The organism is Nocardia sp. NPDC004860, from assembly GCF_040609015.1.
Taxonomy (GTDB): Bacteria; Actinomycetota; Actinomycetes; order Mycobacteriales; family Mycobacteriaceae; genus Nocardia.
On record NZ_JBEXJI010000004.1, the window covers coordinates 392,227 to 505,165 of the forward strand.

112 protein-coding genes and 1 pseudogene (2 of these 113 running past the window's edge) are annotated in these 112,939 nt (G+C 68.8%); 68 read left to right on the forward strand and 45 right to left on the reverse strand.

Annotated features, from left to right (window positions below; genetic code table 11):
- Window positions 1–1,382 carry the 3' portion of a hypothetical protein gene (locus ABZV44_RS12140; RefSeq protein ID WP_354835050.1) on the forward strand. It extends 433 nt beyond the left edge of the window, so the window shows 1,382 of its 1,815 coding nt (coding positions 434–1,815); its start codon lies beyond the left edge, outside the window; its stop codon occupies window positions 1,380–1,382.
- Window positions 1,383–1,470: 88 nt separating this feature from the next.
- Here the strand turns inward: ABZV44_RS12140 and ABZV44_RS12145 are convergent, their stop codons facing one another.
- On the reverse strand, window positions 1,471–3,369 hold the full coding sequence (locus ABZV44_RS12145; protein ID WP_354835342.1) for a glycoside hydrolase family 15 protein: 1,899 nt from the start codon (window positions 3,367–3,369) through the stop codon (window positions 1,471–1,473).
- Window positions 3,370–3,605: 236 nt separating this feature from the next.
- Here ABZV44_RS12145 and ABZV44_RS12150 point away from each other — a divergent pair, with 236 nt between their 5' ends.
- Together ABZV44_RS12150 and ABZV44_RS12155 are read left to right on the forward strand one after the other, a co-directional pair.
- Window positions 3,606–3,842, forward strand: coding sequence for a hypothetical protein (locus tag ABZV44_RS12150; RefSeq protein WP_354835052.1), 237 nt, complete (start codon window positions 3,606–3,608; stop codon window positions 3,840–3,842).
- A 128-nt stretch (window positions 3,843–3,970) separates the two neighbouring features.
- Window positions 3,971–4,219, forward strand: coding sequence for a hypothetical protein (locus tag ABZV44_RS12155; protein WP_354835054.1), 249 nt, complete (start codon window positions 3,971–3,973; stop codon window positions 4,217–4,219).
- A gap of 69 nt (window positions 4,220–4,288) precedes the next feature.
- Here ABZV44_RS12155 and ABZV44_RS12160 read toward each other — a convergent pair whose 3' ends face one another.
- On the reverse strand, window positions 4,289–5,332 hold the full coding sequence (locus tag ABZV44_RS12160; RefSeq protein WP_354835056.1) for a M48 family metallopeptidase: 1,044 nt from the start codon (window positions 5,330–5,332) through the stop codon (window positions 4,289–4,291).
- Between the two features lie 144 nt (window positions 5,333–5,476).
- Between ABZV44_RS12160 and ABZV44_RS12165 the strand changes: the two genes are divergently transcribed.
- From ABZV44_RS12165 to ABZV44_RS12190, 6 genes are all read left to right on the forward strand, one after another.
- Window positions 5,477–5,566 carry an Ms4533A family Cys-rich leader peptide gene (locus ABZV44_RS12165; protein ID WP_354835058.1) on the forward strand — a complete coding sequence of 30 codons (90 nt, stop codon included), beginning with the start codon at window positions 5,477–5,479 and terminating at the stop codon, window positions 5,564–5,566.
- Between the two features lie 190 nt (window positions 5,567–5,756).
- Window positions 5,757–6,794: a sulfate ABC transporter substrate-binding protein gene (locus ABZV44_RS12170; RefSeq protein ID WP_354835060.1), complete on the forward strand. Its 1,038-nt coding sequence runs from the start codon at window positions 5,757–5,759 to the stop codon at window positions 6,792–6,794.
- Window positions 6,795–6,919: 125 nt separating this feature from the next.
- Entirely contained in the window at window positions 6,920–7,729 is an 810-nt protein-coding gene (gene cysT / locus ABZV44_RS12175; RefSeq protein ID WP_354835344.1) for a sulfate ABC transporter permease subunit CysT, read from the forward strand.
- A complete protein-coding gene (gene cysW, locus ABZV44_RS12180; RefSeq protein WP_354835062.1) occupies window positions 7,730–8,539 on the forward strand; it encodes a sulfate ABC transporter permease subunit CysW in 810 nt (269 codons plus the stop codon).
- Window positions 8,536–9,531 (forward strand): sulfate ABC transporter ATP-binding protein, encoded by a 996-nt coding sequence (locus ABZV44_RS12185; RefSeq protein WP_354835064.1) that lies wholly within the window; start codon window positions 8,536–8,538, stop codon window positions 9,529–9,531. The genes cysW and ABZV44_RS12185 overlap by 4 nt, the downstream gene beginning before the upstream one ends.
- A gap of 145 nt (window positions 9,532–9,676) precedes the next feature.
- Window positions 9,677–11,245: an NAD(P)/FAD-dependent oxidoreductase gene (locus tag ABZV44_RS12190; protein WP_354835066.1), complete on the forward strand. Its 1,569-nt coding sequence runs from the start codon at window positions 9,677–9,679 to the stop codon at window positions 11,243–11,245.
- A gap of 28 nt (window positions 11,246–11,273) precedes the next feature.
- Here ABZV44_RS12190 and ABZV44_RS12195 read toward each other — a convergent pair whose 3' ends face one another.
- The 3 genes from ABZV44_RS12195 to ABZV44_RS12205 form a co-directional block, all read right to left on the reverse strand.
- Entirely contained in the window at window positions 11,274–14,477 is a 3,204-nt protein-coding gene (locus ABZV44_RS12195; RefSeq protein ID WP_354835068.1) for a carboxyl transferase domain-containing protein, read from the reverse strand.
- A gap of 34 nt (window positions 14,478–14,511) precedes the next feature.
- Window positions 14,512–14,916 carry a nuclear transport factor 2 family protein gene (locus ABZV44_RS12200; protein WP_354835346.1) on the reverse strand — a complete coding sequence of 135 codons (405 nt, stop codon included), beginning with the start codon at window positions 14,914–14,916 and terminating at the stop codon, window positions 14,512–14,514.
- A gap of 613 nt (window positions 14,917–15,529) precedes the next feature.
- Window positions 15,530–16,645, reverse strand: a complete 1,116-nt coding sequence (locus tag ABZV44_RS12205; protein ID WP_354835070.1) for a CobW family GTP-binding protein — start codon at window positions 16,643–16,645, stop codon at window positions 15,530–15,532.
- A 118-nt stretch (window positions 16,646–16,763) separates the two neighbouring features.
- Between ABZV44_RS12205 and ABZV44_RS12210 the strand changes: the two genes are divergently transcribed.
- Complete coding sequence (locus ABZV44_RS12210) at window positions 16,764–18,377, forward strand: helix-turn-helix domain-containing protein (RefSeq protein ID WP_354835072.1); 1,614 nt, start codon at window positions 16,764–16,766, stop codon at window positions 18,375–18,377.
- Here ABZV44_RS12210 and pucL read toward each other — a convergent pair.
- The 4 genes from pucL to glp all read right to left on the reverse strand — a co-directional run bounded on the left by pucL (window position 18,359) and on the right by glp (window position 22,133).
- Window positions 18,359–19,279, reverse strand: a complete 921-nt coding sequence (gene pucL, locus ABZV44_RS12215) for a factor-independent urate hydroxylase (RefSeq protein WP_354835074.1) — start codon at window positions 19,277–19,279, stop codon at window positions 18,359–18,361. The genes ABZV44_RS12210 and pucL overlap by 19 nt on opposite strands.
- Window positions 19,280–19,453: 174 nt before the next feature.
- Window positions 19,454–19,873 (reverse strand): molybdenum cofactor biosynthesis protein MoaE, encoded by a 420-nt coding sequence (locus tag ABZV44_RS12220; protein WP_354835076.1) that lies wholly within the window; start codon window positions 19,871–19,873, stop codon window positions 19,454–19,456.
- Window positions 19,866–20,894: a bifunctional molybdenum cofactor biosynthesis protein MoaC/MoaB gene (gene moaCB / locus ABZV44_RS12225; RefSeq protein ID WP_354835078.1), complete on the reverse strand. Its 1,029-nt coding sequence runs from the start codon at window positions 20,892–20,894 to the stop codon at window positions 19,866–19,868. Before moaCB ends, ABZV44_RS12220 begins: the two co-directional genes overlap by 8 nt.
- Window positions 20,895–20,927: 33 nt before the next feature.
- On the reverse strand, window positions 20,928–22,133 hold the full coding sequence (glp, locus tag ABZV44_RS12230; RefSeq protein WP_354835080.1) for a gephyrin-like molybdotransferase Glp: 1,206 nt from the start codon (window positions 22,131–22,133) through the stop codon (window positions 20,928–20,930).
- A gap of 107 nt (window positions 22,134–22,240) precedes the next feature.
- Here glp and moaA point away from each other — a divergent pair, with 107 nt between their 5' ends.
- From moaA to ABZV44_RS12245, 3 genes are all read left to right on the forward strand, one after another.
- Window positions 22,241–23,299 (forward strand): GTP 3',8-cyclase MoaA, encoded by a 1,059-nt coding sequence (gene moaA, locus ABZV44_RS12235; protein WP_354835082.1) that lies wholly within the window; start codon window positions 22,241–22,243, stop codon window positions 23,297–23,299.
- The gene (locus ABZV44_RS12240) at window positions 23,292–23,534 is read left to right on the forward strand and encodes a MoaD/ThiS family protein (protein ID WP_354835084.1); all 243 of its coding nucleotides are present in this window, start codon (window positions 23,292–23,294) and stop codon (window positions 23,532–23,534) included. The genes moaA and ABZV44_RS12240 overlap by 8 nt, the downstream gene beginning before the upstream one ends.
- 91 nt (window positions 23,535–23,625) lie before the next feature.
- Window positions 23,626–24,024 carry a DUF1003 domain-containing protein gene (locus ABZV44_RS12245; RefSeq protein ID WP_354835086.1) on the forward strand — a complete coding sequence of 133 codons (399 nt, stop codon included), beginning with the start codon at window positions 23,626–23,628 and terminating at the stop codon, window positions 24,022–24,024.
- 72 nt (window positions 24,025–24,096) lie between these two features.
- On the opposite strand, the gene nadE is transcribed toward ABZV44_RS12245, so the two are convergent.
- Together nadE and ABZV44_RS12255 are read right to left on the reverse strand one after the other, a co-directional pair.
- Window positions 24,097–24,933, reverse strand: a complete 837-nt coding sequence (gene nadE, locus ABZV44_RS12250) for an ammonia-dependent NAD(+) synthetase (RefSeq protein WP_354835088.1) — start codon at window positions 24,931–24,933, stop codon at window positions 24,097–24,099.
- A 29-nt stretch (window positions 24,934–24,962) separates the two neighbouring features.
- Window positions 24,963–25,541 carry a helix-turn-helix domain-containing protein gene (locus tag ABZV44_RS12255; protein ID WP_354835348.1) on the reverse strand — a complete coding sequence of 193 codons (579 nt, stop codon included), beginning with the start codon at window positions 25,539–25,541 and terminating at the stop codon, window positions 24,963–24,965.
- Between the two features lie 210 nt (window positions 25,542–25,751).
- On the opposite strand from ABZV44_RS12255, the gene ABZV44_RS12260 reads away from it, so the two are divergent.
- From ABZV44_RS12260 to ABZV44_RS12290, 7 genes are all read left to right on the forward strand, one after another.
- Window positions 25,752–26,318, forward strand: coding sequence for an NAD(P)H-dependent oxidoreductase (locus ABZV44_RS12260; protein ID WP_354835090.1), 567 nt, complete (start codon window positions 25,752–25,754; stop codon window positions 26,316–26,318).
- A gap of 158 nt (window positions 26,319–26,476) precedes the next feature.
- Complete coding sequence (locus tag ABZV44_RS12265) at window positions 26,477–27,325, forward strand: G1 family glutamic endopeptidase (RefSeq protein ID WP_354835092.1); 849 nt, start codon at window positions 26,477–26,479, stop codon at window positions 27,323–27,325.
- 450 nt (window positions 27,326–27,775) lie between these two features.
- Window positions 27,776–28,015 carry a redoxin NrdH gene (locus tag ABZV44_RS12270; protein ID WP_040860114.1) on the forward strand — a complete coding sequence of 80 codons (240 nt, stop codon included), beginning with the start codon at window positions 27,776–27,778 and terminating at the stop codon, window positions 28,013–28,015.
- A gap of 63 nt (window positions 28,016–28,078) precedes the next feature.
- Complete coding sequence (gene nrdI, locus ABZV44_RS12275; protein ID WP_354835094.1) at window positions 28,079–28,549, forward strand: class Ib ribonucleoside-diphosphate reductase assembly flavoprotein NrdI; 471 nt, start codon at window positions 28,079–28,081, stop codon at window positions 28,547–28,549.
- 35 nt (window positions 28,550–28,584) lie between these two features.
- Window positions 28,585–30,690: a class 1b ribonucleoside-diphosphate reductase subunit alpha gene (gene nrdE, locus ABZV44_RS12280; RefSeq protein WP_354835350.1), complete on the forward strand. Its 2,106-nt coding sequence runs from the start codon at window positions 28,585–28,587 to the stop codon at window positions 30,688–30,690.
- Between the two features lie 77 nt (window positions 30,691–30,767).
- Window positions 30,768–31,733, forward strand: a complete 966-nt coding sequence (locus tag ABZV44_RS12285; RefSeq protein WP_354835096.1) for a DUF2332 domain-containing protein — start codon at window positions 30,768–30,770, stop codon at window positions 31,731–31,733.
- A gap of 428 nt (window positions 31,734–32,161) precedes the next feature.
- On the forward strand, window positions 32,162–33,172 hold the full coding sequence (locus ABZV44_RS12290) for an alpha/beta hydrolase family protein (RefSeq protein WP_354835098.1): 1,011 nt from the start codon (window positions 32,162–32,164) through the stop codon (window positions 33,170–33,172).
- Between the two features lie 36 nt (window positions 33,173–33,208).
- On the opposite strand, the gene ABZV44_RS12295 is transcribed toward ABZV44_RS12290, so the two are convergent.
- Window positions 33,209–33,451 (reverse strand): hypothetical protein, encoded by a 243-nt coding sequence (locus ABZV44_RS12295; protein WP_354835100.1) that lies wholly within the window; start codon window positions 33,449–33,451, stop codon window positions 33,209–33,211.
- Between the two features lie 290 nt (window positions 33,452–33,741).
- Between ABZV44_RS12295 and ABZV44_RS12300 the strand changes: the two genes are divergently transcribed.
- On the forward strand, window positions 33,742–34,938 hold the full coding sequence (locus ABZV44_RS12300; RefSeq protein WP_354835102.1) for a lipase family protein: 1,197 nt from the start codon (window positions 33,742–33,744) through the stop codon (window positions 34,936–34,938).
- Between the two features lie 42 nt (window positions 34,939–34,980).
- Here ABZV44_RS12300 and ABZV44_RS12305 read toward each other — a convergent pair whose 3' ends face one another.
- The 4 genes from ABZV44_RS12305 to ABZV44_RS12320 all read right to left on the reverse strand — a co-directional run bounded on the left by ABZV44_RS12305 (window position 34,981) and on the right by ABZV44_RS12320 (window position 39,634).
- Complete coding sequence (locus ABZV44_RS12305) at window positions 34,981–36,261, reverse strand: helix-turn-helix domain-containing protein (RefSeq protein ID WP_354835104.1); 1,281 nt, start codon at window positions 36,259–36,261, stop codon at window positions 34,981–34,983.
- Between the two features lie 312 nt (window positions 36,262–36,573).
- Window positions 36,574–37,230 carry a histidine phosphatase family protein gene (locus tag ABZV44_RS12310; protein WP_354835106.1) on the reverse strand — a complete coding sequence of 219 codons (657 nt, stop codon included), beginning with the start codon at window positions 37,228–37,230 and terminating at the stop codon, window positions 36,574–36,576.
- Window positions 37,231–37,664: 434 nt separating this feature from the next.
- On the reverse strand, window positions 37,665–38,969 hold the full coding sequence (locus ABZV44_RS12315; RefSeq protein WP_354835108.1) for a HAMP domain-containing sensor histidine kinase: 1,305 nt from the start codon (window positions 38,967–38,969) through the stop codon (window positions 37,665–37,667).
- Window positions 38,966–39,634, reverse strand: a complete 669-nt coding sequence (locus tag ABZV44_RS12320) for a response regulator transcription factor (RefSeq protein WP_354835110.1) — start codon at window positions 39,632–39,634, stop codon at window positions 38,966–38,968. The genes ABZV44_RS12315 and ABZV44_RS12320 overlap by 4 nt, the downstream gene beginning before the upstream one ends.
- A 367-nt stretch (window positions 39,635–40,001) precedes the next feature.
- Here ABZV44_RS12320 and mgtE point away from each other — a divergent pair, with 367 nt between their 5' ends.
- Together mgtE and nrdF are read left to right on the forward strand one after the other, a co-directional pair.
- Window positions 40,002–41,378: a magnesium transporter gene (gene mgtE, locus ABZV44_RS12325; RefSeq protein ID WP_354835112.1), complete on the forward strand. Its 1,377-nt coding sequence runs from the start codon at window positions 40,002–40,004 to the stop codon at window positions 41,376–41,378.
- Window positions 41,379–41,622: 244 nt separating this feature from the next.
- Window positions 41,623–42,585: a class 1b ribonucleoside-diphosphate reductase subunit beta gene (gene nrdF, locus ABZV44_RS12330; protein ID WP_354835114.1), complete on the forward strand. Its 963-nt coding sequence runs from the start codon at window positions 41,623–41,625 to the stop codon at window positions 42,583–42,585.
- Window positions 42,586–42,894: 309 nt separating this feature from the next.
- Here the strand turns inward: nrdF and ABZV44_RS12335 are convergent, their stop codons facing one another.
- A complete protein-coding gene (locus ABZV44_RS12335; protein WP_354835116.1) occupies window positions 42,895–44,019 on the reverse strand; it encodes an ABC transporter substrate-binding protein in 1,125 nt (374 codons plus the stop codon).
- A 200-nt stretch (window positions 44,020–44,219) separates the two neighbouring features.
- On the opposite strand from ABZV44_RS12335, the gene ctaD reads away from it, so the two are divergent.
- The 12 genes from ctaD (at window position 44,220) to ABZV44_RS12395 (ending at window position 56,085) form a co-directional block, all read left to right on the forward strand.
- Window positions 44,220–45,956 carry a cytochrome c oxidase subunit I gene (gene ctaD / locus ABZV44_RS12340; RefSeq protein ID WP_354835118.1) on the forward strand — a complete coding sequence of 579 codons (1,737 nt, stop codon included), beginning with the start codon at window positions 44,220–44,222 and terminating at the stop codon, window positions 45,954–45,956.
- Window positions 45,957–46,120: 164 nt separating this feature from the next.
- Window positions 46,121–46,402 (forward strand): hypothetical protein, encoded by a 282-nt coding sequence (locus ABZV44_RS12345; protein ID WP_354835120.1) that lies wholly within the window; start codon window positions 46,121–46,123, stop codon window positions 46,400–46,402.
- A 132-nt stretch (window positions 46,403–46,534) separates the two neighbouring features.
- Window positions 46,535–47,494, forward strand: coding sequence for a nitronate monooxygenase (locus ABZV44_RS12350; protein WP_354835122.1), 960 nt, complete (start codon window positions 46,535–46,537; stop codon window positions 47,492–47,494).
- Between the two features lie 180 nt (window positions 47,495–47,674).
- Window positions 47,675–48,904: a phosphoserine phosphatase SerB gene (gene serB, locus ABZV44_RS12355; protein WP_354835124.1), complete on the forward strand. Its 1,230-nt coding sequence runs from the start codon at window positions 47,675–47,677 to the stop codon at window positions 48,902–48,904.
- Between the two features lie 163 nt (window positions 48,905–49,067).
- Window positions 49,068–49,478, forward strand: coding sequence for a protease inhibitor I42 family protein (locus ABZV44_RS12360; RefSeq protein ID WP_354835126.1), 411 nt, complete (start codon window positions 49,068–49,070; stop codon window positions 49,476–49,478).
- Window positions 49,479–49,503: 25 nt separating this feature from the next.
- On the forward strand, window positions 49,504–50,247 hold the full coding sequence (locus tag ABZV44_RS12365; protein ID WP_354835128.1) for a peptidyl-tRNA hydrolase: 744 nt from the start codon (window positions 49,504–49,506) through the stop codon (window positions 50,245–50,247).
- 370 nt (window positions 50,248–50,617) lie between these two features.
- Window positions 50,618–51,451 carry an ABC transporter ATP-binding protein gene (locus tag ABZV44_RS12370; protein ID WP_354835130.1) on the forward strand — a complete coding sequence of 278 codons (834 nt, stop codon included), beginning with the start codon at window positions 50,618–50,620 and terminating at the stop codon, window positions 51,449–51,451.
- 107 nt (window positions 51,452–51,558) lie between these two features.
- On the forward strand, window positions 51,559–52,005 hold the full coding sequence (locus ABZV44_RS12375; RefSeq protein ID WP_354835132.1) for a hypothetical protein: 447 nt from the start codon (window positions 51,559–51,561) through the stop codon (window positions 52,003–52,005).
- 93 nt (window positions 52,006–52,098) lie between these two features.
- Window positions 52,099–52,929 carry an NUDIX hydrolase gene (locus ABZV44_RS12380; protein ID WP_354835352.1) on the forward strand — a complete coding sequence of 277 codons (831 nt, stop codon included), beginning with the start codon at window positions 52,099–52,101 and terminating at the stop codon, window positions 52,927–52,929.
- Window positions 52,930–52,984: 55 nt separating this feature from the next.
- Window positions 52,985–53,752 (forward strand): enoyl-CoA hydratase-related protein, encoded by a 768-nt coding sequence (locus ABZV44_RS12385; protein ID WP_354835134.1) that lies wholly within the window; start codon window positions 52,985–52,987, stop codon window positions 53,750–53,752.
- A gap of 47 nt (window positions 53,753–53,799) precedes the next feature.
- A complete protein-coding gene (locus ABZV44_RS12390; protein WP_354835136.1) occupies window positions 53,800–54,777 on the forward strand; it encodes a class I SAM-dependent methyltransferase in 978 nt (325 codons plus the stop codon).
- Between the two features lie 18 nt (window positions 54,778–54,795).
- Entirely contained in the window at window positions 54,796–56,085 is a 1,290-nt protein-coding gene (locus tag ABZV44_RS12395) for a class I SAM-dependent methyltransferase (RefSeq protein ID WP_354835138.1), read from the forward strand.
- Between the two features lie 33 nt (window positions 56,086–56,118).
- On the opposite strand, the gene ABZV44_RS12400 is transcribed toward ABZV44_RS12395, so the two are convergent.
- A complete protein-coding gene (locus ABZV44_RS12400) occupies window positions 56,119–56,517 on the reverse strand; it encodes a PPOX class F420-dependent oxidoreductase (protein ID WP_354835140.1) in 399 nt (132 codons plus the stop codon).
- Window positions 56,518–56,528: 11 nt separating this feature from the next.
- Window positions 56,529–57,035 carry a hypothetical protein gene (locus tag ABZV44_RS12405; protein ID WP_354835142.1) on the reverse strand — a complete coding sequence of 169 codons (507 nt, stop codon included), beginning with the start codon at window positions 57,033–57,035 and terminating at the stop codon, window positions 56,529–56,531.
- 126 nt (window positions 57,036–57,161) lie between these two features.
- Between ABZV44_RS12405 and ABZV44_RS12410 the strand changes: the two genes are divergently transcribed.
- A complete protein-coding gene (locus ABZV44_RS12410) occupies window positions 57,162–57,596 on the forward strand; it encodes a MarR family transcriptional regulator (RefSeq protein ID WP_354835354.1) in 435 nt (144 codons plus the stop codon).
- Window positions 57,597–57,599: 3 nt separating this feature from the next.
- Here ABZV44_RS12410 and ABZV44_RS12415 read toward each other — a convergent pair whose 3' ends face one another.
- The gene (locus tag ABZV44_RS12415; RefSeq protein ID WP_354835144.1) at window positions 57,600–58,061 is read right to left on the reverse strand and encodes a MarR family winged helix-turn-helix transcriptional regulator; all 462 of its coding nucleotides are present in this window, start codon (window positions 58,059–58,061) and stop codon (window positions 57,600–57,602) included.
- A gap of 68 nt (window positions 58,062–58,129) precedes the next feature.
- Between ABZV44_RS12415 and ABZV44_RS12420 the strand changes: the two genes are divergently transcribed.
- Window positions 58,130–58,564, forward strand: a complete 435-nt coding sequence (locus tag ABZV44_RS12420; RefSeq protein WP_354835146.1) for a hypothetical protein — start codon at window positions 58,130–58,132, stop codon at window positions 58,562–58,564.
- Window positions 58,565–58,568: 4 nt separating this feature from the next.
- On the opposite strand, the gene ABZV44_RS12425 is transcribed toward ABZV44_RS12420, so the two are convergent.
- From ABZV44_RS12425 to ABZV44_RS12440, 4 genes are all read right to left on the reverse strand, one after another.
- Window positions 58,569–59,345: a MerR family transcriptional regulator gene (locus ABZV44_RS12425; protein ID WP_354835148.1), complete on the reverse strand. Its 777-nt coding sequence runs from the start codon at window positions 59,343–59,345 to the stop codon at window positions 58,569–58,571.
- Between the two features lie 14 nt (window positions 59,346–59,359).
- Window positions 59,360–60,121, reverse strand: coding sequence for an ABC transporter permease (locus ABZV44_RS12430; RefSeq protein WP_354835150.1), 762 nt, complete (start codon window positions 60,119–60,121; stop codon window positions 59,360–59,362).
- An 8-nt stretch (window positions 60,122–60,129) separates the two neighbouring features.
- A complete protein-coding gene (locus ABZV44_RS12435; protein ID WP_354835152.1) occupies window positions 60,130–60,930 on the reverse strand; it encodes an ATP-binding cassette domain-containing protein in 801 nt (266 codons plus the stop codon).
- Window positions 60,931–61,052: 122 nt separating this feature from the next.
- Window positions 61,053–62,390, reverse strand: a complete 1,338-nt coding sequence (locus tag ABZV44_RS12440) for a PQQ-binding-like beta-propeller repeat protein (RefSeq protein WP_354835154.1) — start codon at window positions 62,388–62,390, stop codon at window positions 61,053–61,055.
- Between the two features lie 139 nt (window positions 62,391–62,529).
- On the opposite strand from ABZV44_RS12440, the gene ABZV44_RS12445 reads away from it, so the two are divergent.
- On the forward strand, window positions 62,530–63,276 hold the full coding sequence (locus tag ABZV44_RS12445) for an acyltransferase (RefSeq protein ID WP_354835156.1): 747 nt from the start codon (window positions 62,530–62,532) through the stop codon (window positions 63,274–63,276).
- A gap of 32 nt (window positions 63,277–63,308) precedes the next feature.
- On the forward strand, window positions 63,309–63,845 hold the full coding sequence (locus ABZV44_RS12450) for a DUF1697 domain-containing protein (RefSeq protein WP_354835157.1): 537 nt from the start codon (window positions 63,309–63,311) through the stop codon (window positions 63,843–63,845).
- 33 nt (window positions 63,846–63,878) lie between these two features.
- Here the strand turns inward: ABZV44_RS12450 and ABZV44_RS12455 are convergent, their stop codons facing one another.
- Genes ABZV44_RS12455 through ABZV44_RS12465 form a run of 3 tightly spaced genes read right to left on the reverse strand, consistent with a single transcriptional unit; the run spans window position 63,879 to window position 68,105 of the window.
- Complete coding sequence (locus tag ABZV44_RS12455; RefSeq protein WP_354835159.1) at window positions 63,879–66,035, reverse strand: MMPL family transporter; 2,157 nt, start codon at window positions 66,033–66,035, stop codon at window positions 63,879–63,881.
- 19 nt (window positions 66,036–66,054) lie between these two features.
- On the reverse strand, window positions 66,055–67,689 hold the full coding sequence (locus ABZV44_RS12460; RefSeq protein WP_354835161.1) for an MFS transporter: 1,635 nt from the start codon (window positions 67,687–67,689) through the stop codon (window positions 66,055–66,057).
- A gap of 17 nt (window positions 67,690–67,706) precedes the next feature.
- On the reverse strand, window positions 67,707–68,105 hold the full coding sequence (locus ABZV44_RS12465; RefSeq protein WP_354835163.1) for a VOC family protein: 399 nt from the start codon (window positions 68,103–68,105) through the stop codon (window positions 67,707–67,709).
- 243 nt (window positions 68,106–68,348) lie between these two features.
- On the opposite strand from ABZV44_RS12465, the gene ABZV44_RS12470 reads away from it, so the two are divergent.
- The gene (locus ABZV44_RS12470) at window positions 68,349–69,248 is read left to right on the forward strand and encodes a LysR family transcriptional regulator (RefSeq protein WP_354835165.1); all 900 of its coding nucleotides are present in this window, start codon (window positions 68,349–68,351) and stop codon (window positions 69,246–69,248) included.
- Between the two features lie 47 nt (window positions 69,249–69,295).
- Window positions 69,296–69,730: a cupin gene (locus tag ABZV44_RS12475; RefSeq protein WP_354835167.1), complete on the forward strand. Its 435-nt coding sequence runs from the start codon at window positions 69,296–69,298 to the stop codon at window positions 69,728–69,730.
- 86 nt (window positions 69,731–69,816) lie between these two features.
- Here ABZV44_RS12475 and ABZV44_RS12480 read toward each other — a convergent pair whose 3' ends face one another.
- Genes ABZV44_RS12480 through ABZV44_RS12490 form a run of 3 tightly spaced genes read right to left on the reverse strand, consistent with a single transcriptional unit; the run spans window position 69,817 to window position 73,408 of the window.
- Window positions 69,817–71,079, reverse strand: a complete 1,263-nt coding sequence (locus ABZV44_RS12480) for a glycosyltransferase family 4 protein (RefSeq protein WP_354835169.1) — start codon at window positions 71,077–71,079, stop codon at window positions 69,817–69,819.
- Window positions 71,076–72,629, reverse strand: a complete 1,554-nt coding sequence (locus tag ABZV44_RS12485) for a glycoside hydrolase family 57 protein (protein WP_354835171.1) — start codon at window positions 72,627–72,629, stop codon at window positions 71,076–71,078. Before ABZV44_RS12485 ends, ABZV44_RS12480 begins: the two co-directional genes overlap by 4 nt.
- Window positions 72,626–73,408, reverse strand: coding sequence for a methyltransferase domain-containing protein (locus tag ABZV44_RS12490; RefSeq protein WP_354835173.1), 783 nt, complete (start codon window positions 73,406–73,408; stop codon window positions 72,626–72,628). The genes ABZV44_RS12485 and ABZV44_RS12490 overlap by 4 nt, the downstream gene beginning before the upstream one ends.
- A 191-nt stretch (window positions 73,409–73,599) precedes the next feature.
- Here ABZV44_RS12490 and ABZV44_RS12495 point away from each other — a divergent pair, with 191 nt between their 5' ends.
- The 4 genes from ABZV44_RS12495 (at window position 73,600) to ABZV44_RS12510 (ending at window position 77,408) form a co-directional block, all read left to right on the forward strand.
- Window positions 73,600–74,385, forward strand: coding sequence for an electron transfer flavoprotein subunit beta/FixA family protein (locus tag ABZV44_RS12495; protein WP_326309084.1), 786 nt, complete (start codon window positions 73,600–73,602; stop codon window positions 74,383–74,385).
- A gap of 38 nt (window positions 74,386–74,423) precedes the next feature.
- Complete coding sequence (locus tag ABZV44_RS12500; protein ID WP_354835175.1) at window positions 74,424–75,383, forward strand: electron transfer flavoprotein subunit alpha/FixB family protein; 960 nt, start codon at window positions 74,424–74,426, stop codon at window positions 75,381–75,383.
- Window positions 75,384–75,495: 112 nt separating this feature from the next.
- Window positions 75,496–76,371 carry a hypothetical protein gene (locus tag ABZV44_RS12505; RefSeq protein WP_354835177.1) on the forward strand — a complete coding sequence of 292 codons (876 nt, stop codon included), beginning with the start codon at window positions 75,496–75,498 and terminating at the stop codon, window positions 76,369–76,371.
- Window positions 76,372–76,466: 95 nt separating this feature from the next.
- Complete coding sequence (locus tag ABZV44_RS12510; RefSeq protein WP_354835179.1) at window positions 76,467–77,408, forward strand: aminoglycoside phosphotransferase family protein; 942 nt, start codon at window positions 76,467–76,469, stop codon at window positions 77,406–77,408.
- A 128-nt stretch (window positions 77,409–77,536) separates the two neighbouring features.
- Here the strand turns inward: ABZV44_RS12510 and ABZV44_RS12515 are convergent.
- Both ABZV44_RS12515 and ABZV44_RS12520 read right to left on the reverse strand, forming a co-directional pair.
- A pseudogene (locus ABZV44_RS12515) lies at window positions 77,537–77,683 on the reverse strand (DUF1707 domain-containing protein); the annotation flags it as partial.
- 84 nt (window positions 77,684–77,767) lie between these two features.
- Window positions 77,768–78,376 (reverse strand): TetR/AcrR family transcriptional regulator, encoded by a 609-nt coding sequence (locus ABZV44_RS12520; protein WP_354835181.1) that lies wholly within the window; start codon window positions 78,374–78,376, stop codon window positions 77,768–77,770.
- A gap of 76 nt (window positions 78,377–78,452) precedes the next feature.
- Here ABZV44_RS12520 and ABZV44_RS12525 point away from each other — a divergent pair, with 76 nt between their 5' ends.
- On the forward strand, window positions 78,453–79,238 hold the full coding sequence (locus ABZV44_RS12525) for an SDR family oxidoreductase (RefSeq protein WP_354835183.1): 786 nt from the start codon (window positions 78,453–78,455) through the stop codon (window positions 79,236–79,238).
- Window positions 79,235–79,726, forward strand: coding sequence for an SRPBCC family protein (locus ABZV44_RS12530; protein ID WP_354835185.1), 492 nt, complete (start codon window positions 79,235–79,237; stop codon window positions 79,724–79,726). The genes ABZV44_RS12525 and ABZV44_RS12530 overlap by 4 nt, the downstream gene beginning before the upstream one ends.
- Window positions 79,727–79,736: 10 nt before the next feature.
- On the opposite strand, the gene ABZV44_RS12535 is transcribed toward ABZV44_RS12530, so the two are convergent.
- Complete coding sequence (locus ABZV44_RS12535; RefSeq protein ID WP_354835356.1) at window positions 79,737–80,597, reverse strand: LysR family transcriptional regulator; 861 nt, start codon at window positions 80,595–80,597, stop codon at window positions 79,737–79,739.
- A gap of 112 nt (window positions 80,598–80,709) precedes the next feature.
- Between ABZV44_RS12535 and ABZV44_RS12540 the strand changes: the two genes are divergently transcribed.
- The 9 genes from ABZV44_RS12540 (at window position 80,710) to ABZV44_RS12580 (ending at window position 89,342) form a co-directional block, all read left to right on the forward strand.
- Window positions 80,710–82,005, forward strand: a complete 1,296-nt coding sequence (locus tag ABZV44_RS12540; RefSeq protein ID WP_354835187.1) for an NAD(P)/FAD-dependent oxidoreductase — start codon at window positions 80,710–80,712, stop codon at window positions 82,003–82,005.
- A 78-nt stretch (window positions 82,006–82,083) separates the two neighbouring features.
- The gene (locus ABZV44_RS12545) at window positions 82,084–82,701 is read left to right on the forward strand and encodes a PadR family transcriptional regulator (protein WP_354835188.1); all 618 of its coding nucleotides are present in this window, start codon (window positions 82,084–82,086) and stop codon (window positions 82,699–82,701) included.
- Window positions 82,702–82,780: 79 nt separating this feature from the next.
- On the forward strand, window positions 82,781–83,803 hold the full coding sequence (locus tag ABZV44_RS12550; RefSeq protein WP_354835190.1) for an ATP-binding cassette domain-containing protein: 1,023 nt from the start codon (window positions 82,781–82,783) through the stop codon (window positions 83,801–83,803).
- The gene (locus tag ABZV44_RS12555) at window positions 83,800–84,561 is read left to right on the forward strand and encodes an ABC transporter permease (RefSeq protein ID WP_354835192.1); all 762 of its coding nucleotides are present in this window, start codon (window positions 83,800–83,802) and stop codon (window positions 84,559–84,561) included. The genes ABZV44_RS12550 and ABZV44_RS12555 overlap by 4 nt, the downstream gene beginning before the upstream one ends.
- Before the next feature lie 70 nt (window positions 84,562–84,631).
- Window positions 84,632–85,321 (forward strand): SDR family oxidoreductase, encoded by a 690-nt coding sequence (locus ABZV44_RS12560; protein WP_354835194.1) that lies wholly within the window; start codon window positions 84,632–84,634, stop codon window positions 85,319–85,321.
- Entirely contained in the window at window positions 85,318–86,523 is a 1,206-nt protein-coding gene (locus tag ABZV44_RS12565) for an S-adenosylmethionine:tRNA ribosyltransferase-isomerase (RefSeq protein WP_354835196.1), read from the forward strand. The genes ABZV44_RS12560 and ABZV44_RS12565 overlap by 4 nt, the downstream gene beginning before the upstream one ends.
- Before the next feature lie 308 nt (window positions 86,524–86,831).
- Window positions 86,832–87,680, forward strand: coding sequence for a GNAT family N-acyltransferase (locus ABZV44_RS12570; protein WP_354835198.1), 849 nt, complete (start codon window positions 86,832–86,834; stop codon window positions 87,678–87,680).
- A gap of 6 nt (window positions 87,681–87,686) precedes the next feature.
- Entirely contained in the window at window positions 87,687–88,640 is a 954-nt protein-coding gene (locus tag ABZV44_RS12575) for a lysophospholipid acyltransferase family protein (protein ID WP_354835200.1), read from the forward strand.
- 75 nt (window positions 88,641–88,715) lie between these two features.
- On the forward strand, window positions 88,716–89,342 hold the full coding sequence (locus ABZV44_RS12580) for a VOC family protein (protein WP_354835202.1): 627 nt from the start codon (window positions 88,716–88,718) through the stop codon (window positions 89,340–89,342).
- A 297-nt stretch (window positions 89,343–89,639) separates the two neighbouring features.
- Here the strand turns inward: ABZV44_RS12580 and ABZV44_RS12585 are convergent, their stop codons facing one another.
- Window positions 89,640–90,695: a hypothetical protein gene (locus ABZV44_RS12585; protein ID WP_354835204.1), complete on the reverse strand. Its 1,056-nt coding sequence runs from the start codon at window positions 90,693–90,695 to the stop codon at window positions 89,640–89,642.
- Between ABZV44_RS12585 and ABZV44_RS12590 the strand changes: the two genes are divergently transcribed.
- Both ABZV44_RS12590 and ABZV44_RS12595 read left to right on the forward strand, forming a co-directional pair.
- Window positions 90,668–91,288 (forward strand): class F sortase, encoded by a 621-nt coding sequence (locus ABZV44_RS12590; protein ID WP_354835206.1) that lies wholly within the window; start codon window positions 90,668–90,670, stop codon window positions 91,286–91,288. The two genes, ABZV44_RS12585 and ABZV44_RS12590, sit on opposite strands and share 28 nt — an antisense overlap.
- Window positions 91,289–91,511: 223 nt before the next feature.
- Window positions 91,512–91,658, forward strand: coding sequence for a hypothetical protein (locus ABZV44_RS12595; protein ID WP_354835208.1), 147 nt, complete (start codon window positions 91,512–91,514; stop codon window positions 91,656–91,658).
- Window positions 91,659–91,722: 64 nt separating this feature from the next.
- Here the strand turns inward: ABZV44_RS12595 and ABZV44_RS12600 are convergent, their stop codons facing one another.
- The 5 genes from ABZV44_RS12600 to ABZV44_RS12620 all read right to left on the reverse strand — a co-directional run bounded on the left by ABZV44_RS12600 (window position 91,723) and on the right by ABZV44_RS12620 (window position 95,316).
- Window positions 91,723–92,187: a phage tail protein gene (locus ABZV44_RS12600; protein ID WP_354835210.1), complete on the reverse strand. Its 465-nt coding sequence runs from the start codon at window positions 92,185–92,187 to the stop codon at window positions 91,723–91,725.
- A 104-nt stretch (window positions 92,188–92,291) separates the two neighbouring features.
- Entirely contained in the window at window positions 92,292–92,927 is a 636-nt protein-coding gene (locus ABZV44_RS12605) for a glyoxalase (protein WP_354835212.1), read from the reverse strand.
- Window positions 92,928–92,992: 65 nt separating this feature from the next.
- Window positions 92,993–93,589, reverse strand: a complete 597-nt coding sequence (locus tag ABZV44_RS12610; protein WP_354835214.1) for a TetR/AcrR family transcriptional regulator — start codon at window positions 93,587–93,589, stop codon at window positions 92,993–92,995.
- Window positions 93,590–93,994: 405 nt separating this feature from the next.
- Window positions 93,995–94,186, reverse strand: coding sequence for a hypothetical protein (locus tag ABZV44_RS12615; protein WP_354835216.1), 192 nt, complete (start codon window positions 94,184–94,186; stop codon window positions 93,995–93,997).
- Between the two features lie 263 nt (window positions 94,187–94,449).
- Window positions 94,450–95,316, reverse strand: coding sequence for a helix-turn-helix domain-containing protein (locus tag ABZV44_RS12620; RefSeq protein ID WP_354835218.1), 867 nt, complete (start codon window positions 95,314–95,316; stop codon window positions 94,450–94,452).
- A 754-nt stretch (window positions 95,317–96,070) separates the two neighbouring features.
- On the opposite strand from ABZV44_RS12620, the gene ABZV44_RS12625 reads away from it, so the two are divergent.
- From ABZV44_RS12625 to ABZV44_RS12655, 7 genes are all read left to right on the forward strand, one after another.
- Entirely contained in the window at window positions 96,071–97,291 is a 1,221-nt protein-coding gene (locus tag ABZV44_RS12625; protein ID WP_354835220.1) for a hypothetical protein, read from the forward strand.
- A 46-nt stretch (window positions 97,292–97,337) separates the two neighbouring features.
- Window positions 97,338–98,135, forward strand: coding sequence for a murein transglycosylase (locus ABZV44_RS12630; RefSeq protein WP_354835222.1), 798 nt, complete (start codon window positions 97,338–97,340; stop codon window positions 98,133–98,135).
- Window positions 98,136–98,212: 77 nt separating this feature from the next.
- The gene (locus ABZV44_RS12635) at window positions 98,213–99,865 is read left to right on the forward strand and encodes an alkaline phosphatase family protein (protein ID WP_354835224.1); all 1,653 of its coding nucleotides are present in this window, start codon (window positions 98,213–98,215) and stop codon (window positions 99,863–99,865) included.
- 274 nt (window positions 99,866–100,139) lie between these two features.
- The gene (locus ABZV44_RS12640) at window positions 100,140–101,360 is read left to right on the forward strand and encodes a cysteine desulfurase family protein (RefSeq protein ID WP_354835226.1); all 1,221 of its coding nucleotides are present in this window, start codon (window positions 100,140–100,142) and stop codon (window positions 101,358–101,360) included.
- Window positions 101,361–102,482: a tRNA 2-thiouridine(34) synthase MnmA gene (gene mnmA, locus ABZV44_RS12645; protein ID WP_354835228.1), complete on the forward strand. Its 1,122-nt coding sequence runs from the start codon at window positions 101,361–101,363 to the stop codon at window positions 102,480–102,482.
- 83 nt (window positions 102,483–102,565) lie between these two features.
- Window positions 102,566–102,940, forward strand: coding sequence for a hypothetical protein (locus tag ABZV44_RS12650; RefSeq protein ID WP_354835230.1), 375 nt, complete (start codon window positions 102,566–102,568; stop codon window positions 102,938–102,940).
- Window positions 102,941–103,142: 202 nt separating this feature from the next.
- On the forward strand, window positions 103,143–104,186 hold the full coding sequence (locus tag ABZV44_RS12655; protein WP_354835232.1) for a methionine synthase: 1,044 nt from the start codon (window positions 103,143–103,145) through the stop codon (window positions 104,184–104,186).
- A gap of 51 nt (window positions 104,187–104,237) precedes the next feature.
- On the opposite strand, the gene ABZV44_RS12660 is transcribed toward ABZV44_RS12655, so the two are convergent.
- Window positions 104,238–104,792, reverse strand: coding sequence for a helix-turn-helix domain-containing protein (locus ABZV44_RS12660; RefSeq protein WP_354835234.1), 555 nt, complete (start codon window positions 104,790–104,792; stop codon window positions 104,238–104,240).
- Between the two features lie 145 nt (window positions 104,793–104,937).
- Here ABZV44_RS12660 and ABZV44_RS12665 point away from each other — a divergent pair, with 145 nt between their 5' ends.
- Window positions 104,938–105,780, forward strand: a complete 843-nt coding sequence (locus ABZV44_RS12665) for an SAM-dependent methyltransferase (RefSeq protein ID WP_354835236.1) — start codon at window positions 104,938–104,940, stop codon at window positions 105,778–105,780.
- Between the two features lie 26 nt (window positions 105,781–105,806).
- Here ABZV44_RS12665 and ABZV44_RS12670 read toward each other — a convergent pair whose 3' ends face one another.
- The 3 genes from ABZV44_RS12670 to ABZV44_RS12680 all read right to left on the reverse strand — a co-directional run bounded on the left by ABZV44_RS12670 (window position 105,807) and on the right by ABZV44_RS12680 (window position 108,148).
- Window positions 105,807–106,223, reverse strand: a complete 417-nt coding sequence (locus ABZV44_RS12670; RefSeq protein ID WP_354835238.1) for a hypothetical protein — start codon at window positions 106,221–106,223, stop codon at window positions 105,807–105,809.
- Window positions 106,224–106,306: 83 nt separating this feature from the next.
- Entirely contained in the window at window positions 106,307–107,530 is a 1,224-nt protein-coding gene (locus tag ABZV44_RS12675; protein ID WP_354835240.1) for an ATP-binding protein, read from the reverse strand.
- A 198-nt stretch (window positions 107,531–107,728) separates the two neighbouring features.
- A complete protein-coding gene (locus tag ABZV44_RS12680) occupies window positions 107,729–108,148 on the reverse strand; it encodes a PPOX class F420-dependent oxidoreductase (protein WP_354835242.1) in 420 nt (139 codons plus the stop codon).
- A 135-nt stretch (window positions 108,149–108,283) separates the two neighbouring features.
- Here ABZV44_RS12680 and ligA point away from each other — a divergent pair, with 135 nt between their 5' ends.
- Both ligA and ABZV44_RS12690 read left to right on the forward strand, forming a co-directional pair.
- Complete coding sequence (gene ligA, locus ABZV44_RS12685; protein ID WP_354835358.1) at window positions 108,284–110,389, forward strand: NAD-dependent DNA ligase LigA; 2,106 nt, start codon at window positions 108,284–108,286, stop codon at window positions 110,387–110,389.
- Window positions 110,390–110,684: 295 nt separating this feature from the next.
- Complete coding sequence (locus ABZV44_RS12690; protein WP_354835244.1) at window positions 110,685–111,215, forward strand: GNAT family N-acetyltransferase; 531 nt, start codon at window positions 110,685–110,687, stop codon at window positions 111,213–111,215.
- Window positions 111,216–111,682: 467 nt separating this feature from the next.
- Here the strand turns inward: ABZV44_RS12690 and ABZV44_RS12695 are convergent, their stop codons facing one another.
- Both ABZV44_RS12695 and ABZV44_RS12700 read right to left on the reverse strand, forming a co-directional pair.
- A complete protein-coding gene (locus ABZV44_RS12695; protein ID WP_354835246.1) occupies window positions 111,683–112,102 on the reverse strand; it encodes a hypothetical protein in 420 nt (139 codons plus the stop codon).
- A 240-nt stretch (window positions 112,103–112,342) separates the two neighbouring features.
- Window positions 112,343–112,939 carry the 3' portion of an amino acid-binding protein gene (locus ABZV44_RS12700; RefSeq protein ID WP_354835248.1) on the reverse strand. Its footprint extends 54 nt past the window's final position, so the window shows 597 of its 651 coding nt (coding positions 55–651); its start codon lies beyond the right edge, outside the window; its stop codon occupies window positions 112,343–112,345.

A 112,939-nucleotide genomic window follows, 5' to 3' on the forward strand; every position in this document is an offset into this window, starting at 1 on the left:
TCGTGGTGCTGGACGCGCCCGGCGCGCCCGCCGAGGCGCCGGCCACCTGGTCGCTGATCGCCGCCGCGGACGCGGTGCTGTACGTGGCCGATGCCCGGGCGCCGTTCACCCCGGCGCAGATCGAGCAGCTGCAGCGGATTCAGCAGGTGTGCCCGACGGTCGTCTGCGTGCTCAACAAGATCGACCAGTATCCGCAGTGGCCGCAGGTGCAGCAGCACGACCGGCAGCTGCTCGACGACGCCGGGCTGGCCTTCGCGGTGGCCCCGGCCTCGGCGCGGCTGCACGAGCACGCCGCCGCCTCGGGGGACACGCAGCTGGACCTGGAATCCGGTGTGCCGCAACTGCTCGACCATCTGCGCTCCTATGTGCTGGGCCGCGCGGACGCCGTCGCGGTGGAGGCCGCGGTGCGCGACATCCGGCTCATCACCGACCATCTGTCGCTGGCCCTGCGCAGTGAGGCCGAGACGCTGCGGGATCCGCGCCGGCTGACCGTCATCACCGAGCAGCTGCGCCGCACCCGCGAGGAGGCCGAGCAGCTCCGCCAGCGCTCGGCCAACTGGCAGGTTACCCTGGCCGACGGCGCGGGCGAGCTGATGGCCGACACCGAACACGATCTGCGGCACCGGCTGCGCAGCCTGATCCGCGACGCCGAGGCCGACATCATGAAGGGCGATCCGGTCCGGCGCTGGGCGGATTTCGGCGCGGATCTGGACGCCAGGATCTGTGAGGCGGTGGAGGAGAACTTCGTCATCGCCCACTACCGGTCGGTGGAGCTGGCCGAGCAGGTGGCGGCGAAGTTCCCCGACAGCGGCATCCCCACCCCCGATCTCAAGCTCGACAATCCGGGCGATGTCGGCGCGGTGCTGGAACCCGTTGCCGCGCTGGACAATCTGGACAGCGCCAAGCACGGCATCACCCAGCAGGTGCTGACCGCCCTGCGCGGCTCCTACGGGGGCCTGCTCATGGTCGGCCTGATCACCAGCCTGCTGCACATGTCGCTGGTGAACTGGTACTCCGGCGGCGCGGCCGTGCTGCTGGGTGTGAACGCACTGTGGGACGACCGCAAGGCTCGCCGCCAGCGCCGCCAGGCCGAGGCCAAGATGGCGGTGGCCCGGCTCATGGACGATGTGATCTTCCAGGTGAGCAAGGAGTCCCGCTACCGGCTGCGCGCGGTGCAGCGCAGCCTGCGCGATCACTTCACCGAGATCGCCACGGCCACACTGCGTTCGGTGGATGCCTCGCTGCGCGCCGCCGAGGAGGCGGCCACCGTGCACTCGGGTGCGGGGCGGGAGGCGCGGCTGACCGAGATCGAGCGCTCGCTGGTCCGGTTGCGCGATATCCGCGAGCACGCCGACGCGATCGGCGAGAACCCCTCGTACTGACGAGAACCCCTGGTAACGAAAGGAATCGGCCGCGAGAGCGGCCGATTCCTTTTCCCGGTTGCCTTTTCAGTGCTTCCCGTTTGTCTTGTCAGCGCCCCGGGTGCGCCGGATGGAACTGGCCCACGTGATGGGATTCCTCGGCCCGGATCACGTGCATGACCGCGTTGATCAAGGCCAGGTGGGTGAAGGCCTGCGGGAAGTTGCCCAGGTGCCGTCCGGTCCGCGAGTCGATCTCCTCGGCGTACAGCTTGAGCGGGCTGGCATAGCCGAGCAGCCGCTCGCACAGCTGCCGGGCGCGGTGCAGCTCACCGATTTCCACCAGCGCCGACACCAGCCAGAACGAGCAGATGGTGAACGAACCCTCCTCGCCGGACAGGCCGTCGTCGGTGGTCTCGGTGCGGTAGCGCAGCACCAGGCCGTTCTCGGTCAGGTCGTCGGCGATGGCCAGCACGGTGGCCCGCACCCGGTGATCGGTGGGCGGCAGGAAGCGGAGCAGCACCACCAGCAACAGTGAGGCATCCAAGGTGTCGCTGCCGTAGCTCTGGGTGAACACGCCGTCGGAGTTGACACCGTTGTCGAGGATGTCGGCGCGGATCTCCTCGCCGATCTCGTGCCACTTCCGGGCATAGTCGAATTCCCCGTGCAGCTCCGCCAGTTTCGCGCCGCGGTCCAGCGCCACCCAGCACATGACCTTCGAGGAGGTGAAGTGCTGCGGCTCGCCACGGACCTCCCAGATACCGCGATCGGGGCTGCGCCAGTTCTCGATTGCCGCCTGCACCTGTCGTTCGAGCATGGGCCACAACGTTTCCGGCACCTGCTGACGCGACTTCACGTGCAGGTATACGGAATCCAGGATGGTGCCCCAGATGTCGTGCTGGTCCTGGTTGTAGGCGCCGTTGCCGATGCGCACCGGTCGCGCCCCGTCGTACCCGGACAGGTGGGGGAGTTCGGACTCGGTGATCTGGCGTTCCCCGCCGATGCCGTAGAGCACCTGCAGTGACACCGGTTTGCCGTTGTCGTCGGTGGCGACGTCGTGCAGGAAGGCGAAGAAGTCGTCGGCCTCCCGATCCAGGCCGAGGGTGTACAGACCCCAGAGGGCGAAGGTGGAGTCGCGCACCCAGGTGTAGCGGTAGTCCCAGTTGCGTTCGCCGCCGGGGGTTTCCGGCAGCGAGGTGGTGGCCGCCGCCAGCAGCGCGCCGGTGGGCGCGTAGGTGAGGCCCTTCAGGGTCAGCGCGCTGCGCTGCAGGTAGCCGCGCCACGGGTGATCGGGGAAGCGCCCCAGCGTGATCCACTGCCGCCAGCACTCGGTGGTCTGCCACATCTTCTCCGCCGCCTCGGCGAAGGTGCGCGGCGGCGGCAGGTCCGACCAGGACAGGGCCACGAACACCTCGTCGCCCTCCTTCATGCGGGTGCGGGCGCGGGCCTCGCGGCCCTCGATCCCCAGCCGCAGATCCGTGGTCAGCGTGAGGCTCGGTGCGCCCTCGATATCGCAGGTGGCACTGGCCCTTTCGTACACGTCGCCGCTGTAGTGCCAGGTGGCCGGGCCACGGTGGTAGTCGAAGGCGGGTTCACAGCTCATCTCCAGCTCGACCACGCCGTTCACGCACTTCACCGTGCGCAGCAGCATGTGCTCGGCGTCCCAGTCCATGGGCGTGCGCTTGTGGCTGCGACTGCGGGACCGGTTGTTGTGCCACGGACCCAGCACCAGCGCGTCACGCACGATGAGCCAGCCGGTCTCGGTCTGCCAGGTGGTCTCCACGATCAGCCCGCCCGGCAGATACCGGCGGGCGGCCGGCACCTTGCGGCCGTAGGGGCCGATGCGGAAGTGGCCCGCGCTGCGGTCCAGCATGGCCCCGAAGAGGCTCGGGGAGTCCGGCCGCGGGATGCACATCCACTCCACCGAGCCATTGCGGGCGATCAGGCAGTTGGTCTCGCAGTCGGACAGGAAGGCGTAGTCGTCGATGGGCGGAAACACGGAATGATGCATCCCACCCGTCCCGGTGGGCAGGAAGGCGTCCGCCAGGCTGGGGTCCGCAGGCGAGAGCGGGTCGCGCGGGGCGTCCACCTCGGACGGATCGTCGAAGTCCTCGTTGGGATCGATGCCTGTCTCGCTGCCGAGCGGACGGTCGGCGGATTCCGGTTCGTCGTACGCATCCATACCACCATGATCGGTCTGAACGGCCCGAATCGTCCACCGCTGACCAGTCGGCCTAGGCTGGGGTCGTGCATGCGATTGCAGGATGGTGGGACGGCGTCGAACTCTGGGTGGCCGGCCTGCCCTTCGTTCCCCAGTTCGCGGTGGTGCTGGCCGCCATGGTGCCGGTCTGCCTGGCCATCGCCTACCTGCTCGACCGGGCGCTGCGGGTGGTGCTGCACGTGCTCGGCCGTGATCGGATCGCCGCCCGGGAAGCCGCGATCCCCGCCACGCCGTCGCGCCGCATCCGGAAGGAAGCCGCCTGAGATGCCTCGCTCTCGTGTCCAGCTCGCCCTGATCGCACTTCTTGTTCTCGTAGTCGTCGCCTGGTTGTTCACTCGCTGAGCGAGTTTCGGTACCACTCGGGCGAATTCTCGGCGTACTGTGCAGACCCATGTCAACCGATGAAGGCCTGGAACTGGTGCTGTCCGAAGAAGACTTCGAGGACGAGCCCCGTCTGATCGCCACCCACTTCTGCGGCCCCGACGAGGCCATCGACATGGTGAAGGCCGCCCAGCTGCTGGGTCTGGGCGTGCGCCTCACCAACCGCATCCGTCCCGACGAGGAGGATGCCGAGACCGCCACCGAGGAGTGGATCCTCGACATCCTCGAGACCCCGCCCGTGGTCGAGGGCGACGAGTAACCCCGCGGGTTACCGAGCTTCGACTCGAATGGGGGTGCGGGCGCTCGGCCCCGCACCCCTATTTCCTTGTCAGTCGTCGGATCCGCGGATTCGCTTGCCCAGCTTCGACAGTGTGTCGCTGACTTCCTGACCCACCGTGCCGACCGCGGCCCCGACATCGCGGCCGAGGTTGCGCACGGTGCGGATCAGCGGGTCCTCGGACTGGTCGAAGTTCTCCCGGTAGGACCGGGCGGCGTGTTTGATCTCCTCGCCGATGCGGGCGTTCTTGTCCTGGTCCCGGCGCGGGTACTGGCCGTCGAGAATCCGGTCGTAGTCGCCGCTCGCGATCCAGCGGCGCAGTTCGGCGGCCCGCAGCACCGAGAACGGATGGGTCTGCAGCTCCAGATTGAGGAGTTTGAGCACACCGTCGCGCAGGTCGCCGGCCCGGTCGTAGTCATCGGCCTGGGCCAGGAAGGCGGCATGGCTCATCTGGTCCACCCGCGATCCGCCCGCCAGCTTCATGTGCACCCGGACCGACGCCTCCACGTCCTGTCCGACCAGCAGCCCGGCCCGGTCGCCGGACAGTTCGGATTTGCGGCTCCACTCCAGCAGTGCCGCCACGATGGCGCGTAAAGCCCAGCCGCCCACCGGCATCCAGCCGACATTGGCCGCCAGCCGCATCAGGTGCATGAGCATGGTCCGGTAGACCGCGTGCCCCGACAGGGCGTGCCCGAGTTCGTGGCCGACCACGAACCGCAGTTCCTCGTGATCGAGCAGATCCAGCAGCCCGGTGGTCAGCACGATGAACGGCCGGTCCATGCCGATGGTGAAGGCATTGGCCTCCGGCTGCTGCAAGACGAACATCTCCGGCGTGCGCTGCGCGTCGAGGATCTTCACCGCGTCCTGGCGCAGCTGATGGATGTTCTTGAACTGCCGCTCGTCGACCCGTACGGCGGTCGCCAGGTACATGAGCCGGTGCTGCCGCTCCTGCAACAACCCGGACAGCGTGCGCAGCAGGGTGTCGAATCCACTCAGCTGCCGCAGCCCGACCAGTGCGGTGCGGTCGGCGGGATGCTCCCAGGCGCGAGTGGAGATGCCGGGGAACTCCCGGCGGAGACGAGCGGGTGTGGTCATCGATCCCCCATGTGTTTTCAGCAGGCGACGCGGTATCGGGCCGCTCGATACAGTCTGCCGCGTCCGTCCAGGGTTGTGCTCGAGCCGATTCCAACCGCCGTCCGAAATTCGCCACCTGACGTGCTGCTCTGCTAAAGTCGCCGGGTGTCTCTGAGTGTTGTGCCCCAGGTCCGCCATGAATTGGCGTTGATCGCTGTGGGTTGCCTCGCGGTCGCGGACATTCACTGTCGCTGATGGCCGATCGGGCACTGCTGCACGTCTGAGTAGACTTGGCGCGCGCATTTTTCGCAGTTCGTGTTCGTCCCCCGGCGGCCCTCGGGCCGGAGCGCCACCGTCGCGGCATCCCACGCGACGGGTCTACGGCAGTACGTTCATTCCCGCCGGTCGACGTCTCACCGGCGGGTGCCCCGAAAGGTCCACGCCGATGTCGCGCAATATTCGTCTCTCCCGCCGATCTACCTTCGCCGTCGCCCTCACCGCGGTCGCGGCCACCGTGCTCACCGCCTGCAGCGGCGGCGCGAGCGACACCAAGGACAGCGGTCCGGCCAGCGGAGGCGGCGGCAATATCAACCTCTACGCCTACTCGGTGGCGAAGGCCGCCTACGACAAGGTGATTCCGGTCTTCAACAAGACCGACGCCGGCAAGGGCACCCAGTTCCAGGCCTCCTACGGTCCCTCCGGTGATCAGTCCCGCAAGGTGAAGGACGGCGCCGAGGCCGATGTGGTGAGCTTCTCCGTCGAGCCCGACATCACCCGCCTGGTGGACTCCGGTCAGATCGACGCGGGCTGGAACTCCGACGCCAACAAGGGTGTTCCGTTCGGTTCGGTGGTGGCCATCGCGGTCCGCAAGGGCAATCCGAAGGGCATCAAGAACTGGGACGACCTGCTCAAGCCGGGCATCGAGGTGGTCACCCCCAACCCGTTCAGCTCGGGCTCGGCCAAGTGGAACCTGCTGGCCCCGTACGCCGCCAAGAGCGAGGGCGGCAAGAACCCGCAGGCCGGTCTGGACTACCTGAGCCAGCTGCTCACCCACGTGCACGTGCAGCCGAAGTCGGGCCGCGAGGCCACCGACGCCTTCCTGCAGGGCACCGGTGACGTGCTGATCAGCTACGAGAACGAGGCCATCTTCTCCGAGACCAAGGGCGATCCGATCGAGCACATCGTGCCCGACACCACCTTCCGGATCGACAACCCGGTCGCGGTGCTGAAGAACGCCAAGAACCTCAAGCAGGCCATCGCCTTCCGCGACTTCCTCTACACCAAGGACGCGCAGCAGGCGTTCGCCGAGGCGGGCTTCCGCCCGGTCGATCCGCAGGTGCGCGCGGACCACGCCAAGGACTTCCCGACCCCGCAGAAGCTGTACACCGTCGACGATCTGGGTGGCTGGAAGACCGTGGACAAGGAACTGTTCACGCCGAACACCGGCACGGTGGCCCAGATCTACGACAAGGCCACCAAGTAGCCGGGTGACCTGCGACACAAGCGATACTCGAAACCGTGAGTGACAGCAGTTCGAACGCCGGGATCGATCATGATCCCGGCGTTTCGGTAGACGACACCCCGCGTAAGGCGGCGGGTCCGGGCCGGATCCGTTCCTGGTTCCGGGTCAGCGGGTCGGTGGGCCCGCTCGGCATCGGCACCTCCGTGCTGTGGCTCAGCATCATCGTGCTGCTGCCGCTGGCCGCGCTGACCGTCAAGTCCTTCGAGGACGGCTGGTCCGGGTTCTGGGACGCGGTCACCGCTCCCGGCGCGCTGGACGCGCTGAAGGTGACCGTCTTCGTGTCGATCGTCGTGACGCTGATCAATGTGGTGATGGGCACGCTCATCGCCTGGGTGCTGGTGCGGGACGAGTTCCCGGGCAAGGGTTTCGTGAACGGGCTCATCGACCTGCCGTTCGCCCTGCCCACCATCGTGGCCAGCATCGTGCTGCTGGCGCTGTACGGGCCGCAGTCGCCGTTCGACATCCACCTCAACGCGACCCAGCCGGGTCTGGTGGTGGCGCTGGCGTTCGTGACGCTGCCGTTCGTGGTGCGGTCGGTGCAGCCGGTACTGATCGAGGCCGACAGGGATGTGGAGCAGGCGGCCGCGTCGCTGGGCGCGGACAACTGGACCACCTTCCGGACCATCATCCTGCCGACGCTGGCGCCCGCCATCGTGAGCGGCTCGGGCCTGGCGTTCGCGCGCGCCATCGGCGAGTACGGGTCGGTGGTGCTGATCGGCGGCGGCATCCCGAAGAAGACGCAGATGGCCTCGCAGTACATCCAGCAGCAGATCGAGGTGGACCGCCCGGTGAACGCCGCCGCGGTCTCCGTGGCGCTGCTGGCCATCTCGCTGGTCACCCTGTTCGCCCTGCGGGTCACCTCGGACCGCTTGGCGCGCAAGGAACGGGAGGCGTAGATGAAACTCGGCTTCTGGACCAAGATCTCGCTGCGCACGGTGGCGCTGGCGTATCTGTTCGTGCTGCTGCTGGTGCCGCTGGGCATCATCCTGTGGCGCACCTTCGAGCGCGGTTTCGGCGCGTTCTTCGACTCGATCTCCACACCCGCGGCGATCTCGGCGTTCAACCTGACCCTGACGATCGTGGCGATCGTGGTGCCGGTGAACGTGATCTTCGGTGTGATCATCGCGCTCGCCCTGGTGCGCGGGAAGTTCCCGGGCCGCAATCTGCTGCAGGCCGTGGTGGATCTGCCGATGGCGACTTCGCCGGTGGTGGTGGGTGTTTCGCTGATCCTGCTGTGGGGCGCCAACGGCTGGTTCGGCGGGCTGGACCACCACGGTTTGAAGATCATCTTCAATCTGCCGGGCATGGTGATCGCCACCATCTTCGTGACGCTGCCCTTCGTGGTGCGCGAGGTGGAGCCGGTGCTGCACGAGATCGGCGACGATCAGGAGCAGGCCGCGGCCACCCTGGGCGCGTCGGGCTGGCAGACGTTCTGGCGCATCACGCTGCCGGCCATCCGCTGGGGTCTGACCTACGGCATCGTGCTGACCGTAGCGCGGGCGCTGGGTGAATTCGGCGCGGTGATCATGGTGTCCACGGGCCTGCCCGGAAAGTCACAGACGCTCACCCTGCTGGTGAACGGGCGATACGTGAACGATCACAACACCTTCGGCGCGTACTGTGCGGCGACGCTGCTCATGGGCATCGCCCTCGTCGTCCTTCTGCTCATGACCCTCCTCGAACGCAAGCGGGGCACTGCCAAATGATCACCGTGACCAATGCGAACAAGCGTTACGGCACCTTCGCCGCTCTCGACGATGTCAGCATCGACATCCCGTCGGGGGAGCTGACCGCGCTGCTGGGCCCGTCCGGTTCGGGCAAGTCGACGCTGCTGCGCTCGATCGCGGGACTGGAGACGCTCGACAACGGCCTGGTCACCATCGCGGGCCGCGACGTCACCAATGTGTCGCCGCAGAAGCGCGATATCGGTTTCGTCTTCCAGCATTACGCCGCGTTCAAGCACATGACCGTGCGCGACAATGTGGCCTTCGGGCTCAAGATCCGCAAGCGGCCCAAGGCCGAGATCAAGAAGAAGGTCGACGACCTGCTCGAGATCGTCGGCCTGGACGGCTTCCAGCACCGGTATCCGGCGCAGCTGTCGGGTGGTCAGCGCCAGCGCATGGCCCTGGCCCGGGCGCTCGCGGTGGACCCGCAGGTGCTGCTGCTGGACGAGCCGTTCGGCGCGCTGGACGCGAAAGTCCGTGCGGACCTGCGCACCTGGCTGCGGCGGCTGCACGAGGAGGTGCACGTCACCACCGTGCTGGTCACCCACGACCAGGAGGAGGCCCTGGATGTGGCCGACCGCATCGCGGTCATGAACAAGGGCCGCATCGAGCAGGTCGGCACTCCGGAGGACGTATACGACCGGCCCGCCAATGAATTCGTCATGTCCTTCCTGGGCGCGGTGGCCAAGCTGAACGGGCATCTGGTGCGGCCGCACGATATTCGCGTCGGCCGGGATCCGAGCATGGCGCTGGCCGCGCACGAGGGCACCGCGCAATCCGCCGGTGTCACCCGCGCGACGGTGGAGCGGGTCGTGCAGCTCGGGTTCGAGGTGCGGGTGGAGCTGCGCAACGCGGCCACCGGTGATCTGTTCACCGCGCAGGTGACGCGTGGTGACGCCGCCGCTCTGCACCTGGCGGAGGGCGAGACCGTGTACGCCCGCGCCACCCGGATCCCGGAGCTTCCGGTCTCGTAAGTTAGTTCCGTTTAAGCGATTTCGGTGAGAAGTCACGACACGCCCAATTTGATCCACCGATTGGCGAGTTGCCCCGACGCAGGTACGCCGGGTCTCGTGCTGAAGTAGCGTGAGCCTCGAAACGTGCAGGTCCAAAGGGGAAACAGTGGACGGGACGAGTGCGGGTGGAAAACGGGCCGGGATAATCGGGGCCGGTATCGCGGGGCTGGTCACCGCGAAAGTGCTGCGGGACGACGGATTCGAGGTCGTCATCTTCGAAAAGGAGGGCGCAGCGGGCGGGGTGTGGATCGAGGCACGGACCTATCCGGGCCTGCGCACCAACAACTCCCGCGATACCTACGCCTACTCCGATCACCCGTATCCGGAGTCGGCCGAGGTGTTTCCGACGGCCGCGCAGGTGCGGGACTACCTGGCGTCCTATGTGGAGCGCTTCGGGTTGTCGCCCCTGTTGCGGTTGTCGACCGAGGTGATCCGGGTGTCCGAGGTGGACGCGGGCTTCGAGCTGAAGATCTGCGGCCCGGACGGGGTCGAGGAGCTGCGGTTCGACTTCGTGGTGGTGTGCGCGGGTGTGTTCTCCACCCCGCAGCTCCCGGTCATCGAGGGCGAGGACGAGTTCGAGGGCGTGCGGCTGCATTCCAGCCGGGCCACCGATCCGAGGCTGTTCGCCGGCCGGCGGGTGGTGGTGGTCGGGGCCGGGAAGTCGGCGCTGGACTGCGCGGCCTGGGCGGGGGAGCACGCGCGGCAGTGCACGCTGGTGTTCCGCCGGGCCCATCCGATGCTGCCGCGGTTTCTGCCGGGCGGGGTGCCCTCGGACCGGATCATCCTGAATCGCAGCACCGAAGCGTTCTTCCGCTATCACCGGCAGACCCTGATCGAGCGGTTCCTGCACGGGCCGGGCAAGAAGTTCGCCGAACGGTATTGGCGGGCGGTCTCGGCCTCGATGCGGTTGCTGCTGCGGTCGCCGAAGGTCATGGTGCCGGACGCGCCGCTGCCGGCGGGGATCGAGAATCTGGGTGTCAGCGACGAGTTCTTCCGGATGGCCCGGCGCGGGCGAATCGCCTTGCGGCGCGACACCATCGCGGCCTTCCCCGGCGGCACCGTGGTCCAACTGGCCGGGGGTGATCGGCTCGACGCCGATGTCGTCGTCTTCGCCACCGGCTGGCGGCAGGAGCTGGAATTCCTGTCGCCCGAGCTGGCCAAGACCATCCGGGTCGAGGGCCGGTTCCAGCTCTACCGGCACATTCTGCCGCCGACGCTGCCGCGGCTCGGCTTCATCGGATACGGCTCCTCCGCCGCCTGCCAGCTCACCGCGGAGGTGTCCGCGCACTGGCTGTCCCAGCATTTCCTGGGTGAGCTCGCCCTGCCGGGCGTCGACGGCATGCACAGGGAGATAGCGCGTGTCGGGACGTGGCTGGGCGAGGTCATGCCGGAACGGCCCGAGGGCTACTACCTCGGCCCGTACCTGACGCACCACATCGACGAGCTGATGGGCGACATGGGTCTGCCCACCCGGCGCACCGACAACTTCGTCACCGAATACTTCGACACCCTGCTACCCGGCCGGTACGCCGATCTCACCGAGGAACGCCTGCGGGCCCGGGTGTCCGGGTCGCGGCGTCGCCGGTATGTGAGCGCCGGCGGTTCCCTCGGCGGAGTCGCGGCGCTCACCATGGCCTATGCCTGCTACCGGAGGATCCGGGGCTGGTGGGCGTAGCGGTGCCGATTCACAGCGTGGAGTCCTTTCAGCGCAGGGTCCGCACCCAGCGCCGGGTATCGGCCGGGTCGATGACGTCGTCGAGTTCGAGAACCGTTGCGGCGGTGAGGGCCTTGCCGCTGTCGTAGGCCGCCTGGACCAGTGCGTCGAAGGCGGCCTGCCGCTGCACCGGATCCTCGATGGCGGCCAGCTCCTTGGCGAAGCCCAGGCGGACCGCGCCCTCCAGGCCCATGCCGCCGATCTCGCCGGTGGGCCAGGCGATCACGAAGCGGGGTGCGCGGAAGGAGCCCGCCGCCATGGCCTGTGCGCCCAGGCCGTAGCCCTTGCGCAGGATGACGGTGCCGAAGGGCACGTCGAGGGCGGCGGCGTCGATGAACAGGCGGCTGAACTTGGTGACGGTGGCGTGCTCCTCGGCCTCCGGGCCGACCATGAAACCCGGTGTGTCGCACAGGGACACGATGGGCAGGCCGTGAGCGCCGCAGAGCTGGAGGAAGGCGGACAGCTTGTCGGCCGCCGGTGCGTCGATGGCGCCGCCCAGGTGGTGGCAGTCGTTGGCGATGAGGCCGAAGGGGCGGCCCTCGACCCGGACGAGGGCGGTGACGATGCCGACGCCCCAGTCCCGGCGCAGTTCCAGCACCGAACCGACATCCACGATGGCATCGATGGCGGCGCGAATGTCGAAGGCGCGCAGCCGGTTCTCGGGCACCACGTGCCGGGCCACGCGGGGGTCGGGCGCTTCCCACTCCGCGTCCGCCCCTTGGAAGTACGACAGGTAGCGGCGGGCGAGGTCGACCGCCTCGGCCTCGTCGGCGGCGACGATGTGGACCACGCCATTGCGGCGCTGCACCTCGATCGGGCCGATGTCCTCGGGCGCGTACACGCCCAGTCCGCCGCCCTCGATCATGGCGGGCCCGCCCATGCCGATATTGGCGTCGGGGGTGGCGATTACGACATCGCACATGCCCAGCAGGGCGGCATTGCCGGCGAAGCAGCGGCCGGAGGCGATGCCGATGAGCGGTACGGTGCCCGACAGCGCGCCCATGGCGCGGAAGGTGGTGACGTCCAGGCCGGAGACGCCGCCGTGGTCGGTGTCGCCGGGCCGGCCGCCGCCGCCCTCGGTGAAGAAGACCACCGGAAGCCGTTGCTCGCGAGCCAGTTCCAGCATGCGGTCGGTCTTGGCGTGATTGCGCATGCCCTGGGTGCCGGCGAGCACGGTGTAGTCGTAGGACATGACGAGCGCGCGGGTGCGGTCCGGGCCGAAGCGGCCGGCATTGATGGTCGCCACGCCCGCGATCAAGCCGTCGGCGGGGGTGCCGGCGATCAGGTCCTCGAGGCTGCGGCGGCTGCGCTGGGCGGCGACCGCCAGCGCGCCGTATTCGACGAAGCTGTCGGAGTCGACCAGGTCGGTGATGTTCTCGCGGGCGGTGCGGCGGCCGAGCCGATGCCGCTTGGCGACCGCGGTCTCGCGCCGGGCGTCGAGGGTGATGTCGTGGCGGTCCAGCACCTCGGCGAGGTCGGCACGCACCGAATCCAGGTCCACCACGGTCGATTCCGCGGCCGGACCGTCGTGATCGGCGGCCACCCAGGTGACCAGGATGGCGTGCGGGTCGACCACGTCACCCGGTACGACCGCGTGCCGCAGCACCCGCAGCGGTTCGGTCGCGCGCAGCACGTGCTGCATCTTCATGGCCTCCAGGACCGCGACCTCGGCTCCGGCGGCGAGAACCGTTCCGGGCTCGGAGAGTGAGACGACGGTGGCGCCCATCGGGGAGCGCAGGGCCTGTTCGTTCTCGTCCAGATCGAGCTCGGCGGCAGCGGCCTGCCGTACCGGCTGCGGCCCGGTCGGATCCTCGAAACCCTCTGCCCGGGAGCGCAGGTCGTCGAGGCGCTGCTCGAACCAGGCCGTGCTCACCGGGCCCGCGTCGCCGAGTTCGGTCAGCACGGCGCGCAGCAGGTGCAGGTTGGTGTCGACGCCGCCGATCACGGTCTCGGCCAGCGCGTCCGAACACCGTCGCAGCGCGGCGCGGTACGACGGCGCGGACGCGATGATCTTCGCGAGCAGCGAATCGAATTGCACCCCTTGCCGCATTCCCACCTGGGCGGCGGTGTCGACCCGCACGCCCGTGCCGGTCGGGGCGTCGAAGCGGCTGATCACGCCGGTGCTGGGCAGCACTGCGCCGTCGGCCGCGAGCAGTTCGGCATTGACCCGCGCCTGCACGGCGTAGCCGCGGGTCTCGTTCTTGGGCAGGTCGATTTCGGCCAGCGTGCGGCCCTGTGCCAGGTCCAGTTGCAGCGCGACCAGATCCACGCCGGTCACCGCCTCGGTCACGGTGTGCTCGACCTGCAGGCGCGGATTCACCTCCAGGAACCAGACATTCGTGCCGTCGACCAGGAACTCCACGGTGATGACGCCCCGGCAGCCCACCGCCTCGGCGATCAGCACCGCCTCCCGGTGCACTCGATCCCGCACGGCCGCGGGCAGTTCCGGCGCGGGCGCGATCTCGATGAGCTTCTGCCGCCGCCGCTGCACGCTGCAATCGCGGTCGCCCAGCGCCACCGCGCCGAGCCCGTCGGCCACGACCTGCACCTCGATGTGCCGCGCCCGGTCGACCAGGGCTTCGGCGTAGACGCTGTCGTCGCCGAATCCGGCGCGGGCCTCGCCCCGGCAGCGTTCGACGGCCTCCGCCAGCAGCGCCGCCTCGGTCACGGGCCGCATGCCGCGGCCGCCGCCGCCCGCCGCGGCCTTCACCATGATGCCGCCGGGATGTTCGGCGAGCAGCGCGGCGATCTCGTCCGTTCCGGCTCCGGCCCGGGTCGCGGGCAGCACGGCCGCCCCGGCCCGCGCGGCCGCGTCGCGCGCCGCGATCTTGTCCCCGAAGATCCGCAGCACATCCGGTGCGGGCCCGACGAAGGTCAGCCCCGCGGTCGCGCAGGCCGCCGCGAACTCCGCACTCTCGCTGAGGAATCCATACCCCGGGTGCACGAGCGCGCCCGGTCCGCAGGCGGCCGCGGCCCGCACCACGGATTCGACATCGAGGTATCCCGCCGCACCGCTGCCCGGCAGTACGATCGCCCGGTCGGCCAGCCGGACCGCCAGACTTCCGGTGTCCTCGGCGGTGTGCAGTACCTCCGTCACATATCCGAGTTCCCGGGCCGTCCGCACCACCCGGACCGCGACCTCACCACGATTCGCCACCACAATTCGCACGCCGCCAGGCTCCACAACTCGCACGCCGCCAGGCTATGGCACGAATCACCCGGAACGGTCAGAACTTCGTGACGTAGCAGTCGTAGTCGCGTTGTTCGACGATCAATCCGTCCCGGATGGTGAGAAAGGTGGCGATCTCCGCCCGCAGCTCCGAACCCGCGGCGAGCGCGCCGACCGGCACGGCCAGTACCCCGATCCAGGTGACCTCCAGGGCCACCTGATCGCCGGTGGAGACGGCGTGGTGAAACTCGAACCGCTGCCGGCGAATCACCTGCTGCCCGCGTTCGGCCGAGGCCAGGATCTCGTCCAGATTCCGGGTCGCACCCTGCGGGACCAGCGCGTTCGGCAGCTCCCGCTGCACGACGTCCGGGTGGAAGTAGGCGGCCAGAGCCGCTCCGGTGGCGCCGGCCGCGTCGGCTCGGTGATAACGGACGGCCAGCTCGATATTCGGATGGTCGGGCATATCACTCACCGGGCCAGTCGAACACGGCGGCCAATGCGGCGCGGGCTATGTTCGGGGCATGCATTGGGATCAGATGACGGCCACGCCGGGTGCGCTGCGGACGGCCGCGGCGCGGCTGCGGCGCGGGGTGGGGCAGCTGGAAATCCTGGCGGCCATCATCGAGGCGGCGGACGGGCCGTGGCTGGGGGCCATGGATTCCGATGGGCGGGGGACCGCCGAGCTGCGCATGCACCTGGCGGGGAAGTACCGGTTCACGGCGGTGGTGACCAGCGCCGGAAAACTGTCCCTGGCGGAACTGAATTCGCCCGGGCGCGGGAAGCGGGCGGAGCTGGTGCTGTCCACCAAGGCCGCCCAGCGCAAGGGCTGGGACGCGCCCAAGGACATGCCCAAGCCGCAGGAGTGGGTGGACTACGTGGTCGGGTGGGTCCGGGCCGCCAGCGCCGCCGTCGGCCGGCGGGACGTGGTGGAGTGGCTGCTCAGGGGCGCCGACCAGCGGCTGGCCGCCATGAACGACAGCGTCGAGACCATGCGGGCCGCCCTCGCCGAACGCGAGCAGATGCGGGATGAGCTGGCGGCCGAGGTCGCGGAGCTGCGGGCGGAGCTCGAGGCGGAATCAGCCCTCGCCGGCAAGCGCGTCGTCGTCGGCGACGTAGCGCCAGACGGGGAGGAGGGCGTGGTCGTCGAGGGGGTCGCCGGCGAGATGGGCGGTGGCGCGGAGGCGGGCGGTGACCTCGCCGGCGTCGAGGCCGGAGCCGATCAGGACCAGGTTGCTGACCCGGGGTTCGTGGCGGGTCCAGGCGGTGGGCTCGATGGTGATGTGGCGGCCGACCATGTGCAGCACGAACTTTCGCGGGTCGTCGGGGACGGCGAAGGCCAGCACGCCCTTGGCGCGGAACAGGCCGGCGGGCGGATCCTCCAGTAGCGCAATGAGTTCGCGCGGATTCAGGTCCGTGTCGGAGGTGAAGGAGACGCTGTCGTAGGCGTCGTGCAGGTGCCGATGGTCGCGGCAGTCCCCGCCGTGTTCATGGCGGTGGTCTCCGTGCTGGCGGTGGTCTCCGTGCGCGTCATCGGTGTGCTCATCGAGCAGTAGCTCGTCGAAGCTGAGCTGTTCACCGATGCGCGGCCGGCTCGGTTCGCGGGTGGGGACGTCGAACAGCAGGCCCGGGTCGACGCGCCCGTGGCTGGTCGGATACACCGGGACCTGACCGACCAGGCGGGTGATCTCGGACCGCAGCAGCTCCAGCGCGGCCGGCTCGACGCGGTCGGCCTTGTTGAGCACCACCAGATCCGCCATGCGCAGATGCGTCGCGAGTTCCGGGTGCAGTTCCCGGCTCGCGGGGAAGTGCTCGGCGTCGACCACCTCGACCAGCCCGCCGTAGCGAATGCGCGGATTGTCGCTGTTCACCACCATGCGAATGAGATTGCGCGGCTCCGCCAGTCCGCTGGCCTCCACCACGATGACGTCGATCTTCTGCCTGGGATGCGCCAGCCGGTCGAACAGGTCGTCCAGTTCGCTGACATCCACCGCGCAGCACACGCACCCGTTGCCCAGCGAGACCATGGCATCGACCTGCCCGGCCACCAGCATGGCGTCGATATTGACCGCGCCGAAGTCGTTGACCACCACCCCGATTCGCGTGCTCCGGGTCCGCAACAGCCGGTTGAGCAGCGTCGTCTTCCCGGCGCCGAGGAATCCGGCCACGATCAGGACTGGAATGCGGCGGCTCACGGCGACCACCCTACCGACCGGCTGTGAGCCCGCCGCAGCACGCCGGAAACCGCGTGGAAATAACAGCCTCCTACCGTGACGGACTATCCGGACCGACCACGGGAGGTGCGCTGTGCGGGTGCGCGACATTCTCGATGCGCCGCAGTTGCGGATGCGACTGCTGCACGGGGACGCGGGGGAACTGGATCGGCCGGTCGCCAGGGTCTGTGCGACGGACATGCCCGACCCCCGGCCCTTCGTGACACCGGGTGCGCTGGTGTGTACCGGATTGGTGTGGCGGCGGCAGGCGACGGACGCGGACCGCTATGTGGGCCTGCTGGCGGGAGCCGGGGTCGCCGGCGTGGTGGCCGGGCAGGCGCTGCACGGGCACGTGCCCGAGGATGTGGTCGAGGCCTGTCGCCGGCACGGATTGCCGCTGCTGTCCGTACCTCAGAGCGTGCCGTTCAGCCGGATCATCGAATACCTGGCCGAGCAGGCGGCGGAGGTGCGCTGGCGACGGGTGCAATCGCGCGCCGACCGGCAGCGCAGGCTGCTGACCGCGGTCGCCGCCGGGACGGCTATCGAGGTCCTGATCGCGGATTTCGCTGCGGAACAGCGGGTTTCGGCCTGGATCCTGACTTCGACCGGGACGGTCATCGCCGGCACCGAGGACCTGGCCGAGCCGGACATCGATCGCATCGTCGCCACCGCGCTCACCGCGCCGCGCCTGCCCGCGGTCACTACCGGCGCGATGCGAGTCCTCCAGGTCGGTGCGGGCGACCGCATTACCGCCTGGTACCTGGTGATCCGCCCGTCGGCTCCGGAACTCGACCCGTTCGGCGCGGATCTGGCGGCCGTGGCGGAGCTGTATCGGCAGCGTCGCGCCGACCGGCAGCATCTGGATTGGGAACTGGCCGACCGCTTCCCGGTGCCGTTCGCCGAACGGGCGGACCGGTGCGAGGTGGCCCTCGTCTGCGAGGTCCACGCCGCCGACGGGCTGACCGGACCCGGATCGAAACCGGATGTGCCGCAGCGCCGATCGATGTCGGGGGGTGTCGCGGGCGCCATCGAACGGGCGGGAGCACCGGCTCACGCTGCGGGACCTGTGGCACCGCGGCAGGTTTCGAGCTGGGCCGATTCGTCCGCCGGACTGCTGGCCGTACGTGCGGCCCTGCACGACGCCCTGCCGGATATCGCCACGTCGATCGACCGCGAAGGCAGGCTGGCCGGCGTGACGGCCGGAACCCAGGACGGCATCGCGGCCACGGTGGTCCGCCGTCTCGGGCGAATCGCACCAGCGCTCACCGAGATTCGGCTCGCGGTCGGCGTGAGCGCCCGGCAGCCGGAGGAGACCCTGGCGGGTGCGATCGGCGCGGCCGCGGCCGCCGCCACCGCGGCCCGCGACGACACGACCCCGGTCAGCCTGCGGGTGGCCGATATCGATTCGGCCGTCGGCCTGCTCACCGCGGTGCCCGGCGGCCTCCAGCGGAGATTCGCCGAACGGGTACTGGGTCCGGTGCTGGAGTACGACCGCCGGCACGGGGCCGGACTGCTGGAGACGCTGGAGGTGTTTCTCGGGTGCGAAGGCTCGTGGCGGCAGGCGGCCGATCGAATGCACCTGCACATCAATACCGTTCGCTATCGGATCGGCCGGATCGAGGAGCTCACCGGGCGCGATTTCGGGCGGCTCGACGATCGGCTGGATCTGTATCTGGCGGTGCGCACGCTGGCCGGTCAGACCGCGCCGGTGTAGGGATCCCAGGCGGTTCCGGCCTCCGGAGCGCCCTCGCGCAGCACACTCGCCTGGATCAGGCCGTAGGGGCGGTCGTCGGCGTGGAAGACCTCGCCCTGGTTCGGGACGCCGAATCGGTCTGTGTCATAGGCGAAGTGGTGTTTGTTGGGGGCCGACATGCGGATCTCCGCCAGGCACGGATACGCCGCCAGCGCGGCCCGGCCCATCTCGAACAGGGTCTGCTGCAAGGCCTTCGAGTGCAGGGTCGCGAAGGTCTCGACCATGACGGCGCGGATCCCGTGGTAGGCGGCATCCCAGTCCTCGGGCGGGGTGGCGAAGCGCCACCGGGCGATCAGGCTGGTGGCCAGGATCCGGTCGTGGGCGGGTTCGAGGACGGTGAACGGGTCTTCGAGGAAACCCGCGAACTCCGAACCCGTGGACTTGAGGATCACCAGATCCTTGACGCCCCCGATCACCCACTCGCGGCGGTCCGTACCGGTCCCGCTCACGGTGATCGCCGCGATCCGCACCTCCGGCCCCACCCGCGTCCAGGTGTGGTCGTGCCCGCTGCCGCCGACCGGAACCCGTTGCCACGCATACTCTTCGATCTCGAGACGCGCCGAATCCACGGGCTCGATGTCGTCGACGAAATGCCGGGCCAGTGCCAGCCCGTACTCCTCGATGCTGCCGTCGCCGTGGCGCTTGGCGTAGGTGTAGATGGTCTGTTTCTGCGAATCCGTCGGCAGCACCGTGCCCTGATCGCCGACGGTGTGCGCGTCGTCGAACGCGCCGCGCAGGCACGAGGACACGTTCAGGTCCCGGATCTCGTGCCTGGCGGTATCGCGGTAGATGCGCACCACCCGGTTCTCGGCCTTGCCGTACTGGTGCGGGCCGAGCACGATCCGGCCGCCGGCTTCGCTCATGGTCGCCTCCCGTCGCTGATCACTGTGCCCCACTGTGACGTATGGGAGCCGCCGCACACGCTGGTTCCGAGGACAAAACGGCGTACTCCGCCACCGCGACGTTTGGGCGAATCGGACAAAGCGCGGTCCCGGCGCTGCCTGGCCTGACGATCAACCGACCCTGTGCCGGTCGGATCACCCGCAGGCGTTGACCCATTCCGAGAGGCCGTCGGTGAACATCTGGCGCTTCCAGATGGGGACCTCGTGCTTGATGCGGTCGACCAGTTCGGCGCAGGTGGTGAAGGCTTCGGCGCGGTGGGGCGCGGCGACGGCGACGACGATCGCGAGATCTCCGATGGTCAGGGGGCCGACGCGGTGCACGGCCGCCACCGGCAGTCCGGAGGACTCGGCGACTTCCGCGCACACCTTGCGCAGGAACTCCTCGGCCTGCGGGTGCGCCGAGTACTCCAGCGCCGAAACCGATTGCCCGCCATCGTGATCGCGCACCTTGCCGGTGAACACCACGATGCCGCCGTGCTCGGGCCCGCTCACCGCCTGCTCCACCTCGGCCGGATCCAGCGGCTGATCGCTGATCCGGGCCAGCAGTTCACTCATGGCTGCCTCCTCCGGCCACCTGGGCCAGCAGATGTTCGAGAAGCGGTGTCATCACGGCCATGCCGTCCTTCACCCCGCCCGGCGAACCGGGCAGATTGACGATCACGGTGCGTCCGGCCAGGCCCGCCACGCCCCGGCTGAGCGCGGCGAGCGGGAACTTGGCGGTGCCCGCCTGGCGGATGGCGTCGGCCACGCCCGGCAGCTCCCGATCGAGCAGGGCCAGCGTCGCCTCCGGGGTGCCGTCGGTGGGGGAGGCCCCCGTGCCGCCGGTGCTGATGACCAGATCCGGCTCGGTGGACAGTGCATCCGCGAGGCCGAAGGCGATATCGGCGTCCGCGAACACCAGCGGCCCGCGCACCGAGAAGCCCTGCGCGCCCAGCCATTCGGTCAGGGCGGGGCCGGTGGTGTCCTCGCGGCTACCGGCGGCGACCCCGGTCGAAGCGACCACGACGGTGGCCGTCCGGCCCGCGCCCGCGAGCGGAGTCGTTGCGGCAGCGGTCTTTTCGCGCTTCTCGTGCCGGCGCTGGTGCTCGCCGTGGTGGACCTCGGCCTCCGGCCGCACCCAATGTCCGTGCTTCCCGCCCTCTTTGGTGATCAGCCGCACCCCGTTCAGGGTCGCCGCCGGATCGACCGCCTTCACCATGTCGTGCAGCGTGAGGCCCGCGACCGCGACCGCGGTCAGCGCCTCCATCTCGACGCCGGTCGGCCCCTTGGTCTTGGCGCTCGCCTCGATGGTGATGGTGGTGTCGGTGAAGCCGAAGTTCACGGTCACCGACGACAGCGCCAGCTGATGGCACAGCGGAATCAGCTCGGAGGTCTTCTTCGCGCCGTTGATGCCGGCGATGCGCGCGGTGCTGAGCACATCGGCCTTGGGCATGTCGTCGGCGCGGACCAGCCGGACGACCTCGGCGGTGGTCTGCAGTTCGCCCGCGGCGACCGCGATGCGCGCGGTGTCGGCCTTCGCGCTCACATCGACCATGCGGGCGCGACCTTCACGGTCGACATGCGACAACTCACTCATGGCAACCACCTTGGCACAGGCAGGACGTGTCGTTCACAGCGGCCGGACCTCGACAATCGTGCCCGCCGGCAGCTCGGTCGCGGTGGCCGGAACATCGATGAGGACATCGGCGTGGGCCATGGCGGCGATCAGATGCGAGCCCTGACCCGACACCAGCGCCACCCCGCCCTCGGCGAGCTTGCCGCGCAGGAACTGCCGCTTCCCGGCGGGGGAGCGGACCGGTTCCAGCAGTGGCAGTTCGGAAATCGGCAGCGCGGGCAGACCCGCCAGCTCGCGCAGGATGGGGCGGGCGAAGACCTCGAAGGACACCATGGTGCTCACCGGATTGCCCGGGAAGCTCAGCACCGGCACCCCGTCCACCATACTCAGCCCCTGCGGGCCGCCGGGTTGCATTGCCACCGAGCCGAATTCGCCGCCCCGCGCCGACAGCACCTCCTTGACGACCTCGAAGTCACCCATGGAGACGCCGCCGGAGGTGAACACCACATCGGCCTGCGCCACGGCCTCGGCCAGCCGGGCCCGGAACTCGTCGTGGTCGTCGGTCGAATGCGCCACCGACACCACCTCGACACCGTTGTCGGTGAGGGCCGCGGCGAGTGCGATGCCGTTCGAGTTGAAGATCTGGCCGGGCAGCAGGGTCGCCCCGGCGGGTCGCAGTTCGTCACCGGTGGTGAGGACCGCCGCGTACACGGGTCGCCGCACCGGCAGTTCGCCCAGCCCGACCGCCGCCAGCGCCGCGATGTGCCGGGGTCGCAGCAGGGTGCCCGCGGCCGCCAGCAACTGCCCGGCGCGTACGTCGGTGCCCGGCTCGCGCACGAAATCGCCACTGGCACGGCTGGTTCGGATCGTCACGGTGACGCCGTCGGACTCGGTGTGCTCCACCGGCACCACGCAGTCCGCCCCGGGCGGCACGGGTGCGCCGGTCATCACCTTGACGGCGCTGCCCGCGGGCAGCGTCAGCTGCTCGGTGTTCCCGGCCGCCACCACGCCGACCAGCGGTAGGGTCGCGGGGACGATGGCCACCGACTCCGCGAGCACCGCGTACCCGTCCATGGCCGAGTTCCGGAACACCGGCAGATCCAGGGGCGCGTACACATCCACGGCCAGCCGCCGCCCCAGCGCCCGGTCCATCGGCACCGTCTCGGCGGCGCGTCCGGCCAGCGGCCGGAGCACATCCTCGATGCGTCGGCGGTGGTCGTCGACGGGTCGGGCCGGGGCTAGCGCGTGCCGGGAACTCATGCCGGTGAGCCTATACGCGGGTGGATCCTCCAGGCCGTGACCGGCTGTTCGCCGGGCTCGCCTCGTAGGAATCTACGAACACTTGCGGTCCCGGCAATAATGGTGCAATGACCGTGGTCGCGATGGGTATGCCCGCTGTGCGAACCGGGCGGCCCGCGATGGACGGACGCCCGGACACGCCCCTGCTGCTGGACCGTTTCGGCCGGGTCGCGCGGGACCTGCGGGTATCCATCACCGAGAAGTGCTCGCTGCGCTGCACCTACTGCATGCCGGAGGAGGGTCTGCCACCCATCCCCGCCGACGAACTGCTCTCCACCGAGGAGATCGTGCGCCTGGTGACGCTCGCGGTCCGCGAACTGGGTGTGCACGAGGTGCGATTCACCGGCGGCGAACCGCTCATGCGGCGCGATCTGGAAAGCATCATCGCCGGTTGCCATGCGGCGCTGCCGGATACGCCGCTCGCCATGACCACCAATGGCGTCGGGCTCGAGCATCGGGCGCGCGGACTGGCCGCGGCCGGGCTGCGGCGCATCAATGTCTCGCTCGACACCGTGGACCGCGACGGCTTCCACCGGCTCACCCGCCGGGATCGGCTCGATTCGGTGCTGGCCGGGATCCGCGCCGCCATCGCGGCCGGGCTCGCCCCGCTCAAGGTCAACGCGGTGCTCATGCGCGAAACCCTGGACGGCGCGGCCGACCTGTTGCAGTGGTGCCTGGACGAGGGCGCGGAGCTGCGGTTCATCGAGGAGATGCCGCTGGACGCCGACCACGAGTGGGCGCGCGCCAATATGATCACCGCCGCCGAACTCCTCGACGTGCTCGGCACCCGCTTCGACCTGACCGAGACCGGCCGCGAGGATCCCTCCGCGCCCGCCGAACGCTGGCTGGTCGACGGCGGCCCGGCCACCGTCGGCATCATCGCCTCGGTGACCCGCAAGTTCTGCGCGGACTGCGACCGCACCCGCCTGACTGCCGATGGCCGGATCCGCTCCTGCCTGTTCAGTGATCAGGAGTACGACATTCGCGCCGCGCTGCGGTCCGGCGCGACCGACGCCGATATCGCCGGACTGTGGCGTGGCGCCATGTGGAACAAATCGGCCGGGCACGGCATCGACGCCGCCGGCTTCGTCCCGCCCGAACGAACGATGGGAGCCATCGGTGGTTGAGGTCCGCTATTTCGCCGCGATCGCCGATGCGGTCGGCAAGGAGAAGGAAACCCTGGACCTGCCGTCCGGGGCCACCGTCGCCGACTTGCGCACCACCCTCTCGGCGGTCTACGGCCCGAAGCTGGACCCCATGTTGAAGGTCTGCGCCTATCTGATCGGCGACGAACTCACCCGCGACGCGGCCACCCCCCTCTCCCCGCGCGTGGACGTGCTGCCCCCGTTCGCGGGCGGCTGACCCGTGGCACGGCGACGCGCCGCCGCGAATTTCACTGCCGGGCGCTAACATTCGCCGGTCCCCGCACGCCCTCGCCAGGAGACCGATCCGAATGACGCACGCCCCCCGGCCCCAGCACCCCGCCGTCGCGAGAGTGCGGCAGGATCGTGCCGCCAGTTTCCAGTTGCGCGTTGCGGACTGGATCACGAAGTTCGCGGGCTCGATGCCCTTCGTCTACATCCACGGGATCGGCTTCGCGGTGTGGATGATCTTCCTCGAGAAGAGCCCCTGGCCCACCCTGACCCTGGTGGTCTCCCTGGAAGCGATCTTCCTGTCCACCTTCGTCATGATCGGCCAGAACCGCCAGGCCGATTTCCAGCAGGCCAAGGCCGATCACGATTTCCAGGAGCAGGAACTCGAGCTCAAGACCAATACCGAACTGACCCGGGCCATTCACGCCATGACGGCCGAGCTGCACCGCCGCCTCATCGAGGACGCGGATCAGAAATGAGCAGCGCCCGCTGCTCGATTCACAGCTGTGCCCGCCGCGCGTGAGCGCAGCGGGCACGAGGTCCGGAGCGGGTTATTTCCACCAGGTGTCGAGCGGAGTCACCGGGACGGTGCGCTTGTGGCGGGTGTTCCGGAAGATGGTCTCGACCCGCTCGGCGACCTCGGGGGCGACGGGCTTGCCCTCGAGGTAGTCGTCGATCTGGGAGTACCTGAGGCCCAAGGCTTCCTCGTCGGGCAGGGAGGGGCGATCGTCCTCGAGGTCGGCGGTCGGGACCTTCTGCCAGACGCTCGGCGGCGCGCCGAGTTCCTGGAGCAGCGCCGCGCCCTGACGCTTGGTGAGACCGGTCAGCGGGGTGATGTCGACGCCGCCGTCGCCGTACTTGGTGAAGAAGCCGGTGACCGCTTCGGCGGCGTGGTCGGTGCCGACGACCAGCATATTGAGCTGACCGGCGATGGCGTACTGCAGCAGCATGCGCTCGCGGGCTTTGATATTGCCGCGCACGAAGTCTCGCAGGCGGGGCTCCTCGTGCAGTTCCACGATGCCGAGGGCGGCTTCTCCGGCGGCGGCGTCCGCGCTGGGCTTGACGTTCACCACGACCGACCGATCGGGCTGAATGAACCGCAGGGCGATCTGGGCGTCTTCCTCGTCGAACTGGACGCCATAGGGCAGGCGCGCGGCCACGAAGGTGGCGTCGTGGCCCTCGGCGCGCAGCTCCTCGGCGGCCAGCTGGCACAGACGGCCGGTGAGGGTGGAGTCCTGGCCGCCGCTGATGCCGAGCACGAAACCGGTCGCGGGCGTGGAGCGCAGATAATCCTTGAGGAAGTCGATGCGCCGCCGCACTTCGGTTTTCGGTTCGATGTCCGGCAGGACGCCCAATTCGGCGATGATCTGTGCGCGCAGGTTCCCCATGGCCACACTCTACTGAACGGCCGGCGGCGCTATTGACCGACGGGAGCGGTCACCTGCCGGACCAGGTGTTCCCAGTGATCGCCCACCTGGTCGAGGGTGTAGCGCAATTCGCGGATCTGGTGCAGCACCAGCCCGGCGTCCAGGCTGGCCAGCAGCGTGTCCGCGGTCAGCGAGATGTCGCCGGGCGCGCCGGCCTGCCGGAGCAGCAGGGCGACATGGGTTTTCGCGATGTTGTAGGGCGGGCCGGAGTACTGCCCGCCGATGTCGGCGTTCTTGCGCACGTCGCCCTCCACCTCGACCAGGGCCAGGCGCGCCCGCCCGAAGGCGATCAGCCGCTCCACCGGTGGCGCGCCCGGGCCCAGTGGCGGCGGCCCGAACATGTAGGCCCACTGGAGTTTCTGATCGGATTGGTCGAGCAGTGCCAGCATGAGCCCGGCCCGATTGCCGAAGCGCCGGAACACCGTGCCCTTGCCGACGCCGGCGAGCTTGGCGACCGCGTCCATGGTGACGCCATCCGCGCCGCACTGGCGGACCAGCTGTTCGGCGGCGTCGAGCAGCAGCTGCCGGTTGCGGGCGGCGTCGCTGCGCTCGTGGCTGCTGCCGGGCATGAGCAGCGGCACCGAGTGCGCGGGGGGCCGCTGCGTGCCGACGGGTTCGATCGGCAGCGCGATGCTCGGCAGGGCCGGAACGACCTCATCCGGTGAGGTGTCGCGTGTCACAGGCTGTGTGCTCCTACCAGGGAATGTAACCGGACTGCAGTCCGGTTACAGTCTATCGAAAGTTCCGCTGCTGAATCAGTAACCCTTGGAGTGATCATCATGTCGCAGACCCGCATTCTCGTTCTGGTCGGCAGCCTCCGCGCCGCGTCGATCAACCGCCGCCTCGCCGAGGCCGCTGCGAAGGCCGCCCCGGAGGGCGTCGAGCTCGCGATCTACGAGGGCCTCGGTGAGATTCCTTTCTACAACGAGGACATCGACGCCGAGGGCAAGGTCCCGGCCACCGCGCAGGCGCTGCGTGACGCCGTCGCCGCCGCGGACGCCCTGCTGCTGGTGACCCCCGAATACAACGGCACCCTGCCGGCCGTGCTGAAGAACGCCATCGACTGGGCCTCCCGTCCGTACGGCGCGGGCGTGCTCAAGGATTTCCCGGCCGCGGTCATCTCCGCGTCCATCAGCCCGAACGCCGCCAAGTGGTCGCACGACGACGCCGTCAAGGCGCTCGGCGTGGCCGGTGCGAAGGTGGTCGAGGAGGCGTCGCTGAACTTCGGCGTCATCGGCCAGCGCTTCGGTGAGACCCACCCGGCCGACGATGCGGAGGCCCTGACCCAGCTGGCTGCCACCGTGCACCTGCTGGCGGAGACCGCCAACGCGCGAGCGAACGCCTGACAGGTTGGGCGAACGCCTGGCATACGCAGTGATTACTCGCTGAATTCAGCACAAGGCCACGGCTTTTGATTCGTGGCCTATAGCTTTTCCCGGACAAATCGGGCTACGGTCACACCATGAAGCTATCAACGGGCAACACTCTGTTAGGCCGTTGTTTCATGGCGGTTACCCTGGCCGTCTCGGCCGCCTCGGTGGTGGTCAATGCCGCCGACGCGGCGGCCGAGTCGTATGTCCGTCTCTATCTGGGCAACTGGGCCGGGTACGTGGTGCGGGGGGAATTCCGGGAGGTCAGCGCCACCTGGGTGCAGCCGCGGGTGGACTGTCTCAATCCGGGCATCCTGCAGCGCGTGGTGCCCTGGGTGGGATTGAACGGCGCCGCCGGGCTCGATGGCCAGGTCGCACTCCCGCTCGTGCAGACCGGCGTCGAATCCCTGTGCGCCAGTGACGTGGCCGTGTACGCGGCCCTGCCGGGTCTGCAGGTGGAATCCGCCGCCGCGGGCGTGGCGTACGCCGATCCGGACCTGGCCGGGGTGGTCATGAACGCCGGGGGCAAGCTGTCCGACCTGCTGGGCGCGGCCGCGGACGGCCTGTGCTCGCTCGGTCTCCTCGGTGGTTCCTGCACCCCCGATACGCAGGTCGACGGCTGGTGGGAACGTTACCCGGACGCGCCGGTGAGTTACGACGACGTGGCGGTCCGGCCGGGCGACATCATGCATTCGGTGGTCAGCTGGGACAACGGGCGCTACGTCATGACGTTGGAGAACCGCACCGCGAAGTGGTCCCGCACCACGGTCTCCGCCTCTCCGGTACCCGCCCACACCGCGGAGATCATCGTCGAGGGCCATCTCAGCGGCGCGCTGCCCGGTTTCGATCCGATCACCTTCACCGACATCACCATCGACGGTCTGCCACTGGCGGCCTATGACGCCGAGGCCTATGGGATCGCGGCCACCAATCGGTTGCTGACGCCCGGTCCGATCGACGGCGCGTCCTTCACCATCCGGTAGAGCGGCGCAAATGCCGCGACACGCCGAGCGGACCGGGGGCCCTGGAATTGGGGGCAGGGCTCGGCGGGGTGGCAAACCGGGTGGTCGCTCGAGTCTGCTGTGACTCGTGGGATGGGTGTTGTTCAGCGGTGATGGTGTGTTTGCTGGAAATGAACTGAATGCCGAAATTGTGATGTGCGTCGCAGTCGTGTCGAGTTGCGAATCGAGTGTCCAGGTACTTACGACACCGGAATTTCACCTTTGTGAGTCGCAACATGTCGTGTTGTATGAATCTGTCGGCCACTAGGTGTAGTGTCTTGGGAGCTGGAAGGCCACTAGGTGAACACCTCGAAGTTCACCGAGCGACCAGGGGCTTCGGTTCCACTTCCAGGGGTTTGCGCACTTACTACGTGGATCTTGTTTGAGCCGTGCACTGCAGACAGATCAAAGGCTAAGGAGAAGGGGATACCAATGACCATCACCGTTTACACCAAGCCCGCTTGTGTCCAGTGCAACGCCACGTACCGCGCCCTCGACAAGGCTGGTGTCGACTACAGCGTCATCGACATCTCCGAGAACCCCGAAGCCCGCGACTACGTCATGGCCCTGGGCTACCTGCAGGCCCCCGTCGTCGTCGCCGGTGACGACCACTGGTCCGGCTTCCGCCCGGACCGCATCAAGGCTCTGGCCGACATCGTCGCCGTCGCCTGACGCCGCGCCGCCGGTCAGGGCCGGCGGCCTCCTGCAGGTTCGTCCGAATCGAAAGGAGGGGAGATGACCGAGATGTCCAGCGCGACACCGAATCTGGTCTACTTCTCGAGCGCTTCGGAGAACACGCACCGCTTCGTCGAACGACTGGGCCTGCCCGCCGTTCGCATACCGCTTCACACCGCTGACTCGCTTCGCGTCGACCAACCCTTCGTGCTGATCGTCCCCACCTACGGGGGAGGTCGGCACGTTTTGGGTGGGCAGCGATCCGACAGGGAATTCGTGCCCCGCCAGGTGGCCAAGTTCCTCAACGACCCGCACAACCGCGCCCTGCTGCGCGGCGTGATCGCGAGCGGCAACACGAACTTCGGCGATACGTACTGCTATGCGGGAGAAGTGATCTCACGTAAGGCAGGGGTCCCGTACCTGTATCGCTTCGAACTCATGGGAACTGCCGAGGACGTCGAGCGCGTCCGAGAGGGATTGGGATTGTTTTGGCAACGACAACAGCACCGGTCGGAAAGACTGCCCGCGTAGAGCGCCCGGTCAGCGGCGACTCCGCGACCGAGGGACTGGACTATCACGCCCTCAACGCGATGCTGAACCTGTACGGCCCCAACGGCGAGATCCAGTTCGACAAGGACCGGGAAGCCGCGCATCAGTACTTCCTGCAGCACGTCAACCAGAACACGGTCTTCTTCCACAACCTGGAGGAGAAGCTCGACTACCTGGTGCGCGAGAACTACTACGAGACCGAGGTGCTCGACCAGTACTCCCGTGAGTTCGTCAAGCAGCTGTTCAAGCAGGCGTACGCCAAGAAGTTCCGGTTCCCGACCTTCCTCGGCGCGTTCAAGTACTACACCTCGTACACGCTGAAGACCTTCGACGGCAAGCGCTACCTGGAGCGTTTCGAGGACCGCGTGTGCATGGTGGCCCTGGCCCTGGCCGCCGGTGACGAGACCCTGGCGCGCGAGCTGGTCGAGGAGATCATGGACGGCCGCTTCCAGCCGGCCACCCCCACCTTCCTCAACTCGGGCAAGCAGCAGCGCGGCGAGCCGGTGTCCTGCTTCCTGCTCCGCATCGAAGACAATATGGAGTCGATCGGCCGCTCCATCAACTCCGCCCTGCAGCTGTCCAAGCGCGGCGGCGGTGTTGCCCTGTTGCTCAGCAATATTCGTGAGGCCGGCGCGCCGATCAAGAAGATCGAGAACCAGTCCTCCGGCGTCATTCCGATCATGAAGCTGCTGGAGGACTCGTTCTCCTACGCCAACCAGCTGGGTGCGCGGCAGGGCGCGGGTGCGGTGTACCTGCACGCGCACCACCCCGACATCTACCGGTTCCTGGACACCAAGCGGGAGAACGCGGACGAGAAGATCCGCATCAAGACGCTGTCGCTGGGTGTGGTGATTCCGGACATCACCTTCGAGCTGGCGAAGAAGAACGAGGACATGTACCTGTTCTCGCCGTACGACGTGGAGCGCATCTACGGCGTGCCGTTCGCCGACATCAATGTGACCGAGAAGTACTACGAGATGGTCGACGACAAGCGCATCCGCAAGTCCAAGATCAAGGCTCGCGAGTTCTTCCAGACCATCGCCGAGCTGCAGTTCGAGTCGGGCTACCCGTACATCATGTACGAGGACACCGTGAACCGGGCCAACCCGATCGCGGGCAAGATCACCCACTCCAACCTGTGCTCGGAGATCCTGCAGGTCTCCACCGCGTCGGAGTTCAACGACGATCTGTCCTACGCCAAGGTAGGCAAGGACATCTCGTGCAACCTGGGTTCGCTGAACATCGCCAAGACCATGGACTCGCCGGACCTCGGCAAGTCGGTCGAGGTCGCGATTCGCGCGCTGACCGCGGTGTCGGACCAGACCCACATCTATTCGGTGCCCTCGATCGAGCAGGGCAACAACGAGTCCCACGCCATCGGCCTGGGCCAGATGAACCTGCACGGCTACCTGGCGCGCGAGCGGGTCCACTACGGCTCCGAAGAGGGCGTGGACTTCACCAACATCTACTTCTACACGATCGCCTACCACGCGATCCGTGCCTCGAATCTGATTGCGATGGAGCGGGGTTCGGCGTTCGGCGGCTTCGCCGACTCGAAGTACGCCACCGGCGAGTTCTTCGACAAGTACACCGACCAGGCGTGGGAGCCCAAGACCGACCGCGTCGCCCAGATCTTCGCCGACGCCGGCGTCCACATCCCGACCCAGGACGACTGGCGGGCGCTGAAGGCGTCGGTCATGGAGCACGGCATCTACAACCAGAACCTGCAGGCGGTGCCGCCGACCGGCTCGATCTCCTACATCAACCACTCCACCAGCTCCATCCACCCGGTGGCGTCCAAGATCGAGATCCGCAAGGAAGGCAAGATCGGCCGTGTCTACTACCCGGCCCCCTACCTGACCAACGACAACCTCGAATACTTCGGGGACGCCTACGACATCGGCTACGAGAAGATCATCGACACCTACGCCGCGGCGACGCAGCACGTCGACCAGGGCCTGTCCCTGACCCTGTTCTTCAAGGACAGCGCCACCACCCGCGACGTCAACCGGGCCCAGATCTACGCCTGGCGCAAGGGCATCAAGACCCTCTACTACATTCGCATCCGCCAGATGGCCCTGGAAGGAACCGAGGTCGAGGGCTGCGTGAGCTGCATGCTCTGACAGGTGCTATCGATAAGGGCGTCCCGGCAACTGCCGCGGACGCCCTTTTTCGTGAAAGCCGATGTGGGGGAGGCAGGATGGAAACCGCCGATCGATACCGGGCATTCGCCGAGCAGGAGGTACGGGGCTACTCGCCCTGCTACGAGCACTGGTGCCTCGGAATCGCCGGGGATACCGAGCTTCTCGCCCTCATCGACACCCTGCCCGTGCACAAGCGCCAGCCCAACCTGATCCTCGGTGCGGCCCGCTACCTGGGCGTGACGGTGGGGCCATTCGAGGAGTTCAAGGACTTCCTGATCACCAACTGGCCCGGGATCCGGGATGTCGCCACGACCCGTCGCACCCAGACCAACGAGGTGGGCCGAACCGCGACCCTGCTCCCGCTGCTCGCCCGGCACGGCTCGGATCCGGTGGCGCTCATAGAATTCGGTGCCTCTGCCGGACTGTGCCTGTACCCCGACCGGTACAGCTACACCTACGACGACGGCCCCGCCCTCGACCCTCGAGACGGGCGCTCCACCGTCGTCCTGCCATGCGCCACCACCGGCAACCCGCCACTGCCCACCGAACTACCGAACGTCGTGCACCGCGCGGGTATCGACCTCAACCCGCTCGATGTCCGGGATCCCGAGGACGTGCGCTGGCTGGAATCTCTCGTCTGGCCCGAACAGCGAAACCGCCTGGACCGCTTGCGCCGTGCCGCCGCCATCGCCCGGGAGAACCCGCCGCATCTGGTGCGGGGCGATCTCAGCAATGCCCTGGCGGACCTGGTCCACGAAGCTCCCTCCGATATACCCGTCATCGTTTTCGGCAGTGCTGTCCTGCTCTATCTAGCCCGCACCGATCGTGCGGCTTTCCCTGCCATGATGCGAGAGCTTCCGTGTGAGTGGATTACCAACGAGCCGCCGGGAGTAGTTGATTTCGCCACCGATGCGCTCCCGGCTGGACCCGCAGACGTACACCTGGTACTTGCATCGAACGGCGTCCCGATGGCGTATACACGCCCGCACGGGCAGAGCCTCGACTGGTTCGGAAAGCGCTGAAAGACAAAGGACCAGAAGAGAGGGGATGACCGCTGCTGTGGTCGATCCCACGACCGCGCCGCCCGTTGTTGTGAACTCTCCAGAACGTGGCTCGCGCCCTGCCGATCGCGGTGCGAGCCTGGTTAGGCTCGCGGTGATTCGGGTATCGAATCACCGAACTGCGCGGTCGATGCCGGAATCGGAATCGCATCAGGACTCCCGTTTTTGGAGGTGAGTAAGAAGTCCTCTCCTGCCCCCGCATGCCGAGGACTGCTTGTTCGAGACATGTACTGCCGGTGCAGTCGCAACTGCACTCCCATCGGATGAAGACCCACCGAGCGGCCCACCTCGCACCCGCTCGGTGGGTTCTTCGGATATCACGCCGGCGCGTGAGGAGTTAGCTTGTCGCACAACATGATTCAGAGGAATCCCGGTACGGGAGCGGAGTCGTGAGGCCCCGGGCTGCCGCCGGGGTCGCGGTGGCGCTGGCGATACTCGCGTGCCCGCCGCTGGGCGCGACCGCCCATGCCGGAATGCCGTACCGGGCCGCGTCCCCGGCGGATGTGACCCGGGTGCATCAGTTCGGTCCGAACTGGGAGCGGGTGGAGGTCACCTCCGCCGCCATGGGCCGCAATGTCGCCCTCGATGTGCTGCACGGCTCCGGCGCGGGTCCCCGGCCCACCCTCTATCTGCTGGACGGGGTGGACGCCGAGGGCGTATCCGACTGGCTGACCAAGGGGCACGCGGCGGAATTCTTCGCGGACAAGCCCGTTGACGTGGTCCTGCCCGCGGGCGCCACCGGCAGCATGTACACCGACTGGCTGCATGCCGACGCCGCGCTCGGCTGGAACCGCTGGGAGACCTTCCTGACTGCCGAGCTACCCGGCGCCATCGAGCCCTATCTGCATTCCGACGGCCGCCGGGCAATCGCGGGCGTATCCATGGGTGCGCAGGGCGCGATGATGCTCGCCCATCGCCACCCCGGCTTCTACCGCGCCGTCGCCGGATTGAGCGGCTGCTACTCGACCATCGACCCTTCCGGCAGTGCGATCACCGCGCTCACCGTCGCCTCGCGCGGCGGCAACATCATGAACCTGTGGGGCCCGCCCGGCACCTTCGACTGGCTGATCCACGACAGCACCGTCTGGGCGGAAGCCCTGCGCGGCACCGTGATCTATCTGTCGGCCGCCTCCGGTCTCCCGGGCCTGCCCGATCTGACCCAGGTATTGAAGTCGCCCGACATCCCGGCCGCCCTGGAGGCCGCCGGGGGCGGCGTGGTGCTGGAGGCCGGAGCCCGCGTCTGCACCGAGCATTTCGCGAATCGACTGAGCGACTTGCGAATTCCCGCGACCGTGCACTACGAGCCGACCGGAATTCACGCCTGGGAGGACTTCTCCGCCGAGCTGGGCCCGGCCTGGGATACCCTCGCCACCGCGTTCGCCTCGCCCTCCGGGCGGTAGCCGCTCTGCCCGAATACGCCTGGGGTACAGGGTATCTCAGTGTCGAAATCCGTAGCGGGGCAGTCGGCGGAGTCCCGGCCGGATCCGGCTGTCCACCGTCACGGCCAGTCCGGCGTGCACGGCCGCCACGGTGAAGTCGGACGCCTCTTTCCAGGTGGCCGCGTATTCCATGGTGAGTTCGGCCCCTTCGTCGGGCCCGCCCAGGTACACGGTGACGCGATGGGTGAGCGCCTCCCCGAGGCTGTCGAACAGAACCTTGCCTTCGGTGATGCCGGCCATGCGTGCTGCTCCTCGAATAGTGGCGGGGAGACGCGCGAGCCGACACCTGTGGCGGCTGCGCGTCTCTGTAACCGAAAGTAACCGGATTGGTTTGCGAGGGAACGTTTTCCGGTTCGACCTTGGAGATGTCACAAGCGCCGCGCGAGGGTAGTTGTTACGCGTTGGAACAGAAATGTTGGCACCCCAGACTGGACACGCGCTCACAAACGATCACGGTGCCCATTGTGACTATTCGGAAGGTTCGTGCTCCCCTCTGGCCCGGCACATCGCGCCTTCCTACGCTGCCCGGCATGAGGATTCGCGTTCCCATCGCGGTGATCGGCGCGCTGCTGCTGACCGTCGCCGCGGGATCGGCTGCCGCACAGCCACTTCTCGCCGCGCCCGATCCGGACCCCTTCTACGCCGCCCCCGCCGATCTGGCCGACCACCAGCCCGGCGACGTGCTCGCCGTGCGTGCCATGCCCGCACTGCCCACCTTCCCCGACACCGATATCACGCTGATCAAGTTCCGCTCCACCGACTCCACCGACCGGCCCATCGCGGCCACCACCACGGTGCTGTCCCCGCGCAACCGCCGCCCGGACGCGCCGGTGCTGTCCTACCAGCAGATCATCAATGGCCTCGGCGCGCAGTGCGCGGTCTCCCGCGTGCTCTACACCAGCGACCCGAACCTCGTGGTCCGCGAGGCCCCCGCCTGGAACGTGCTGCTGCGGCGCGGCTGGACCCTGGCCCTGCCCGACCACCTCGGACCCCGATTCGCCTACGGCGCGGCCAAACTCGGCGGTCAGATCACGCTGGACGGCATCCGCGCCGTGCAGCGGGTGCCTGATCTGCGGGCCGAGCACAGTCCGGTCGCCATGGCCGGATACTCGGGCGGCGGCATGGCCACCGCGTGGGCCGCGGCGCTGGCCGCCACCTACGCCCCCGACCTGCACCTCGCGGGCGCGGCCATGGGCGGCGTGCCGATGAACCTGGTCAGCATGCTGGAAACCCTGGGCATGAACCGGCATCCGGCCTTCGGACTGGCGCTGGCGGCCGGGCTGGGCCTGGAACGCGAATATCCGGACCGATTCCCGCTCACGGACCAGCTCAACGCGCACGGTCTGGCCGTGCGCGACCGGCTGCTCAACAGCTGCACCAATGACATTCTGGCCGCGGGCGCGGGCCAGGGCGCGCTGGATATCGCCAAGTCGACGGTCATGACCGAGGACCCGCAGGCCCGCTCGGTGGTGGCGGAGAACAGCCTGGAGCTGTACCCCGGCATCCCCGATATGCCTGTCTTCGAATGGCATTCACCCATCGACGGCCTGATTCCCGTGGACGCCGTGGTGGACACCGTGCACCGCTACTGTGCGGCCGGCGCGCAGGTGTGGAGCGTGCAGGTTCCGGTGCCCGACCATCTCACCGCCGCCGTCCTCGGTCTCCCGCCCGCGCTCGCCTGGCTGGATGCCCGCCTGCGCGGCGAGCCGGCACCGACCAACTGCTGAACCCGCCGGCCGATTACCGACGGGCCGGCCGACCGCCGCAGGTCAGCAGCCCGCCGCCTGATAGGTGCGGGCCACCAGCGCCGAACGCAGGTACCACAGCCCCGACGCCTGGGTGGGATCGAACCCGGTCAGCTGTCCGATCCGCTTGAGCCGGTAGTCCACGGTATTGGTGTGCACGTGCAGCATGCGCGCCGTGCGCTGCCGGTTCAGGTTGTTGCTGATGTGCGACTGCAGCGTCTCCAGCAGCTCGGTGTGCTCGTCGAGCGGATCCAGCAGCGACCCAAGATGATCGCGGCCCGGTCCCGGCCGGGTGAGCTGATATTCCAGTGCCAGCTCGTCGAAGCGGAACAGCCCGCGCACCAGCCGCAGCCGGTGCACGATGTCGAGCAGCTCGTGCGCCTGGTCGGCGGCATCCGGAATCTGTTGCGGCGCAGCGGAAACCAGCGTCGCGGTGATCGGCACCCGGGCCGCCCGCGACAGCTGCTCGACCAGTTCGTCCAGCTGCTGGTCCGCGAGCGCCGTGACCGGCACCAGCAGCGTGCCGCCGTCCACGCTCAGCAGCGACAGCACGCGGTCGGGATACCGGTGGGCCAGTTCGGCCTGTATCCGGCGCAGCTTGCGCCGCGCCACCACCGCACCGTCCACGGTGGGGGAGTGCTCCTCGGGATGCTCGGGAATCGCCAGCGCCAGTACGTGATACGTCTCGGCGATCTCGATCCCGCATTCGCGCGCCATGGTGGAGGTGCTGTGCCCGCCCAGCAGCGCGGAGGTGAGCGTGTGCACGGCGGTGTGGTGTTCGCTCACCACCGACCGCAGCTCCCGCACATAGGCCATGGCCACCGCAGAGGTCATCCGGTCCAGCAGCTCCACCACGAGTTTGGCCCCGCCCATGATGCTGTCCATGTCGGCGGCCGCGATGACCAGCGTGACATCGCCGTCGTCGTCCTCGCGGCGCACGTGCCCGGCCATGGCATTGGCCATCACCAGCTCCGACCCGATCTTGAAGCCCTCGTGGATGGCGTGGTGGATGGTGTCGATCGGAATGCCCTCGCGCGCCCACTGCGCGGCCGCCTCCTCCAAACGCTTTGTCTTCTCCGGAATGTCGCGCCCGTCCAGCATGCCCACCGCCAGCTCCAGGCAGGTGCGGGTGATGGCGGTGACGTCGCCGTGAATGGCGTCGCCGGGCAGCGTCCCGCACGGCGCGACGGTTTCGACGAAATGCCCCACCATGTGCTGCGCGAGTCCGCGCACATCCTTGAGCGGCGACGATATCGGGTTGCCCGACACGGTGAGCCCCGCCCGGGCCGGAATTCCCACGGACATCCGTGACTCCCTTCCACCCCCGGGTTGTGCCCCTTCCGGGACCTGAAACGCTAACGGATGCCGCCGGTACCAGCGGCCGGATCGATCTCTCCTGTGAGGCACAGTAATGCGCTTTCGGCGCTCTTGTGACTTCTCACATGCGCCAGGCCGGCCCCGCATGACGGCCGGGCAGCGTCGACGCGGGGCAATTCGCGTGGACACGCGGGTGAAACGGGCGCCCGCCCGAGGCGTGAGAGCGCCACCGGGGTGATCTATCCGACTCCCCTCGGAACGGAATCCTGTCAGCCCGGGTGGACATGCCCGGGGCGGTGATCAGCCCAGGTGGCTGGTGTCGTTGTACGAGGTGAGCCGCATCCCGGAATCGCCTCGCTCCCAACGGGTTATGGACGCGTTGCGGACCTGGGCGCTGGTCTGGGCGCTGATCTCGGCCTCGCTCAGATCCCCGAAGATGTAGCGGGTCAGCACGATTGCGATGTCATGGGTGAAAACCAGGACATGGCCGTGCATTTCGCGGAGCACGGCCCGCAGCCGGAGCGCGACGTCGGGCCAGGATTCGCCGCCCGGCGGGCGATGGTAGAAGCCGCCCGAGCGCTGCATCTCCCGGAATTCGTCCGGGTAGCGGCGCTGAATGCCGATTCTGGTGAGCCCGAACAGCACCCCGGGCTCCCGGTCCCGGATCCGCTCGTCGAAGTGCACGGGCGGCGTCGACAGGAAAACGAGCGCGATGCGGGCGGTCTCGCGGGCGCGCAGGTACGGCGAGCAGAGCACCAGGTCGAAGCCCGGATCGAACCCGGCCAGCCGCCTCCCGGCCGCCGCCGCCTGCGCCGCGCCCAGCTCGGTCAGCGGCACGTCGGCATCCCGTGTGCCCGTGATGAATTCCTCCGCCCCGGTGTACGGCGCCGCGTTGACGGTGCTCTGGCCGTGTCGCACCATGGTCAGTGATTCCAGTCCCGCTCCCGTCGCGTCCACCCATATATCGTGCGCGCAACCATCGCTGACCGCCCGGTGAAATGGTGAGTTCGCCCAATGACCACACTCGGTGACCCCCGCGATGCCCGGACCGGTCCGCCGGTGCGACTGGACGAACTGCCGCTGGGTCCCGTGCAGTACAAGCTGCTCGCGCTGGTCGGCGCGGAGATGACGGTCTCCGACGCCTACCTGTGGGAGACCATGCCCGCCCGGGTGCGCGGGCGGATGATCGCCATCGCCTACACCCTCGGCTTCTGCACGGTCCCCGCCGTCGGCTTCCTGGCCCGCTGGCTGGTGCCGCTGCGGCCCCTGGGGATCGACGGCCGGCGCTGGCTGTTCATGCTCGGCGGCGTCGGCGCGACGCTGGTGTTCGTGGCGGGGCGGCACATGCCGGAGTCGCCGCACCGGGAGGCGGATCCGCGCACCGGGTTTCGCTACCGGTGCGCGGCGACCGGACTGCCCACCGTGATGTCGGCGGGCGGCAGCCACAGCGTGGCGATGGTGCCGCCGCCGACCGCGGGCTCGATGGAGGCATTGCCACCATGCGCCTGCGCCACCCAGGCGACCAGCGCCAGCCCGATGCCATTGCGCCCGCTGCGCCCGGCCGCGCCGCGATTGAACGGGCTGGCCGACATGACCGGATCGACGCCCGGGCCGTGATCGCGAATGCTGACCCGCCCCTCCGCCACGTGCACCTCGACCGGCGCGGCCCGGTTCACCGCGCCGTGGGTCAGCCCGTTCTCCAGCATGTTCCGGATCGCCAGGCTCAGCAGCTGCGGATCGCCCACCACCACGCTCGGGTGCGCGGTCACCACGATGCGCTCGTCGGCGGCCTCCTCGGCCACCGCCTCGGCCAGCTGATCCAGTCGCAGCAGGGTGCGCTCGGGTTCGGCGATGCCGGACTGCATGCGGGCGCGGGCCAGCAGCCCGGTCACCAGGCGCGCCATCCGATCCGCGAGCCGGCGCGCCTCGGCCAGCGTCTGCTGTACCTCCTCGGGCTTGGGCCGGGATTCGGTGAGCAACTTCAAGGTGGTGAGCGGCGTACGCAATTCGTGCGCGGCATCGCCGAGGAACTGCTCGTGCTCGTCCAGCATGCGCAACGCCTGCCGCTGGCTGCGCCCCGACAGCAGGAAAGTGGCCGCCGCCGACAGCAGGACCAGCAGGCCACCGCCGGCGATCAACTCCCACACCAGGATTCGATGCGCCCCGGCGTCGGCCATGGCCTCGGTCCCGGCCAGGATGACCACGATGCTGTCCCAGTCGTTCCAGAACACCGGGGCGCCCGCCACCGTCACCGAGCGGCCGGTGATGTCGGTGCCCGCGAACCGGCTGCCCTGATAGAGCAGGCCGTCGGCGTGATCCTCGGTTTGCGTTGCGAGTGTGGAGATCTGGGTGTCGTCGGGCATGAGCGAACGCTGGTAGGTGTGCGCCTGCTTCCACGGCTCGCCCGGTTTGCGCACCGCCACCACGACCGCCGTCGAACCCTTGGCCAGCTCGTCGTCGATGACGGTGGACAGGTCCAGCACCTGCTTGTCGTCGTGCTGAATGGCCCGGGCCAGCCCGCCCGCCACCTGCTCGGCCTGATCCTGCGCCCTGGTTTGGCGCGCGTGCGCGTCGATGGAGGCGGCCACGAAGCCGAACACCAGCACGGCCGTCGCGGTGATCACGGTGACCAGCGCGGTCATGATCCAGCGGGCCCGCTTCAGCCGGGCCACGGCGGGGGAGCGGTGCGCGCTCACGAGATCCCGCCGCCGATGAGGAATCCCGTACCCCGCACGGTCTCGATCACGCTCGGCTCCCCGAGCTTGCGGCGCAGCTTCGCCACCACCGCGTCCACCACATTCGAAGCGGGCTCGGCCATTTCGTCCCAGCAGCACTCGATGAGATCGGTGCGGGTCACCACGCTGCCGCGCCGGGTCGCCATGAGCTCGAGCACCGCGAACTCCTTGGGGGTGAGCATCAGCATGATGCCGGCGCGGGTGACCCGGCGGCGCATCAGGTCGATATCGATGTCCGCCACCGCGATTCGCGACGCGGTGGGCTGTTCGCGGCGGCGGCACAGCGCCCGCACCCGCATCACCAGCTCCGGCAGCGCGAAGGGTTTGGTCAGGTAGTCGTCGGCGCCGTGCTCGAAACCGGCCAGCCGATCGTCGAGCCCGTCGCGGCCGGTGAGCATGAGCGCGGGCACCGTGTGCCCGGCGCTGCGCGCCCCGGCGACCAGGTCCAGGCCGTCGCCGTCGGGCAGGCCGCGATCCACCACCAGGCAGTCGTAGCGATTGATGGCGATCTTGAAATCCGCGTCGGCGATGCTCTGGGCGAGGTCGACCGCGAACCCGGCCGAGCGCAACCCATCGGTCACCTCACGGCAGAGTTGGTGGTCGTCCTCCAGCACCAAAACACGCACAGAGGCAGAGAGTAGGGCATCCCGGACGCCTGCCCAACGGCTGCGGCGACCGGATCGGCGAAAAATGATCGGAAAATGATCCGACGGCAAACCGGCGCGCTACCACCGGCTTCCGACCCTCTCACGGAACCGCCCGCCAGGTCGAGGGTCGCAGGCAACCCGCTGTATCCTGAACGCGGTTGTTTCTGTCAGCGGCTACCGAGAGGGGGTGAGGTGCATGCGCGGCGAACCTCCCAGTCGAAGGCCGTGTGGCATCGCCCCCCGAATCCGTCCTTAGCTTCGCTGGCGGCGGTGGGTGCGGTGCCCGCGGTGTGCCCCGGTGCCTCCCATCCACTCTCTTACTCGCCGTTCGGCCGAGGACTCCGCCATGACGCAGACCGACCTGCACCCTGTCGTCTCCGATGTGCGCCGCCCCGAAGGGGATTCGCTGTGCGACATCGTCGACCGCCGCCACCTCACCCCCGCCGTGGAGTGGCTCGACAACCACCCGCCGCACGTCATCGCCGAGCAGCTGGCCCGCATGGACGCGGTCACCGCCGGCATGGCCTTCCGGCTGCTCGACAAGGACCGCGCGCTGGCCGTGTTCGAGGAACTCGAGCCCGTCGACCAGCAGCAGATCCTGTCCGGCCTGCGCGATCAGAGCTTCCGGGACCTTGTCGAGGACATGGACCCCGATGACCGCGCCCGCATGCTGCGCGAGGCGCCGGCCAAGGTGGCCAAGAAGGTTCTGGCCGGGCTCAGCCCGCGCGAACGGCGCATGACCGCCACCCTGCTCGGCTACCCGGAGGGGTCGGTCGGGTTCTACATGACGCCGGAAGTCGTTGCGCTGCCGCGGAATCTGCCCGTCACCGAGGCGCTGCAGACCGTCCGGACCAAGGGCGGCACCGCCGAGACCGTCTACACGCTGCCGGTCGTGGACGCGGGCCGCCGCCTGATCGGCGTGGTCGAACTGCGCGATCTGGTGCTCGGCTCACCGGACGCCATGATCGCGGATCTGGTTGTGGCCGAACCGGTCTCGGTGCGCGCCACCGACTCGGCGGAGCGGGCGGCCCGACTCATGCAGGGCGCCAACCTGATCAACCTGCCGGTGGTGGACAGCGAGGACCGCCTGGTGGGCCTGCTCACCATCGACGACGCCGTCGAGGTCATCGAGGCCGCCGACTCCGAGGACATGGCCCGGCAGGCCGGCACCACCCCGTGGTCCGGGCACTACATGGCCGCGGGCGTGTTCCAGCTGGCCCGCTACCGCGCCCTGTGGCTGATGCTGCTGCTGGTCGCCGCGACCCTGACCGTCACCGTCACCAACTTCTTCGAGCCGACCCTCGAACAGGCCGCGCACCTGGCGCTGTTCATCCCCCTGCTCATCGGATCCGGCGGCAATGCGGGTGCCCAGGCCGCGACCACCTGCGTGCGCGCGCTCGCGGTCGGTGAGGTCCGGGTCTCGGACCTGTTCGCCGTGATCTGGCGGGAATGCCGGGTCGGGCTGCTGCTGGGCTGCATGCTGGCCGCGGTCGGCATGGTGATCGGCACGCTGTTCGTGGGCGTGAAGATCGCCGTGGTGGTGGGCATCGCGCTGGTGATCATCTGCGCCTGGGCGGCGACCATCGGCGGAACCATGCCGCTGCTGGCCAAGAAACTGCGCATCGACCCGGCCGTCATCTCCGCGCCCATGGTGACCACGCTGGTGGACGCGACGGGGCTGGTCATCTATTTCACGACCGCGAAAGTAGTACTGGGCATCTGATCGGCAAACTTGGGGCTGGTTCGGACACGCCGACCCCGGATCGCTGTGACGGATTGCACCGCTGTAATTTTCTGCAGTCGGTGGCGTGCTTGCCCATCCCCTTCTCGCATCCTCGCAGGACAGCGCGAGGACACGTGATGACACAACTTCTTGTGCTGCATGGGGATGTCACCTACCAGTAGTAGTGTTCAGGGTAAGGGAATTCCGCAGGGTCCGGTGAGCTGAGAAGGGTGTGTGAGCGGGCGTGAAACTGATCGATCGGGTGACGGCGATCAACTGGAACCGCGTGCAGGACGAGAAGGATGCCGAGGTCTGGGATCGGCTCACCGGCAACTTCTGGTTGCCGGAAAAGGTCCCGGTCTCCAATGACATCCCGTCCTGGAACACGTTGACCGCCAATGAGAAGCAACTCACCATGCGGGTCTTCACCGGCCTCACCCTGCTCGACACCATCCAGGGCACGGTCGGCGCGGTCAGCCTCATCCCCGACGCGCTGACCCCGCACGAGGAGGCGGTGCTCACCAATATCGCCTTCATGGAGTCGGTGCACGCCAAGAGCTACAGCTCGATCTTCTCCACGCTGTGCTCGACCCGCGAGATCGACGAGGCCTTCCGCTGGTCCGAGGAGAACCGGAACCTGCAGCGCAAGGCCGAGATCGTGCTGGAGTACTACAACGGCGAGGACCCGCTCAAGCGCAAGGTCGCCTCCACCCTGCTGGAGTCGTTCCTCTTCTACTCCGGCTTCTACCTGCCCATGCACTGGTCCTCGCGGGCCAAGCTCACCAACACCGCCGACATGATCCGCCTGATCATTCGCGACGAGGCCGTGCACGGCTACTACATCGGCTATAAGTACCAGAAGGGCCTCGAGCTGGTCTCCGAGGCCGAGCGCGAGGAGCTCAAGGCCTACACCTTCGAGCTGCTGTTCGAGCTGTATGAGAACGAGGTCGAGTACACCCAGGACCTCTACGACGAGGTCGGCCTCACCGAGGACGTCAAGAAGTTCCTGCGCTACAACGCCAACAAGGCCCTGATGAACCTCGGCTACGAGGGTCTGTTCCCCAAGGACGAGTGCGACGTCAATCCGGCCATCCTCTCGGCGCTTTCGCCCAACGCCGACGAGAACCACGACTTCTTCTCCGGCTCCGGCTCCAGCTACGTCATCGGCAAGGCCGTCAACACCGAAGACGAGGACTGGGAGTTCTGACAAGTCGCGGCGCTCGACCCGATGACGCGGGGAAGTCGCCACCCGGCCGAGCGCCGAACGCGAAGTTCACCAGCGAGATCGTGAACTTTTCGTGATCACGGGTGTTCCCCACAGTCAGACATGGCAAACGGCCCCGAGCATAGATTCGCTCGGGGCCGTTTGCCGACCGCAGCAACTGATTTCGCAACGGTCGGGGTAACTCACCGGGTACGACCAGAATCGGTTTGCTCCCCAACCGCCGGCACGCGTGCCCAACGCTTGACGGCTCTCTGCCGCGCGCTGAAGGTCCGGGGAGGCGGGGGAGCGCGCTCAGTCGGTGACGTATCCGTTGAGGTTGTTGCGGACGTCGTCGAGCAGCGCCCGGGCGGCGGTGATGCCGCTGCCGTGCCAGATGGTGTCGTCGACGGCGAACTCGCGGCGGTCGCTCACGGCGGCGAGCTGTTTCCAGTTGTCGCCCTTCATGATCGACTTGCCGTAGTCGAGGCCCTCCTTGCCGTCGAACATGAGGAAGATGAGGTCGCCCTCGATCCGGTTGCGGGCGTCCTGGCTGCTCAGGCTGGTCACGTCGAAGGAGTCCCCGCGCTGCGGCTGCGGCCGCTGCACGCCCGCGTCACCCAGCACCTGCGCGGCGAAGCTGTTGCCGCCCTGCACCTGAATGGCATTGGGCTCGAAGCGGATCACCGACGCCTGGGTGAGGGCGGCATTGGCGGCCACGCCCGCGTCCTTGGCGGCCGTGCGGTAGTCGTCGAGCGCCTTGACCCCGGCGGTCTTGCGGTCCATGGCCTCCGCGAAACCGGTGAAGGTGGCCTGCCAGCCGTTCTCCGCACCGACCAGCACCGTCGGGGCGATGCCCTTCAGTGCGTCGTAGTGCGAGCTGTCGGAGGCCGGGCCGATGATCAGATCCGGCTTCAGCTCCGCGATCTTCGCCGGATCCGGATTGCCCGCCGGGCCGACCGAGGGAATATCGATGACGCCGGTGCCCAGGTAACCGGGCTGCGGCGCGGGACCGGCCAGCGTGGTCGCGCCGACCACGCGCTCCCACAGCCCCAGCGCGCAGGTGGCGTCCAGGGCGGATGTGGAGAGCACCACGATGCGCTTGGGATCGGCCGGCACCTCCGAGGTGCCCGCGGCATGGGCGACGGTCTTCGTGCCCGCGGCCGAGTCCGGGCCGGACGGCAGCGGGCACGCCTTGGAGGTGTCGCGCTCGATCCCGACCACGCCCGCACCCGCGATATTCGTGGTGGTGCGCACGATCGAGGCGGAGTTGTCATCGGTCTTGCCGCATCCCGCGACCAGACCCAGTGTCAGCAGCGTGGCCGCCGAGACCAATCCCACACTCCGCAAATGCCGCAAGGATCGCCAATGGGGAGCGACCAGGGGAGAGAAGGTGGAGGCGAACGTGTTTCGGGTGGAAGCGGACTCGCGCACCGGCATGCGGGGCAGCCTACAGCCGTGCCCGGCGACTCCCAATTACGACACCGGCGCCGCCGAAATACGACACAGAGTAGGACCCGGAGCGAGCGCTGCCGGAACACGGTTTACGATCTGTCACAGCGCAAGCCACCGTCGTTCGTCATGTGCCGAACCGGACGCCGGAAGCAGCGTACGAACGATGGCATACCTGTGGAGGTTTCGTGACTGCCGTAGAACCGCGGCCGGCCAGCCTTGTGGAGGCGGCTCGGCCCTATCCTCAAAGGACGGGTCCGAAGGGATCGTTCATCTACAAGATGGTCACCACGACGGACCCGAAGGTTCTCGGCGTCATGTACCTGGTGACGGCCATGTCCTTCTTCATGGTCGGCGGCATCATGGCGCTGCTCATGCGCGCCGAACTGGCCCGCCCGGGCATGCAGTTCCTGTCGCCGGAGCAGTTCAACCAGCTGTTCACCATGCACGGCACGATCATGCTGCTCTTCTACGCGACCGCGATCGTGTTCGGCTTCGCCAACATCATCCTGCCGCTGCAGATCGGCGCCCCTGACGTCGCCTTCCCGCGTCTGAACGCGTTCAGCTACTGGCTGTACCTGTTCGGCGGCACCATGGCGACCGCCGGCTTCATCACCCCCGGTGGCGCGGCCGACTTCGGCTGGACCGCCTACGCCCCGCTGTCGGACATCGTCCACTCCCCGGGCGTCGGCGGCGACCTGTGGATCCTGGGTCTGGCCGTCTCCGGTCTGGGCACCATCCTCGGTGGCGTCAACATGCTCACCACCGTGGTCTGCCTGCGCTGCCCGGGTATGACCATGTTCCGGATGCCGATCTTCACCTGGAACATCGCCGTCACCTCGGTGCTGGTGCTGCTGGCCTTCCCGCTGCTCACCGCGGCCCTGTTCGGCCTGGCCTACGACCGTCACCTGGGCGGCCACATCTACGACCCGGCCAACGGCGGCGTGCTGCTCTACCAGCACCTGTTCTGGTACTTCGGCCACCCCGAGGTGTACATCATCGCGCTGCCGTTCTTCGGCATCGTGTCGGAGATCTTCCCGGTCTTCAGCCGTAAGCCGATCTTCGGTTACACCACGCTGGTCTACGCGACGCTGGGTATCGCGGCGCTGTCCATCGCGGTGTGGGCGCACCACATGTACGCCACCGGTGCCGTGCTGCTGCCGTACTTCTCCTTCATGACCTTCCTCATCGCGGTTCCGACCGGTGTGAAGTTCTTCAACTGGATCGGCACCATGTGGCGCGGTCAGCTCACCTTCGAGACCCCGATGCTCTGGTCGGTCGGCTTCCTGGTGACCTTCCTCTTCGGTGGTCTGTCGGGTGTCATCCTGGCCTCGCCGCCGCTGGACTTCCACGTGTCCGACACCTACTTCGTGGTCGCGCACTTCCACTACGTGCTCTTCGGCACCATCGTGTTCGCCACCTTCGCGGGCATCTACTTCTGGTTCCCGAAGATGACCGGCCGCATGATGGACGAGCGCCTGGGCAAGTGGCACTTCTGGGCCACCTTCGTCGGCTTCCACACCACGTTCCTGGTGCAGCACTGGCTGGGCAACATGGGTATGCCGCGTCGCTACGCCGACTACCTGCCCTCGGACGGCTTCACCACGCTGAACACCATCTCCACGATCGGTGCCTTCATCCTGGGTTCGTCGATGCTGCCGTTCATCTGGAACGTCTTCAAGTCCTACCGCTACGGCGAGGTCGTGACCGTGGACGACCCGTGGGGCTACGGCAACTCCCTCGAATGGGCGACCTCCTGCCCGCCGCCGCGGCACAACTTCTACGAGCTGCCGCGCATCCGCTCCGAGCGTCCCGCGTTCGAGCTGCACTACCCGCACATGGTCGAGCGCATGCGCGCCGAGGCCCATGTCGGCTGGGGCTCCAAGTCCCACACCGTCAAGGAGCTGGAGAAGGTTTCCAGCTAGTCTCGACACCTGAACACCGACGCGGCACCCGTCTGAGGACGGGTGCCGCGCTGTTTTCGGAGAGGGAGGGCCGACCCGACCTCGGGTGTCCCGCACTCGTGTATCTCCCGCTCGTAAGCTCGTCCGGTTCCCGTCAGACGCACGCACTGTGCAACAGTTGTCATGTGCATGATTCAGTGGCTCGACGGCGGCCGGGAACCAGCGCGACCGCGCGCCGCGACGTCGGACATCTGGCCGACTTCACCGCGACCCCGCGAATGCTGTTCATCGCGGCCCTCGCCGTCCCCATCGGAGCGCTCGGCGGCTGCGCGGCCTGGGCGCTCTCCCGTCTCATCGCGCTGATCACCAATCTGGTCTGGTACCAACGGCTCAGCGCCGATCCGGTGTCCGCCGGCGCGACGCACCACAATCCGCTGCTGATTCTCGGCGCACGGCCGGGCTCGTGACCACCACGAGGAGCATGCCGCCCAGCGCATTCTGCGCCTGCCGACGATCCGGCCCTCCCGCGTCGAGGCCGGCGCGACGGCCTGGCGCCATGCGCGATGTGTTGCTATTGGCTGATGGAGGATCCGGGAGCGATGTCGGAAACGGGACTGTCCACCGAGTGGTCGCGTGCGCTGGGGCTGCGGCTGCCGGTGGTGAACGCGCCGATGGGCGGGGTTGCCGGTGGCAGGCTGGCGGCGGCGGTCGCGGCGGCCGGTGGCCTGGGCATGATCGGGATGGGGAGCGCGGGCTCGGTGGAGGCCCTCGAGCGGGAACTGCCGCATGTCGCCGACGCTGCCGGTCCGGTCGGGATCGGTCTGGTGGATTGGGTGACGGCCGCCCGTCCCGGGCTGTTCGAGCTCGCCCTCTCGGCCGCACCCGCGCTGCTGTCGGTGAGCTTCGGGTCCGACCTGTCGTGGGCCGATCGGGCTCGCGCCGCCGGAATCCGCACGGCGACACAGGTTTACACCGTCGACGATGCCCGGCGTGCGCACGATGCCGGTATCGATGTCCTGGTGGCACGCGGTCTGGAGGGTGGTGGGCACGGCGCTCCCGAACTGGCGACGCTGCCGCTGCTGGAGGCCGTGCTCGACGCGGTGCCGGGTCCGGTGCTGGCCGCCGGTGGAATCGGGTCGGCGCGCGGGGTCGCCGCGATGCTGGCCGCCGGAGCCTCGGGAGTGTGGCTGGGGACCGCCCTGGCCGCCTGTACCGAATCGCTGCTGTCGCCGGGCGGCCGCCGGGCACTGCTCGCGGCCGAGGACACCGACACCATCGTGACGCGGACCTTCGACGTGGGCATGGAACTGCCCTGGCCGCAACGCTTTCCGGCCCGGGTGTTGCGCAACGACTTCACCGCCCGCTGGCACGACCACCTCGGCGAGCTGGCCGGTGACACCGCCGCGCGGTCCGAGCTGACCGCCGCCAATACCGCCGACGACCCGCGTATCGCCCCGGTCGATGCCGGGCAGGGCGTCGGCCTGGTCACCACGGTGCGCCCGGTCGCCGACGTACTGACCGAAATGTGTTCGGGCGCGGCACGCCTGCTCGGTCGCTGACGCACCGGCTCTCGGTCGGCGGTCGCCCTGACCTCCGATGGCCCGGTCGCTGACCTCGGGCAGCGTGATGCCCGCCACCGTCGGCGGCGGTCGGCGCGGTCCCGTTCGCGCCGACCTGACAGAATGAGCTGCCGCCGCATGCCGGGCGGGACAGGCAGTCGCATGGAACGGAGTTATCGATTGAGCGCGTCTGACACGACGGTTCTGGTCACGGTCACCGGACCCGACAAGCCGGGCGTCACATCGGTACTGCTGGCCGCCCTGGCCAATAGCGCGGTCAGTCTGCTGGATGTGGAGCAGGTCGTGATTCGCGGCCGGCTCACCCTGGGCGTGCTGGTGTCGTGTCCCACCGATCCCGAAGCGCTGCAGGATCAGCTCGAGGACGCCATGGCGTCCATCGGCATGGATGTCGATGTGGAGATCGGGGCGAGCGCCGTCTCGGGCGCCAAGCTGTCCACCCACGCGGTCGTGGTGCTGGGTTCGCCGGTCACCGCCCGCGCCTTCAGCGCCATCGCGCGCAAGCTGGCCGCGCAGCGGGTGAACATCGACTCGATTCGCGGCATCGCCGACTATCCGGTCACCGGCCTGGAACTCATGGTCACCGTCCCCACCGCCGACGCGGACGCCGAGACCGAGCTGCGCACCGCGCTGGCCACGGTGGCCGCCAAGGAGAGCGTGGACGTCGCCGTCGAGAAGGCGGGCCTGGCGCGACGGGCCAAGCGGCTCATCGTGTTCGACGTGGACTCCACCCTGATCCAGGGCGAGGTCATCGAGATGCTGGCCGCGCACGCCGGTGTCGAGGAGGAAGTCCGCAAGGTCACCGAGGCGGCCATGCGCGGCGAGATCGACTTCTCCGAATCCCTGCGTCAGCGGGTGGCGACGCTGGCCGGGCTGGACGCCTCGGTCATCGACGAGGTCGCCGAGCGGATCGAGCTCACCCCCGGCGCCCGCACCACCATTCGCACCCTGCGCCGCCTGGGTTTCCGCTGCGGCGTGGTGTCCGGCGGTTTCCGTCAGGTCATCGAGCCGCTGGCGCACGAACTGGAACTGGACTTCGTGCAGGCCAACACCCTCGAGATCCGCGACGGCAAGCTGACCGGCGCGGTGGTCGGGGAGATCGTGGACCGGGAGGCGAAAGCCGTTGCGCTGCGCCGATTCGCGGCCGAGACCGGGGTGGCCATGGATCAGACCGTCGCGGTCGGCGACGGCGCCAATGACATCGACATGCTCAATGCCGCCGGGCTGGGCATCGCGTTCAATGCCAAGCCCGCGCTGCGCGAGGTCGCCGACGCGGCGCTGTCGCATCCGTTCCTGGACGCGGTGCTGTTCATCCTGGGCGTCACCCGCGACGAGGTCGAGGCGGCCGATGCCCGCGACGGCGGCATCCGCCGGGTGCCGCTGCCGCGCTGAGGCGTAAGGGTCCTGCCGCGCTGAGGCGTGTGGGTCCTGCCGCGCTGAGGCGTATGGGTCCTGCCGCGCTGAGGCCGGCAACGCGTCCAATCCGGTTGCGGCACTCGCAGCTCCGCTCTCGGTACCGTGGTCGGGGAGTCCGGTCACGACCGAAGGAGAGTCCGTGCGCGTGCGTATGCCGCTGGCAGTGGTGATGGCCGCGCTGGCGCTGGCCGGCTGCGGCAATTCGACCTCGTCCGAGCACGAGCCGGTGCGAGTCGGCGCCGACTCCGACGGCAAGGACGTGAGTCTCGCGGTCGGCCAGGGACTGATCGTCACCCTCGAGGCCAACCCGACCACCGGATACGCCTGGATGCTGGGCGGTCTGGATCAGAACGTGGTGAAGCAGAACGGCTCGCCGGAATACGAACCGGACCCGAATCCGGACGGCAAGGTCGGGGTCGGCGGTCGATCGGTGTCGAATTTCGTGGCGGTCGCTGCGGGTTCCACCCGATTGCGCCTGGAATACAAGCGAGCCTGGGAACAGGGTGTGGAGCCGGCCGAGAGCTTCACCCTGAACCTGACGGTTCATTAGCCCGAACAGTTGTGTAGGAGTGGTTGTGTCGAGCGTCGGATCCACCATCGATGCCGGTTTCGTGGCCAGGCACGCGGAATTGGCGCGCGGATATGGCGGCGGAGGCGATCCGGCGGACCCGGCGCTCGTGCAGGCCATGCAGATGGTGCTGCACATTCCGAAGAACGATCCACCGGCGCGCAGCGCACTTCTGGCAGCCGCCGCTTCGGCGGTGGTGGCGCTGTGTCTCGACGAGCGGGTCGGGCCCGATGGGGAGTGGGAGGAGCGCTATCTGACCTGGAAACGCTCGCGTATTCGCAAGGTGGCGCGGCGGGCGCGCGGGGCGCAGTGGCTGGCGGCGCAGGAAGTCGACGGTGTCACAGTCGATTTCGCGGGTGCGCAGGCGCGGGCACTGGTGCCGGGACCGGTCGGCGAGGTGGATCCGCGCATCCGGCGCCTCCAGATCAGCGGCACCGAGCTGCCCGTCGCGGAGGAGATCGCAATCGATCCGGAATCTCCGGTGCTATGGGTGAACGCGGAACTGGGTATGACTGTAGGGAAGGCCGCGGCACAGGTAGGGCATGCCAGTATGTTGCTGGCAGGCGCTCTGCCGGCGCAGCGGGCGTATGCGTGGGCCGCACAGGGATTCCGGTGCACCGTCGCGGAGGCCGATCCGGGCCGCTGGGCGGAGTTGCAGCGGCGGGTGGCCGAGGGCAGCGCGGTGGCGGTGCGCGATGCCGGTTTCACCGAGGTGGCACCGGGGTCGACGACCGTGATCGCGGTGGCTTAGTGCGGATGTCGCACTAGCGAAACCGGATGGTCGGCGCACTGACCTATATGGGCAGTGCATATCGACTTCCCCGGACGGGTCGGCAAGGATCGATTCACGTTTCCTCGAAAGGAAACCACCGAAATGACAACACTGCTGGTTGTTCTCATCGTGTGGGCGGCGCTCTCGGTCCCGGCGGCACTCATTCTGGCGCGCATGTTCCGGTCCACCCGGGCGGATGCGCGGGACCGCGGGTTGGCGGACCCGGAGCGCGAACCATCGGAATTCGATGGTGGCGCACACGAAATCGCTTATCGCCATCGCAATTCCCGGGAGGACACGCACCGAGTTTTCCCACCACGTTGACGAGCGTCCCGGGTGGTGGGCCAAGATGGACCCCGTGCCGCAACCGGATCCCGATCTGCTCATCGATTTCAGCGACGTCACCGTCCGACGTTCCGGACATACCCTGGTCGGTCCGGTCACCTGGCAGGTGGAATTGGACGAGCGCTGGGTCGTGCTCGGCCCCAACGGCGCCGGCAAGACCTCGCTGCTGCGCATGGCCGCCGCCGAGATGCACCCCACCTCCGGGGTCGCCAACCTGCTCGGCGAGACCCTGGGCCGGGTCGACATCAACGAGCTGCGCCCGCGCATCGGCCTGTCCTCGGCCGCCATCGCCAGCCGGGTGCCGCTCGACGAGAAGGTCGCCGACCTGGTGGTCTCGGCCGGCTACGCGGTGATGGGCCGCTGGCGGGAGAGCTACGACGACATGGACACCGACCGGGCCGTCGACATTCTGGAAAGCCTGGGCGCGGAACACCTTTCCGATCGCGCCTACGGGACGCTGTCGGAGGGGGAGCGCAAGCGGGTGCTCATCGCCCGGGCGCTCATGACCGATCCGGAACTGCTGCTGCTCGACGAACCGGCCGCCGGACTGGATCTGGGCGGGCGTGAGGAGCTGGTCGAGCGGTTGGGCGATCTGGCCGCCGATCCGGACGCGCCCGCCACCGTGCTGGTCACCCACCACGTGGAGGAGATTCCGCCGGGCTTCACCCACGGCATGCTCCTCAATGAGGGCAGTGTGGTCGCGCAGGGTCTGCTCACCGATGTGCTGACCTCCGAGAACCTGAGTGACGCGTTCCGCCAGTCGATTCAGCTGGACCGTATCGAGGGGCGCTACTTCGCGCGCCGCAGCCAGCGCTTCGGGCGGCACCGCAACCGCTGAAAGCTGCCTCCCGCAACCTGTCTCGCGAACCGCGGCGCGCTGCGATTGCATCCGCCGCCACCGCCGGGCAAACTGTCCGCAACTGACGCGGATGGAGGGAGCTGGCTGTGGGCCGGAACATCGGCGCCATCACGATTCTGGCCATCGCGGTCGTCGCCACCGGCTGCGTGGCCGATCCACCGGCCGCCCAGCGGGTTTCGAATTCGCACGCCGCGGAGACCCTGGGCCGGGCCACGGTCCCGTCGGACCTGAACGGTAGAACGGTGCAGCTCAGCTATGACAGCGGAGCGGGCGGCACCATTGTCTTCTCGGCGGACGGGCGCACCCTGACCGCTATCGCCGCCGATACCGGAAGCCGGTCGAGCGCGCCGGTCGCGGTTGCGTCCATCGCGGCTGGCATCTTCCTGGTTACCTGGACCGACGACACCGGCGCGGTGATCAGCCAGGTGCAGGACTATCGCAATGGCAAGGTGGAGGGCACCTGGACCCGCCGCGATGACGCCGGTCGGGCCGTCATCGAAACCCGCACCGGATCAGTCCGTGTGACCGACTGACCATCAGTCCATGTGACCGAGTGACCGGCGAACCCGCAGCGCGTGTATCGCTTAGCCGGGGCAACGGTTATGGTGCGAAAGGTGAGCGAAGCAATGGCCCAGTCCGAATCCCAGCCCGCGGCCCCGCCCGTCAAGGACGCGTCCACGGTCATGCTGGTGCGCGACGGTGCGCACGGGCCCGAGGTGTTCCTGCAGCGTCGAGTGGGTGGCATGGCCTTCGCGGCCGGCATGACCGTCTTCCCCGGCGGCGGCGTCGACCCGTCCGACGCGTCCATCGCACTGGACTGGGCCGGACCCGAACCCGCCTGGTGGGCCGAGCGATTCGGCATCGACGCCGGCCGTGCCCAGGCGCTGGTCTGCGCGGCGGTGCGCGAGACCTTCGAGGAGTGCGGGGTGCTGCTGGCGGGACCGACCGCCGACAGCGTCGTCAGCGACACCGCGGTCTACGCCGAAGCGCGCGGGCAGCTGGAACGCCGCGAGCTGTCCTTCGCCGAATTCCTCACCCGCGAGAACCTGGTGCTGCGCGCCGACCTGCTGCGCCCGTGGGACAACTGGATCACCCCGGTGATCGAGCCGCGCCGCTACGACACCCGCTTCTTCGTCGCGGTGCTGCCGGAGGGTCAGCTCGCCGACGGCGCCACCTCCGAGGCCGAGGTGGTCGCCTGGTGCACCCCCGCCGAGGCCATCGGCCGCTGGCGCGAGGGCGTGGACGTGCTGCTGCCGCCGACCTGGACCCAGCTCGCGGCGCTGAACGAATTCGCCTCCACCGCCGAGATTCTCGCGGCCGGCCGGGACATCACTCCGATCATGCCGGTGTACGACCCGTCGGGCGGCGGTCCGGCGCTGGCGTTCCCGCACGCCGACCGCTACTTCGCCGAGCTGCCCGACAATTCGCGTATCCGCGGTTCGCAGCGACCCGAGTAGCGCCCGCCCGGGCGGGGCGTCCCGGTGCCGGGGGCTCGAAGTAGGGTGATCGGCTGTGGCCGAATTCGTGACCGTGGACCGGGGTGTGGCGGAGCATGTCGCCGTGCTCCGCATCGCACGCCCGCCGATGAATCTGATCGATCTCCAGGTGGCGCTGGAGGTGGCGGCGGCCGCCGAGGAGATCGCGGCCGACGCGTCGATCGCGGCCGTGGTGGTCTACGGCGACGAGCGGGTGTTCTCCGCCGGTGACGAACTGGCCGAACTGGCCCGGCTCACCCCCGAGCAGGCGCAGGCCATGGCCGGAGATTTCCAGTCGGCGCTGGGCTGCCTGGCCCGGCTGCCGCAGCCGACCGTGGCCGCCATCAGCGGATACGCCCTCGGCGCTGGGCTGGAGCTGGCCCTGGCCGCGGACCGACGCGTCATCGGCGACAACGTGAAACTGGGCCTGCCGCAGATCAAGGCCGGGCTGATCCCGCTGGCCGGTATCCGCCGGTTGAGCCTGCTGATCGGTCCCTCGCACGCCAAGGACCTGGTGTACAGCGGCCGGTTCGTGGATCCGGAGGAGGCCGCGGCGCTCGGGCTGGTCGACGAGGTGGTCGCGCCCGACGACGTCTTCGCCGCCGCCCTGCGGTGGGCGAAGCAGTTCACCGATGGTCCGCGCGCGGCCCTGGGCGCTGCCAAGCGGGTGTTCGAGGCGGGCACGCACGGCCACGATCGCGCGCGTCGCGAGTGGGCGGATCTGTTCGGCACCGCAGATCAGCAGGTTGGAACACGTTCTTATTTGGTCGACGGTCCGGATGCGGCCCGGTTCACCGGCCGTTAAGCAGCCCGATAACACCGTTCACCGGGGTATTCATTAGGCTGCCCTGCATGACAGTTGGTCCTGAAGACCCCGCGCCGAACCCGCACGCCACCGAGGCGGAGGTCCAGGCCGCGTATAGCGACAACAAGCTCGCCCAGGTCCTTTATCACGACTGGGAAGCCGAGACCTACGACGACAAGTGGTCCATCTCCTACGACGAACGCTGCATCGAGTACGCGCGCGGCCGCTTCGACGCCGTCGCCCCGAGTGCCGAGCTGCCCTACGACCGGGCCCTCGAGCTCGGCTGCGGCACCGGCTTCTTCCTGCTGAACCTGATGCAGGCGGGCGTCGCCAAGCGCGGCTCGGTCACCGATCTGTCCCCGGGCATGGTCAAGGTCGCCACCCGCAATGGCCAGAACCTGGGTCTGGACGTGGACGGCCGGGTCGCCGACGCCGAGACCATCCCCTACGAGGACGACACCTTCGACCTCGTCGTGGGCCACGCCGTGCTGCACCACATCCCGGATGTGGAGCTGGCGCTCAAGGAGTGCCTGCGTGTGCTGAAGCCGGGCGGCCGGTTCGTGTTCGCGGGTGAGCCGACCACCATCGGCAATCTCTACGCCCGCAAGCTGGGCCAGATCACCTGGAAGATCACCACCGAGATCACCAAGCTGCCGTTCCTCAGCGACTGGCGTCGCCCGCAGGAGGAGCTCGACGAGTCCTCCCGCGCCGCCGCCCTCGAGGCCGTCGTCGACCTGCACACCTTCGACCCGTCCGACCTCGAGCGCATGGCCCGCAGCGCCGGCGCCGTCGAGGTGCAGGCCAAGACCGAGGAATTCGCCGCCGCCCTGTGGGGCTGGCCGGTGCGCACCTTCGAGGCCGCCGTCCCGGACGAGAAGCTGACCTGGCGCTACCGCATGGCCCAGTACAAGGCGTGGCTGGCGTTCTCGGCCCTCGACGAGAAGGTGCTGCGCCACGTGGTGCCCCGCCAGTTCTTCTACAACGCCATGATCACTGGCGTGAAGCCCGGCGCCTCCGCCAAGTAGGCCGGTCCACGAATCCCCGTGGGCTACGCCTTCTCTCGCGCTGACATCGCCTACCTCGCCAGTCCGGCCGGCGCGGCCGCCCTGGCCGAGGTAGGCGATTTCGCGCTCACCCCCGCCTCGCTCCTCAAGGACCTGGAGCGCCTCCGCCGCGACCACGGCGACCACGCCCCCGCCCTCGTGGAGACGGTCCGCCTGCGCCGCCGCGCGACAGCGAAACTCGACGGCGCGGGGGAGTGGCTCTTCACCGACGACGCCCTCCAGCAGGCCACCCCGTCGGCCGTAGCTCGCCACCGCGCCCAGCGCTTGGCAGGCCGCACGGTCCACGATGTCACCTGCTCCATCGGCGCGGAATTGGCCGCCCTGGCCGAGGTCTGCCCCGCCGTGATCGGCAGCGACCTCGACGACGTACGTCTCGCGATGGCTCGGCACAATCTCGGTGTGCCGCTGGTGAATTCCCGCTCGGAGGGCGATGCGATCCAGCACGGGGATGCAAACGTTGCCGAGCGGGGGCGTGGCGTCTCGTCGACGATCGGCAGCGTATCCACTGCGGCGCTCGCCGGGGCGAGAGCGCGAAATGTGGTGCTGGTCAAGGCGGATGCGCTGGTGCCGTGCAGTACCGCTGAGGTCGTGATCGCCGATCCGGCGCGGCGGGCGGATGGGCGGCGGACGCATGATCCGGCGAAGCTGCAGCCGCCGCTGCCGGATCTGCTCGCGGCGTATGCCGGGCGGGAGCTGGCCGTGAAGTGCGCTCCCGGACTGGATTTCGACAAGCTCGGGTGGGCCGGGGAGATCGAAGTCGTCTCGCTCGACGGGGCGGTGCGGGAAGCCTGCCTGTGGTCACCGGGTTTGGCGGAGCCGGGCGTGACCCGTCGTGCGACCGTGCTCTCGTCCACTGCACCCCCCTGGACACTCACCGATGCCGACCCGGACGATATCCCCGAGCGTGAGCCGGGGCAGTGGATCATCGACCCGGACGGGGCGGTCGTCCGTGCGGGGCTGGTGCGGCACTACGCCGCGAAACACGGGCTGTGGCAGCTGGATCCGCGCATCGCGTACCTGACCGGTGACCGGGTTCCGGAGGGTGTGCGGGGGTTCCGGGTGCTGGACCGCATGGAATTCCGGGAGAAGCCGCTACGGGCGGAATTGCATCGGCGCGACTGCGGTCCGCTGGAGATCCTCGCGCGCGGTGTCGATATCGATCCGGATGCGCTCCGTGCCCGGCTCAAACCGCGAGGCTCCCAGCCACATACGCTGGTCGTCACCCGGATCGGCCGGGCGGCAACGGTTTTTCTCTGCGCCACGCCCTGACGCGGCGTCTCCGCCCCGGTAGCTCGCGCTGTTTCAGCCCTGATAGCTGACGTGGGTGGGCCGCATGACGAGGACGACTCGGTGCGGATGGTCGCCGACGGGCTTGTCGTAGGCCAGGCCGTACCGCTGCGCCAGGACGTCGAAGAACTCGCCCTCGGGGTCGGTGTCGATGCGCTCGATGACGCCGCGCACCTCGAGGTAGCGGTAGGGAGCCTCGGGATCATTGATGCTCACCGCCACGTGCGGGTCGCGAGAGGTATTGCGGTGCTTGGCGCGAGTGGTGGTCGTGGTGAAGCGCAGGAACTCACCGTCCCAGATCTGCCAGACCGGGGTGACCTGCGGGGTGCCGTCCGGATTGCGGGTGGCCAGGTGCGCGAACAGCGGGCGGGTCAGCAGGTCGGTGTACTTCTCGGGAATGACGGGGTGGGTCACGGTGTGCTCCTTCAGAGTTGGGAGATCTCGACGATGCGGAAGCCGGCGGGGACGCCGTTGCCGTAGGGGCCGTTCTTGTCGAACTGGGAGACCGTGACCAGCGCGTGGCCGCCGGTGTGCACGATCGAGGTGGGGATGTCGAGTGCGGGATCGGTGACGCGGTGCTGCAGTTCGGCTTTCGCGCCGTCGTCGCCGAGCCGCCAGCGGGACACGGCGTTCCCCTTGTTGTGCACCACCCACAGGGTGTCGCCGCGCAGTTCCAGGCCGTCGCCGTCGACCGCGTCGCCGCCGGTGCGCTCGACCCGTCGCACGGTCGGCTGCGGTCCGGTCGAGACCCGGTAGAGGTCGCCGCTGGTCATGTCGACCACGATCAGATACCGGCCCGCGTCGCCAGCGGCAATGCCGGTGACGGTGGTGATGCGGTCGGGTGCCGCGTCGCCGGTGCTGCACGCCGCCGACGCCAGCAGCAGCGCCGCCGTCACCGCGGGCGCGGCCCAGCGGCGAATCGGGTGGGACATGGTTCGTACCTTTCGCTCCCGGGGGATAGAGATGACATCTGAGTGCGAGAGCGAAGATAGATTAGAACTCTAATGATCGTCAAGATTCGAATAACTGCATGAGCTATCATTCCGGGGGTGACGTCGATGCCGGTCGAAGAACGCCTGGGGACCTTCATCAAGCGCGCTGAGCAGGCGCTGATGGGTGCGAAGAACGCCGCCCTCAAACCCGCGGGCGTGACGATTCCGCAGTACGCGGCCCTCTACGTGCTGAGTGAGAACCCGGGCATTTCGGCGGCCGAGCTGGCCCGGCGCTGCGGCGTCACGCCGCCCACCATGAACACGGTGCTCACCAATCTGCGCGAGCGCGGCCTCATCGAGCGCACGCCGCACGCCTGGCACCGCAATGTGCTCGAGACCCGGCTCACCGAGGAAGGCCGCACCATCATGCACGCCGCCGACAAGCGGGCGGTCCCGGTCGAACGCGCGCTGGCCGCGGAGTTCACCGATGCCGAGCGCGAGGCGCTCATGTCCATGCTCGAGCGTGCGGCCACCCTGCTCGATTCGGTGCGGCCGGACTGATCGCTAACGGTCGCTGACGGCGCCGAAGTCGGCGACGAATCTGGTGAGCAGCCGAGCGAATTCGGTGCGGTCGCGCTCGCCCCAGGCCGCGGTCGCCTCGGCGAAGACGGCCTGGCGGTTGGCGTGGGCGCGGTTCAGTGCGGTCTGCGCGGCCGGCGTCAGCTGCAGGTGGATGCGGCGCGCATCGTGCTGGTCGGCACGGCGTTCCAGCAGGCCCTCGGTGACCGCACGCGCCACCAGGCGGCTGGCGCGGGGCTGATCCACGCCCAGCGCGGTCGCGATGTCGGTGACGGTGGCCTCCCCGTCACGCGCCTCGACCGCGTCGAGCACGCCGAAGAGGGTCGGATCGACGGCCGGTCCGCCCCCGCGGGCCGCGAATCTACTGAGCGCACGCCGGGTCTGGCTGCGCCGGATGGCCACCATGGCGCGCTCGATGGCGACGATCGCGGGGTCGTTGTCCTTCACCCTTGCCATCGTACAATTACTTGCTAAAGTACATGTATATGTAATGTGACAACTGATTGGAGACAGCCATGACCGACACCCCGAAGCCGATCGGCTACTGGTTCAAGCACATCGACAAGACCCTCGAAGGGAACTTCGCCGCCCTGCTCGCCACCGAGGGCCTGCTGCGCCGCCACTGGCAGATCATGCACACCCTCTCCGGTGGCGCACTCGACGCGACCGCGCTCGATGTGGCCCTCTCGCCGTTCCTGAACGCCCAGGACCCTACGGCCGCACCATATGTCGGCACACTGCTCGACCGCGGCTGGGTCGTTCGCGATGCCATGGGTACCTACGCCCTCACCCTCGACGGCATCGGCGCGCACGCGAAACTGCTGGAGCGCATCGGGATTCAACGCACGGCGGTGACCGAGGGCCTCAGCGCCGACGACTACCGCACGCTGCTCGATCTGCTGCAGCGCGTCTCGGCGAACGTCGACGCGTTCGCGCTGACCCTGCGGTAGCGGTTCACGACCGAGGCGGCACCCGCTCGACCCGGGTCCAGCCCTTCCAACCCCGCTCCGACAGGATCGCCATGAGCCGCTCGGCGACCGGCGAGGTCTCGAGCATGGTCGTGTCCATCAGGTCGACGAAATGATCGTCCATCAGGTCGCTGAATCGGCCGCCGCCCCCGGCGGCCGTCGTCGCGTGAATCATCAAGCGCTCCAGGATGTCCGCGACCTCGACGATCCGCGGGTCCTCGACCGTCCAGTCGAGCGCGCCACTCAGGAGCTGGTAGAGCCGCACCATGTCGGGGTTGTTCAGCTCCTCGTGCTTCTTGGCGATCACGGCGTCGATCAGATCGGGTACCTGAGCGGCGATCATGATCCAACCGTCCCGCTCCAGCTCGATATACCGCTCCTCGACCCCGAGACCCCGCAGCCGATCGAGGTAATCGACCACGCGCTGCGGCAATGCCAGCTGCTCCCCGGCGGCCAGCTTGGCCAGCCGCTGCCGGGTCTCTTGCAACCGCCGGATCTCGGCGCGTAACTCCTTGTCGATCGCCCGGACCCCTTCGGCGAACTCCTCCGGGTCGGCGTCGAGCAGTTCCTGCACGCGCGCCAGCGGCACCCCCGAGGCGGCGAGGGTGTGGATCCGGATCAGCCGCACCACCGCCGCCGCGTCGTAGGTGCGGTAGCCGGAGTGGTCGCGCTCCGGCTCCGGCAGCAGCCCGATCCGGTGGTAGTGGCGGACCGCCCGCACTGTCACCCCCGCGTAGGCGGCCAGCCTGCTGATGGTGAGCATGGCTTCAGCCTGTCTCAGGCGATCTTCCGGCGGTAGGTGACCATCGCGAATCCATAGGCCACGGCCAGGATTCCGGCGCACCAGGCGAGCGCCGTCCAGGCACTGTCGCCGACCGGCTGCTGGGCGAACAGAGCGCGGATCGTATTCACGATCGACGTCACCGGCTGGTGCTCGGCGAACCAGCGCACCGGCCCGGGCATACCCGCGGTGGGCACGAACGCCGAGCTCACGAACGGCAGGAAGATGAGCGGGTAGGAGAACGCGCCCGCACCCTCGACCGACCCTGCCGACAGGCCGGGGATCACCGCGAGCCAGGTCAACGCCAGGGTGAACAGGATCAGAATCCCGGCGACCGCGAGCCACGCCGCCACTCCGGCGCCCGAGCGGAAACCCATGAGCAGCGCCACGCCCACCACGATCACGAGCGAGATCAGGTTGGCGATCAGCGAAGTCAGCACATGCGCCCACAGCACGCCCGACCGGGCGATCGGCATCGATTGGAAGCGTTCGAAGATCCCGCTCTTGATGTCCATGAACAGCCGGAACGCGGTGTAGGAGATGCCCGATGCGATCGTGATGAGCAGGATGCCGGGCAGCATGTAGTCGACGTATTTTTCCGAGCCCGTGTTGATCGCGCCGCCGAACACATAGACGAACAGCAGCATCATGGCGATCGGCACGATCGCGGTGGTGATGATGGTGTCGGGGCTGCGGGTGACATGCCGCAGGGTCCGGCCCGTGAGTGCGGCGGTGTCGCCGAAGAAGTTGGAAGGCATCGTCTTTCCTAAGGGTTTGTGCCGGCGACGTCGCTGGTGGCATCGTCGCCGATGATGGCGAGGAAGATCTGCTCGAGCGTCGGCCGCTTCTCGACGTACTCCACGGTGGCGGGCGGGAGCAGTCGCTCGAGTTCCGCGAGGGTGCCGTCGGCGATGATCCGGCCCCGGTGCAGGATCGCGATTCGGTCGGCCAATTGTTCTGCCTCGTCGAGGTATTGGGTGGTGAGCAGTACCGTCGTGCCGTGGCCGGCGAGCTCCTCGACCGTTTGCCACACTTCGAGGCGTGCCTCGGGATCGAGTCCGGTCGTCGGCTCGTCGAGGAAGATCACCGGCGGATTCCCGATGAGGCTCATGGCGATATCCAGGCGGCGGCGCATCCCACCCGAATAGGTGGACACCTTCCGCGCGCCGGCGTCGGTCAGTGAGAAGCGCTCGAGCAGGTCATCCGCGATCGCGCCCGGCTGCGCGAGGTGGCGCAGTCTGGCGACGAGGACGAGATTCTCCCGCCCGCTGAGGATCTCGTCGACGGCCGCGAACTGCCCGGTGAGGCTGAAGGATTCGCGCACGTCGGCCGGTTGCGTGGCGACGTCGAATCCGTTGACCACGATCGTTCCCGCATCGGCCTTCAGTAGCGTGGCCAGGATCCGCACGGTGGTGGTCTTGCCCGACCCGTTGGAGCCGAGCAGCGCGAAGATGCTGCCCCGCTCCACATCGAAGTCCACACCGCGCAGCACTTCGAGCTGTCCGTACGACTTCTCGAGACCCCGCACCCGGATCGCCGGGGCGGTGATCGGTTCGGCCGTTGTCATCGTTCTTCTCCATCCCGGAGCTGGTCCGGTCGGTCCGGGAGGCTCCTGGCACCAGGATGGAGGGTTGACCCCGCGTCAGGGTCAAGCCGGACACGGTGTCAATTCTCGGGTTCGAAGCGGCGTCACTTCTCGGGTTTGAAGACGAACAGCTCGCCGATGCGGGTGGTCACCACGACCTCGCCTTGATCGCCCACGGCGGTGGCCACGGTCGTGCCCTCCGCGCCGGGCAGCTCGTTCGACTGCACCGTGGCGCCGGTCTTCGTGTCGAAGGTGACCAGCGTCAGTTTGTCGCCGATCGGCGCGACCGTGTACCCGGTCCCGCCCGCCGTCTGCACCGGCCGCCCGCGCAGCTCCAGATCCTTACGCTCCCAAGCGATCTCGGCGCTGTTCCCCCTGTCGCGCAGCGCGACCAGATGCCCCTCGTCGCCGGCGGGGACCAGCAGTCCGTCGGCCACCGAGATGCCGCCGCGCGCCGGGAAACCCAGATCCTGCACCCATTTGGTGTGCCCGGTGGCGGCGTCCACGGCCATCAGCCGGTTGGTGTTGTCGCCGACGTACACCGTGGACCCGTCGGCCGACAGCGCCGGGCTGGTGGCGCTGCCCTGTTCGAGCAGCTGCGCGGTCCAGTCGACGTGAACGTCCTTGCCGCCGTAGGTGAGTGCGATCAGTGCGGCCGCCTTGTCGCCCGGCTTCCACACCGTCGCGTAGAACCGCCCCGACTTCTGGTCCACCGCCGACACATTCGCGATCGGGCACTGCGGCCCGCCGGTCGCGCAGTCCTCCAGGCCCTGCCGGTCCGGCGGCCGGCTCAGCGACGGGTTGGTCAGGAAGTCGGGCTCGCCGAGCAGCTGGAAGGTGGACACCTGCCGATCGCCGGTCTGCCGGCTGAGCACGTCCACCTGCCCGGACTGGGTCACCGACAGGACATTTCCGTCACCGGTGAACTGCACCGACACCGGTGTCCCGGCGGCCTGGGTGCGCCAGCGCGGCTGCCCGAGATTGTTGAAGGAGTTCACCGCGCCGTCGTCGCCGACATACACATTGCCGATGCCGTCCACCGCGGAGCCGCCGTCGACGGCGCTGGGGCCCATCGGATTGCAGAACCGCTTGCGCCCGGTCGGCATCTGGAACGAGGCAATACTGCAGGCATTGGCGCGGGTGGTGACGTACAGCTGCCCGTCGCCGCCGATGGTCACCGGCTGTGCGACCGGACCGCCCACGGGCCGAGACCAATTCAGCGCCAGCTTCCGCGACCCGGTGACCGGACTCGACCCGCTGTTGTGCGCGTCGTGGAAGGCCAGCGGCCACCCCTTGCCCGGGCCTACGCCGATATCGTCGACCTTGGTGCTGCCGTACGCGCACGCGGTCAGCGTGAACAGCCCGGTGCTCGCCAGGGCCAGCACCTTCGCCCCGGTGCGGGTGCGTCGTTCACGTCCGGTCCGCCGCCTGCCGTTTCGCACCTGCTGGTGTCCCTTCTGCCAGTACGGAAGTCTGTAGTTTCTCGCCGGGCCGCTACAGCCGGAGCACAGCCTACTTTCACGCCCTGTGAAGGGGGCGGATACCCTCGTTGAAACGACCGGTGAACACAGGGAGTAGTTCGTGACGAGCATGTGGGGCGCACCGTTGCGCTCGCGTTGGCGGGGGTCGCGCCGCCGTGATCCGGAGCAGGCGCGTTTCCTCACCCCTGCGTCCCTCAAGTGGGTTCTCGCCAATCGCGCCTACACGCCCTGGTATCTGGTGCGCTACTACCGGCTGTTCAAGTTCAAGATGGCCAATCCGCACGTGGTGTTGCGCGGCATGGTCTTCCTGGGCCGCAGGGTCGAAATCCACGCCACCCCGGAACTGGGCCGGCTGGAGATCGGCCGCTGGGTGCACATCGGCGACGGTAATGCCATTCGCTGCCACGAGGGTTCGCTGCGGATCGGCGACAAGGTGGTGTTCGGCAAGGACAATGTCGTCAACACCTACCTCGATATCGAGATCGGCGAATCCACCCTGGTCGCCGACTGGTGCTACATCTGCGACTTCGACCATGTCACCGACGACATCAACCTGCCCATCAAGGACCAGGGCATCGTGAAGTCCCCGGTGCGCATCGGCCCCGACACCTGGATCGCCGCCAAGGTCACCGTGCTGCGCTCCACCCGGGTCGGCCGCGGCTGCGTGCTGGGCGCGCACGCCGTCGTCAAGGGCGACTACCCCGACTACTCCATCTGCGTCGGCGCTCCCGCCCGGGCGGTCAAGAACCGCAAGGACACCTGGGACGCCGCTGCCGAGGCCCGTGCCGCCCACATGGCGGCGCTCGCCGACATCGAACGCAAGAAGAGCGGCATCGCCGCGTCCTGACGCTGTCACCCCGCGCAGGTAGGTTCACGGCCATGCACCAGTACGCCGCCTTCCTGCGCGGGATCATGCCGACCAACCCCAACATGCGCGGCGAGAAACTGCGCGGTGTATTCGAGGGTCTCGGGTTCGCAAAAGTGAGCACCTTGCTGGCCAGCGGCAATGTGGTCTTCCGGTCCGACGACACGAACGTGCCCGCCCTGGAATCGAAGATCCAGCAGGCCTTGACCGCCGAACTGGGCATCCCCGGCGGCACCCTGATCCGCAGCCGCGCCCAACTCCAGGCGCTGGTCGACTCCGATCCCTTCGCGGGCCTCGCCCACGGCCGCGAAACCTATCTGACGGTCACCTTCGTCCGTGAGCACCCGAAGTCCATCCCCGACTTCCCCGAGGATTCCCCGGTCCGCGTCGTCCGCTACGACAAGCCCGCCGCCGCACTGCTCACCGTCATCGACAACACCGACCCCAGCACCACCGGCTTCATGGCCACCATCGAGAAGGCCTGGGGCAAGGACATGACCACCCGCACCTACCTCACCGTCCAGAAGGCCCTGAAAAAGATGGATGCCTGACCGCGTGCGGTCAGGCATCCAAGGGGTCCGGGATCAGCGGATGTAGCTGTTCTGCGTTGCCTGCCAATCGGATTGGTCGTCCAGCGCGGCCATGACATCCCGCCGGGCGCCGATCCGGCCCGGCCACCAAGCCTTGCGGCCGAGCAGGGCGGTCACCGCGGGGGTGAAGAACATGGCCATGACGAAGGCCGACAGAGCGATGCCGAAGGAGATGGCGAAGCCCATCTGCGCCAGCATCGAATTGCCCGCCAGCATCATCGAGGCGAAGGTACCGGCCAGGATGACGCCGGCCGCCGCGATGGTGGGGCCGGTGTGGCGCAGGCTCAGCGCCGCCGCGGTCCGCGGATCCCGGCCCTCGGCGGCCTCTTCGCGCAGCCGGGCCACCATGAGGATGTTGTAGTCGGTGCCCAGGGCGATGACGAACATGTACATGATGATCGGCAGCGAGAAGATCAGGCCCGAATTGCCTTGGGCCCGCTGGAATACCAGCACCGCCGCGCCCAGGGTGGCGGCGAAGCCGAGGCCGACCGCGCCCATCAGGTACCAGGGTGCGACGACGCTGCGCAGCAACAGTGCGAGCACCAGGGCGATGAGGATGGCCGCCACCGGGAACACGATCTTGTAGTCGTGGTTCATCGCGGCCTTGAAGTCGACCAGCACCGAGGACATGCCGCCGACGTAGGCGCTGCTCCCGGCCGGCGCCGCCGCGTGCGCGCTGTCCCGCAGCGGCCCGCGGACCGTGGCCAGTGCGGCATCGGAGGTTGGCTCGGAGGTGAGGGTCACCTGGAATTCGGCGATCGAACCGTCGGCGGAGACCCGCGGCGCGCCCACCTGCCCGACGCCGGGCGTGGCGGTCAGCGCGGTCCGATAGGAGTCGAGCTGCGCGCCGGTCAGGGCAGCGTCCGAGTGCAGGTAGACCAGCGACGGCTGGGTGGCGCCCGCCGGCATGCCCTTGAGCAGTTCCTTGCTGTAGACGGTGGATTCGGTCGTATCGGAGGTGGATGCGGAGCTCATGTCGAAGGTCGGGTGGAAGCCGAAGGCGGCCACACCCAGGGCCACCAGCACCGCGCCCGCGGCGGCGGCGAAGACGCCCGGCCGGCGTCCCAGACCGCGGCCGAGTGCGGCGAACACCGTGCCCTTCGGCTCCTGCTGCCAGGCCTTGGACGGCCAGAACACCTTGGTGCCCAGCTTGGAGACGATGGCCGGGACCAGGGTCAGCCCCGCCAGCATGGCGACCGCGACGGCGATGGCCAGCGCCGGGCCCAGCGCGCGGAACATGCCGAGCGAGGACAGGGTCAGTGCGAGGAAGGCGATGATCACCGCACCCGCGGCGGAGGTGATCGCTTCGCCGACCCGGGTGACCGCGCTGATCATGGCGGTCTTGGGATCCTCACCGGCGCGCAGTCGCTCCCGGTAGCGGAACATCAGGAACAGGATGTAATCGGTTCCGACGCCGAACAATACGACGGTCAGCAGCGAGTTGACCGAGCTGTCCACCTTCAGGTCGAAGGCGTGGGCGACGATGGCGATCAGGCCGCCGACGGTGCTCGAGATGGCGCCGATGGTGATGACCGGCAGCAGCGCGATCACCGGGCTGCGGAAGATGACGAGCATCAGCACCAAGATCAGTACGACGGTGGCGATGCCGATGATGGCCATGCCCTTGTTGCCGGATTCGGTCTGATCCAGGGTCTGCGCCGCGGTGCCGGTGATTCCGGCCTTCAGCTCGGTGCCCGACACCTGCCCGTGCAGTGCGTCGCGCAGCTCCTTCACGGCATCGGTCTGGGTCTTGTCGCTCGGGTCGGTGGTCTTGGTCATCTGCACCGCGATGACCTGGATCGAGCGGTTCGCCGCCGGGGGAGTCGCCTGAATTCCGTTGACGCCCTTGATATTGCGACTGCTCAGGTCGGTCGCCACCGTGGTGACGCGCGCCGCGTCGTCCGCACTGAGCGCGGCGCCGTCGGCGCGTTCCACCACGATCAGCGCCGCGGGCGTCACATCGTCGGGAAATGCCCGCTGTTGCAGTTCCATCGCCTGAATGGACTCGTAATGCGAAGGCAGGAACGAGGATTGGTCGGTGGTCGCGGTGAGCTTCGGCGCCAGCCCCACCACCGCGATGGTGGCGATGACCCAGAGGGCGATCACCTTCCACGGGTGATTGACGGCAATGCGCCCGAGTAGAGCGAACATCGGGAGGATTCCTTTCCGATCAGTACTGGTCTGCTGCTGAGTTCTGCTGGGGAAGACCCTCGCGGGCCGGGCTGATGTCGACCTGATACGCCGCTGACACGTTCGCGGCCACGGTGTCCCCGCGCTCCGGATCGGCCTCGGCAGCCGGTGTGGGCTGCCGGCCGCGCAGCACGCCCAGCGCCAGCACCGCCGCGGCCAGCACGCCCAGCGCGCTCACCCCGAAGCTGACCGACATCGCGCCCGCGAAGGCGTCGCGGGCGGTGTGCGCCAATCCGTGGTCGCCGGTGCGCGCCGCGATGGCGAGCGCGTCGCCGAGCGAATGCCAGGCCGCCGCGGGTGCGGACTCGGGCATCTTGTGTGCGAAGACGGACGACACCAGGCTGCCCAGCACCGCGACGCCCAGCGCCGCGCCGGACTGTTGAATGGTGTCGTTGAGCGCCGACCCCACCCCGGCCTGCTCCGGTGGCACCGCACCGGTGATGGTGGCGATGGCCGCGGGCATGGCCAGCCCGCCACCCAGTCCGAAGACGATCAGGGCGACCGAGACCATCCCGAAGCCGCTGTCCGCGTTCAGCGTCGCGAGCAGCAGCGACCCGGCCGCCATGATCAGCATGCCGATCACGGTCAGCATGCGATTGCCGACCTTGGGCCCGAGCCCCGCGCCCGCCCCGCTGGCCACCAGCGCCGCGATCGCCATGGGCAGGAAGGCGGTACCGGCCCGCAGCGGCGAATACCCGAGTCCGAACTGCAGATACTGGGTGAGGACCAGCAGTAACCCGCCATTGCCGATCTGCACCAGCGTGAGCGCCACGCTGCCGCCGGCGAAATCGCGATCGCGGAACAGCCGCAACGGCACCATCGGGTGGTCGATGCGCGATTCCCACACCAGGAACGCGACCAGGCTGCCGATCGTGACCAGCAGCGCGAGGAACGTACCGGTGGAATGCAGTCCGTCCGCGGGCAATTCGGTGATCGTCCAGACCAGCGCGACCATGCCGATGGCGGACAGCACCGCGCCGAGCGGGTCGGGTCGCCGCCACGGGCCGCGTGATTCGGGCACCAGTGTCACCACCGCGACCAGGGCGACGATCACGATCGGGATATTGATGAGAAAGACCGCGCCCCACCAGAATCGGTCGATGAGCAGGCCGCCGAGGACCGGGCTGCCGATCAGCCCGAGCATGCTCACGCCACCCAGGGCGGACATGGCCTGGTGCCGCTCCTCGGTGACGAACAGATTGATCACGATGGACAATCCGGCGGGCATGATGAGCGCACCGCCGATGCCCATGACCACGCGGGCGGTGATCAGCTCGCCCGGACTCGCCGCCAGCGTGGCCACCGCGGAAGCCGCACCGAACAGCACCAGGCCGATGGTCAGGATCCGCTTGCGCCCGAATCGATCCGACAGACTGCCGGAGGTGAGCAGCAGCCCGGCGAACACCAGCAGGTAGGAGTCCAGGATCCACTGCATGTCCTGGGCGCTGGCGTGCAGGTCCTCGGTCAGGGCGGGCACCGCCACCGACAGCGCCATATTGTCGATGACGAGGATGATCGTGGCCAGGCAGAGCGCCACCAGAATCCACCAGCGCCGGGGATCGCGGGGAATGGTCGGGTCCGGCGTCGCTGCCACCGGAATCTGTGTCGTATCCATCGAATTCTCTTCTCGGGTCAATCTTCTGGCGGGCAGCCGGCGGGGGGTGTCCACTCGGTCAGCTGGACGTCGACCTGGTTCGGGTCGGTGAGCCGGAGCCGCAGTAGGCCGCCGGCTTCGCGGCGCAGCGGTGTGGTGACGGGTGCGTCCTCGTCGAGCAGCCGATCCTGTTCGGCGGCGAGGTTCGGCACGTCGAAGGACAGTTCGACGCCACTGGGCCCGGGGCCCGCGGTCGCCGGGGGTCTTTCCGGATCGCGGTGCCGCAGCACGATTTCCACGTCCAGGTCGTCGCGTTCGAGGTAGGTGAAGTCCTCGTTCGTCACCGTGGCGTGGAATCCGAGATGCGTGCAGAAGAACTCGCTCGATGCCGCGGGGTCGGAGACGGTCAAGGTGATTGCCGCGCCGAGGATCTTCATGCCCCCACTCCCTCCTCTGGGTTCGGTCACCGTGTTCGGCGACAGTTCCAAGCTTCGGAGTTTCCGCAGGTGGGAACAACGACAGAGATCGAAAGGTCGGTTAAGTCAGAGGTTTACGAACGCGCCGCGGCGGGGACCGGGCGGGGCTGTGCGCCGCCCATAACAGAGCAAGCGCTCTGTTATGGGTTACACTGGCTTCGTTCATCGAATGCTGGTGAGCGGAGCTACCGAGCGGAGATCGTTGTGGAGTTGCGGGACATCGAGATCTTCGTGACCTTGGCCGAGGAACTGCATTTCGGCCGAACCGCCGAGAAGCTGCGAATCACCCCGGCCCGGGTCAGTCAGGCGATCAAGAAGCAGGAGCGGCAGGTTCAGGCCACGCTGTTCGAGCGCACGTCCCGCTCGGTCGGCCTGACACCGATCGGGCGTCAGCTGTACGAGGACCTGAAGCGGGCGCAGAGTCTGATCGACACCGGACTCACCCGCGCCCGCGCCGCGAGCCGCAGCGTGCAGGGCACCCTGCGGGTGGCCGTCATGAGCATCCTGGGCCTGTACCTGCGCCCCGTCATCGAGGCCTTCAACGTCCGATACCCCGACTGCGCAATCGAATTGGTCGACTTCCCGCACAGTGAACCGTTCACCGCCTTGCGCGCCAAGGAGGTCGACCTCGGCCTGATCTGGCTGCCCGTCCGGGAACCGGACCTCACCGTCGGACCGGTGCTGATGACCGAGGGGCGGGTCCTGGCCACCACGACCACCTCCGAACTCGCCGCCCGCGCCTCGCTCACGATGGAAGACCTCGCCGAATGTGTCTTCCCGAGTCTGGGCAATGTCCCGAAGTACTGGGCCGAAGGCATGCTGCCCGCCACCACGCCCAGCGGCGTCCCGATCGCCCGCGGCCCCGAAGCGGCGTCCTTCTTCGAGATCCTTCCTTTGATCATGTCCGGCGCCGTCGTCTCCCCGATGAACGCCCACGTCGCCTGGACCTATACCCCGCCGAACATCGCCTATGTCCCGATCGTCGACGCGCCCCTCACGGAATGGGCGCTGGTCTGGCTGACCGCCGCCGAGAACGCCGCCGTCCGCGCCTTCGTCGACACCGCCCGCGACCTGGGTATTCGTCCGATCGTCAAGGAGAACTGAACCGCGCATCGGCTGCGGTGCGGGCCCGTGCGCGCTACCGTGGCCGGGTGACTGTCGGTTTTCGAGCTGTGCTGACCGGTCTGGCGTCCTGCGCGCTGGTGGCCTCGCTCGCCGCGACCGCGCAGGCGACGCCCTCCGATGGGGTCACCGGGGTGATCATCTCGCGGACCACCATCGGCGACACCGACTACATCCTGCGTGAAATCACCATTGCGCCAGGCGGTTCCACCGGCTGGCACTACCACGATGGGACGCTGTACGCGGTGCTGCGACAGGGGCAGCTGAGTCATTACGACTCGGATTGCGCGGTGGATCAGGTCGGCGGGGCGGGGACCGCATTCGTGGAGCGGGCCGGGTCGGGCAATGTGCATCTGGAACGTAATCTGGGCGCCGAGGCGCAGATTCTGGATGTGCTTTATGTCCTGCCCGCGGGGAGTCCCCTGTCGGAGAATGCTCCGAATCCGGGCTGTCCGTTCAACTGACCGGCGCGGCAAGGAAACGCCTCGAATTAGAACTCGTTCCAATTCGAGGCGCAGACGTGTCCGGGGGAGAATCCGACCGGCGCCGCTCAGTACGGCTGGTTCGGATCCCGTTCGGGCAGTGGACGTTCCGAGATGACCGGGCGGCCGACCGGGTTGCGGACCCGGCGCTTGGCGCCCTGGTAGACCAGCGCGGTCTCCTGCGCCACCACGTCCCACGCGAAGTCGGCGGTGAGCCGCTCGCGGGCGGCCCAGGCGCGCTCCTGTGCGGCGGTCGCGTCGTCGAGGACCGAGATGACCGCTTCCGCAACGCCGTTCACGTCGGCCGGTTCGAAGGACGCGCCGGTGACGCCATCGGTGACCAGGTCGCCGAGCCCGCCCGCGGTGGAGGTGATCAGCGGGGTACCCGCCGCCGCCGCCTCCAGCGCCACGATGCCGAACGGCTCGTAGCGGCTGGGCAGCACGATGGCGTCGGCGCTGTGCAGCCAGCCGAGCAGATCGGTGTGGTCGAGCTTGCCGACGAAGCTGACCGCGCGCGAGACGCGATGGGCGCGGGCCCGCTCACGCAGCCAATCGAACTGGGTGCCGATACCGGCGACGGTGAGGGTGGTACCGGGGTGCGCCTTGCGGATACGCGGCAGCGCCGCGATGGCGTCCTGGATGCCCTTCTCGTATTCGAGGCGGCCGACATACAGCAGTCGCGGCGGCCCGGAGCGCGGCGCGCGCTCGCGGAAGGTCCACGCGCCCACGTCGATACCGTTGCGGATCACCGTCATCGGCACCTTCTCGGCGCCGTAGAGCCGGTGCACCTCGTCCTTCATCGACTCCGAACACGTGATCAGCGCGTCGGATTCGTGCGCCAGCCACCACTCCACCGAGTGCACCTGCCGGTTCACCCGTCCCGAGACCCAGCCACTGTGGCGGCCCGCCTCGGTGGCGTGAATGGTCGAGACCAGCGGCACGTCGTAGTACTCGGCCAGGGTGATCGCAGGGTGCGCGACCAGCCAGTCGTGGGCGTGCACCACATCGGGCGTCCAGCCCTCGCCGATGCCCGGCTTGTTCAATGCGATCCCGGCCCGCACCATGGCGTGGCCCATGGCCAGCGTCCAGGCCAGCATGTCCTCGCCGAAATCGAACGCCGGCGGATCCTCGGCCACCGCCACCACCAGCACGCCCTCCTCGATGAAGGAGTGCGTCGGGTGGGTGGTGGCGTCGGTGCCCATCGGACGGCGCGCCAGCACGACGACTTCGTGCCCGGCCGCGGCCAGTTCGACGGCGAGGTGATGCACGTGGCGGCCCAGCCCACCGACTACGACGGGTGGGTACTCCCACGACACCATCAAGATCTTCATGCGGGTCCTTCTGAAGCGGGGCCGAGCCTGCGCGCATCGAGCGCGGGGAAGAGTCCGTCGGCCGCGTACCATCCTGCCGCCAACTGCCCCGCTTTGGCGAGTTGCCCGGCCGCGACCGCCGCGGCGATCTCGCGCACGGCGTGGGCGTGTTCATGGGCGCGGTCACGCGCGTATCCGGCGGCGGAATCCTTGGACACCATGAACGCCCAGTCGCTGGAGACGGCGAGGATCGCCTCTCTCAGCAGCTGGTCGGCAACCGTGTCACGGAGCCCGAATCGGTCGTTGTGCATCGATCCGGCGTCCACCCGCATCTTGTCGAGGGTGTCCAGGGCCAGCCGCACCACCTCGGCGTTGAGCTCGACCAGGTCGGCGACCTGGTCCCCGGCCCACACCCGCCAGTCCTTGCCCGAACCCCAGGAGGAGTCGGCCAATTCGACGCGTTCGCCCACGTAACCACGGGCCCGCGCATCGGCGAGCGTGCCGACGGTGACCCCTGCTTCGGGCAGTGCGCGCAGCACCTGTTCGAGCCACTGCGGGCCCTCGTGCCACCAGTGCCCGAACAGTTCGGTGTCGAACGCGGCCACCACCAGGGCCGGGCGACCGATCCGTTCCGACTCGGAGATCAGCCGCTCCCGCACGGTCGCCACGAAGTCCGCGACGTCCTTCTCGATGGCCGCGGCGGCGAGTTCGGGATCGTAGGGGGCCTTGTCGGGACCCGCGACGGTCTTGCCGGTGACGCGCGCCGGTTTCAGTCCGGTGGCGTGATCGTAGTGATGGAAATCACGGTAGAAGGGCTGCCCCGGGTACCCGGATTTCGGCGACCACACCCGGTAGCTGACCGTCAGGTCGCGGCCGAAGGCCACCACATCCGAATCCCACACCGGCCGCCCGAGCGTGGTGTCGCCGCGCAGCGCGGGACCGTCCACCATGAAGTGCGAGATGCCGACCTTGTCGTAGGTCCGTTCCATCCCGGGCGTGAACCCGCACTCGGGGGCCCAGATGCCGGAGGGTGTGTGCCCCCATCGGGCCCGCGCGTCCGCCAGGCCCTCGGTCAGTTCGTACTCGCGCAGCCGCGGATCCAGCAGCGGCTGGAACGGATGCGACAGCGGCCCGCCCAGCAATTCGATGGCCTCGGCGTCGATGAGCTCGCGCCACACCGGCGAGGCCCCGTGCATCCAGCGCGTCTCGAAATCGTCGAGAGCCGTTGCGGCGAGCCGGTGTTCGTGCCCGCCGAGCGCGGTATTGCCCGCCATGGACGCCTCGTCGGCGCGCAGCCGCCAGTTGCCCAGCCAGTGGTGCATGCCCTTCAGGCAGTGCGGATCATCCAGCTGCGCCGCCAGCACCGGCGTGATCCCCAGGCTGATCAGGTGCGAACGGCCCTCGGCCGCAAGGGTTCTCAGCACCTTCGCCACGGGCAGGTAGGACGCCGCCCACGACTGGTACAGCCACTCCTCGCCGACCGGCCAGCGCCCGTGATGGGCCAGCCACGGCAGATGTGAGTGCAGGACCAGCGTGAACTGGCCCGGCACCGGGGAAAGCTTGTCCGTCACGGCTTCACCGCGATGGCCAGCAGATCCAGGCTGGCGTCGATATCCCGCTCGGTGTCGGCGACCAGTTCGAAATCGTCGATGCGCACGGCGGCCACGTCCGCCGCCAGCTCCGCCGGCCACGGCTCGCCCGCCAGCGCCCGCTCGATCTGCGCGTCGATGAGCGACCCGCCCCACTTCGCGTCCAGCGCTACGAGTTCGGGCCCGTGGAAGATGCCCGCCATCAGTTCCACGGTGAAACCGGCCTCGACGAGAAGCTCGGTCATCTCGGCGGCATTCAGCTCACGCGTGTGGAAAGGGTTGAGTGGCGTATCGCGCCCGGGGGAGAAGGTGATCCGGTTGGGGGTGGAGATCAGCAGCTTGCCGCCGGGCCGCAGCACCCGCAGGCACTCGCGCAGGAACTGCGCCTGGTCCCAAAGGTGCTCGATCACTTGGAAGTTCACCACGACGTCGACCGAGGCGTCGTCGAGGGGCAGCGCGGCCAGATTGCCCTGCACCATCCGCACCCGCGGGTACTTGGCGCGCACGTGCGCGACCGCGCTGTCGTCGTAGTCCAGGCCGGTGACCTGCGCGGCGACGTCGGCGATCATATTGGCGCCGTAGCCTTCTCCGCTGCCGGCCTCGAGCACGAGCTTGCCCGCGCAGTGCTCCAGCATGCGCACGTAGGCGATCTCGTGCCGCCGGAACCAGTAGTTCTCCTCGGCGATGCCGGGCACCGTCCGCTCACCGGTCAAAGGCAAGGGATCGGTGGGGTTTTCAACAGGACTCACGGCCTCGCTCATTGCTCCGACGTTAGCGGTTGTCCATATCACACCCGCGACCGGATCAGCCGATGCAGAAAGTCACACGCTAAGTTACCCACGAGTAACTTAACGTAGGGTAATCTCCCGGACGAGCTACTTGTGGACGTACGTGACGATCTCGTGCGACCGCCACACCCAGTGCCACCAGAACAGGAGGTCGACGAAGACCAATGCCGAACATCGTCGTACTGATCAAGCAGGTTCCCGACACCTGGTCCGAGCGCAAGCTGACCAGCGGTGACTACACCCTCGACCGCGAGGCCGCCGACGCCATCCTCGATGAGATCAACGAGCGCGCCGTCGAGGAGGCGCTGTTGATCAAGGAGGCGCAGGGCGGCGAGGTCACCGTGCTGGCCGCAGGCCCCGATCGGGCCACCGAGGCCATCCGCAAGGCCCTGTCCATGGGCGCGGACAAGGCCATCCACATCAACGACCCGGCCATCCACGGCTCCGACGCCGTGCAGACCGCCTACATCCTGGCCGCCGCGCTGGGCCAGATCGAGGGCATCGAGCTGGTCATCGCGGGCAACGAGGCCACCGACGGTCGCGCCGGTGCGGTTCCGGCCATCATCGCCGAGTACCTGGGCCTGCCGCAGCTGACCCACCTGCGCAAGCTGACCGTCGACGGTGAGCGCATCGCCGGCGAGCGGGAGACCGACGAGGGCGTGTTCAAGCTCGAGGCCACGCTTCCGGCCATCGTCTCGGTCACCGAGAAGATCAACGAGCCGCGCTTCCCGTCCTTCAAGGGCATCATGGCCGCCAAGAAGAAGGAAGTTCAGACCTTCACCCTGGCGGATCTGGGCGTCGACCCGGAGACCGTGGGCGTTGCGAACGCCGGCACCCAGGTGACCGGTGTGACCCCGAAGCCGGCGCGCACGGCGGGCGAGAAGATCGTCGACGAGGGCGAGGGCGGCAACCAGATCGCCACCTACCTGGTCGGCCAGAAGATCATCTAAAGCCCCCCGAGCCCAACGACTTTCAGGAGATAGAGAAAATGGCAGAAGTTCTGGTGCTCGTGGAGCACGCTGACGGTGCGCCCAAGAAGGTGACCACCGAACTCCTCACCGCCGCCCGCTCGCTCGGCACCCCGGCCGCGGTCGTGGTCGGCCCGGCCGGCACCGCCGACAAGCTGGGCGACGCCCTGGCCGCCGCCGGCGCCGAGAAGATCTACGTCGCCGAGGGCGACGACGCCGAGGGCTTCCTCGTCACCCCCAAGGTCGACGTGCTCGCCGGCCTGTCCGAGTCCGCCGCCCCGGCCGCGATCCTGGTCGCCGCCACCGCGGAGGGCAAGGAGGTGTCGGGTCGCCTGGCCGCCCGCATCGGTTCCGGTCTGCTCATCGACGCCATCGCCGTGAACGGTGACGGCTCGGTGCAGCACTCGATCTTCGGTGGCGCGTTCACCGTGGACGCCAAGGCCACCGGCGACGTGCCGGTGATCTCGGTGCGCCCGGGCGCCATCGAGGCCGCCCCGCAGGCCGCCGCCGGCGAGAAGGTCGCCGTCGAGCTGCCCGCGCAGGAAGAGGGCGTCGTCAAGGTCGTCTCGCGTGAGCCGAACGTGGGCGGCGACCGCCCCGAGCTCACCGAGGCCGCGATCGTGGTCTCCGGTGGCCGTGGTGTCGGTTCGGCCGACAACTTCGGCAAGGTCGTCGAGCCGCTGGCCGACGCCCTCGGTGCCGCCGTCGGTGCGTCCCGTGCCGCCGTCGACTCCGGCTACTACCCGGGCCAGTTCCAGGTCGGTCAGACCGGTAAGACGGTCTCCCCGCAGCTGTACGTCGCCCTCGGCATCTCCGGCGCCATCCAGCACCGCGCCGGCATGCAGACCTCGAAGACCATCGTGGCCGTCAACAAGGACGAAGAGGCCCCGATCTTCGAGATCTCGGACTACGGCATCGTCGGCGACCTGTTCAACGTCGCCCCGCAGCTCACCGAGGCCGTGAAGGCCCACAAGGGCTAGTCGCCCGCCGCTGCCTTTGCAGCGCAGGCAAACTCGAATGTCCCCGGCCGCAGCGGCCGGGGACATTCGAGTTTCGGGGGCATGCGGCTCGCGGACCGCTACGGTTGCCGGGATGACGAGGGTCGGGCAGGCTTGCCCGGTGCGTAGGCGATTCGATCCTCGGCGATGGCGGGCCGGGGAGCCTGCTCCCGAGAAGTCTGATGAGACGGCCGGTTTCGGTGCGGATGGCGTCGAGCTGTCGGAGATCGTCGCGGCACTGCATTTCGACCTCGCCGAATGGCTGGGGTCGGATGCGCCGCCGAAGGTGTTCGACCGCATCTCCGGGGCGTTGGACGAGCGGTTCACCTCGGTGGTGACCACCGGGCAGGCGGTGGATCGGGAAGCGTTCCTGGCGGGGATCTGGTCGGCGCGGAATGCGCTGGCGGGGATGGAGATCGAGGTCTCCGAGGTGGCGGAGGTCGCGCGCAGTGGGCAGCTGATCGTGGTCCGATTCGTCGCCGAGAACCGGGTGGGGGCGGCGCGGACCGGTCACCGGATCGTCACGGCCGTGCTGGTCACCGACGGCCGCACCCACCTCTGGCGAACCGTCCACGAGACCCCGCTTCCCGAAGTGCCGCAGACGGTGACACCGGACCCGGCCGCGAGCGCCCCGGCCGAGCCGACCGAATCCGCCCCGCCACCGGCAGCCGAAAATGATGCGCCGCAATCGGTTACGGCCTCGGAGTCGTGGTCAGCAGTAGACGCGGGCGGCGATCTGGCCGTCGGGGCGGACGAGGAGAGCGGCACAGGGGGTGAGATCGCAGACAGTGCGGAGTTGCCGGGGGAGCTGGGATCCGATGAGGAGGACGCGGCCGGGGCCGATGAGGTCGAGGACGGAGCGGCCGTCGGAGAGCCGGGCGCGGGGGAGCCGGTCGCCGACGGCGGCGGTGGGGAGGTATCCGTCGGCCGCGAGGAGAGTGTCGTTGTCGCGGTAGGAGACCCCGAGTAGGAGCTGGTCGTTGAACCTGGCGGCGACCTCGGGTGCGAATCATTTTCATACGAAATGGTTTGCCGGTTCTCGGCGGTCTGGGGCAGGGTGGCCTGATGCCGATCTCATTGCCGCCGGAGGTGGCCGAGAACATCGCGGGGAGTTTCGGGGAGCGCGGGTCGCGGTGGCTGGCCGCGCTGCCGGGGGTGGTGGAGCAGCGGTGTGCGGCCTGGGGGCTGGAGATCATCGGGGACAGCTTCGGAGGCGGGACGCATTCGTGGGTCTCACCGGTGCGGCGAACCGACGGCTCGGTCGCGGTACTGAAGGTGCCGGTGGTCGACGAGGAGAACCATGGGGAGCCGGCCGGGCTGTACTGCTATGGCGGGGATGGGGCGGTGCGGCTGTACGAGTTCGATCCCGAGACCGGGGCGATGCTGCTCGAATGGGCGCGGCCGGGGACGGAACTGCTGTATCAGCCCGGGTTCCCGAGTCTCGAAGGGCGGCCGGAGAACATCGGCAAGGTCGAGCAGGCGTGCGGGTTGTATCGCAGGCTGCGGCGGGAGCCGGTGGTGGTTCCGGCGGGTTTTCCGGAGTTGCCGACTGCCGCCGGGATGGTGGCGGGGTGGGAGGGGATGTTTCTCGAGCCGGAAGACGGTGTCGCGGAGGTGATTCCGGCTCGGCTGCTGAATCGGGCGGCGGAGCGGTGTGGTGAGCTGGCGGTGCCGGACGGGCCGCTGCTGGTGGTGAATCGGGATACCCATCTGGGGAATATCGTTGCGGCGGAACGGGAGCCGTGGCTGCTCATCGATCCGAAGGCTTATCTGGGGGAGGCGGCCTTCGATGCTGGGTTCCTGATCATGATTCAGGTGCAGAGCGATCCGACGCCGGACCATGCCCGGGAGGTGGTCGAGCGGACGGCCGCGGGATTGGCCGTCCGCGCCGATCGGGCACGTGCCTGGGCGTTCATGCGGTCGATGGAGGAGATCGTGTGGGCCGTCGAGGACGAGGAGCCCGCGGACCTGCGGTTGCATCTCGCGGTCGCGGCGGTGTTGGCCTGATCGCGGCGGCCGAAGAGATTCACGAAAACCCATGGCGCCCAGATGATCTTGACCCAGACCGGCACGCTGCCGCCGTCGTCGGGACGGCCCACGGGTCGCCCCGGACCCCGTGGGACCGGTAGGTCGGACATGATCGGCGCCAGTTCCCCGTAGGTCCGGGCCGAGTACACCTGCTGCGACCGTTCGTCGAATTCGTGCAGCGTGATCCGCCCCTCGCCCACGGCCACGCGCAGCCGGTCGACGATCTGTTCGCGGTCCCGGTCGGAGGCCCGCATATTCTCCTGCCCCACGATGCCAGCGTAATTCGGTTCCGCCGGGTGTGTCGGCGCTATTCGGCCGCCGCGGCTTTCGCGCGGTGGTCAGGTGCCGGCGGGCAGTCCGGCGAGGCCCGCCACCAGCGCCCGGGCGTCGGCGCGGGCGGTCGCGGCCCACGGTGCGCTCGGTTTGTGGATGCGCAGGGAGGCCACCCCGTGCACGGCGCACCAGATGCGCAGGGCGGTGGCGTGGCGGGCCTGTGGGTCGGTGCCGGGCACCGGGTCGGCATCGGGCAGCAGCCGGGCGAGGCGGTCGAGCAGATCCAGGCCGGGGCCCTCGCCCTCGGTGTCGAGCGGATCGGGCCGCTCGAACAGCAATTGATATGCGCCCGGGTGGTTTTCGGCCCAGGTCAGGTAGGCGCCGAGCAGGGCGTCGAGTCGTTCGGCGGGGCTCGCGGCTTCCGGGTCGGCGGCGTCGAGGTCGGCGCGCAGCCGGCCGAACAGCTCGGCGATCACCGCGTAGTTCAGCGCGTCCTGGGAGGCGAAGTGCATGTAGACGGCGCTGGGTGCGACGCCGCAGGCGCGGGCGATGGCGCGTAGTGACGGCGCGGGCAGCGGCTGTGGTTCGAGCAGCAGGTCGATGGCCGCGGCGACGAGTTCGGCGCGCAGCCGCTCGCCTTCGCCGCGGGTTCGGCGCTGTCGGGTACCCGGCACGAAGTCCTCCTTGACAGAGATGACTGAACAGCTGTTAAGTATACATAGCTGAACACCTGTTCACCTAGGAGGAGAAATGACCGAGTGGTACCCGGCGACCGCGGTCGTCACCGGCGCGAGCAGCGGTATCGGCGCGGCCTTCGCCGCCGCCCTGGCCGCCCGCGGCTGCGATCTGATCCTGGTGGCCCGGCGCGAGCCGCGGCTGCGGGACCTGGCGAAGGAATTGGAAGTCGCGCACGGGGTTTCGGTGCGCGTACTCGCCGCGGACCTCGCGGATCCGGCCGGTGTGGCGCGGGTCGCCGAGGTCTGCGCCGATCCGCTGCATCCCGTCGGCATCCTGATCAACAACGCGGGTTTCGCCACCCACGGCGCGCTGGCCGACCATGCGGCCGGCCAGGTCCGTGCGGAGATCGCGGTGAATGTGGCCGCGCTGGCCGAGCTGACCCACGCCGCACTGCCGGCCATGGTGACCCGCGATCGCGGGGTGATCGTCAATATCGCCTCGACCGCGGCCTTCCAGCCGATTCCGTTCATGGCCGTCTACGGCGCGACCAAAGCCTTCGTGCTCTCCTTCACCGAGGCGCTGTGGGGCGAACTGGAGGGGTCGGGCGTCACCGCGCTGGCGGTTTGCCCGGGCGCGACCGACACCGAATTCTTCGATGTGGCAGGCGAAGCGGCGAGTGTCGGCAGCCGGCAGACACCACAGCAGGTGGTGGCCACCGCCCTGCGGGCCCTGGATCGCCGCAACCCGCCGCCGAGCACCGTGTCCGGCACCGCCAATGCGGTCTCGTCGGGTCTGCCGCGAATCCTGCCGCGCCGCACCACCATCCGCGTGACCAGGCGTCTGGTGGGGTCGAAATGATGTTCGCGCTGCGCCCGAGCGAGCTCGGCGATATCGATGCCATGCGCCTGCACCTGCACAGCGAGCGCACGGTGGCGGCCTCGGCGGCGCGCACCTTCGAGATCCTCGCCGCGGGGGAGGGGCAGACCGAGTGGGCGAACGGCTATCGCGCTACCACCTGGTACTCGAATGCCCGTGCCGCGGGCGCGATCCGCGATATCCACCTACGCTGGATCACTGTGCGGGAACGCTTTCTGGCCTGGGAACCGGCCGCGCGCTTCACCTTCGGCGCGGACGCCATGTCGATTCCCCTGGCCCGCCGCATGATCGAGGACATCTCGTTCACGCCGATCGACGCCGGGCACTGCACCCTGACCTGGCAGGTCCACCTGGATCCGGCACCGGCGCTCGCTCCGGTCGAGGCGCGGTTCGTGCGGTCGATGCTGACTCCGATGTTCGAGTCCTTCGCGGCCGGTCTCGCCGAGTTCGCAGCCGCGCATCCCGGTTAGGAGTGGTGGGTCACGCGCAGTGCAGCGCCGCCAGCAGGGTGGTCACGATGGGGGACGTGCGGCCCTCGCTGCGGGTGACGGCCGAGACCGGGATGCGCAGCGGGTGCCCCGTGAGCCGCAGGGTGGCGATGCCCTCGGTCTGGCTGTCGGCGTAGAGGATGGTCCAGGCGTCGGGCCGGTTGATGAGTTCCATGGTGGCGGTGTGGTCCGGCGGGATGGGCGGGCCGAAGACCGGCCCGGTGGGGAGGTCGGCGAAGGCGGCCCGCACCACATTGTGGAGCAGGACCTGTTCCGACTCGGGCGGGAGCAGCAGGGGATAGGCCCCCAATTCCGCGAGGGTGACATCGCCGCCGCGCGTGACGAGCGGGTGCGCGGTGGAGGTGGCGATGACCGGATCCTCGTCCCAGAGCTTCTCGACGGTCAGCCCCGGCTGGTCCACACTGCCCCGGATGAGGGCAAGATCACAGTCGCCGTCGGCCACCGCCTGGATGCGCTGCCGGAAGGGCTTGATGACGAATTCGATCTCCGCGCCCGGGTGCGCCTCGCGCGCGCCCGCGATGGCGGACAGTGATCTAGTTGCAAAGCTCATATTAGCCGCCAAGCGAATGCGCGGCCCGGAGGCCCGCACAGCTGCGCGAATGGCCGATTCGAGGCTCAGCATTTGCTTCGCAAGGGGAAGTAGCCGAGTGGTCGCGTCGGTCGGGACGACGGAGCGTGTGGACCGTTCGAAGAGGTTCACGCCGAGGTCGCGTTCCAGCCGGGCGATCTGATGACTGATAGCCGACTGCGAGATGAAGCATCGGCTCGCGGCCCGGCTGAAGCTCAGCTCCTCACAGACCGCCACGAAGTAGGCCAGTTGGCGCAGCTCCACGGCATTCTCCAATTCATGATCAACGTAGATAAGAGTCATCTTGATTATGCGCCCTGACACGTGGAACAACCGCGTTCCGAATCACGGTTAGTCATGACGGAAGGGAGCAGTCATGCAGTACGTGGAGGCGGGTATCGAAACCGCCGATGTCGTCATCGTCGGATCGGGCTTCGGTGGTCTCGCCGCTGCGAAGCAGTTGAACAAGTCGGGTGTCCGTTACGTCCTGATCTCGGGTACGCCCGAGCACCTCTTCCAGCCACTCCTCTATCAGGTCGCGACGGGTGTGCTGGCCTCGGACGAGATCGCGCCTCCCATGGCCAATATCCTGCGCAACCACAAGAACGGCGAGGTGCGGCTGGGCAAGGTCACCGCCATCGACGCCGCCGATGCGGTACTCACCTATGAGACATCCGAGGGTCCGCGCCGGATCCGGTACGGCAAGCTCATCGCCGCCACCGGCGCCAGCCAGTCGTACTTCGGCCGTGACGACTTCGCGGACAAGACGTTCTCGCTCAAGACCATCGACGACGCCCGCAACCTGCGCGCGCAGATCCAGCGCGTCTTCGAGCAGGCCAAGGATGCCGACCCCGAGACCCGCCGCCGGTTGCTGAGCTTCGTGGTGGTCGGCGCGGGCGCGACCGGCGTCGAGGTCGCCGGTCAGTTGAAGGAGCTCGCGAAGAGGTATTACCACCAGGAGGACACCGTCACCCTGGTGGAGGGCGCGGGCGTGGTGCTGCCGCCCTTCGGCGGGGGGCTGTCGGAATACGCCAAGGAGTCGCTGGAGCGCAGCGGCGTCGAGGTGCTGGTCGACACCTTCGTCACCGATATCGAGGACGGCAAGGTCACCGTCAAGAGCAAGGACGGCGTGGAGCGCCGGATCGCCGCCGAGACCGTGGTGTGGTCGGCGGGCGTGCAGGCCGGCGGCTTCGCCCGGGTGCTGGCGGAGGCCACCGGCTGCGAGACCGACCGCGCCGGCCGCCTGCTCATCAATCCCGACTGCACCGTCGGCGGCCACGCCGACATCTTCGCCATCGGTGACATGACCTACCTCAACGGCTACCCCGGCCAGTCGCCGGTGGCCATGCAGGAGGGCCGCCACGTCGCCGACATCATTCGCGGCAAGAAGCCCGCGGCCACTCCGTTCAAGTACTGGGACAAGGGCTCGATGGCGGTGATCAGCCGCTTCAGCGCGGTCACCAAGCTGAACGACAAGGTCAAGTTCACCGGCCTGATCGCCTGGGTGGCCTGGCTCGCGGTGCACATCTACTACCTGGTCGGCTTCCGCAACCGCTTCGCCGCGGTGCTGTCGTGGCTGGTCGCCTTCATCGGCAGCGGCCGGCCCGGCTTCAACGAGGTCGAAAAGGCCTCGGCCGCAAAGACTCCGGAGAAGTCGCCGGTAGCGGCCTGACCGCAGGAACGAAACGAGCCGCCCGGCGAGAGCGCCGGGCGGCTCGTTCCCGTTGTGGGGCAAGGTTAACCTGCGACTATGGCTGTTCCTACAACTCGATTGCTGGTGCTGGCGGTGGTGCGCCTGCTCCAGCCCGTGCACGGCTACGACGTGCGCCGCGAATTGCTGTCCTGGCATGCCGACGACTGGGCCAATGTGAAGCCCGGGTCGGTGTACGGGGCGCTGAACACGCTGGAGCGGGACGGTCTCATCTCGGTGGAGGGTGTCGGGCAGGAGGGGGCGCGGCCGGAGCGGCGCACGTATCGGCTGACTCCGGAGGGGGAGAAGGAATTCGGCGAGATGCTGCGCGAGTCGTTGTTCGCGGCCGACCAGCTCAAGCATCCGTATTTCGCGACGGTGTCGCTGTTTCCGCACGCGCCGAAGGTGGATGTGATTGCGGCGCTGCGCAGCCGGATCCTGCAGTTCGAGTCGAATCTGGTCTATCTCGAGCGCGAGGAGGAGCGGATTCTGGCCGGGAGCGGGGATCCGCGGGAGGCGGAGCCGCATCATGTCGCCGATGCGATCAATCTTGCTGCGGCACATGTGCGTGCGGATCTGGAGTGGTCGCGCCGGACCCTGCAGCGGATCGAGAGCGGGGAACTGGATGCCTGGTCGGGGACCATGGGCGGGGCCCCGGTCCCGCCTCCGGTGAAGTAGTGTCGCCGCTCCCGGCGAAGTACTCAAGTTTTAATAGTCAAGCTTGACTATCTGGGTGGGTCGTTTCTACCGTTGAGGCGTGGAAACGACATCACCCGTCCGCGGCGCACCCACCGACCCGGTCATCCGGGTCCGTGGGCTGGCCCGGACCTTCAAGACCAAAACCGGTGACGTGCAAGCGGTCACGGGTATCGACTTCGACGTGCGCTACGGCGAGATCATCGGACTGCTCGGCCCCAACGGGGCCGGCAAGACCACCACCCTGCGGATGATCTCGACGCTGCTGGCCCCCACCGCGGGCGAGGCCACCGTGGTCGGCGCCGACCTGCGCGCCGAGCCGCGGACGGTGCGCTCTCGCATCGGCTATGTGCCGCAGGGCGGATCGACCAATGAGACCGAATTGGTCGAGGACGAATTGATCCTGCAGGCAAGGCTTTTCGGGCTGTCCAGGGCCGAGGCCAGGCGCAATGCCGCCGACCTGGCCAAGGCGCTCGAATTCGACGGGCTGGAACGCCGCCGGTGCGGGCAGCTCTCCGGCGGGCAGCGCCGGCGGGTGGACATCGCGCTCGGCCTCGTGCACCGGCCCACGCTCATCTACCTCGACGAACCCACCACCGGGCTGGATCCGCAGAGCCGGGCCAACCTGTGGGACCACATCCGGCGGCTGCGCGACGAAGGCACCACCGTCGTACTCACCACCCACTATCTGGAGGAGGCGGACGCGCTCTGCGATCGCATCCTGGTGATGGACCACGGCACCATCGTCGCCGAAGGCACCCCCGACGAGCTGAAGCGGCGCATCTCCGGCGACGTGATCAGCCTCGAAATCGCTTCCGGCAGCGCCGATCTGGCCTTGGATGTCGCCGCCGAGGCGCTCGAACTGCGCTCCCGGCTGCGCACCGAGGGCCACGAGAACGGCCATGCCGGAAAGAGTCTCGTGCATCTCACCGTCGAACACGGTGACGCCGCGGTGGTCCCGCTGCTGCAGGCGCTCGGTGACAAGGGCATCACGCCCGGTTCGCTCACCGTCAAGCGTCCCAGCCTCGACGATGTGTTCCTCACGCTCACCGGGCGTTCACTCCGGGAAGGAGACCGGTCATGACATTCCTGCGCGACACCGGACTGATCTACTGGTCCCAGGTCCGGGCCAATCTGCGCAATCCGGTCTGGGTGATCATCGGCCTGATGCAGCCGATCATCTATCTGGTCCTGTTCGGTCCCCTGGTGAAGGGCATCGCCCCGTCATTGGGCCCGGGCGCGGATCCGTGGAAGATCCTCACCCCGGCGCTGGTCATTCAGATCGGTTTGTTCGGAGCATTGTTCGTCGGCTTCGGCATCGTGGCCGAATGGCGCGCGGGCGTGATCGAACGGCAGCGGGTGACTCCCGCCTCGCGCGGCGCGCTGCTGCTGGGCCGGGTACTCAAGGACATGACGGTGCTGCTGGTGCAGGCCCTGGTGCTGGTCGGGGTGGCCACGGCGGTCTTCGGGCTGCGGCCGAATCCGGCCGGCCTGGTGCTGTCGTTGCTGCTGATCGCGGTCATGGGTGCGGGGCTGGCGTCCGCGTCCTATGCGCTGGGCCTGTGGGCGCGCTCGGAGGACACCCTGGCCTCGCTGCTGAACTCGGTCTCGGTGCCGATCATGCTGCTGTCGGGCATCCTGCTGCCGATGACGGTGGGACCGAAGTGGCTGCAGGACATCGCGAAGGTGAATCCGTTCTCGCACACCGTGGACGCGGCGCGGGCGCTGTTCCGCGGTGACTTCGGGGCGCACGAGGTCTATGTCGGCACCGCCGTCACCATCGTGGTCTCACTGCTGCTGATCCTGGTCGCCTCCCGCAGCTTCGCCCGGGAGAACGCCTGACCCGGGCGGCTCTTCGCTGCCGGCGAAAAGTTGTTGACCTGAACAGAGGTTCAGGTTTCACGATGGCTGTATGCCTGAAAACACGAAAAGGGCCCTGATCACCGGGGCGTCGGCGGGCTTCGGCCGGGCGGTCGCGCTCGCGCTCGCCGAACGGAATTGGGAGCTGATCCTCGTCGCTCGCGGCGCGGATCGGCTCGACTGGGTGCGGGCCGCGACCGGCGCGCACGCCATCGCGGGAGATGTCGCCGACCCGGCGGTGCGCGAGCGCATCGCCGAGTCCGTCGGCCCCGGCCGGCTGGACCTGGTGCTCAACAACGCCAGCGCACTCGGCCCGAGCCCGCTCCCGACCCTGGACCGCTACCCGCTGGACGAACTCGCCGCCGTCCTCGACACCAATGTGATTGCACCCCTGGCGATTCTGCAGCTCACCCTGACCGCACTCCGGGCCTCCGACGGCGTGGTGGTGGACATCAGCTCCGACGCCGCCGTCGGCGGTTACCAGGGCTGGGGCGGCTACGGCGCCTCCAAGGCCGCACTGGACCAGCTCACCAATGTGCTCGCCGCCGAGAATCCCCAGCTGCGCGTCTACAGCTTCGATCCCGGCGACATGCGCACCGAGATGCACCAGGCCGCCTTCCCCGGTGAGGACATCTCCGATCGCCCCGAGCCGGAAACCGTTGTGCCCGCGCTGCTGCACCTCCTCGAGTCGCGCCCGCCGAGCGGCCGCTACCTCGCGTCCGAACTGTCGGTGGCGTCATGACCCTCGGTATGGAGGAGCTCGCGTTCACGCTGCCCGACGAGCTGTCGGCGACCAGCCCGCCCGAGGCGCGCGGCCTGGCGCGTGACGAGGTCCGGATGCTCGTCTGCGACGCCGGGACGGTCACCCATGCGCGGTTCCGGGAACTGCCGAGATTCCTGCGCGCCGGAGACCTTGTGGTGGTGAACAATTCGGCCATGCTCAGCGCCGCGGTGGACGCGCGGTACGGCGATGCGGCCGCGGTGCTGCACTTCTCGACCTGGCTCGACGACGGGCGCTGGGTGGTCGAACTGCGCGACCCCGCGGGCGTGCCGTGGCGCGGGCGGGCGCTGAAACCGGGTGCGCGCATCACCCTTCCGGCCGGTCACATCGCCACCGTGCGCACCCGCTGGCCGCGCGGCAGCGACCGCTTGTGGGCCGCGGACATCGAAGCCGCGTCCGAGCATGCCGGCGTCGGGAATCCGACTGCCGCTGGGGTCCGTGGTGCCGCCGCTGCGGGACGCGGTGACGCCGCAAGGACCGGCAGCGCAGCAGTGGAGGACGACCGGGTGGGTGGCGGACTGGCCGAGAAGCGTGCCGACCACGGGGTCGATCGGGCGGAGGCGGATGTGCGGGCGCTGCTCGCACGGTACGGCCGTCCGATCTCCTACTCCTACCTCACGGGGCGGTGGTCGGCCGCCTACTATCGGACGGTCTTCGGGCTCGAGCCGGGCAGTGCCGAAATGCCCAGTGCAGGGCGGCCTTTCACCGAGGCGCTGGTGACCGAGCTGGTGGCGGGCGGGGTGGGGTTCGCGCCGATCACGCTGCACACCGGGGTGTCCTCGCCGGAGTCCGGGGAGCCGCCGAGTCCGGAGCGGTTCGCGGTGCCGGAGATGACGGCGCGGCTGGTCAACGCCACGCATGCGGCGGGCGGCCGGGTGGTGGCGGTGGGCACCACGGTCACCCGGGCGCTCGAAACCGCCACCGTCGCAGACGGTCTGGTACGTCCGATGGCCGGTTGGACCGAGCTGGTGCTCGACGGGGATCGTCCCGCGCGGGCGGTGGACGGGCTGATCACCGGCTGGCACGCGCCGGGCGCCTCGCATTTGCGTCTGCTCGAATCCGTGGCGGGCGGGGCGGTGGTGCGGGAGGCGTACCGGGTGGCGCTCGACTCCGGGTATCTCTGGCACGAATTCGGCGATTCCGCCTTGCTCTTCCGGAACTGACTGGTTGTCGTTCCGGAAGTGGACCCCCGCGATGCAAGGCTCACCCGGTGGGCGTAGGCTGATTTCTTCCGCGTTGCCGACCGCTCGCGGACGCGGGTCCGGGCTCGCCGCAACGTCTTACGGGCTCGGCGCGCGGCCTTCCAGAGCCGCCGGTACCCCGCCGGGATACGAGCATTTGTCCTGGTAGAGAACGTTGCGAGGCGGCCGGATGAACTCCCGGTGCGGTCTGCGTCGCGTTCACCGGACTGGCATCGCAAGGTAATCCGGCGGTCGCTCCAGCGCAGTCTGGGACTGGCTTGATCAAGCCTATGACCACCATGGCAGCGTCGAATTCCAGCCTGCTGGCAGCCGCGTCGAAGCCCGCCCCGGAAGCGCCCCGCACCACCGGACGGTCCCAGTACTCCCTGGTCGTCTCCTCCGATGCCGAGCACCGCGAGGCCGCACAGCGGCTGCGCTACCAGGTGTTCGCCAATGAGCCGGGCTTCACCATTCCCGACAACGGAACCGGCCTGGACGCCGACCGTTTCGACGACCACTGCGATCACCTGCTGGTGCGTGACGAGCTCACCGAGCAGTTCGTCGGCTGCTACCGCATGCTGCCCCCGGACAAGGTGACCGCCGCCGGCGGATACTACACCGCCACCGAATTCGACTTGGCCGCACTGGATCCCGTCGGTCACCGGATCGTCGAGATGGGCCGCGCCTGCGTGGTGCCCGATCACCGCAACGGTTCGGTGCTGACGCTGATGTGGGCGGGCATCCTGCACTACATCCAGCTCACCGGATACGACTGGGTGATGGGCTGCGTCTCGGTACCGATGCGGATGACGCCCGAGGACGAGCCCGGCGTGAACGTGCGCGGCGTGCGCGACATGCTGCTGCGCAAGCACGCGCTGGAGGCGGAACGCCATGTGCGCCCGTACAACCCGGTGGTGGTGGACGGCCGCACCCTCGACGAGCTGGCAGCTCCCGCCCGCCCCAAGCTACCCCCGCTGCTGAGCGGCTACCTACGCCTGGGCGCGCAGATCTGCGGCGAGCCCGCCCACGACCCGGACTTCGCGGTCGCCGACTTCGTCGCCCTGCTCGGCCTCGAGACCATCAACACCCGCTACCTGGAGCGCCTGCAGGGCGCGGCCAACAGCCTGGATGCCCGGTGATGCCCCATGATGCCCGCACTGCTCTCCCCGGAGACCGGATCGCTCTCGTGCCCGCCGGCCGAAGCCTCCGCCCACGCCTGGATGCCCCACAGTCCCTGCGGCTCTTCGTGTGTCGACGCTTCCGCTGAGGCGGGCACGCTGCGGGTGGCCGCCCGGATCGCCGGCATCGCCGGGGTCCTGCTGAGCTTCCCGATCGCGCACTACGCCACCCCGCGCCGCCGTCGCGCCGGGCTGCAGCGCCGCTATGCGCGAGCCCTGCTGGCCTGCTGCGGAATTCGCGTCCGCATCGTCGACAACCGCGCCCCCGAGGACCGTCGCGAGGGCGGTGTGCTGATCGCGGCCCGCCACATCGGCTGGACCGACATCGTGGCCCTCACCGCCGTCGAGCCCATGTCCTTCGTGGCCCGCGCCGACCTGGTCGAGTGGCCGATGCTCGGCGATGTCGCCAAGCGGGTCCGCGTCATCCCGATCGAGCGTGAACGCCTACGGCAGCTGCCGTCGGTCATCGCGACCATGGCCGACCGCCTGCGCGCCGGCGAGCGCGTCACCTTCTTCCCCGAGGGCACCACCTGGTGTGGCCGCGCCCACGGCAGCCTGCGTCCCGCCCTGTTCCAGGCCGCCATCGACTCCGATACCCCGGTGCAGCCCATCCGCCTGCGCTACCTCGACCGCGCCGGCGACCTGTCGACCATTCCCGGCTTCGTCGGCATCGACTCGCTGGCCGACTCGTTCCGCCGGGTCCTGCGCTCCAAGGGCGTCGTCGCCGAGATCGCTCTGCAGCCGCAGCTGCTCCCCGACACCGACCGCCATGAGCTGGCCCGACGCTGCGAACAGACCCTGGAGGGCGACACCGTCGCCCGCGCCTTCACCGACGTCATCCACGGCTCCGAGCATCTCGAGGCCGTCGGCACGGGTGCGGTCCGACGTGCGGAGACACCGCGGGCGACCGCCGGGAAGTGACTCGCCCGCGAGTGGCCCGGGACTGATCAGGAATCGAGAAGCGCTGGTCAGTGGCGCGACCGTAGCGTTGCTGGCATGACTTCCATCGAGAGCATCACCCTCGACGTCGCGGACGTCGACGCCGCGGCCAGCTTCTACTCCACCGCGTTCGGGCTGGACTCGCAGCTGCTGGGCTTGCGAGCCACCCAGGAGCCCAGCACCGGATTCCGCGGGTACACGCTCTCGCTGACGGTGGCACAGCCGGCCGACGCCGACGCCTATCTGGATGCCGCGCTGGCGGCGGGCGCGACCGCGCTCCGGCCCGCGGCCAAGTCGATGTGGGGTTACGGCGGCGTGGTGCAGGCCCCGGACGGCGCGATCTGGAAGGTCGCGACCTCCGCGAAGAAGAACAGCGGTCCGGCGGCCAAGCGCTTCGACTCCATGGTGTTGCTGCTGGGTGTGGAGAACATCGGCGCGAGCAAGCGCTTCTATGTCGATCACGGGCTGCCGGTGGCCAAGAGCTTCGGGCCGATGTACGTGGAGTTCGACACCGGCTCGAGCCCGGTGAAGCTGGCCCTGTACAAGCGCCGCGCCCTGGCCAAGGACTCCGGGGTCTCCTCCGACGGCAGCGGGTCCCACCGCCTCGTCGTCGGCGGCGCGGCGACCTTCACCGATCCGGACGGATTCGCCTGGGAGACCACGTCCCAGCATGCCGCCCGCTGATTCGTCACCGTTGTCGCGGGCGGTTGACAGCCGTACCGGAATGCCGTCGGTATCGTCGGCGAAGCGGAGCAAATTAGGGGCTTCGGGTGGGGACTCGGTGCATTAGGGACTTGTGCAGGCGTCCAGTTTCAAACGTGCCTGAAACGGCATAGTTCTCGCGGTCAGGGGCGACTTGTCGGTAACACACCAACCCGTCTGTTCGACGGGAAGGCAACCGAACAACAACGTCTGGAAGCGAATTCGAAAATGTCGGCTAGGACATTCCCGGTCATGGTGATCGCCGCGGCCGCAGTCGCACTATGGGCGCCGCTGGCCGGCGCGGACCCGACCGCGACGACACAGCCCGCCCCGGGCGCCGGCCTCGGTGTGGACGTCGGCATCGGACCCGGCGGGGTGAACGTGGGCGTCGACGTCCAAGGCGGAGGCGGCGGCAATGCCGGTGCGTCCGTCCAGCCGAGCGCCGGCGCGAATGCCGGTGGTGGTGTGCAGGTCGGCGGTGGCGCGCAGACCGGTGGCAATGCCGGTGGTGGTGTGCAGGTCGGCGGTGGCGCGCAGACCGGTGGCAATGCCGGTGGTGGCGTGCAGGTCGGTGGCGGTACGCAGGTCGGCGGTGACGCGAATGGTGGCGTGCAGGTCGGCGGCGGTACGCAGACCGGTGGCAATGCCGGTGGTGGCGTGCAGGTCGGTGGCGGTACGCAGACCGGCGGTGACGCCAACGGTGGTGTCCAGGTCGGTGGCGGTACGCAGGTCGGCGGTGACGCGAATGGTGGCGTGCAGATCGGCGGCGGTACGCAGGTCGGCGGTGACGCGAATGGTGGTGTGCAGGTCGGCGGCGGCGTCCAGACCGGTGGCAATGCCAACGGTGGCGTGCAGATCGGCGGCGGTACACAGGTTGGCGGGGATGCCAATGGTGGTGTGCAGGTCGGTGGCGGTACGCAGATCGGTGGCAATGCCGGTGGTGGCGTGCAGGTTGGTGGCGGTACGCAGATCGGTGGCAATGCCGGTGGTGGCGTGCAGGTTGGTGGCGGTACGCAGATCGGTGGCAATGCCGGTGGCGGAGTACAGGCCGGCGGGAACACCGACATCGGCGGCAGCGCACTGGGTGGCATCGATCTGGTGACGGCCGGAGCCGCGGCGGCCGGTGCGGACACGGTGTACGGCATGGCGATTCCGGTCGGTGCGACCACCGGCATCCCGGGCGGCACGGCGGTCACCGACCAGGTTCCGCCGGGCGGCTACGTGATCCCCAAGGGCGCGCCCGAAACCGGCGCGGGCGGCATGGCCGCCCAGGTGAGCGCGCAGTGAGCATCGCGAAGGGAAACGCCGTGGGCGCGTTGAGAATCCGTAGACCACTACGCGGTGCGCTCATCGCCGTGGTGGCGATCATCCTGGCCCTGGTGACCGGTTGTTCGTCCTCCGGCGCAACCCATTCGGCCGCGAGCACGACCACCGCGGCCGCGTCCGCCTCCGGGGTGAAGACGGCGGCCGCGATCAGCCGGTCCACTCCGGTGTCGTTCGACATCGCCTCGATCAAGGCCTCGGGATCGCTGATCGCGGTGGGGCTCAATGCCGATGGCTCGGTCCAGGTGCCTTCCGACTACCTGCAGGCCGGCTGGTATCAGCAGGGTCCCGCGCCGGGCGAGCAGGGCTCGGCGGTCATCCTCGGCCACGTCGACTCCTACAAGGGCACCGGCGTCTTCTTCTACCTGAAGAAGGTGAAGCCGGGCGACATGATCGACGTGAAGCGCGCGGACGGCAAGACCGCGCACTTCAAGGTCACCGATGTCCGCATGTACCTGAAATCCCAGTTCCCCGACCAGCTCGTCTTCGGTCCCCGCGGCGGCGCGACGCTGCAGGTGGTCACCTGTGGCGGCCAATTCGACCAGGCTGCCAAGAGTTACGAGTCCAACGTGGTGGTCTTCTCGTCCCTCGATTCGGTGACCTAGCCGCGCTCGGGGCGCGCGGCGGTCCTGTGAGTCTGCTGTGGCCCCGATTGTCCGAATGTCGGCGTGTCGCGCTGTCGCGTCCGGTGCGACTCGGCGATGTTGTTGGCAGAGAACAGATTTCGGCGCATCGTGGTGCGGCAGATCGCGCCACACCGGACTTGCCGGTGGTGACACCGATTGGCTACGTTCCCGTGCGCACCATTCGGATCGACCGACAGCGGAGGTGGACATGCAGACCTTTGCGCAGAACCTCGGAACGATCGGCAACGACGCGTTGTCGATCGGGCAGGGAATGCTCGTGATGCTCACCGACATCATCGGTATGGGTGGCACCGGCTACGCCGGCGCCGGTCAGTACCCGTTCGGCTGATCGGGCAGTGGCCGAACCGTCCCGCAGGTCTTCGTCGGCTGCGGGGCGGTAAGGCCCACCGGGGTCAGTACTCGCCCTTGATGACGAAGTACGAGCCGCGAATGGTGCCGGCCAGCTTCGACTTCTGCCGCGCGAACTTGAATTGCGAGGCGAGCTCCGCGGGGACTTCCATCCCGTCGGAGAGCTTGAACCCGACCGCTCGCTTCTTGGCGTCGTCGACGGTGTACATCACATTGATCGACAGGCCGTTCTGATAGAACACGTAGGCGATTCGAATGTCCTCGACCTGGAAGGCCGTCGCCTCGAGGGGCTTCGAGGAGATGACGAGGGACCGCTCCTCCGCGAGGATCCGGTTCACCCACTCGATGGTCTCCTGGGCATCCTCCGCGGGCTCCACCGTGAAGACGTGGTCGTACTTGTTCTTGAAGTACCGGGCCTCGTTCGCCCGCAATCCGGCGAGCGCGGGTGCGACCGGCGACGACTCCAGTCCCTCGGTCGAGACGTTCACGAAGTCAACAACATACGGCATGGCTAATTCCTTCACACGAATGTCCGATCAGGCCGGACGGTGCTCTCGGACAGGCCGCGGTAATCCTAGTCGCGCCCGCCCGGCCGATCGGTAACCCGAAGGCGTCACGGGCGTTTCGCGGATGCTTCCCATTCGAAGCCGTCCGGATCGACGAACGAGGTGGTGGCGCCGCTGACCACGATTCCGTGCGGGCCCGAGCCGGTCGGCGGCACGCCCGCGTCCTTGGCGGCGGCCGCGAGGGGGTACATGGCGAGCTTGACGGGAGAGTCGGGGAGGGCGAACTCGACGTACTTGCTGCCGAAGCTCTTCGAAACGGTGAGGCCGCGGTCGAGGTAGAACTGCTTGCTGGCCTTCACGTTCTCGACCCCGAGCAGCAGGACGACGCTGTCGACCTCGCGGGTGGCGGGGCCGGTGTTCTTCTTCTGGGAGGTGGTGACCTTCCAGACGGTGCCGTCCGGGCCCTGGATGACGGCGCCGTAGCCCCAGAGGCTCTTCTTGGCCGGCTTCAGGATGGTGAATCCGTTCTGCAGCGCGCCGGCGATGAGGTTGTCGGCGGTGCCGGGCTGGGTGACGACCAGGGACAGCATGAATCCGCGGAAGCCCTCCGCCGGGGCGGTAGCGGGACGGAAGGTCAGCCTGGCGCCGAGGCCGAAGGCGGCTTCATAGGCGGCCGCGGTGGCGGCGGGGTCGGCAGCCTCGAGGCTGACATTGATTTCGGTGGTGGTGGCGGTGTTCGTCATGCCGATAACGCTAAATTTCGGCCCGGCCGGCGACATCCGTGCCGACCACGGATCCAGCCACGGATTCAGGGTCGGTGGATGCCGAGGTTGGCGAAACGCTCCAGCAGCACCGTCAGGTGCACACCGATGGACTCGGTGCGCAGGCGGTGACTGCGCGCCAGCGTCACCAGGCCGTGCAGGGCGGCCCAGAACACCTCGGTGTCGGTGTCGGCGTCCGGATCGATGCCGCCGGGGGATGCCCTGATCACCGACCGCATTTCGTCGAAGGCGCGGCGTAACTGCTCGGGCGTCTCGGCGCTGCCGAAGGCGAGATCGGTGGCCTGGACGAACATGGCGTCGTAGAGCGCCGGCTGGGACAACCCGAATTCGACATAGGCGGTGGCCAGGGCGCCCAGGCGCTGCCCGGGGGTCTCGCGCCCAGCGCCCGCGGCGTGCAGATCGTCGGCCAGCTCGGCGAAGCCCTGCACGGCCACCGCCGCCGCGATGGCCTCCATGCTCGTGAAATGGCTGTAGAGCACGGGCTGGCTGTACTCGATGCAATCGGCCAGCCGGCGCGTGGTCACCGCCGCCCAGCCATCGTCCTCGGCGAGTCTGCGCGCGGTGTCGATGATCAGCTGACGCCTGGCGGCTCGTTCCCGCTCGCGCCGTTGCTGGATCGTCATGGCGTCTTCTGAATCGTCATCGCCTCATCGCATCGGCCGTAAAGTTATCTAGCTACCGCCTCTGAATATAGAGGCGACATGAATTCTACCATCGCTAGAAATCGTCGCCGGTGAGCAGAAGGAGCCATTGTGGGTTACCCGATGTTGCCGGAAGTGCGTGCCCTGCAACGGACTTGGGATTCGGTCAGCAATCCGCGCGCCGCACTGCAGACCTCCCGGCGCTGTCGTTGTTCGTCCATGCCGTCGCGGGCTGTGACGAGCCATCCGTCCGACGGGGAAACACACATGCGGACAAGAGAACTCGGCGCCCAGGGCCCGACGGTCTCCGCGCAGAGGCTCGGCTGTATGGGCGTGAGCGTCGCCTCCGGCGCGGCCGACGACCGGTGCGAGGTCACCGCTCGGCCATCACCTGGCCTTGGTCGTGGACGGGGTGGTGGTCGGCACATCGATCACATCCGGTATCTGGCCACCGCCGAAAACCGGTACCGAGGTCGTCGAAGTCGGCGGGGTGAGCGGACTGCTGTGGTGGCTGCCGCAGCCCGCGAGGGCCACCGCCGCCAGCGCAATCGACGCCACTGTGATCAGGTGCTTGGGCACGTATCGACCTTCCGTGTGGGATCGGTCGCGGCCGCGCCCCACACCACCCCATTGCCCATGTACCGGTGCGTGTGCGGTCGACCGCGTTGAAAACCAGGGCCGGTCCGCGAGTCGGTGCCGGCCGCACCGAATTCTGGTGCACCCGGCCCGGCGCTGCACCACCGGTGTCCGAGATCGGCACGCCTGGTCCGCAGTCTGGCACGATCGGAACCCCCGGGATGGGTGCGGCGGGAACGTGTTCGGTGTGGTCGATCCGGTGCGGGCTACGCGCCCGCATCGCGCGGTGCGGTGCTCCGGATCACATGGACGAGGTCATATGGGCGCATCGGCTGGGTCGGGCGCAAGGATCGGTAGGTATACCGATCGACCGTGCCCTGCTCCAGGTTTCGCACCAATAGTGCGTCGCCGTCCTGTTCGTCCTCGACCGGGTTGGTGGCGAAGAATCGTTTGAAGTCCTTCGGCGATCGCGAATAGCAGGCGTTGAAGATCTCGTCGAGGCGCTGCTGCGGAACGATGCCGGGACCCATGACCCGCAGGGCATGGATCACGCGAACGGCGACGTCGCGCCAGTTGACCAGCAGTTCTCGTGCTGCGTCGGTCATGATCCATTCGACCAGATTGACCGGGCGCGCCGGACCGAGGCCGGCCGGCGTCAAGCTCGGAATCAGCCGGCGCGCGGGTCCGTTGGCGGCGACGACATCCAAATGGGGGAATCTGATGAAAAAGGCGGGCCCGCAGAACGATTCGAGATGAGCGAGATCCTCGCCGCCGATGGTCCGGGGCCATGGTTCGGTGCGCAGCGTATCCATGTCACCGAGCGCGAGCGACATGATCTTGCGCAACATCCAGTCCGGTGGATTCAGCGCACGGCACCAGGCCGCCAGACCATCGGTGCTCGGATTGCGCAGACCCGCCTCCCACTTCCGCAGGGACGACAGCGTGGTCGACGCGGCCAGGGCCACCTCCTCCTGGGTCAATCCCAGCGCCTCACGCTGCCGGCGGAGATAGCCCCCGATCTCGGGTCGTTCGCAGACCCACGAGAGCTGCCCGGCGCCGCGACGGACCTGGGTGGGTGGGATCGGGGGAAACGCCGACTGGCCGGGGTGGGGGAGCGGTGCGGCGATCTGCACGGCCAGCCTCTCTATCGAACGTCCTGCGAAGCCTTGCGCGGCCGAGCGGTGTGAATCGGATTCGCTGAAGAACTTTTACCCGACGGGCCGAAACGGCGCACTGTCGGAAAGGTCACAGCGTTCGCAACATGAATATTCGCTGATGCCAACGGTTTTCCGACACCTTTCATGCACCGTTTGTTCATTGAAGTTTGGGTTATGGGGCAAAATCGTGAACAGGGCTCCAAAGCTCATATGTCGTGCCGCCTGGTTGTGCAGGCGATGGGTGTGGGCGTTCGGACGGAAGGTGTGACAATTTGTGTCGCTCGGTCAATCGTTCAGCTCGCGTTCTGGCGTCGCTTTCGGCGTGAAATATGTTTTGGTACAACGTATTTGGTGATATCCGGCAGAAGGGTCGAGTGGGCGACTCGGCGCGCCTGATCGGTGGTTGCTGCCTTTTTCCTGGCCGACGGGTGCTACTGCGTCCTTCGATGTGCCGATTGGCTGATCCATCCCGCCGGTAGTGTTCGATTCCACTGTTGCACAGAGATTTATGCCTGATCCAGGGCATGTTGTCGCTGCTGTGTTGCGGGGCACCGGCGAGTTATGGTGTGCGGTGCGGGGCTGAGTTGCATGCTGTCCGAGTGCATTGCACAGTCTTGGTCGCCAGAAAGCCGTTTCGCAACGAGTTTTGAATTTCCGGCCCCGGTGGCCATCCAGTTCGTCCTCCGCATGGGCGCTGGTGCGGCGACTTATCGCGGAGAAAGAATCCACAGTGGGGACAGCCTTGGACAGCAACGAACCCGATCGGGACGAATCGGACACGTCCGAACCGGCCATCGAGCCGAACGCCGATGCCGTCGATGCGGTGCCGACCGAATTCATCGAGGCCCCGGGGGAACTCGCCGAGACCGAGGCCCCGGGGAAATGGCAGCTGATGGCTCGCCTGATCGCGTCGCGTCCTGTCCGCCGCCATTTGCCGAAGGTGGCGGCCGGTGCCGCGCTGGCGAGTCTCGTCGTCGGCGTGGTCGCCGCGGCCGAAACGCACGGTGCCGATCCGGCGGCGACCAGTGCCGCGTCGACCGAAGCGGCGAAGGTACCGGATTCGCAGAGCTACGCCGATCTGACGGCAGTGCAGCCCGGGTCGACCATGCCGGAGATCGGTCTCGCCGACAGCTCACTGACTCCGAGCGACGTTCCGGTCCCCACCGACGGCTCCACACCCGACGCCGCGGGCGACCCGGTCGCCGCGACCGATCCGGGCACCGATCCCGCGTCCGCGACAACGGATCCCGCCCAGGAGACCACCACCCCGGATGCGACCACCAGCGCCCCCGTCACGACCACGGATACGCCGGTCACGACCACGGATACGCCGACCGCGACAGCCGCGCCCAGCCTCTCCATCGACGCGAGCGCGACCCTCTCGTTCCAGGCGGATCAGTCTTCCGATCCGGGCCAAACCGTTTCGCAGTCGGTGACTCCCACATCGGACCCTGCCGCCACCACAACGACGGTCACGGTGACCACCGACCCCTCGACGACGACCACTATCGTCCCGTACACCACCACGATTCCGGTCACCACCACGGCCCCGGTCACCACGCCCCCGTCGACAACGACGACGGTTCCGGTGGCCACCACGACCGCGGCACCCACGACGACGTCGCCGGTGACGACCACGGTTCCCGTGACGACCACGCCCGCGGTGACGCCCGCCCCGGTGACGACGACCGCCCCGGTGACGACGACCGCCCCGCCGACCTCGCCCCACTGCATCGCAGCGCCGCCGCGGAATCAGATGCAGCCGCTGGCATCCCCGACCCTCGCGCATCCGCCGACCGTGAAACCGCAGCCCGCGCCGCCGGCCGCCCCGGCGCCGAAGCCACCCGTGCCCGCGACCTCGAAGCCCCCGGTGCCCGCGACCTCGAAGCCGGCCGCGCCCCCGGCATCCAAGGCGCCGACACCCCCGCCCGCCCCTCGTCCGTGCGGCTAGGCGCACGGAACGAAACATTGTGCGCACCAGTGAATTTCGCGGAACCATGACGAATTCGTACCTGCCCGGCACGGGTGGCCGGGCGCTGGGCGGGGCTCGGTTGCCCCTGTTCATCGCCGCGGTCGCGCTCACCGTGGCCGGGTGTGCCGCAGGGCCGGGCCGGGCGCCGGAACCCGCTCCTCCGGGCTCCGGCGGCCCGATCCCGAAAATCCGGCTCGACGCGATGGACAACAAGCTCGACCAGCTCCGCGAGTGGGCTCGCCCCCGGGCCGACAAGGACGGCATCCCGCTCCGCGCGCTGGAGGCGTACGGATACGCCACGGTCGTGCTGGCGAAGGCCCAGCCCGGCTGCCACCTCGGCTGGACCACGCTGGCGGGGATCGCCCGCGTGGAAAGCGATCACGCCCGTTTCGGCGGCGCCACCATCGCGGCCGACGGCCTGGTGCAGCCGCCGATTCGCGGCGTGGCCCTCAACGGCACGGGCGGCAATGCCGTCATCCTCGATCCCGCCTCGACCGCCCGGGCCGGACGCACCGTCTACGCCCGCGCCATGGGCCCGTTCCAGTTCATCCCGGACACCTGGAAGCACTGGGGCGTTCGCGCCGGTGCGGACTATCGCACCCTCGCCGATGCGCTCGAGGCCGCCAAACCCGTTGCCACCGGCGACCTGTCGGGCAACCCGGACAATATCGACGACGCCGCGCTGGCCGCGGGCCGCTACCTGTGCGCCGCCGGCGGCGATCTGGCCACCGCCGCGGGCTGGCGGCAGGCCATCCTCGCCTACAACCATTCCTCGGTCTATGTCGGCCAAGTGCGCACTGCCGCAACTGGTTACGACGCCTGATCGCTGTCCTTCGAGTCACTTCATTCGCAATAACGCCGTGACACAAGAGTTCTGTGTCGCGTAATCAGGAGGAATCCATGTCCCGTAAGAGCATTCGGGTCGCCGCTGCCGCCGGTGCGGTGGCGCTGGTCTGTACCGGTGCCGCTATCGCCCATGCCGCCCCCGGCGGCAAGACCGGTCAGGGCAAGGACGCCGACCACGTGCTGCTGATCTCGATCGACGGAATGCACCAGGCGGACCTGGCGTGGTACGTCGAGCAGCATCCGAACTCCGCGCTGGCCTCGCTGGCGAACAACGGCGCCGAGTACACCAACGCGCAGACCACCAACCCGTCGGACTCCTTCCCGGGCATGATCGCGCAGTTCACCGGCGCCACCGCGGGACAGTCGGGCGTCTACTACGACGACACCTTCAATCACGACCTGCTGCCCGCCGGCACCACCGACTGCGCCCACACCCCGAAGGGCGCCGAGGTCGCGATGACCGAGGCGATGGACAAGAACCAGAACTCGATCGACGCCGGCCAGGGCCTGGCGGGCCTGCCGGGCAGCATCCTGGGCATGACGGGCAACCCGGCTTCCCTGCTGAACCCGGCGGCCATGCCGGTCGACCCGGCCACCTGCAAGCCGGTCTACCCGAGCCAGTACCTCCAGGTGAACTCGGTCTTCGACGTCCTGCACGCCGCGGGCAAGCTGACCGCCTGGTCGGACAAGCATCCCGCCTACTCGATCCTCGAGGGCAAGGCCGGCAACGCCATCGACGACCTCTTCACCCCGGAGATCAACTCCAATTCCCCGATCGCGGGCCAGGACTGGACCAAGGACGACAAGTCCACCCAGCAGTACGACGGCTACAAGGTGCAGGCCGTCCTCAACGAGATCGACGGCTACGACCACGGCCACACCAAGCAGGTCGGTGAACCGGCCGTCTTCGGCATGAACTTCCAGACCGTCTCCGTCGCGCAGAAGCTGCCGACCTCCGACGGCATGACCGGTGGCTACCAGGCCGACGGCGTGACCCCCGGCGCGCTGCTGTCCGGTGCGCTCGACTACGTGGACGGCCAGCTGGGCAAGCTGCTCGGCGAGCTGAAGACCAAGGGCGAGGACAAGAACACCACCGTCATCGTCTCCGCCAAGCACGGCCAGTCGCCCACCAAGCCGAGCGACCTGACCCGCATCGACGACGGCCCGATCATGACCGCCCTCAACGCCGCCTGGAAGGCCGAGCACCCCGAGGCCACCAAGGACCTGGTCGCCTTCAGCGTGAACGACGACGCCATGCTGCTGTGGCTGAACGACCGTTCGCAGGCCGCCGCCGATTTCGCCAAGCAGTGGCTGCTGGCCAACAACGGCACCGGCAATGACATCAGCGGACACCCGAAGGCGTACACCAAGTCCGGCCTGACCGAGGTGCACGCCGGCACCGGCGCCGCCTCGTACCTGGGCGCCCCGGAGAACGACCCTCGCCACCCCGACCTGGTCGGCGTCGCACAGGTCGGCACCGTCTACACCGGTGGCAAGGGCAAGATCGCCGAGCACGGCGGCGCGAACCGGGCCGACCGCAATGTCCCGCTGATCGTCTCCGGCCCGGGCGCCAAGAAGACGGTCGTGACCGACGCCGTGCAGACCACCCAGATCGCCCCGACCATCCTGAAGCTGCTGGACGAGAACCCGCAGAAGCTGGATGCCGCCAAGGCCCACGGCGTGCGCGAACTGCCGAACCTGGGCTGATCCGATTCGGATCACGCGACCACGACGGCCCGCCGGTCCGCCCCGGCGGGCCGTTCCGTGCCCGGCCGCGCGGGAGAACCAACGGACCGGGCGGGCCGCGGGCGAACCCGGCCCGTCGCCGATTCGTGGCCTTGATGGAGGACTCGGACGGGGCGGTCGGCGGCGGGAGTGGAGGCGGAGCGTGCGGGCGCGATGGTCGCGACGATGGGGGCGGGAGCTGCTGCGGGCATGGCGGGAATATCGTCTCGACGGTGGCGGCTATCCTTGGACGGTCATGAAGTCGGCTTTCCCGGGTCCGGTCGGTGCCCAGACGGTCTACCTCGATCACGCGGCCACGACACCCATGTTCCCGGTCGCTGTCGAGGCGATGTGCGCTGCGCTGGGGATGACGGGGAACGCGTCGTCGTTGCACGGGTCCGGGCGGGCCGCCCGGCGGGTGCTGGAGGAGGCGCGGGAGTCGATCGCGGCGGGGCTGGGGGCGCGGCCGTCGGAAGTGATCTTCACCTCGGGCGGGACCGAGAGCGACAATCTCGCCGTCAAGGGCATCTACTGGGCGCGGCGTGACGCCGATCCACGGCGGAACCGGATCCTGGTGAGCGCGGTGGAGCATCACGCGGTGCTGGACACCGTGGAGTGGCTCGAGCAGCACGAGGGCGCGCGCATCACGTGGCTGGAGTGCGATGCCCAGGGCATCGTCTCGCCGCGCACGCTGCGCGACGCGCTGGCCGAGTACGCCGCCGAGACGGCGCTGGTGAGCGTCATGTGGGCCAACAACGAGGTCGGCACCATCCAGCCGATCCAGGAATTGGCCGCGGTGGCACAGGAATTCGACGTGCCCATGCACAGCGACGCGGTGCAGGCCGCGGCGCAACTGCCCATCGACTTCGCCGCCAGCGGCCTGGCCGCGGCCAGTTTCGCCGGGCACAAGGTCGGCGGACCGCACGGCGCGGGCGTGCTGCTGCTGGGGCGGCAGGTGCCGGCGGTGCCGCTGCTGCACGGTGGCGGGCACGAGCGGGATCTGCGCTCGGGCACCTCGGACGTACCCGCGGCGGCCGGCCTGGCCGCCGCGATTCGCGAGACCGTGGCCGGCCTGGCCGTGCGCGCGGTCGACCTGGAGCGGCTGCGGGACCGGCTCATCGAGGGCGTGCGCGCCGTCGTGCCGGACGCGGTGCTCAACGGGGCGACCGGCACGCAGCGCATGCCGGGCAACGCCCACTTCACGTTCCCCGGCTGCGAGGGCGACTCGCTGCTCATGCTGCTGGACGCCGCCGGGATCGAATGCTCGACCGGATCCGCGTGCAATGCCGGTGTGGCCGGACCCTCCCATGTGCTGCTGGCCATGGGCGTGGAACCGGCGCTGGCGCGCGGATCCCTGCGATTCTCATTGGGACACAATTCGACCGACGCCGATATCGATGCCCTGCTGGCCGTGCTGCCGCAGGTGGTGGAACGGGCGAAGGCGGCCGGACTGGCCGGAGCGAAGGGAGGCTTCTAGATGCGAGTACTTGCCGCGATGAGTGGTGGCGTGGATTCCGCCGTGGCGGCCGCCCGCGCGGTGGACGCCGGACACGAGGTGGTCGGCGTGCACCTGGCGCTGTCGGCGAACCCGGGCACGCTACGCACCGGATCGCGCGGCTGCTGCTCCAAGGAGGACGCCGGTGACGCCCGGCGGGCGGCCGACGTGCTCGGAATCCCGTTCTACGTCTGGGATTTCGCCGACCGGTTCAAGGAGGACGTGATCGACGACTTCGTCGCCGCGTACGCCGCCGGTGAGACCCCCAACCCGTGCCTGCGCTGCAACGAGAAGATCAAGTTCTCGGCGCTGGCCGATCGCGCGGTGGCCCTGGGCTTCGACGCCGTCGTCACCGGGCACTACGCGCGGCTCGCGGACGGCGTGCTGCGCCGGGCCGTGGACGAGGACAAGGACCAGTCCTACGTGCTGGCCGTCCTTACCGCCGAACAGCTTTCGCGCGCCATGTTCCCGGTCGGCGACACCCCGAAGCCGCAGATCCGTGCCGAGGCCGCCGAGCGCGGGCTGGCGGTGGCCGGCAAGCCCGACAGCCACGACATCTGCTTCATCCCCTCCGGCGACACCCAGGCCTTCCTGGGTGCCAAGATCGGCATCCGCCCCGGCGCGGTGCTCGACGCCGACGGCACCAAGCTCGCCGACCACGAGGGTGTGCACGGCTTCACCATCGGCCAGCGCAAGGGCCTGGGCCTGCCCGGCCCGGCCGCCGACGGCAAGCCGCGCTACGTGACCGGCATCGACCCGGACACCGGCACCGTGCACGTGGGCTCGGCCAAGGACCTGGAGGTGTGGACGGTGCGCGCCGACCGCGCCATCTGGACCTCGGGTGAAAGTCCTTCCGGCCCGGTGGAATGCGTGGCCCAGGTGCGTGCCCACGGCGGCATCGCCCCGGCAGTCGCCGAGGCCGTGGACGGCGGCCTGGTGGTGCGGCTGCGCACACCGCTCACCGGTGTCGCCCGCGGCCAGGCCGTGGTCCTCTACCGCCCCGACCCGGCGGGGGACGAGGTGCTGGGCAGCGGCACCATCTCCGGCACCGAACGCGAACCTCATTCGTACGCAAGCGAACTGGTCTCGGATAGCGCCCGGTGAGCGACCGCCACACGCGCGGACGCGCGAAATCATATGTAGCGGCGCAGATTCGATCGACCTCCCGGGTCGTCTGGCGCACCGGAATGCCGCAGCCGCTACGCCTGCGCCCGCGCCGCGCGCCGGGGCGGGCCAGGCTCGGCCGGAACGCCGCGGGCAGCGCCGCGCCGGAGCAGATCGCCCGCACCGACACCGGCGAATTCCGGCCCGGCGAGCCGCAACCCGGCCCCGACGGGAAAACGGACGCGGCGAACGGCACCGGCCGCGGTCGGGCACGGACCGGCGTGGTCGTCCGGGTCACCCCGTATGCCGAGCGCGGCCGCCCCACGACCGGGCCCGGCGCGCCCGCCGACGCGGCCGAGCGGGCGGGCAAGACCTGGGACTGGTTCGTCAACGCGACCTGCTGGGACTGGTACACGAATTCGAGCAGCCGCACCGAACGCGGCAATGCCGACGAGTGACCTCGCGCGGCTCGGCAGCCCGCTTCGCCGCGCAGTGCACGACGGCTCGCACGCGATCCGGTTCGCTCCGGGCGGGAGTTCGTCGACGCCTCTGAAACGGGGCGAGCCGGATGCCGGGCGGCCGGGTCGACGCCGAGGTGACGAGTTCGGTTGGTATGCGGGGTTTTCGGAACGGACGGCCGAGTGATACGGGATGGCTGGGATGACTGACGACACGAACACGGCGGTACTGCGCGGCGGCATCGCGACCGGCGTGGGCTCGTGGCCGGGGACCGATCCGCGGGAGGCGGCGGCAACCGTGGTGGGGGAGCTGGGGCAGCTGCCGCATCTCGTCGAACTGCCCGGCCGTGGCGTGGGCGCGGACATGGTCGGACGGGTGTCGGGCCTGCTGGTGGACATGCAGTTCGACAGCACCACGCGCGGATATCGGCTGGCGGCGCGACCGGGCGCGGTCGCGCGCCGGGCCCGCGACCTGCTGCGCACCGATCTGGACGCGCTCGAAGAGGCCTGGGAGACCGGCGGTTTCGCGGGCTCCGGCCATCCGGTGAAGGTGCAGGTGGCCGGGCCGCTGACGGTGGCCGCGGAGGTGGAGCTGGCGGGCGGGCATCGCGTGCTGACCGATTCCGGTGCGCTGCGCGATCTTTCGGAGTCGCTGGCCGAGGGCATCGCGAATCATGTGGCGGAGGTGGGCAAGCGGCTGGGCGCACAGGTCGTGCTCCAGATCGACGAGCCGGACCTGACGGCCGTGCTGAACGGCACGCTGAAGGGCGTGAGCGTCCTGAACACGGTGCGCGCCATGCCCGAACCCGAGGCGCTGCACATCCTGGACATCGTCGCGGGCAGTCAGTCCGTGCCGGTGCTGGTGCACACCTGCGCCGACCGGCCCGCGCTGGGGTTCCTGCGCAAGAGCGGGGCGGCCGCGGTCGGCTTCGATATGGCCGCCGTCGGCACCCCCGACCTCGACCGGATCGGCGAATTGCTGGACAGCGGAAAGCACCTGGTGCTCGGGCTGGTGCCGACCACCGCGCCGGCCGCGCCCGTCACCTGGCGCGATATCGCGGAACCCGGTGTGCGCCTGATGGATCGGCTCGGTTTCCCGCGGCGCCTGCTGGCCGAGCAGATTCTGGTCGCCCCGGCCTGTGGCCTGGCCGGAGCCCCGCTGTCCTGGGCGCGCCGCGCGCTGAGTCTGGCGGCCGAGACCGCGCGCGCCTACGCCGAGGAGCCGGAGTCGCTCACCTTCGAGTGAGGCCGTGTGGCAGCGTGACGCTGTGCCGCCGGGTGTTTCGGCGGGTGCGGCTCACATCCGGGTCAGGATGTCCAGCGCGATCGCCACCGACGCCTGGTTGCTCTCCTCGTCGGAGAGCTCCAGATCGCCCATCATGGACAGGCTCCAGCTGATGGCCAGCAGCGCCTGCCGGGCGTGAAAGGTGGCCAGCGGCTCCGTGCTCGGCGCGGTCATGAGGTCGGCCAGCACCCGGAACTGGTAGCGCAGGCTGGTGCCGAACCCGAGGTCCCGGAAGGCGGGCTGGTTCTCGTGCCAGAACCGGATCATGTCCTTGCCGAGGCTGTGCAGCAGCGCGCCGTAGCGAATCACGATCTCGCGGGCCCGCTCCGGCCCCGGCGGCGTGGCCTCGGCCCACTGCACGATCTCGTCGATACCGCCGCGCAGATCCTCCGACAGGCTGGCGACAATGTCTTCCTTGGTCCGGAAGTGGTAGTAGAGCGCGGCTTTCGTGACGCCCAGGCGCTCGGCGATCTCGCGCAGCGAGGTCTTCTCATAGCCGCGCTCGGAGAACAGCTCCATGGCGACGGACCGAATCCGCTCCCGCGTATCACTGCGACGCCCGTCCATCGAGTCCTTCTTTCGGTACCCCGCCCTTGTTTCCTTGACGACGGCCCCTTTGCTTGACGACCGGCAAGGTGAAGCCTAGCGTCTCCATCACCGGCAGATACCTAGCCGGTCGGCAAGTTACTTTGCGCGCAGTGGGGAGCAGAACATGACCGAGACAGCAGCGACAGTGCCGGTCGACGGCGTGGCCGTGACCGCTATCGGGGTGGCCATCATCCGGGCACGGGAATCCGAACGCGACCATCGCCTCTACGACGATCCACAGGCGAAGAACTTCGTGGCCGCGGCCCGCAAAGGTTTCACCCCCGAACGCTGGGCGCGCATGGAAGCCCTGGCCGACCAGTTCTACGACGGCCGCACCATCGGCGTACGCCTCGTCGACGAGCGCTTCCGCGAGGCGATCGATGCGGGCTGCGGCCAGATCGTCCTCCTGGGCGCCGGTCTGGACACCCGCGCCTACCGCCTCGACCTCCCACCCGCCCTGCACATCTACGAGATCGACCTACCCGAACTCTTCGCCTTCAAGGAACCGGTCCTGTCGGCCACCGCCGCCACCCCCACCTGCCACCGCCACGTGGTCATCGCCGACCTCCGCGAAAATTGGCGAAAACCCCTGCTCGACAGCGGCTTCGACCCAATCGTCCCGACCTACTGGGTCGACGAGGGCTCCCTCGGCTACCTCAATCAGGACTGGAACCGCCAGGTAGTCCAGACCCTCACCGAACTATCCGCCCCCGCAAGCCGTTTCGGTGCGGCCCGCATCCCCATCGATCCCGAAGCCTCTCAGTATCAAGACCTCCGCCGCCTCGTCTCCGGCGACAACACCCCACAACCGACCCCACCCGCCCCCGACTTCGACGTCCAACACTGGCTCGAGAACATCGGCTGGACCACCGAATTCCGCACCTGGAACGACATGACCTCCCACCTACCCCGCCCCACCACCCCCGTCGACCCCCGCATCGGCACCATCGCCGCCATCCGCCGCTGAGTCCCGCCCAGAAGCATCGGAAAGGCTCAGTAGCCCCGGTTCTTCGGGCGTTTGGAGCCGAAGTAGGGGCGGGCGCCGGGGTGGTCGAGTTGCCATTTGTCGGGCTTGCCGGAGGGGTAGGTGACGGGGATCTGGTCGCCGATGGAGGGCCAGTTGTCGACGTCCCAGGCGAAGCGGCCGTAGACCTCGTGGGCGAACACGGTGGGGCCGGAGATGCTGCCGGCGATGGTGACGTACTGCTCGCCGAGGTCGTCGGGGCGGGGGCTGACGCCGGTGACGTGGAGAGTGCCGGATTCGAGGCCTGCGGGGGAGGCGTTCCAGGAGGCGGCGAGCGGGTCGCCGGGGAAGGCTCGTGAGCCGCCGCCGTTGCCGCGACGGTAGTACACCAGGGCCGCGGCCAGTGCGCCGCCGATCAGCAGGACGAACATGAGCTGCAGGAGCATGAACTCCATGCTAGGCGGCGTGGAGTTCATGCCCGGCCGGGGCCGTGTGACGAGCGGCCGGGGCCGTGTGACGACCGGTGCGGCTAGTGGGCGGTGAGTTCGGAGATGCCGTTGTGGCGGCGCAGCTGCCAGACCGTGGTGCGCTTGGACTGGGAACGGCCGTTGCCGCGGTCGATGAGGGTGCGGTTGGCGGTGGTGAAAACCAATTGCGCGCCCTGGGTATTGGTTTCGGGATTCTGGAACAGCTGGATGAGGCTGTCGGCCGTTTCGGGGGTGAGGGCGGCATCGATATCGTCCACCGCCAGCACGCCGCCGGTGTCGAGGGCGTCGAGCATGGGCGGCAGCAGGCGCAGCATGGCCAGGGTGGCGCTGGACTCGTCGGTGATGTCGAAGGCGGTTTCGATGCCCTCGTGGGTGAGGCCCAGGCCGACGCCGCGGCGGGCCACCATGCGGGAGTACAGCGCGTCCCGGGCGGCATAGAGGTTGGCCAGTTCGCGCTGCAACAGGGTGACGGTGATGCCGTGCTCGAGGAACATCTCCTCGGCGTAGTTCGCCGATACCGTGCAGGACTCGATTTCCTTTGTGGTGGAGGCGATATCGGCGTCCAGGTCACGGAGGTAGTCGGCGTACATGGGGTCGTCGGACGGCAGCAGCAGATCGGTGATGCCGAGGTCGGCGGCGCGCAGCAGGGTCAGCAGGCGTACCGCATGGTCGGTCGAGCGCGAGATGTGCGAGCCCACCCGGTGCGCGACCTCCTGCGGATCCGGCTGCCCGCACTGCACTTCCAGCAGCGACTGGAACCAGCGGTAGGCCGGGACCAGCGGCTCGGCGTACAACTGCCCGGACAGGCTGAGCAGCAAGGCATTCGGGCGCACCAGCGGCACCACGGCACCCAGCCCGTAGCGCGCGGCCTCGAACATGGGCCCGATGCGGATGTCGTCGCCGGCGCGCTCGAACACCACGCGCTTGCGATTGTGCGGATGCGAGTGCAGCCATTCCGCGGCCACGTCGGCATTGTCGAGCCGGAACCCGTAGGTGTACGGGCACCCCTCGGCGACGAAGTTCGCCACGAATTCCGAAGGGCGATCGGAGAATCCGAGGTGCGGCGTCCGAACCGGACCGGAGTAGGGATCCCACCCGGTGACCGAATTCAGTACGGCGTCGCGCATGCGATCGAGCGCGTCGACGAGGCCCGTCTTGCCGGTGGCGGCCGTCCCGTAGACGGCGGTGACCGGTGTGGCGACCGGCCCGCTACCCCGGGTCAGCCGCAGTTCCTGCGGTTCGGCGAGGGACCGATGATTCGACACCTGAAAACTACGCAACACCCTGGACATCCTGCCGGTCGCGGGTCGGAAATGCGACTCACCTTATTCGGGCATTCCGCGAGGGCGGCACCCGGAGGGCAACTTTCGCGATATCCGGGTTCGAAACCGGGGCGACCGGCACGGACCGCGCCGCGGCCGGATGACGGTGTGCCCGAAGGGCAGCGGAGCACTGCGCGAACCTCAGCGGAGCAGACCGTAGGCGCGGGCGGGAGTGAGGCGGACGACGGCGCGGCGGTCGGTGACCATGGCGTGGCGGTAGTCGTCCCAGTCGGGGTGCTCGCCGCTGAGGGCACGGTAGTAGGCGACCAATTCGTCGACCGTGGCGTCGCCGGGATCGGCGGCGACGGGGGAGACCTCGGCCTCGCCTTCGATGACCGCGTACGACCAGAAGTCGTCGCTGCTCATGTGCAGCGCGGCCCACGGGTCGCGGACCAGATTGTGGTACTTGGCACGGTCGGCGGTGATGGAGATCCGGATGATGCCGTCCTCGCCGGTCCAGTGCAGCACATTGGACAGCTGCGGACGGGTGTCGCGGCGAATCGTGGTGAGCACCGACTTGCGGTGGGAGCGCGCGAAATCGACTGCCTTGGCGAGGTCCATACCGAGTGGAACCCGGCCGGTTGCGGGCGTGTTCCCGAGGCCGGAAAAACCTCGCTTCAGGCGTGCGACGTGCGGGAATGTTGATCGAAGCTGTCGGTGGGGCGGGATAGAGTGCCTGGTGTGAGCGAATCGGGCATGGAGATCACCGCGGCGAGCGGGGACGAGCGCGTCGAGTGGCAGCGGCTGGCGGAGGAGGTTCGCGACCACCAGTTCCGTTACTACGTGCGGGACGCGCCGGTCATTTCCGACGGCGAGTTCGACGAGTTGTTCAACCGGCTGGTGGCGCTCGAGGAGGCGCATCCGGATCTGCGCACCCCGGATTCGCCCACCCAGCTGGTCGGCGGCGGCTTCACCACCGAATTCCAGCCCGTGGATCACCTGGAGCGGATGTACTCGCTGGACAACGTCTTCAACGAGGACGAGATGCGGCAGTGGATCGCCAAGGTGGAGGCCGATGCCGGCACCGATCTGCACTACGTGTGCGAGGTGAAGATCGACGGCGTCGCCCTCAACCTCGTCTACGAGGACGGCAAGCTGGTGCGCGGCGCCACCCGCGGCGACGGCCGCACCGGTGAGGACGTCACCCTCAATGCGCGCACCATCGAGGACATTCCGCACGAGCTCGTCCACAGCGACGAGTTCCCGGTGCCGAAGCTCCTGGAAGTGCGCGGCGAGGCGTTCATGACGCTGGCCGACTTCGAGTCGCTCAATGCCGCCATCGTCGCGGAAGGCAAAGCGCCGTACGCGAATCCGCGCAATACCGCCGCCGGGTCGCTGCGGCAGAAGGATCCCGCGGTGACGGCGCGGCGGCGGCTGCGCATGATCTGCCACGGCTTCGGCCGGCTGGAGGGCTTCGCGCCGGAATCGCAGTTAGAGGCCTACCGCGCGCTGGCCTCCTGGGGTCTGCCGGTGTCGGCGCACACGATCCGGGTGCAGGGCGCGGACGCGGTGGTCGACCGCATCGACTACTGGGGCGAGCACCGCCACGATATCGAGCACGAGATCGACGGCCAGGTCATCAAGGTCGACGAGTTCAGCCTGCAGCGCCGCCTGGGCTCCACCTCGCGCGCGCCGCGCTGGGCCATCGCCTACAAGTACCCGCCGGAGGAGGCCACCACCAAGCTGCTCGACATTCAGGTGAATGTCGGTCGCACCGGCCGGGTTACGCCGTTCGCGGTCATGCAGCCGGTCACCGTGGCGGGCTCCACCGTCGCCATGGCCACCCTGCACAACGCCTCCGAGGTGCAGCGCAAGGGCGTGCTCATCGGCGACACCGTCACCATCCGCAAGGCCGGGGACGTGATTCCCGAGGTGCTGGGCCCGGTGGTGGATGCCCGCGACGGCAGCGAGCGGGAATTCGTGATGCCCACGCACTGCCCCGAGTGCGGCACCGAGCTGGCCCCGGCCAAGGAGGGCGACGCCGATATCCGCTGCCCCAACCAGCAGTACTGTCCGGCGCAGCTGCGGGAGCGGGTATTCCACGTGGCCGGGCGCGGCGCGTTCGATATCGAGGCGCTGGGCTACGAGGCCGCCATCGACCTGTTGAAGTCGGGCGCCATCGCCGACGAGGGCGACCTGTTCTCCCTCGACGCGGACAGGCTGCTCACCACGACGCTGTTCACCAACAAGAGCGGCACCCTGTCGGCCAATGGCAAACGCCTGCTGGAGAACCTGGAGTCCGCCAAGGACCGCCCGCTGTGGCGCGTGCTGGTCGCCCTCTCCATCCGCCATACCGGTCCCACCGCGGCCCGCGCCCTGGCCACCGCGTTCGGCAGCATGGACCGCATCCGGGAGGCCTCGGCCGAGGAACTGGCCGCCACCGACGGCGTCGGCCCCACCATCGCCGCCGCGGTCACCGAATGGTTCACGGTGCCCTGGCATCTCGAGATCGTCGACAAGTGGACCGCCGCCGGCGTCCGGATGGAGGACGAGCGCGACGAGTCCATCGAGCGCAACCTGGAGGGCCTGTCCATCGTGGTGACCGGCTCGCTGGAGGGCTTCACCCGCGACGGCGCGAAGGAGGCCATCCTCGTCCGCGGCGGCAAGGCGGCCGGATCCGTCTCCAAGAAGACCGCTTTCGTGGTGATCGGCGACGCACCCGGCTCGAAGGCCGCCAAGGCCGAGGAACTGGGTGTTCCCATCCTCGACGAGGCAGGTTTCGTGAAACTGCTCGAGGGCGGCCCGGAGGCGGTGTCGGAAGTCCCGGAAGCGGACTCCGAGAGCCCGGAGGCGGTGTCATAGAGCCCGGAGGCGGTGTCCTGGAGGCCGATTCGCACCGGCGCGGCGCCTCGTGCAACCGCGTACGCGCCCGGTGCGGGGCGATCGGTAATGCGGTCGGGGGAGCGCGGAGATTCGGGCGGCCGAGTCCGGGGATTACCCGGCCATCGGCGACTTGATCGTCGAGGTGTATGCCGGTGAGGGGTGCGCGAATCCGCCGGGCTCTGTGCCGGGGAGCTCGCCGACACCGCCACCCGGGCGGGGCGATCGGTAAAGGCAACGCGTGCGGCGGGGCGGTATCGAGGATGGAATTGTGATGATGAGTGTGCGCACTGAGCGGTCACGGGACGGCCGCGTGGAGATTCGGGTGGCCGAGCCCGGGGATTACCCGGCCATCGGTGAGCTGACCGTCGAGGTGTATGTCGGTGAGGGGCACGTGAATCCGCGCAGCCCTTATGTCGAGGAGCTCGCGGATACGGCCACCCGGGCGGCCGCGGCCGAGATTGTGGTGGCGGTCCGCGACGGCGAGCTCCTGGGCTCGCTGACCATGGCCCGGCCCGGCACGCCGTTCGCGGATATCGCCCGGCCGGGGGAGTTGGAGTTCCGGATGCTCGCGGTGTCCAAGGGCGCCCGCGGGCTGGGAATCGGGACCGCCCTGATGGAGCGGGTGATCGATACCGCCCGCGCCGAAGGGTTCGACGCGGTGGTGCTCACCACCATGCCGACCATGCAGGACGCCCGCCGCATGTACGACCGGCTCGGCTTCGCTCATGCCCCGGAACGAGATTGGCGCACCGACACGGGCCTGCAGCTCACGGTGATGCGCCTGGAGATCGCTGCGGCACGCTGACCTGGCCGGAGGCCCGGCATCGTCGGATGGGCACCGGTGGCGGCGGACTCACCGACCGGCCGCGGCGGACCGGCTCGACCGTCACGCGGTCGAACCGGCCAACCTCGCGGGCCCGCGACGGATTCGCGGGCGATGCCCAGGGGAAGCGGCGACGGAAATGTCTGTCATCCCGGCATGTTCGGGCCGCGATCTACGCAGCGCCTGACTGGGTTCCGCATCGGAAGATGGTGCCGCGCGCTGCCACGGTGCTGTCCTGCGGGTGAGTTGTTCCCGCCCAAAGACATCCGGCGCGCGACTTGCGCTCGCTCGGTTCGGCCTCGGCGGCTCCAGCGAGTGGAAGACCGGCGAGGCCAGCGCCGCGGCTGCGAGGGGCGCGGCGGCTACGCGCCCGAGGCGGCGGGTGCTGGTGGTTGTCGGCGTGGGTGTTGCGGGTTTCGGCATCGGGGCTCCCGTGGCTCGGTGCGGGGTCAGCAGTAGCTGGCCAGCGGGGGGCAGACGGTGTAGCCGGAGCCGTCGGCGTTCCACGACGGCGTCCAGACGGACGAGTTGCCCGCCCCGGTGTCGAACGGCTGCGGCGAAGGGTCGGGGACTTTGCCCGGGGAGCGCGGATGCTGGTTCTGCAGAACGGGATTCATGTCCGAGTGGCGGTAGCCGAAGGGGTCGCTGGCGTGTACGCCGGTGGGGTCGTCGCCATGGGTGATGATGCCCCGGCCGCCGCCGGATCGGGGTCCGGCCGAGTCGGAGGCGCCGGGCGAAATGGTGCCGCGGGATTGGGATTCGGCGCTGGCGGGCCCGGCTGCGAGCAGGGCTGCGGCCAGTCCGGCCACGGGGGTCAGGACGAGGGTCGCTCGTCGGAGGGTCGGGCGTGATCGATGGGCTTGCGGCATGGCGTCCTGCCTCTCTGCATGGCGTCATTGCTGATCTGCTTGCCGGTTCGGGTCACGTCGGTGACTTATCTACTAAGTAAGACCGTAGATCATCTACGTAGATGAATAGTAGGTAAATGCTGTGAATCTACTGAGTTCGTACGTAGATACGACATGGCGAACAGTAGCCGGGCAGACGAGAACGCCCCCACCGGATCTCCGGCGGGGGCGTGAAACGCGGTGCGAGAAAGGTGGTGCGGCTCAGCCGAGCGCGGTGGCGACGATGCCGGCCAGGTAGCCGAGCCGCGCGACCTCCGAGGGCCGGAAGTCCGGACCACCCGGACGGCCCAGCAGCAGCACCTTGCCGGTGTTGCCGAGCGGCGCCGCGGCCAGCTTGGTGTCCATGTCCTTCCACAGCTGTGGTAGCCAGTCGGCCTCGCCGTCGAGGACCGTCGGCTTCTCCAGCGGCATCCATGGCGCCGACGCCGCCTGGGTCGACGGGGCGCTCTGCGAGCCGACCACGCGATACGCGCCCTGCGGGCCCATGTCGATCACGATCGACCAGCCCACCCGCAGCACCCGCGGCACGCCGTCGACCAGCACCTGCAAACGATCGTCGCGCGCGTTGGCGACCTGATCGATGAGCTCGAGTTCGCGGTGGGTGTCCAGCATCCCGGAGTACGGGCGCAGCGAATCGACCTGCACATCGTGCAGGGATTCGGCCGCGGTGATGAGGGTGTCGGGCAATGCACCCGGGGGTACCTCCACCACGATGTCGTCGATCGCGAAGCCGTCGCCGCGTTCGACGACATCCAGCGAGAGGATGTCCGCGCCGACGGAACCCAGCGCCAATGCCAG

Excerpts from the sequence above, each read along its gene's own strand:
- ABZV44_RS12145 (WP_354835342.1), bottom strand. The coding sequence starts at position 3,369 with ATGCATCATTCCGTGTTTCCGCCCATCGACGACTACGCCTTCCTGTCC.
- ABZV44_RS12155 (WP_354835054.1), top strand. The coding sequence starts at position 3,971 with ATGTCAACCGATGAAGGCCTGGAACTGGTGCTGTCCGAAGAAGACTTC.
- ABZV44_RS12160 (WP_354835056.1), bottom strand. The coding sequence starts at position 5,332 with ATGACCACACCCGCTCGTCTCCGCCGGGAGTTCCCCGGCATCTCCACT.
- ABZV44_RS12170 (WP_354835060.1), top strand. The coding sequence starts at position 5,757 with ATGTCGCGCAATATTCGTCTCTCCCGCCGATCTACCTTCGCCGTCGCC.
- cysW (WP_354835062.1), top strand. The coding sequence starts at position 7,730 with ATGAAACTCGGCTTCTGGACCAAGATCTCGCTGCGCACGGTGGCGCTG.
- ABZV44_RS12185 (WP_354835064.1), top strand. The coding sequence starts at position 8,536 with ATGATCACCGTGACCAATGCGAACAAGCGTTACGGCACCTTCGCCGCT.
- ABZV44_RS12200 (WP_354835346.1), bottom strand. The coding sequence starts at position 14,916 with ATGCCCGACCATCCGAATATCGAGCTGGCCGTCCGTTATCACCGAGCC.
- pucL (WP_354835074.1), bottom strand. The coding sequence starts at position 19,279 with ATGAGCGAAGCCGGCGGCCGGATCGTGCTCGGCCCGCACCAGTACGGC.
- ABZV44_RS12220 (WP_354835076.1), bottom strand. The coding sequence starts at position 19,873 with ATGAGTGAACTGCTGGCCCGGATCAGCGATCAGCCGCTGGATCCGGCC.
- moaCB (WP_354835078.1), bottom strand. The coding sequence starts at position 20,894 with ATGAGTGAGTTGTCGCATGTCGACCGTGAAGGTCGCGCCCGCATGGTC.
- glp (WP_354835080.1), bottom strand. The coding sequence starts at position 22,133 with ATGAGTTCCCGGCACGCGCTAGCCCCGGCCCGACCCGTCGACGACCAC.
- moaA (WP_354835082.1), top strand. The coding sequence starts at position 22,241 with ATGACCGTGGTCGCGATGGGTATGCCCGCTGTGCGAACCGGGCGGCCC.
- ABZV44_RS12245 (WP_354835086.1), top strand. The coding sequence starts at position 23,626 with ATGACGCACGCCCCCCGGCCCCAGCACCCCGCCGTCGCGAGAGTGCGG.
- nadE (WP_354835088.1), bottom strand. The coding sequence starts at position 24,933 with ATGGGGAACCTGCGCGCACAGATCATCGCCGAATTGGGCGTCCTGCCG.
- ABZV44_RS12255 (WP_354835348.1), bottom strand. The coding sequence starts at position 25,541 with ATGCCCGGCAGCAGCCACGAGCGCAGCGACGCCGCCCGCAACCGGCAG.
- ABZV44_RS12260 (WP_354835090.1), top strand. The coding sequence starts at position 25,752 with ATGTCGCAGACCCGCATTCTCGTTCTGGTCGGCAGCCTCCGCGCCGCG.
- ABZV44_RS12265 (WP_354835092.1), top strand. The coding sequence starts at position 26,477 with ATGGCGGTTACCCTGGCCGTCTCGGCCGCCTCGGTGGTGGTCAATGCC.
- ABZV44_RS12270 (WP_040860114.1), top strand. The coding sequence starts at position 27,776 with ATGACCATCACCGTTTACACCAAGCCCGCTTGTGTCCAGTGCAACGCC.
- nrdI (WP_354835094.1), top strand. The coding sequence starts at position 28,079 with ATGACCGAGATGTCCAGCGCGACACCGAATCTGGTCTACTTCTCGAGC.
- ABZV44_RS12285 (WP_354835096.1), top strand. The coding sequence starts at position 30,768 with ATGGAAACCGCCGATCGATACCGGGCATTCGCCGAGCAGGAGGTACGG.
- ABZV44_RS12295 (WP_354835100.1), bottom strand. The coding sequence starts at position 33,451 with ATGGCCGGCATCACCGAAGGCAAGGTTCTGTTCGACAGCCTCGGGGAG.
- ABZV44_RS12300 (WP_354835102.1), top strand. The coding sequence starts at position 33,742 with ATGAGGATTCGCGTTCCCATCGCGGTGATCGGCGCGCTGCTGCTGACC.
- ABZV44_RS12305 (WP_354835104.1), bottom strand. The coding sequence starts at position 36,261 with ATGTCCGTGGGAATTCCGGCCCGGGCGGGGCTCACCGTGTCGGGCAAC.
- mgtE (WP_354835112.1), top strand. The coding sequence starts at position 40,002 with ATGACGCAGACCGACCTGCACCCTGTCGTCTCCGATGTGCGCCGCCCC.
- ABZV44_RS12335 (WP_354835116.1), bottom strand. The coding sequence starts at position 44,019 with ATGCCGGTGCGCGAGTCCGCTTCCACCCGAAACACGTTCGCCTCCACC.
- ABZV44_RS12350 (WP_354835122.1), top strand. The coding sequence starts at position 46,535 with ATGTCGGAAACGGGACTGTCCACCGAGTGGTCGCGTGCGCTGGGGCTG.
- ABZV44_RS12370 (WP_354835130.1), top strand. The coding sequence starts at position 50,618 with ATGGACCCCGTGCCGCAACCGGATCCCGATCTGCTCATCGATTTCAGC.
- ABZV44_RS12380 (WP_354835352.1), top strand. The coding sequence starts at position 52,099 with ATGGCCCAGTCCGAATCCCAGCCCGCGGCCCCGCCCGTCAAGGACGCG.
- ABZV44_RS12390 (WP_354835136.1), top strand. The coding sequence starts at position 53,800 with ATGACAGTTGGTCCTGAAGACCCCGCGCCGAACCCGCACGCCACCGAG.
- ABZV44_RS12405 (WP_354835142.1), bottom strand. The coding sequence starts at position 57,035 with ATGTCCCACCCGATTCGCCGCTGGGCCGCGCCCGCGGTGACGGCGGCG.
- ABZV44_RS12410 (WP_354835354.1), top strand. The coding sequence starts at position 57,162 with ATGCCGGTCGAAGAACGCCTGGGGACCTTCATCAAGCGCGCTGAGCAG.
- ABZV44_RS12420 (WP_354835146.1), top strand. The coding sequence starts at position 58,130 with ATGACCGACACCCCGAAGCCGATCGGCTACTGGTTCAAGCACATCGAC.
- ABZV44_RS12425 (WP_354835148.1), bottom strand. The coding sequence starts at position 59,345 with ATGCTCACCATCAGCAGGCTGGCCGCCTACGCGGGGGTGACAGTGCGG.
- ABZV44_RS12430 (WP_354835150.1), bottom strand. The coding sequence starts at position 60,121 with ATGCCTTCCAACTTCTTCGGCGACACCGCCGCACTCACGGGCCGGACC.
- ABZV44_RS12435 (WP_354835152.1), bottom strand. The coding sequence starts at position 60,930 with ATGACAACGGCCGAACCGATCACCGCCCCGGCGATCCGGGTGCGGGGT.
- ABZV44_RS12450 (WP_354835157.1), top strand. The coding sequence starts at position 63,309 with ATGCACCAGTACGCCGCCTTCCTGCGCGGGATCATGCCGACCAACCCC.
- ABZV44_RS12455 (WP_354835159.1), bottom strand. The coding sequence starts at position 66,035 with ATGTTCGCTCTACTCGGGCGCATTGCCGTCAATCACCCGTGGAAGGTG.
- ABZV44_RS12460 (WP_354835161.1), bottom strand. The coding sequence starts at position 67,689 with ATGGATACGACACAGATTCCGGTGGCAGCGACGCCGGACCCGACCATT.
- ABZV44_RS12465 (WP_354835163.1), bottom strand. The coding sequence starts at position 68,105 with ATGAAGATCCTCGGCGCGGCAATCACCTTGACCGTCTCCGACCCCGCG.
- ABZV44_RS12480 (WP_354835169.1), bottom strand. The coding sequence starts at position 71,079 with ATGAAGATCTTGATGGTGTCGTGGGAGTACCCACCCGTCGTAGTCGGT.
- ABZV44_RS12490 (WP_354835173.1), bottom strand. The coding sequence starts at position 73,408 with ATGAGCGAGGCCGTGAGTCCTGTTGAAAACCCCACCGATCCCTTGCCT.
- ABZV44_RS12495 (WP_326309084.1), top strand. The coding sequence starts at position 73,600 with ATGCCGAACATCGTCGTACTGATCAAGCAGGTTCCCGACACCTGGTCC.
- ABZV44_RS12500 (WP_354835175.1), top strand. The coding sequence starts at position 74,424 with ATGGCAGAAGTTCTGGTGCTCGTGGAGCACGCTGACGGTGCGCCCAAG.
- ABZV44_RS12505 (WP_354835177.1), top strand. The coding sequence starts at position 75,496 with ATGACGAGGGTCGGGCAGGCTTGCCCGGTGCGTAGGCGATTCGATCCT.
- ABZV44_RS12510 (WP_354835179.1), top strand. The coding sequence starts at position 76,467 with ATGCCGATCTCATTGCCGCCGGAGGTGGCCGAGAACATCGCGGGGAGT.
- ABZV44_RS12525 (WP_354835183.1), top strand. The coding sequence starts at position 78,453 with ATGACCGAGTGGTACCCGGCGACCGCGGTCGTCACCGGCGCGAGCAGC.
- ABZV44_RS12530 (WP_354835185.1), top strand. The coding sequence starts at position 79,235 with ATGATGTTCGCGCTGCGCCCGAGCGAGCTCGGCGATATCGATGCCATG.
- ABZV44_RS12540 (WP_354835187.1), top strand. The coding sequence starts at position 80,710 with ATGCAGTACGTGGAGGCGGGTATCGAAACCGCCGATGTCGTCATCGTC.
- ABZV44_RS12545 (WP_354835188.1), top strand. The coding sequence starts at position 82,084 with ATGGCTGTTCCTACAACTCGATTGCTGGTGCTGGCGGTGGTGCGCCTG.
- ABZV44_RS12555 (WP_354835192.1), top strand. The coding sequence starts at position 83,800 with ATGACATTCCTGCGCGACACCGGACTGATCTACTGGTCCCAGGTCCGG.
- ABZV44_RS12560 (WP_354835194.1), top strand. The coding sequence starts at position 84,632 with ATGCCTGAAAACACGAAAAGGGCCCTGATCACCGGGGCGTCGGCGGGC.
- ABZV44_RS12565 (WP_354835196.1), top strand. The coding sequence starts at position 85,318 with ATGACCCTCGGTATGGAGGAGCTCGCGTTCACGCTGCCCGACGAGCTG.
- ABZV44_RS12570 (WP_354835198.1), top strand. The coding sequence starts at position 86,832 with ATGACCACCATGGCAGCGTCGAATTCCAGCCTGCTGGCAGCCGCGTCG.
- ABZV44_RS12575 (WP_354835200.1), top strand. The coding sequence starts at position 87,687 with ATGATGCCCGCACTGCTCTCCCCGGAGACCGGATCGCTCTCGTGCCCG.
- ABZV44_RS12580 (WP_354835202.1), top strand. The coding sequence starts at position 88,716 with ATGACTTCCATCGAGAGCATCACCCTCGACGTCGCGGACGTCGACGCC.
- ABZV44_RS12600 (WP_354835210.1), bottom strand. The coding sequence starts at position 92,187 with ATGCCGTATGTTGTTGACTTCGTGAACGTCTCGACCGAGGGACTGGAG.
- ABZV44_RS12605 (WP_354835212.1), bottom strand. The coding sequence starts at position 92,927 with ATGACGAACACCGCCACCACCACCGAAATCAATGTCAGCCTCGAGGCT.
- ABZV44_RS12610 (WP_354835214.1), bottom strand. The coding sequence starts at position 93,589 with ATGACGATCCAGCAACGGCGCGAGCGGGAACGAGCCGCCAGGCGTCAG.
- ABZV44_RS12630 (WP_354835222.1), top strand. The coding sequence starts at position 97,338 with ATGACGAATTCGTACCTGCCCGGCACGGGTGGCCGGGCGCTGGGCGGG.
- ABZV44_RS12635 (WP_354835224.1), top strand. The coding sequence starts at position 98,213 with ATGTCCCGTAAGAGCATTCGGGTCGCCGCTGCCGCCGGTGCGGTGGCG.
- ABZV44_RS12640 (WP_354835226.1), top strand. The coding sequence starts at position 100,140 with ATGAAGTCGGCTTTCCCGGGTCCGGTCGGTGCCCAGACGGTCTACCTC.
- mnmA (WP_354835228.1), top strand. The coding sequence starts at position 101,361 with ATGCGAGTACTTGCCGCGATGAGTGGTGGCGTGGATTCCGCCGTGGCG.
- ABZV44_RS12650 (WP_354835230.1), top strand. The coding sequence starts at position 102,566 with ATGCCGCAGCCGCTACGCCTGCGCCCGCGCCGCGCGCCGGGGCGGGCC.
- ABZV44_RS12655 (WP_354835232.1), top strand. The coding sequence starts at position 103,143 with ATGACTGACGACACGAACACGGCGGTACTGCGCGGCGGCATCGCGACC.
- ABZV44_RS12660 (WP_354835234.1), bottom strand. The coding sequence starts at position 104,792 with ATGGACGGGCGTCGCAGTGATACGCGGGAGCGGATTCGGTCCGTCGCC.
- ABZV44_RS12665 (WP_354835236.1), top strand. The coding sequence starts at position 104,938 with ATGACCGAGACAGCAGCGACAGTGCCGGTCGACGGCGTGGCCGTGACC.
- ABZV44_RS12670 (WP_354835238.1), bottom strand. The coding sequence starts at position 106,223 with ATGCTCCTGCAGCTCATGTTCGTCCTGCTGATCGGCGGCGCACTGGCC.
- ABZV44_RS12680 (WP_354835242.1), bottom strand. The coding sequence starts at position 108,148 with ATGGACCTCGCCAAGGCAGTCGATTTCGCGCGCTCCCACCGCAAGTCG.
- ligA (WP_354835358.1), top strand. The coding sequence starts at position 108,284 with ATGGAGATCACCGCGGCGAGCGGGGACGAGCGCGTCGAGTGGCAGCGG.
- ABZV44_RS12690 (WP_354835244.1), top strand. The coding sequence starts at position 110,685 with ATGAGTGTGCGCACTGAGCGGTCACGGGACGGCCGCGTGGAGATTCGG.
- ABZV44_RS12695 (WP_354835246.1), bottom strand. The coding sequence starts at position 112,102 with ATGCCGCAAGCCCATCGATCACGCCCGACCCTCCGACGAGCGACCCTC.